The following is a 113921-nucleotide window of genomic DNA, read 5'->3' as shown; positions in this document are numbered from 1 at the left end:
ATCTTCTGCGAGGTTGCCATCAAGCGTTGCTGACAACGTGTCGCTCCCTTTCACCACATCGGTTAAGGTCGCCAGGTTCCCCAGCTCCTCTTCCAGTAAATCCACTTCATTGGCTTTCAGGCGCGTGAGAATAATGCGTTTCTTGCTCTCTTCACTTGCAGACTCAGGCTGTGCAACCGCCTCTTCCTGCATTGCAGCGCTGTCAACAACGCTCAGTTTTGCGGTGTTGACGACTGCCGGTGCGGTTTCACCTTTCGCTTCGAGCGCTAACTGTCGTAACGCATTACAAATGTACTCAAAGCTGGCGGCATCCGGCTCCTCTGAGTTTTTATAGGCGTCGAGCTGTTCCTGCATAATATCTTTCGTTTCCAAAAACAGGTTGATAATGTCGGCATTGAGCTGCATCTCGCCACGCCGCGCTTCATCCAGCAGGTTTTCCATCAGATGGGTCGTTTCCTGCAAAATGGTAAAGCCGAAGGTGCCCGCCCCGCCTTTTATCGAGTGCGCAGCACGAAAAATTGCATTCAGCTGTTCGGAATCCGGGGCTTCAGGAACCAAATCAAGCAGGTGTTGCTCCATGTCAGCCAACAGTTCGTCAGCTTCATCAAAAAATGTTTGATAAAAATCGCTTATATCCATGCTCACGCTATCACCTCGGATTGGCTGGTGGCGATGTGGGAACGCTTGCCGGCGGGAGTTCCGCTGGCTGTTGTAAGACACTTACCGGCTCATTCTGGCTTTCAGCGTTTTCATGCAAAATGGCCTCTTCCGCCTGCTTATTGAGAACCAGCAGGCTAATACGGCGGTTGATAGCGTCTTCAGGACCGCGATCGCTCAGACGCATCGTGGCGGCCATACCTACCACACGTAATACTTTTCCATCATCCAGACCGCCGCTAACCAGTTCGCGACGCGACGCGTTAGCGCGATCGGCGGACAACTCCCAGTTGCTATACCCTTTTTCACCATTGGCGTAAGGGTAATCATCCGTATGGCCGGAGAGGCTGATTCGATTAGGAATGCCGTTAAGCACTGGCGCTATGGCTCGCAGGATATCGCGCATATACGGTTCCACCTCAGCGCTACCGGTTTTAAACATCGGGCGATTCTGACTGTCGATAATCTGTATCCGCAGCCCTTCCTGAACTAAATCAATTTTCAAATGCGGGCGCAGCGCACGCAGTTTGGGGTCAGATTCAATCAACTGATCGAGATCGCCGCGAAGTTTGCTCAAGCGGCTTTGTTCCATGCGTTTTCTCAGATCATCGATATTCGGCTGCTTGTTCACCTCTCCCTGCTGCTGGGTGTAATCATCCCCGCCGCCAGGAATTGGACTTTGGCTATTCGAAATACGATTTCCCCCGGTTACCGCAGTAGCCAGCGGCGTACGGAAATATTCGGCAATCTGGATCAATTCTTTAGGGCTAGAGATGGAAATGAGCCACATCACCAGAAAGAAGGCCATCATCGCGGTCATAAAATCGGCGTAGGCGATTTTCCACGAACCATGCGCCCCACCACCGTGACCTTTATGCTTGCGTCGCTTTACAACGATAATGGGATGGGCCTGATTTTTCATGCGTCCTCGGTCGTCTGCTGCGCAGTTGGATTTCTCACCGCACGAACATGCTCTTCCAGTTCGATAAACGATGGACGTTCGCTGGAATACAGAGTCTTACGACCAAATTCGACGGCAATTGGCGGCGCGTAACCATTCAGATTGGAGAGCAGAGTTATCTTCACACACTGCATCATTTTGGTGGTTTCAGCGCTTTTCTGGCGCAGAACGCTGGCAAGCGGAGAAATAAATCCATAGGCCAGTAAAATACCGAGGAATGTCCCTACCATGGCATGTGCAATCAGCGAACCCAGTTCAGCCGCCGGACGATCGGCAGAAGCCAGCGCATGGACAACCCCCATGACCGCCGCCACGATCCCGAACGCCGGTAATGAATCCCCCACCATCGCCAGACTGTTGGCCGGGACTTCGGCCTCACTTTCGTGCGTCTCAATCTCTTCATCCATCAGCGCTTCAATTTCAAACGTGTTCATGTTGCCGCTGATGATCAGACGCAGATAATCGACAATGAAATCAAGCATCACGGCATCAGCAAGAATGCGCGGATAGCTGGCGAAAATTTCACTCTCTTTGGGGTTTTCGATATCGCGTTCAAGCGAGAACATGCCCTGCTGACGTGACTTGGCCATCAGGCGATACAACAGCGCCAGCAGATCCATATACATCGCTTTGGTGTATTTTGAACGACGAAAAAGCATCGGGATTGCTTTCATCGTCCCCTTAATGGCTTTCCCGTTATTGCCGACGATGAATGCCCCAATACCCGCGCCACCGATAATCACCAGCTCAGCCGGTTGATAGAGTGCCCCAAGGTGTCCGCCGGTCATCATGTAACCGCCGAAAACTGTACCAATAACAACCAGGTAACCTAATAAGATAAGCACGACATCATCCTTTCGCAATTGACTATGACAGGATGCGCAGTCGGGCAGTTAACTCGAGGTCAGGACAAAAAAAAGCAGCGGTAATCGCTTACCGCTGCTGGAGTGTTTGTCCACACCGTATCAGTTAAACAGCCTGTTCGATCTGTTCATCCAGCAGTTGTGGAATAATATCGGCAGCATTCTGGGAAAGTTTACGTCTTTTTACGGCGCGTGATGGCGGTTGGCATAAACTGCAGGCAAAGCTGCCTGCGGGTTGGTGAGCGTGGGTAATAAAATTCCCACCACAGCAATTGCATCGGGACAACTCCAGCAATCCGCTGTCGACAAAACGCACCAACGTCCATGCGCGAGTTAACGCCAGCAGTGGCCCTTCTTCTGGCTGCGGGCACTGCTCAAGATATAAACGATACGCTTTGATCACGGCATCCACGCCGCTGCACAAACCAGTTTTGAGCAGGAATTGCCATGCGTTGCAAAACATCGAAGCATGAATGTTTTGTTCCCACGTCATAAACCAGTCGGTGGAGAAAGGCAGCATCCCTTTTGGCGGAGGGCTGCCGCGTAATTCTTTATACAGCTTGATAAGTCGGCCACGGCTTAATTGCGTTTCGCTTTCCAGCATTTGCAAACGGGCGCCCAATGTGATTAATTCCATCGCTAGCTGGATATCACGCGCTTCCTGAACAATGCTTTTTTCGCTCATCATCAAGCCCTTTTCTTGCGCGCTGCTTCATCGATGTCGCTTAACAGTCGCGTTGAAAGCATGATACCGGTATGAATTTGCTGAAGATCGTCAACGCGGGAGTCTTGCGTCAGGCGAGTAACGGTCTGGTGATCGTCGAAACGGAAATGACAGACCAGTTGGTTTGTTTCAGCCAGCTTGACCATTTGTGGAAGTGTTAATGTTGCCAACGTGTCCGCCATTTCTTCGCTGATACCAAGGCGAAACATCGCAGATGCTTTGTCCTGAACGATCAAACGCTGTGCAAGCAATAAATATGACAAATTGATGTCATAGATGTGTTTCAGCAACTCGGATGTATGCATTATTTGCATCCATAATAACCAACATTGTTTTCATGCGGTGAAACCGCACCCCGTGATGTCGCCGGGAAGGCCCGGTAAAAAAAAGCAAAAGGTCAAATACATAGCAGCGTGACGGCACTTACGCGTTGTCTAAACATTCCCTTTTCAGAAAGCCGCGCCCCTTACAAGCTCACATCAATTCTTACAAATGTCTAAGATTTTTCCTAATTCGACGCAACTCTACCCGCCGCCCGTTACACATACAACGTAGCTATGCTGCGAATTTGAAGAATATGTGACATAGATCACATAAACCAGCTAAACACTTAACATAAATCCATCAGCACAGCTTTTACTTTGCTTATTTTTTAATCTCAAGTTCGCCATTTCAATTCCTGACATACGAATATTCTTGCAATAAAAGCGAATAGTATTTTGTTCACAAACGTTAATATCACCTTGTGAAATAGCGAGCTTGATCACATATTTAATGTAAAACACTATTTTAATTAAATCCTTTATAAACAATGACTTAAATATTAAGGGTGATTAATTAATACCGGGTAGTGATAACCCGTTAAATGTTAACTTATGTTAATTTTTAATTAACACATTGTTTTCATTAGCGGTGAGTTTTACTTAAGTAAGCTGAACGTATTTACAACTTATATGACGCAATTATTCTATTTATAAGAATAATTAATGAATAACCATGATGACATTCACACTATCCAGGAAGGAAACGTTGCAGTATGGAGTAAGCTGAGCAATGCTGAGAAACCCTCTCATAATTCTTGAAAAAAGGAGCGAGTTATGAGCTATACACACATTCTTGTGGCCGTTGCCGCCACCCCTGAAAGCCAGCAGTTGTTAGCCAAGGCGGTTTCAATCGCTCGCCCTGTCAACGCTCGTATTAGCCTGATAACCCTGGTCTCAGACCCTGAACTGTATAATCAGTTTGCAGCACCTATGCTGGAGGACCTGCGTGAAGTGATGCAAGAGGAGACTCAGGATTTTATCGACAAGCTCAGCAAAGAAGCACAGTACCCCATTGAGCATACCTTTATTACCTATGGGGCACTGAATGAACATATTCTGGATGTATGCCGTAAACACGCGGTCGATCTGGTCATTTATGGCAACCATAACCACAGCTTCTTTTCGCGCGCGTCCTGCTCAGCAAAAAGCGTGATCGGTGCCAGCCACGTGGATGTTCTGCTGGTTCCACTGGCTGGAGATTGACCTGCGTTTACTGAGCGTTACGCCAGTTTAGTGCAGGGAGAAACGTTGTCTGGCAATGGCTGTTTACTCTGACGTGGGATGACTTTTTCCAGATCGCAAATGAACCTCGCCTGCCAGTTATCGATATCGTTTTTAATGATAGTTTCGAGCATCTCAGCGTGGCGGGAGATACGCTCAGAAAGCGGCATCGTCAGAGCCTGGTTTAATGCGCCAGCCACTTCGTCGCGGTCATAAGGATTAACAATAAGCGCGGCAGTTAGCTCATTCGCGGCCCCGGCAAATTGCGATAACACCAGCACGCCGGGGTTGGCAGGATCCTGCGCGGCCACGAATTCTTTCGCGACCAGGTTCATACCATCTCGCAGAGGCGTCACCAGCCCTACATCAGAGTAGCGGAAGATTTTCATCAGCAATTTACGATCAAAGTACTGGTTCAGATAATAGAGCGGCGTCCAGCCCAACTGCCCATATTTACCGTTAATCCTCCCCGCTTCAGTCTCCAGTTGGTGCCGAATATCCTGGTAGGCCTGCACCTCTTCACGCGAAGTTGGCGCTATCTGGGTGTAGCGAATTTTACCATGGTGCTGCGGATAGTGTTCCAGCAGAGCCTCATAGGCCTGAAAGCGCTCCGGCAAACCTTTAGAATAATCCAGACGCTCAACGGAGAAGATATTCTGCACATTTTTAAGTTCTGCTTTCAGTTGCGCCAGCTTCGGCGGCAAAGGGCCGGAAGCCTGACGGGCGATCTCATCAGGCTCAATACCGATGGGATAGACCTGGGTACGAAACGCTTTTCCCCATGCACGGTGGTGCTGCTCGCTCTGAGTGGTTACCTGAGTCTGGGCTGCCAGACAATCCAGAAAAGCCTGACGATCGTTCTCGGTCTGGAAACCGAGTAAATCAAAATCACACATCTGCTCAAGTAGCATCTGATGTGGGGGTAAGGCATTAAAGATTTCCGGCGTCGGAAAAGGGATGTGCAGGAAAAAACCGATACGGTTATTCACGCCGCGTTTACGCAGCTCGCTGGCAAACGGCAACAGATGGTAATCATGAACCCAGATTATGTCGTCATCGCTGAGCAGCGGCAGCAGTTTATCTACCAGCAAGGCATTCACCCGCTGATAGCCCTCCCATGCAGGACGCTGAAACTGCACCAAATCGAGGCGATAATGAAATGCAGGCCATAAAACCGCATTAGAAAACTGGCAGTAATACTCTTCGTAATCCTGTTCACTCAAATTAAACGAAGCCCAGGTAATGTTGCCACGCGTGACTTTTTTTAATGGTTTGTCCTCATTACCCGTGTCGCCACTCCAGCCAAACCACAGGCCACCAGCAGCCTTCAACGCGCCAAGCACACCGACGGCAAGCCCACCTGCGCTTCCTTTGTCATCGGGTGAGGCGATACGATTAGATACTACGACTAAACGACTCATAGCCACCTCTTCTGTTATTCGTTGCTTTCGATTCTTGCTGCGAAGAGTTAATTTGTTCCAGCCAGTGCCAGACATCACTCACGCCATCCAGACGCCATGTCGCCTGCGTCGCTCCATTCCCCACCTTCACGGAAATGCCCCCTGCGCGATTAACCACGCCAAATCCTGTTTCGTCCGTCAGATCGTCACCAAAAAAAACGGGGACCCGTCCGGCAAAAGGTGCTTCCTGCATAAATGCGGCAATTGCGTCGCCTTTGTTCGTACCCTTTGGTTTTATCTCCACAACGCATTTTCCGTGCTGTAAAGCCAACTGCGGCCATCTGTGCGTGATGCGCTCAGCCAGATTAATTAGCGCCGCTTCATGTTCCGGGGCCTGGCGATAGTGCAGTGCGAACGCCATCCCTTTTGCTTCAAGCGTTGTACCCGGCATCGTCGCCAAGGCGGTACTTAATAGCTCTCCTGCTTCGCGTTCTATTGCCGCAGCCAGGCGCACTATATGAGTTTGACCATTGATGTCACGGCGCTCTGCCCCATGCACTCCGGCGAGCGGAAAACGAAAGGGAGTGGTAAGCGCGTCAAGCTCAGCCATCGAGCGCCCTGAAATCAATGCCAGCGCACCCGCATTATGCGTCGCCAACTGATGTAATAACTGCAGGATTGTCTGAGGGACAACGACCTGGTCAGGATAAGGTTTGATCTCAGCCAGTGTCCCATCGAGATCAAAAAAATAAGCACAGCTTGCAGATTGTTCAGGGGGTAAGATCAGTGATGCTGTCACCCGGTTATCCTCCTCATCATGGTCTGTACGCCGCGCGGATCGCGCCGTATATATGATGTATGACGGATATAAGTATAGACAGTGTGACCATGCTCGCCATTTGGAAAAACAATCGCCAGCCGGGTAGCGGCTGGCGATGAGCTAAAGCTAGACTAAAAAGTTGGGGTTAAAATCATCAAACAGTACGCTTCGCTTTTTGCTTGTAACGGTCGAAGATCACCGCCGCCAGCAGGATCAGACCACGTACGACATACTGTGCGAACGGAGAGATGTTCAGCAGGTTCATTGCATTCTCAACCGTTCCCAGAATCAACACCCCGGCTACCACATATGAGATTTTTCCGATGCCGCCTTTAAGCGAAACGCCCCCTAACACGCACGCGGAAATCACGATCAGCTCATAGCCGATTGAGGTCATTGGCTGGCCGCTGGTCATACGTGATGCGAGGATAATCCCGGCGATGGCGGATACCAGCCCGGACAGAATAAAGATAATAATTTTGGTACGAACGACCGGAACCCCAGCCAGACGTGCCGCCTCTTCATTCCCCCCAATGGCCAGCGTGTTACGACCAAACGTGGTTTTATTGAGCAGTAAGCCAAAAACGATGAAACAGACGACCGTGATCCAGATAGGTGCCGGCAGACCAAACCAGTTGGCGTAGCCGAGAGTGAAGAAGCGCTCGTCTTCAATCCCTACCGCCTTACCGTCGGAAATAATGTAGGCCAGACCACGCACAATCTGCATCGTCGCAAGGGTCGTGATTAGGGCGTTAATTTTCAGCCGCGCAATCACGAACCCATTCACCAGACCACATAGAATACCGAGCAGTAGCCCGGCAGCCACGCCAATCCACAGGCTTTCGGTCATATTAATGACCACGGCTGTAGTGACCCCGGCGCAGGCAATCACGGAGGCAACGGACAGGTCGAAGTCACCGGATGCCAGGCAAAACAGCATCCCACACGCGACCATACCCGACATCGATACCGCCAGCCCCAGCCCCTTCATGTTGATGAAAGTGGCAAAGTTAGGCACAAAGAGGGAACAAACCAGGAACAGCGCGGCGAACACGACCAGCATCCCGTATTGATCCCAAATGCGACCAAGATTTAGCGCCGACTTTGCAGCACCTGAACCCGATGTTGAAACGGAAGACATCATTCTCTCCTTATTCAGGCTACAGCCTGGCTAACTTTTGGCATAGCAAGGCTTAACGCCTGGCGCTCATCCGCCTGTTCATGAAGTAACTCACCGGCAATTTCGCCTTCTCTCATCACCACGATACGGTCGGCGACACCGAGCACTTCAGGCAGATCGCTGGAAGCAAACAGCACGGCCACGCCGCGCGCCGCGAGGGCATAAATCACGTTATAAATTTCATGCTTGGCACCCACATCAATACCGCGTGTAGGTTCGTCCAGCAAAATCACTTTCATCTCTTCCGATAACCAACGGCCGAGAATAGCCTTCTGTTGATTACCGCCGGAGAGGTTCATAATCAGTTGCTCCGCGCCCGGCGTTTTAATATTGAGTGAGCGAATATGGTGATCGGCATTGGTCTCTTCCCAGCCGTTGTTGATCACGCATCCGCCCAGAACATGTTTACGACGGGCACTGATGTTGATGTTGTTACGTACCGAATGGACCGGAATGATCCCTTCAGCCTTGCGATCTTCCGGGCACAGCATCATCCCCGCTTCAATGGCGTGGCTCGGTTTACGGATATCAATAGGCTGTTCATCGATAAACACCTGGCCTGCCGTGATACGCGTGCCGCCAAACAGACCTTTCATTAATTCGCTACGTCCGGCGCCCACCAGTCCAAACAATCCGACAATTTCACCACTGCGCACTGATAAACTGATCGGGGTACGCACGCCTGGGGCTTTGACTTCATGCAAACGCAGGCGCTCTGCACCATAAGGTCTGTATTTCCAGCCATAAATATCACCGAGGTCGCGCCCGACCATCGCCTGTACCAGCGCGTCGTGATCGACCTGCTGCATATCCGTGAACGTTTTGACGTAATGACCATCTTTAAACACGGTGATGGCATCGCTAAGGGCAAAGATCTCCTCCATACGGTGCGAAACGTACAGGATGATGCGCCCTTCGTTGCGTAGCTCACGGATGACGCGAAACAGATTCTCAATCTCGCGCGCTGAAAGGGAGCTGGTCGGTTCATCAAACGCGATAATTTTGGCGTTGCGCGCCAGCGCTTTCGCAATCTCCACCATCTGCCATTGACCAATGGAGAGGTATTTCAACGGCGTATCGGGATCGATATCCATGCCCAGATGCTTGAGCTGAAGCCCCGCTTCATAGTTCAGCAGCGAGCGGTTCACAATCCCGCCTTTGTGCGGCATCTGCCCTAAATAAATATTCTCGGCAACGGTCATTTCCGGGACGAGATGCAGCTCCTGGTAAATAATGGCAACACCGGCGTTCAGCGCGGCATTGGTGTCCGCAAACGAAACCTCTTGTCCACGGATCGCCAAAGATCCCGTCGTTGGCGCATAGTTGCCGCTGAGAATTTTTAATAGTGTTGATTTCCCGGCACCATTTTCGCCCATCAGCGCATGCACCTGACCGGCATAGCAGTCGAAACTGATATCCGTGAGCGCTTTAACGCCGGGGAACGTTTTGCCAATGCCGCGAAATGAGAGATACGGGGTAGACTGTTGCATAACGTCTCCGTGAGTCAGATCTTTATGCCGGATAGCGGCTTTGCCTTATCCGGCCTACTGAGTACGCAATTCGTAGGCCGGATAAGACGCGTTGGCGTCACATCCGGCATTTGTGTTACTTACCGCCTAAGCCTTTCTTCGCCAGTTCTTCTTTAAAGTTATCGCGGGTAATCAGCACCACATCCGTCACTTCAGTAAACGCCGGTGGCTCTGCACCTTTCGTTACCCAGTTGTAGAGCATCTCACTTGATTTGTAGCCGTGAACGTCCGGGCTTGGCAGGAGTGAACCGTAGAACCCGGTCGCTTCGCCTTTGGAGAGTTCGCTCACGGCATCAACGCCGTTGATGCCGATACCAATCACATTCGGCGCTTTGAAGCCCTGCCCTTCGGTCGCACGTACGCCGCCCAGCACGGTGTTGTCGTTCATGCCGACAATCAGCCAGTGTTTGACTTCAGGGTGCTGAACCAGCATGGAGTTAGCGGCATCGAATGCCCCGGGGATATCATTCGATTTAGTGGGGACCTGGTAGATCTGTTTTTCCGGGAAGCCAGCGGCTTTAAGCGCTTCCATTGAACCCGATGTACGGCGACGCGCGGTATCGAGTTCATTCGCGGTAATGGCCATTACCGCTGTGGATTTCACATCCCAACCGCGCTTTTGCATCTCCTTATACAGCTCCTGGCCCTGGCGCTCACCAATTTTGGTTGCAGCCATCATCACCAGCGGCACGGTATCCATCGGCTTACCTTTGGCGTTAGCAAACTGGTCATCGACGGCAATGACTTTCATATCGTAGCCACGCGCCTTGGCCATAATGGCAGGCCCGAGTTTGGGGTCCGGCGTACAAATCACAAACCCTTTTGCGCCACTTGCAGCCAGGCTGTCGATGGCGTTAAGGGTCTTCTCACCATCCGGGACGGCAATTTTAATCACCTCAAAGCCAAGGTCTTTACCGGCTTTATCGGCAAATTTCCATTCAGTCTGGAACCACGGTTCTTCCGGTTGTTTGACCAGGAAACCGAGCTTCATGGATTCAGCGATAGCGGATTGTGACATAATGGCAGCCAGACCGATGGCAGCCAGCGCTTTAGTGAATTTGTGCATGGTTAACTCCAGCTTTAACGTTCTTTTATGTAGGGTAAAATCAGACGATTTTTTGTAATTCGGACGTAAAACAAGGCATTACCTTTTAGTGATAAGATCAATGCCAGTGCTGAGAGTAGTTTTAGCGGGAAATTGATTCTCCATAAGAGAGCGGCATCACACCACAGAATTACAGTAATTGCGTACATAAATTCAGCGGGAAATGACATAAAAAAACGCGGTTTTGTCGACGGGAAAAAAGAGGGATAGCAGATTAATCCATAACATCAGCCAACGAATCCTTGTTCCCGAATACCGAAGCATTCGGGAACATGATTACCATCGGTAATAAATGTGGTCAGCGTGATCGCGAACCGGAATGTCATCTCCCAGCAGGCGCGCCGCAAGCGTCAACGCAAAATCGAAAATATGCCCTAATCCTTTGCCGCTAATCAGATTGCCATCTTCAACAACCGGCGCATCGATATATTCCCCTTCCGTGACGTTTTGCCACAGATCTCCTGAGCAAACATAGCGACGCCCCTTCAGCAGACCGTTGCCGCCCAACACGCGCGCGGCCGCAGAACATACCGGGCAAATGAGCTTTCCTGCCTGATCATGACGGGATACAAACTGGATGACCGCCTCACTGGCGGCAAGATTAACGCTGCCCTGCGGCCCGCCTGGCAATACGACGGCATCGTAGAGATATGTCTGGCGCGCGGCCAGCGTGCTATCCATCACCATCGGTACGTCATGATAACTCACCACCGCACGTGACTCTGCGCAGGCCAGGGTTTCGACTTCGATATTCAGGCGACGCAGAATATCAAGGGTAACAATCGCCTCCGCCTCTTCAAAACCGGGTGCCAGCAGCACCGCAACCTTCTTCATATGTAACTCCTTGCTTAATCCACATAAACGAAATAATTAATGACGACCAGTGCAGACTGTTAAATTTCTCAATTTGATTAAAACTGATCTGGCGCAAAAAATTAGCCATCAGATAATTTGTACTACTCCATCCCGATCGTGAAATTGCCTTTCAACTTGGGCAGATAATCATCAGATGCCAGACAATACCTTATTGTGGAATTTAATTTTGTGATATGAAACACCATTTCATTATCATAAAAATCATTTAATAACATAAATTTCAACCTCTTACATTCATGTCATCTATATACCAAAACAGAAGAAGCATGAATACTGTTATGACAATATGTAAAAAAACATAAATACGCAGATTTAAGGATTTTCTTATACCAGGGCAAGCGTTATGCTGAATCTCGAACGGAGCGAATATAATTCGTGATCACTAAAGGACCGGCGGAACGGATTTATTCTGCTAACAGCTTTAATTGTACGTAGAGGTGAAGTGCAGCGGCAGCCCGCTGTACTGGCGTGAGTAACGTACATCCCCCTTTCTGGAAATAAGGATATTGATATGGCTGCAGTTGGAATTGTTCATAAACTCAATACACAAATGAATCTCGAGTTTTACGCCTCGAATCTTTACCTGCATCTCAGCGAATGGTGCTACGAGCATAGCCTGACAGGTACAGCCACGTTTCTACGCACGCAGGCGCAAGGTAACGTGACTCAAATGATGCGTATGTTCAATTTTATGAAAAGTGCCGGGGCTAATCCCATCGTCAAGGCCATGGATGTGCCGGGTGATGAACTGAGTTCCCTTGAAGAATTGTTTCAGAAAACGTTGGATGAATATCAGCAGCGTTCGAGTAAGCTCTCGCGTTTAACCAATGAAGCTGAAGCATTAAACGATGCGCCAACCATTGATTTTCTTCACGATCTGGAAAAAGAGCAGCAGCAGGATGGCGTGCTGTTACAGACGATTCTTGATGAAGTCCGCAGCGCCAAACGCGCGGGGTTGTGCATGGCGCAAACCGATAAGCACTTGCTCAACGTCGTTAACTACCAGCATCACTAATCTTCAGTTTTCATCGCGTTAATGCCGGATAGCGATGCTGCGCACCTTATCCGGTCAACCTCTGATTTTCCCTGGCACGCGCCTCCCATTCTGCGAGGCGCAAAAAAACCTTTCTAAAACCTGAAACAACGGTTTATTTTAGTGGGATTCATTCTGCGGCGTGAATTTCAACTCGATCAAGGCAACCGCTTTTTGTATTGCGCGCATAGTGACCGGATCGGCCCCTGCAGGATGGCTGGAAAAATCGATGTTTTTCAGTTGGCTGGACATTTTTTCCCGAACTTCTACCGGGGCAATAACATCAAGAACATCCAGAATTTGCTTGATAACCAGCTGACAGGCAACAACGTCCGAGAGCAGTTCCTGATCGGCATTCAATGTTTGGGACATAGTGAGCTCCTTATAGAAAGGTCGTCATAGTACCTATTCAGCGATCGAAACGATAGCCGCGCACACATTACAAATGCGCTGAAAATAAAAAAGGTCCAGTCAGTTTCTTTTGAGATGGCAAGCACAACATGAGTGAACAGTTAGCGGTTGAGAACCAACGCGGTCTTTCCCCGGCAGCATTACTTGTTGCCGGGGCTTTCTTTATGGAATTTATTGACGGCACGGTGATTGCCACAGCCCTACCCGACATGGCCAAAAGCTTTGGCGTACAGGCGGTAGACCTGAACATTGGTATCAGCGCCTACTTGATCACCCTCGCGGTGCTTATCCCCGCCAGCGGCTGGATTGCGGATCGCTTCGGCGCCCGAAAAGTGTTTACCCTGGCGCTGGCGATTTTTACTCTCGCTTCAGTTTTATGCGGTTTGTCCGAAAGCCTTGAGAGCTTTGTAGCAATGCGAATTTTACAGGGTGTGGGTGGCGCGCTAATGGTTCCTGTTGGCCGTCTCGCGGTACTGCGCACCACGCCTAAACATCAGTTGATCACCGCCATAGCGACCCTGACCTGGCCCGCGTTAGTCGCGCCTATCATCGGACCACCGCTTGGAGGATTCATTACCAGCTATGCTAACTGGCGTTGGATCTTCTTTATTAACGTACCGCTGGGAGTTTTGGCGATCGCGCTGGCGCTACGTTTCATCCCGGATATTCATGACGACGAGCACCGTCCATTTGATATAGCGGGTTTTATCGCGACCTCTGTTGCGATGGTTAGCCTGGTGTATGCCATGGAGTTACTGGGAACCCAGCAGCCGCAGGGCTGGCTAACCGCCGGGCTTCTGGCGCTAGGAACCGCGACCTTTCTGTTTGCCCTGCATCATTTTCGTCGCACTACCTGGCCGATGATTCGTCTTGATGCCATGAGCGTCCCTACTTTTCGCGTCACCCTGTACGGCGGGTCGCTATTTCGTGCATCTATTAGCGCTGTACCATTTCTGCTGCCGTTAATGTTCCAGGTCGGTTTTGGCATGAACGCTTTTCACGCGGGTTCGCTGGTTCTGGCGGTGTTTGTGGGCAATCTGACGATAAAACCTGCCACCACGCCGTTGATACGCTGGCTGGGCTTTAAGAAACTGCTGTTAATCAACGGTGCGCTAAACGTCCTGGCGCTGTTGGCCTGCGCATTAATTACGCCGCAGACCCCGGTGTGGGTTATTTTGTTGGTGTTGTATCTGGGCGGCGTGTTCCGCTCAATTCAGTTTACCGGCATCAGCACGCTTGCCTTTGCGGACGTCCCCGGACCACAAATGAGCTACGCCAATACGCTGTTCAGTACGGCAACACAATTAGCGGTAGGCTTGGGCATTTCATTGGCCGCTATCGGAATTCGTATCGGCGATGAGGTGAGTGAATGGCTGGCGTTAGGCAATATTCCGGGGATCAGTTTCCGGCTGGCCTTTGTCGCTATTGCGATTATTTGTCTGGTAGGTATGGTTGATACGCTGCGGCTTGCCCATGATGCTGGAAGCGCGGTTTCTAACAAGAGCAAATAGCCCGGCAGGCGAACACCGCCGGGCCAACAGGATTTAGCCAACTATCTCGCGTACAAACGCTTCGATCGCTTTGTCCTGGCAGTTTTCAAAGAAGCACTGCTGGAAGCGCGGACCAGATACGGCGGTTTTTACCAGTTCAGGATCGATAGCGCGCAGAGTGTCCAGATAGTTTTCTTTTACCACCGCCGCTTTCACCTGGTTCAGAATACCCGCGTTACGCACCTGCGGCTCTTTACGCTCTGGTGGATACCCTTCGCCGTTACGACCAGTGAATGCTTTTTCAAACATATAGCGTACATTCAGCTCAGCACCCCAGCCAAAACCTTTGGCGAATGCCAGAGAAAGCGCATTCCCGTTGTTGATCTGAGAGAACAAGAATGCGTCTGCCGGATCGAGACAGTAACCACACACCACGCCCGGATGTATATTCAGTGACATCATTGCCCCCTGACCCGTACCGCAACCCGTAACCACAAAATCCACGGCTTTGGAATTGAGCAGGATGCTGGCCATAATCCCTAAATGGATGTAGGTCAGATGATGGTCATTTTCGTCGCTCATCCCGACGTTATACACTGGAAAACCTTTCTCATCCGCAACGGCTTTAAGCTCGTTATGAATGATGGCATTTTTGCTTGCCTGGCTGTTTTCCATCATCAATGCAATTTTCATTCTGTAATCTCCTGAATGCGCTGCGGAGGCCCGCTGAAAGTCATAACATTCAGGCCACATTACTATTTTGCAAACTCACTTTCAAATTTAATGAAATTTTGTTTTATAAAATAATGAGGTGCTCACATTTTTTCTGAGACAGCTCAGAATAGCCTCAATAAAATGACGTCGTTGCGATTAATCGCAGGTGATCTTCGGGCTATTCAAGCCATTGATGCGCCACCACATATGCCATGATAGCCTATCTCCGAACTTTCAGAGCGATCACATGAAGACCTTTATCCTTGCCCTTTTGCCGCTCGTGCTGACAGGATGCACTATTACTAAACAGGCGCAGGTCAGCGAAGCCAGTGCCATCACCGGCGTCGTTCGCCTGACCTACAACCAGGCCATGCTACAAACGGCGCGTACCGATGATTACGTGACCCAAGGCACAGCCACCAAAGAGTGTCAGCGCCTGGGTTATGCCAACGCAATGGCGTTTGGTCAGCCGGTATCAACCTGTAGCGTATATGCCGGTTCTCTGTGTTTAAATACCAAAATCACGCTCGCCTGGCAGTGTCACGGCGTTGCGGTATCCCAATCGCCTGCCTTCAATTATTAATATTTTCGACCAGCACATTATTGCTGGTCTTCTGCCTTTTCATTATTTATATTCTCCGCTTAATAGCGTTAATGCGTTTTATTCCCATTCGCATTTTTAATAAATAAATTTATTATTTTACCTTTTGCAAATAATTAAATAACAAATTATAGTGACGCCACGCTAATATATAATAACGTTTGTGGAGCACAACCATGCTGAAAACAGAAATGATCGACCAACTGAATGAGCAAATGAACCTTGAATTATATTCATCTCTGCTCTACCAACAGATGAGCGCGTGGTGCAGCTATCACAGCTTTGAAGGTGCCGCCGCGTTCCTGCGCCGTCACGCCCAGGAAGAGATGACGCATATGCAGCGTCTGTTTGACTACCTGACCGATACCGGCAGCTTGCCGTGTATTAACACCGTTCCTTCCCCCTTTGCTGAATATGCGTCTCTGGACGAACTGTTCCGTGTTACTTACGAACACGAGCAGTTGATCACCCAGAAAATTAATGAGCTGGCACACGCGGCAATGACCCATCAGGATTATCCGACGTTTAATTTCCTGCAATGGTATGTTGCCGAGCAGCATGAAGAAGAAAAATTATTTAAATCTGTCATTGATAAGTTATCGCTGGCAGGGAAAAGTGGCGAAGGTCTTTATTTCATCGATAAAGAACTGGCTACGCTTGATACACAGAATTAATGTTGTGGGGTAATGAAGGCAACCCGCCATCATTACCCGCTAAAATCAGTGACGGCAGATCTTGCTTTCGTGCGTAGAGAAGCCGTCTTCTTTTGCAATAAACTTTCCCTTCGCCGCTAAAAACGCCACCAGCTCAGCTGCCGACATATCCGCCGCAGAACAGGTGTGAAAACGAGCCTGCTCGCCAAACCGTGCCGTAATCGCCGCTTCAAGGCTGGCATTTGAATACTGCTCGCCAGATTCAATCATCATGTTGAGCACTTCGTGACCGTGAATAGATTCCATACTACCTCCTAAATAAAGTCCGTAGCCTAATGTGAACGGCACGGCCTTGCTTTGCGCTAACGCAGGTTTACCCGCAGATAAATATCATTTGTGATACATCTTAACGCGCCAAACATCGTAAAGATTAATGTACATTCATTGTAACGGTGATTTGACGAAAATAGCGTTTTGCCTTAACCTGCGCCGCAGATATAACCGTTGATTATCTCTGGGACAGAGGAAAGCGTGAAAAACAGAACCCTGGGTAGTATTTTTATCGTGGCGGGAACCACGATTGGTGCCGGTATGTTGGCAATGCCCCTGGCCGCGGCAGGCGTGGGGTTTAGCGTCACGCTGGTATTGTTAGTGAGTCTTTGGGCGCTAATGTGCTACACCGCGCTGTTGCTGCTTGAAGTGTATCAACACGTACCAGCAGACACAGGGTTGGGTACGCTGGCAAAACGTTATCTTGGTCGTTACGGACAATGGGTAACGGGCTTTAGCATGATGTTTTTAATGTACGCGCTGACGGCGGCGTATATCAGTGGCGCTGGTGAGTTGCTGGCTTCCAGCATCAGCGACTGGACCGGGACAACGCTCTCCCCGACAACAGGCGTACTGCTGTTCACCTTTGTTGCCGGTGGCGTGGTTTGCGTTGGCACATCTTTGGTCGATCTGTTCAACCGTCTGTTGTTCAGTGCCAAGATAATCTTCCTGGTGGTGATGCTGGCCCTGTTAATGCCGCATATCCATAAAGTAAACCTGCTTACGTTACCGCTTCAGCAGGGGCTGGCACTGTCTGCAATCCCGGTTATCTTCACTTCGTTCGGTTTTCACGGCAGCGTCCCCAGTATCGTCAGCTATATGAACGGTAACATCCGTAAACTGCGTTGGGTGTTTATCACCGGTAGTGCCATTCCGCTAGTCGCCTATATCTTCTGGCAACTGGCCACGCTTGGCAGTATTAACTCCTCAACGTTCATGGGGCTGTTAGCCAACCACGCTGGTTTAAACGGTTTATTACAAGCATTACGTGAAGTCGTGGCTTCGCCGCACGTCGAACTGGCGGTGCATCTGTTTGCCGACCTTGCGCTGGCAACCTCTTTCCTCGGCGTCGCATTGGGATTATTTGACTACCTGGCCGACCTCTTCCAGCGCCGCAATACCGTAGCAGGAAGAATGCAAACCGGCGTGGTGACCTTCCTGCCGCCGCTGGCATTCGCGCTGTTCTATCCGCGTGGTTTCGTCATGGCCCTGGGGTATGCGGGCGTTGCCCTGGCGGTGCTGGCGCTGCTCATTCCCTCGATGCTGGCATGGCAGAGCAGAAAACAGAATCCACAGGCTAAATATCGCGTGGCAGGGGGTGCTCCGGCGCTGGCGCTGGTATTTTTGTGCGGCATTGTGGTGATAGCCGTACAGTTTTCTATTGCAGCAGGATTACTACCGGAAGTGGGTTAAAACAAAAGGGGCTTAACGCCCCTTTTTCTTAATGCAAGCAGCACTGCTTATATTTTTTACCGCTACCGCACGGACAAGGGTCATTGCGCCCTACCTTGGCATCCACTTTGACCGGTACTTTAATCGGCGTTTCCTGGGGATGCGCCATCCAGTAAGCATGCAGATCCAGCGCCGCCAGGCGGATGGCATCCACGCTCTCTTCGAACGCTTCTGGCGTCATTTTCTCAACGACCGCAAAGTTTTCTTCCGTACCGTGCAGCGCAATAGCCTCGAGCGCCGGTTTTAACGAGTCTGGTAACGCGGACCAGTCCGACAGCGCGACGCCGCGCATATAACCAAAACACCACTCTTCAACGATGGTCAGTTCATGCTCGTCAATTTCACGCAAACCAAACAGCGGCTCAAACTGCTCAGGATATTCATCCAGGCGATCGGCCGTATCCGCCATATGTTGAAACGCCAGGTTCATGAAACGCGTCATTTCTTTTTCGGAGGACCAGCGAGGAACATACTGCGCGCCGCCCCAAATAGCGACCAGCCACTGCTCCGGTTCAATTTCATACGGTGAACTCAGTACCGCCGTCAGTAAACCATCCAGTTCTGACACATCCAGAATAGCCTTATCCGTATTGTACTTAGTCAGTACATCATCCAGCCATTCCAGTTCGCTCTCGTTTAATGGTCCCGTTTTCATAACGCTTTTCCTTAGTCAAAAAATCTTGCCTGTGATCATCCTACATGGCTGGAGGGATAACAGATATAAATGGGCATATGCGGCTTACAGCAGCCGCCTGTTCAGGTTAACAGGAAAAGAGGGGAATTCCGGTAGTTAACGCACAAAAGAGAACACTAAGCCGCCGGGCATCATACCGGGAAAACACAATAAAACCACCCGCAGGTGGTTTACTGTTGTTCAATACGGTTGAGCGTTGCGGTATAGCCCGTTTTCGCTACTGCGTTAAGTAGAGTATCGGTTGGGAAACCTTCTGGCACGATGGCTTCTGCCTGCCGGGTTTTGAGAGAGGATTTTGCTTTAATCACGCCGTCGGTTTCACGTAGCGCCTGATTGACCGAAATAACGCATAACGAGCAGGTCATATTTTGTATATCCAGCACCACTTTTTGATTGGCCGCCTGAGCCCACAGCGGCAACAGCAAGCATGCAACTAACGCGAAGATCTTCATTCAAATACCTCATAAAACCAGGCAACAAGCGTTGGGTAAAATAGCACCGGTAAAATCAATGCCAGCGCGCACCAGTAGAGAACGCGCGCTTGCTTCAGAGTTAACCACCCGGAGCACCACAACCGTTTGGAAAAATAGAGCCGCCAGAAGACACGCAGTAATAATCCCAGGGACAGCAGTACCAGAGGAGTTCGCAAAAACTCAAACCGGGTGAAAACGGCGAAGCTCGCCGCCGAAATACCAAACAGCAGGTAAAGTAGCGGTCCAACACAGCATAAGCCAGCGGTGACGGCGGCCGCAGCAGCCGTCAACAGGGTAAGCCCCGCACCTTTAGCGTTGTTCTGTGGCGACATAGCTGTAGGAGAACGCTTTAGGATCATAAAAATTGATCGGGTCGCCATCGACTTCAGCGTAAGGATAACCAAAGTTATTCATGGCCCCCTGCTCCGTTGCCGGATACAACTCGAAATCACGCCCGTAGTTGAATCCAACCCAGTTCATTTCCCAGTTACCAAACAGGTAAGCGTTAACCGCCTGGACATCGGCATCCTGATGCGTTTTTTTCTCTGCCAGACGCATTTTGGTCACGTCAGCAGGATCGCACGGTAACCAACCGTAACCTGCCAGATAGAACTCAGCACGGCAGTGTTGACCGCCGCTCACATTGGCAACGCCTGCACTGTCGGCTGTGCCAAAAGCACTTTTCGAGTAACGTTCGAGCTTATTGGCCTTGCCCAGACGGATGCCAAACAGTTCGCGCGCCGGAATACCGCTGGCCCGCGCCAGAGCAACAAAAACGGAGCTCATGTCGGTGCATTTTCCTTTGAGCTTACCGCTTTTTAATATCTCTGCCACATCCCCCGTGCCGCAGCCAATAACGTCATTGTCACGCTCCATATGGCTGCTGACCCATTCGTAAATCAGGCGCGCTTTTTTCAGCGGATCCTGCTCATTACCGGTGATTTTACGCGCGGTTTCCAGGACCAGTCCATCAACTGGGGTATGTGCCGTCGGCAACAGATACGGTTTTACATCCAGCGGATAAATAATCTGCTCAGGTGCCTGCCAGTTTTTCAGCGCGTCCTGCTTCAGCGGTTCCCAGTCGGCGGTTTCAATGTTGATATCAACGTTAACCAACAATTCACCCTGCGAGTCAGCCCAGGTGGCAAACAGCGTTTTCGCGCCGTAGGTATTATTGGTGGTGACGTACGCCTGCTTATAGTTTCCGCTAAAGGCAAGCGCTGTCATTTGTTGAAACGCGGTATCCACCGGTAGCGGGATCCACAGTTTCACCACGCCGCTCGATCCCTTAGGAGGATTAAGTTTATACGTTTGAGATAAGACAAAGCGTCGACGAGCTATTGGCGCAACGGATGGCTCAGCGGCACGTACCGTCTGGCTAATGACTGCAGGGCCGACTAATCCGGCGGCGGAAAGGAGAACGCTATTTTTGAGAAACTGACGACGTTGCATTGCTGTCTGTCCAGATTGTAAGAGTTGAGCTACGGCTAAAGGGGAAACCGTACGCGATCATCACAGCAGACAGAGGCTGGCATAAAAAGGCGAGTCGATGGAGATTATTCATCAATAACAGACCTGTTAACTGTGAATGAAGTGAGAAACTGCAAGGTCGCTATTAAGCCATTTACAAGCAAAAAAGTACAGCAGCGGAGATACGTTCAGACTATATACACAGTCGTTGCCAGTTTGCGGGCTAACCCTCTTGCCCCCTCGCGCATGACCGTATTGTGATTCCAGCGAAATACAGGTGCTGCCAGCGGGGCAAGATAATTCATCCAGCGGATCGTGGTACGCACATTCCAGTCATATCTGACAATAGTCGCTGTACCATTGGCAGTAAAAGACCATACCCCTCGCCCTTCCACCGCGCCGCTGGCTTGTCCTTCAAGCAATGTGCAAGGCCGTATTTTCAACACATTGATATCAAAGGTTAAGCGATAAGGAAGCGCCCCTTTCCAGGTATAACGATGCAACGCCCCAATACCCCGTAAATCCCCTTTCCTTATCTCAACGATGCGTTCCAGACTTCCCCACCATTCAGGCCAGCTATCCGGATGGGAAAAAACATCCCATACCTCCTGAATTGAAGCCTCAACCCGCCAGACTGTGGAAAACTGATAGTCAGCCATAGTGCAGGCTCCCTCAAGGCGTGAAAAAATTGACGGGGAAACGGGTGTTAATAACCATAGCATCCAGAAGAACAGTTTCTAATCGCTGCCCATCTGGCGCATAGCTGATCACTTTGGCAGGGAGTCCGTGATAATTATCCAGCCAGATGTCGTAGCGGTGAACGCCATCTACGGTCTGTTTTCCTGGCCCCATTACGGATATGTGTGTCGTCTCCCGTCCCGCAAGGCGCTCCTTAGCAACAATGGTAGTTGTTCCCCCGCGTTGCAGATGGCGAACATTGCCCAACAACACGCCGATATCAGAGCGATCCACCCGATGATCTCGCTCATCCTGGATCAATGAATTGGTGGGCGACAGGTGCAAAACGGGCAACGTACCCACACCAAATGGCCATAGAGTCACTTTCCCGCTGACAGGATTAAAAATAAGCACCGCGCCAGAATGCGGCTGGGTAAAATCCATTCGCACGTAGCCGGGTTTTTGATAACTGTAGCGAATGATTTTATTTTCATCATGCGCAGATGAGGATCGCATCATAACCTGGTAAGAGGTCATGTGATTGAATGACTGCTGCGACAATGCAACAGGATCCGCGCTCCTGGCGTACGGCGAAAATGGCCCTCCTTTTTCCGCCGGGGATACTGCAAAGCTAAAAATAAGCAATGCGGTGAACGCAACTCGCGGAGAAAATGAGACGCGCATAACCGCCCCCTGTATCGGTACTATCTGTAAACTGGAGTCATCATCTGTCGACTGTTTTTATTATAGTTCTTAATTGCGCGGCACTCCTCTCCCACCCCCTCAGACTCCGTACAGGCAACAGGCTTAAACTGTTCATTTTCTATTCAGATGAGATGACGACATAAGACTATACTTTAATAGCCATACTTTTAATGGGTATTAATCATGAAACTGCCACCGGTATTTTCATGCGCCGTCCTCGTATTGCTGCTGGCGTCATCGTCTGCCGCAGCCAGCGCGTTACAAAACCAGGCCGCAAGAGAGCAAGAGTTAAGCGCGGCACTTCTTGCAGGAAATGGCGTCATCATCATTGGCGGGACGGATGATTTCGCTTTCACATTCAGGGCACGTAACCGAATCCACAGACATTTGGCGATTCAGGATGGCATAGGCGATCCCATCATGATGAATGGTTTTCAGGACCACAACTATAATCCCGCCCGGGATGGCTTTATCAACAACCCTGCCCGGGGAAGGTTTATGTTTAATGCACCGATTCGTCGATAGATTGATTGGCAATGGGGAGTGTGTAGCGGGCGGCTTAACGTATCTGGCAGGCTTACTTGACGCAAAATATCTATGGTTCGTCAAAAGCCGGCACAAAAAAACCACCCGTAGGTGGTTTCGCGACACTGCTTATTGCTTTGATTGTTCTATGAGGGTTATCAGCCAAGAGCAGACCCCGGTATGAAGTTAAACAGGCTCCCGATAATATTAAGCGGAAAGATTACTTAACCCGTTTCCCTGTTTCGTCAATGACCTTTTCGCCATCCTCTTTGGTAAAAGAGCCTTTCTGACCTTCAGGTAAAATATCCAGCACAATTTCTGAGGGACGACAAAGACGCGTGCCAAGCGGCGTCACTACAATCGGCCGATTAATCAGGATCGGATGCTGAATCATAAAATCGATCAACTGCTCATCAGAAAACTTATCTTCATCAAGACCCAGCTGCTCATAAGGTTCAACGTTCTTACGCAGCAATGCGCGTACTGAAATGCCCATATCTGAAATCAGTTTGGTCAGTTCATCACGAGTCGGGGGCGTATCGAGATAATAAATAATAGTTGGTTCGTTACCGCTGTTACGGATCATCTCCAGCGTGTTACGTGAGGTGCCACAGGCCGGGTTGTGATAGATGGTAATGTTGCTCATATCAGTATCTCATTACAAAGTGACAGAGAGCCGCCACGCCAGCGCGGCCAGAGTGACGAACAGCACGGGCAGAGTCATGATAATGCCAGTGCGGAAGTAATATCCCCAGGTGATGGTCATATTTTTCTGTGCCAACACATGAAGCCACAGCAGAGTTGCCAGACTGCCTATCGGGGTGATTTTAGGACCTAAATCGCAGCCAATCACATTGGCATAAATCATCGCCTCTTTGACGACGCCGGTCGCAGCACTCCCGTCAATGGACAATGCACCAATCAGCACCGTCGGCATATTGTTCATCACAGACGACAGGAAGGCAGTCAGGAAGCCGGTACCGAACGTGGCAGCCCATAAACCTTTGTCTGCCAGCATATTGAGTACAGCAGAAAGATACTCGGTGAGTCCTGCATTACGCAGGCCGTAGACGACCATATACATACCCAGCGAGAAAATCACGATCTGCCAGGGCGCCCCGCGCAGCACTTTCCCGGTATTAATGGCGTGGCCACGCTTGGCTACCACGAACAGCACCGCAGCCCCAACTGCTGCTATCGCGCTTACTGGGATCCCCAGCGGCTCCAGAACAAAGAAACCGACCAGCAGGAACAGCAGAACAATCCAGCCCGCCCTGAACGTCGCCGGATCTTTAATCGCACTGGCAGGCATCTTGAGCAGTGAAACGTCATAACTGGCCGGGATATCGCGGCGGAAGAAGAGATGGAGCATGACCAGCGTGGCAGCAATGGCCGCCAGGTTTACAGGGACCATCACGGAGGCATACTGTGTAAAGCCCAGGCTGAAGAAATCCGCCGAGACAATATTGACCAGGTTAGAGACAATCAGCGGCAGGCTGGCAGTATCTGCGATAAATCCTGCAGCCATGACAAAGGCCAGCGTCGTCGCCTGGCTGAACCCCAGGGCGAGCAGCATCGCAATCACAATCGGCGTCAGTATCAGTGCTGCACCGTCGTTAGCAAACAGCGCAGCAACAGCAGCGCCAAGCAGTATTATCCAGGTAAACAGCAGGCGACCACGCCCGTTACCCCAGCGGGAGACATGCAGCGCGGCCCATTCAAAGAAACCGGACTCATCGAGGAGCAGGCTGATGATAATCACCGCGATGAATGCCGCTGTTGCGTTCCAGACGATATTCCAGACTACGGGAATATCATCAATGTGGATGACCCCCGTCCCCAGTGCCAGTAAGGCTCCGATACTTGCGCTCCAGCCAATGCTGAGACCTCTGGGCTGCCAGATGACCAGGACCAGCGTCAGTATAAAAATACTCCCTGCCAAAAGCATTTTAGATTCCTTTATATATGATTATATGTATGTGAAAAATTCTCTCAACAGGATGTGCAGGCTGATTTTTTCAGCCATTCACCCACATCTTTCCTCAGACACTGCCAGGACGTCGTGATCGTCTCAGCGGCCCACGCTGGCATGTGGGGAGACAGACGGTAGTGAATCCATTTGCCTTCCCGGCGGTCAAGCACCAGCTCTGCTTCACGCAGAATAGCCATGTGGCGAGAAATTTTAGGCTGTGATTCAGAGGTCGCCGCGCATATATCGCACACGCACAGTTCGCCGGATTCCCGGAGAAGCATAACAATGGCGAGACGGGTTTCATCCGACAGGATTTTAAAAAGCTGAACTGGCTGTAGCATTTTTTACTCCGTTCCCTTTAGAATACATATATGATAAATCATATGTGTTTATTTTGAAATCACAGAACTTCCCGAAGGAGTAAAAAATGGAACACTTTCCTGCACTGAATGCTGATTGCTTCGATCAGCAGATTGCTGAACGCCTGCAGCTCCAGGAGCCGCCACGCATACTGATCCTGTATGGCTCGGTAAGAGAGCGTTCTTACAGTCGCTTTGCCGCAGAAGAAGCGGGACGCCTGCTGACGGCAATGGGGGCGGAAGTAAGACTGTTTAATCCCTCAGGTTTACCCCTGCCGGATGATGCCCCAGATACGCACCCAAAAGTCACCGAGCTGCGCGAGCTGGTCAGATGGTGTGATGGGATGGTGTGGAGTTCCCCAGAGCGGCATGGGGCAATGAGTGCGGTGATGAAGGCACAGATCGACTGGATCCCCTTAAGCGAAGGGGCCGTTCGCCCTTCACAGGGAAAAACACTGGCGGTGATGCAGGTCTGCGGCGGGTCGCAGTCTTTTAACGCCGTGAACCAGATGCGTATCCTTGGGCGCTGGATGAGGATGTTCACGATCCCTAACCAGTCCTCAGTAGCCAAAGCCTGGCAAGAATTCGATGAGAACGGGCGAATGAAACCTTCGTCCTGGTATGATCGTATCGTCGATGTCGCCGAGGAGTTGTTTAAAATCACGCTGCTGCTCAAGGGGCAAACCGATTACCTTGCCGATCGCTACAGCGAACGAAAAGAGAGCCATCAGGAGCTTTCATCCCGCGTCAATCAGGCAAAAATATAGCGTCCTTTTTTCCTGAGCTCACAAACGTCCGCTTTTTGCTGGGCGTTCAACCACTGGATGCAACAATGTTAATTCTTTGCTGGCTGCGAACCGATAAGCCAGCTCCTTTTGGAAAATACTGTCTGAGCAATCTTTTCGTATTTTTATTTGAACCACGCAGCCAGGAAGATTGAGGATTACAGAATTAAATTTGGGAAGCCGCCCTTATCATCAGGCTCTTTGCGATACCTTTTCTTTATATTTACATATCCAAAACATCATAAAGTTAAGATTTTTTGGACGAATTAGGGTATGGTTGAAGTTCATCCACTCAAGGAAAAGCCTATGTCAGAACGTAAAGACTCTAAATCACGCCGCAACTATCTTGTCAAATGCACCTGCCCAAACTGTACCCAACAATCTGAACACAGTTTTTCAAGAGTACAAAAAGGTTCTCTTTTAATCTGTCCTCATTGCAATAAAGTATTCCAGACAAACCAAAAAGAAGCAGCCTGAATCCGTTTTAGACTCTATTTCTGGAACAGAATCACCACCTCTGTATTTTAATATTTATCAAGCTACAGATAACAGAAAACCCGCTGGCTGCGGGTTTAGTATTTTCATATTTAAAAAATAAAAATTATGGTGAGATCTGGGAAAAGCTATCCCCTTGCATACGTTGTCGTGCAAAGCAAGCGGTTAGACTTTTTGTGCAGCGAACCTACACGTACTCACAATGGTCAGCATACTTTCTCATGCAAAAGAGAGATGAAATATGCTGACCGTTGCCCTGAATGCCGGATCAGTAACATTTCATCTCTACTGACCCAACAATACATCCATTGCTTCTGTCAGTATGTCTACTCAGGCTTTAGCCTTCTTCGTTATCGCATACAGACAAAAAAAGGATTTACTCTGTAATAACTACATTGCCAGCAACCGGACCTTTAGTACCATTCTCAATGGAGTAAGAGACTTTTTGCCCTTCAAACAAGGTGCGGAAATTATCGCTCTGGATAGCAGAAAAATGTACAAATAAATCTTTACTACCGTCAACAGGAGAAATAAAACCGAATCCCTTATCGGCATTAAACCATTTTACTAAACCATTCATCTTTTTTGACATTTTGTATTCCTTAATTTGGCCTTCCGGCGAACATGGTTTTATTACAGAAACTACTTAGTGCTTAGTGGGGAGACTCAAAGAAGGGATAAATATAAAACACCTGAAATGAGAACTGCTTTAGTAAACTACTTTGTATTTTGTCTGTTCTTCAAACCGACGCGACCATTAACGCACGGGCGTATATAATAATCAATGTTTATTTTAGCTATCCAGATCTCACGATAGCTGAAAAATATTTCTGGCATTATCCAGGGGTATGTGTATAGTGCAACACGTTATTAGCTTTAAGGAATTTTTTTGTCTCGTAAAATGACAGGAATTGTCAAAGCCTTTGACTGCAAGAGCGGTAAAGGCCTTATCTCCCCCTCCGATGGTCGCAAAGATGTACAGCTTCACATTTCAGCCTTAAGTCTCCGTGACTCAGAAGTACTCATCCCCGGATTACGCGTTGAGTTTTGTCGAATAAATGGTCTTCGAGGCCCCTCGGCTGCGAACGTTTATCTCTCATGACCTGTAGCCGCCCCTCCTGACTTCTGGAATCATAAAAGAGAATTTCAAAACAGGGAGAGTTTCATATGTATCAGAAAATCTATCTCAACGACTGGCTGACAGGCCTTAAGAGTTCATGCTGCACGCTGATAGTGACTCTGCTTGTTTTCATCTAACCTGTAGTTCGCCGCATACTGATGGTGCAAATAGACCGGTAAGAGTTGCAATAGCGTTGGCGTATCTATGTTGAGCCCGTCAGGGTGATATGCTTGCGTTACACCCCAAATGCCTGTGATGTACATAGGATGAAAGCCAGGGGATTTCTGAGCTTGAAGGTTCGCTGAGCGAGAAGCGAGAAATTTCAGGCACAAAAAAACCACCCGTAGGTGGTTTCACGACACTGCTTATTGCTTTGATTATTCTTTTCTTTCCCATGGTACCCGGAGTGGGACTTGAACCCACACAGCGCGAACGCCGAGGGATTTTAAATCCCTTGTGTCTACCGATTCCACCATCCGGGCTCGGGAAGAAATTGGAGGCGCGTTCCGGAGTCGAACCGGACTAGACGGATTTGCAATCCGCTACATAACCGCTTTGCTAACGCGCCGAAATCTTCTGGCTTTTCAGCCGACATCCGCTATTGCCGATGTCTTTAATTTGGAGCGGGAAACGAGACTCGAACTCGCGACCCCGACCTTGGCAAGGTCGTGCTCTACCAACTGAGCTATTCCCGCATCACCAAGTAACTTTGTTAATCACTTGATTTTGTTATCGTCTGGCAATCAGTGCTGCCGTTCGATGCGTTGCATTCTACTTACCTGACGCAATGAGTCAACGATATTTTTCACCACTGACGATCGTTTGCTGAAATTTGCGCCGAAACGATCACTGTTCAAGCAAATCTCCCCACGCAGCGCTCAAATACTGGAACATTGACCACAACGTCAGTATCGCGGCGACGAAGAAAAGTGCGATCCCGGCGTACTCTACCCAAATATTTGGACGCCACAGCAGCCATGCGAGCGCGGCCATTTGCGAAGTGGTTTTCACTTTGCCGATCCAGGACACCGCCACACTGCTACGTTTACCCAGTTCAGCCATCCACTCACGCAGCGCAGAGATAATAATTTCACGCGCGATCATCGTGGCGGCAGGAAGCGTTACCCACCAACTGTGATAGTGCTCGGTCACCAGCACCATCGCGATAGCCACCAGTACCTTATCAGCGACCGGATCGAGGAAGGCGCCAAAACGCGTGCTTTGGTTCCAGCGACGCGCCAGATAGCCGTCAAACCAGTCGGTGACCGCCGCAATACAGAAGATCAGCGCACAAACGAAGGGAGCCCAGGTGAATGGCAGATAAAAAGCCAATACAAAGAATGGGATCAGGATGACGCGAAACAGCGTGAGCAACGTAGGGATATTAAATTGCATATGACGGATAACTATCTGTTGTCAGTAAAATTACCCCTATGTTGCTACAGAGGGCCTAATGTTTCAACGAGTAGAAGATCTTTTCTGCCAGAGCTTGCGAAATACCCGGCACTTTTGCAATTTCTTCAATACTCGCGTTACGAAGACCTTGCAAACCGCCCATATATTTCAACAACATCTGCCGACGCTTCGGCCCGACACCTTCAATAGTCTCCAGCGTGCTGGTACTTTTCACCTTCGCCCGTTTTTTACGGTGCCCGCTAATTGCATGATCGTGAGATTCATCGCGGATATGCTGGATAACGTGCAATGCAGGCGAATCCGGCGGAAGGCTAAAGCCCTCACCTTCCGGCTCAAAGAACAACGTTTCCAGACCAGCTTTACGATCGGCCCCTTTTGCCACGCCCAACAAAAGCGGGTGCTGTTTGTCCCAGGGAACGTCCAGCTCAGCAAACACGGCTTTCGCCTGCCCCAGTTGACCTTTCCCACCGTCGATCAATATGACGTCCGGAATCTTACTTTCTTCAATCGACTTACCGTAGCGCCGACGGAGAACCTGATTCATTGCCGCATAATCATCACCCGGCGTAATACCCGTGATGTTATAGCGGCGATACTCGGCGCGCAGTGGTCCATTGGCATCGAATACCACGCAGGAGGCTACCGTCTGCTCGCCCATCGTGTGGCTGATATCAAAGCACTCCATGCGTTTCACTGCGGGTAACTTGAGTACTGATGCCAGCGCCGTCAGGCGTTGAGTAATGGTCGACTGCTGGGAAAGTTTTGTGGTTAACGCCACCGCCGCGTTGGTACGCGCCAGCTTCAGATACCGCGCGCGATCGCCTCGCGGTTTCGTCTGAACGTTGATCTTCCGCCCGGCCAGCTCAGACAGAGAGTCTGCCAGCAGGGTTTTATCGCTAAGATTAAAATCGAGCAGGATCTCACCGGGTAAGGTGCGCATCTGACTTCCCTGCAGATAAAACTGTCCGACAAAGGTTTCAACGACCTCGCCGAGTTCTGTTCCACCTGGTACTTTCGGGAAATAGCTACGACTGCCTAACACTTTACCCTGGCGAATAAACAGCACGTGCACACAGGCCATGCCAGCGTCAAACGCCACGCCGATGACGTCCAGATCGTCTCCGGTATTAGAGACAAACTGTTTTTCGGTCACGCGGCGTACGGCCTGAATTTGGTCACGAATGCGGGCAGCCTCTTCAAACTCGAGATTCTGGCTGGCTTTTTCCATCCGGGCGATCAGTTGCGTTAATACCTGATCGTCTTTTCCGGACAGGAACAGACGAACGTAATCAACCTGCTGCGCATACTCTTCCTCACTCACCAGGCCCGCCACACACGGACCGAGGCAGCGGCCAATCTGATATTGCAGACAGGGCCGCGAGCGATTGCGATAAACACTATTTTCGCACTGACGAATAGGGAAGATTTTCTGCAGCAACGCCAACGTTTCGCGTACGGCGTAGCCGTTAGGAAACGGTCCAAAGTACTCGCCTTTGGCATGCTTGGCCCCACGATGCATTGCCAGACGAGGATGGGTATCGCCGCTGAGGAAAATAAAAGGATAGGATTTATCGTCGCGCAGCAAAACGTTATAACGCGGCTGATACAGCTTGATGTAGTTGTGCTCAAGCAATAACGCCTCGGTTTCGGTGTGCGTTACCGTAACATCAATCTGCTGTATTTGCGCGACCAGTGCTTCGGTCTTACGCGATGCGAGGTTGCTACGGAAGTAGCTGGAAAGCCTTTTTTTCAGGTCTTTCGCTTTCCCGACGTAGATGACCGTCCCGGCGTCATCATACATACGATAAACGCCGGGCTGACTGGTCACGGTTTTCAGGAACGCTTTGGCATCAAACTGATCGGTCACTGGCTTGTTAATGTCTCCGCATTACACAGGCCATGGCGAATTGCCAGGTGAGTCAGCTCAACATCGCCGTGAATGTTTAATTTACTGAACATTCGATAGCGATAGCTGTTCACCGTTTTAGGACTAAGATTCAGTTGCTCTGAGATCTCATTGACCTTCTGACCTTTGGTGATCATCAGCATAATCTGCAACTCACGTTCAGACAAACTGGCAAACGGGGTTTCCGTTTTCTCAGGCTCAATCTGGCTAAGCGCCATCTGCTGAGCGATATCGGAGGCAATATAACGTTGGCCAGAATAAACCGAACGAATCGCACTCACGACCTCCTGGGGCGCAGCCCCCTTACTGAGATAGCCCGCGGCTCCCGCCTGCATGACTTTTGCAGGTAACGGGTTTTCGGTATGGACAGTCAGCATGATCACTTTAATATCAGCCGTTGAACGCGCAATTTTACGCGTTGCCTCAAGGCCACCAATACCGGGCATATTCATGTCCATCAGCACAACATCAACGGAATTTGAGCGGCACCATTTTACCGCATCTTCACCGCAGCACGCCTCGCCGACAACTTTAATGCCTTTTATATCTTCAAGAATGCGTCGTATCCCTGCGCGCACCAGTTCGTGGTCATCAACAAGAAAAACGTTGATCAAAGGAATATCTCCAGAATAGGGATAACGCTACCGATAGTTAATCGGTCCTATGTTAACGGGTTTTATCTCAACTTTGAAATGTAAAAATCGCCGTCTTTCGATTTTGCTCTCGTTTTTGGAAATTAGAAGGTACGACGAGTGGAAACTTTCTGTTATGGCAACCTTTTGCCACGGTTATATCTGCATAGCTGTTTCAGAATAGTGACAAAAAAATCATATTCATCCGTTGAATGCAAAATAGTCAGCTAAAGTTGTAACAATAATTAACGAGTAAAATACTCGAAATAAACAACAGATGGAGAAAATATATGCAGTGCAACATGTTGTTTATTTTAATGTCCGCGGCTTATGTTTGCGCAGAAAACAACCGCTGATATTTTTAGCCTCGCTTATGGTATACTCCGGCGCCTTAAGATTTGACATCGCACTTTTTCATTGAAACATAACGAGGAAAATAAATGAGTACGCCTGACTTTTCCACTGCTGAGAATAACCAGGAACTGGCCAACGAAGTCACCTGCCTGAAAGCCATGTTAACGCTGATGCTGCAGGCAATGGGCCAAGCCGATGCAGGGCGCGTGATTCTTAAAATGGAAAAACAGATCGCGCTGATTGAAGATCAATCACAGGCTGCGGTATTTTCCAGCACTGTTAAGCAAATTAAACAGGCCTACCGCCAGTAATAAGAACCCGGCTGACAGCGATGCTCTCAGCCGGGTTTGCGTCTGACACTCAGAACGATGATTTACTCAGATCAGCCCGGTTGCCGCGGCATAACAGGCGATCTGCGTTTTGTTGGGTGCATTAAATTTCTTTTGCATATTTTTCTGGTGAAAGTTAACGGTATTTTCAGAAATCGACAGAATTATCGCTATCTCTGAAGAGGTTTTCCCCTCTGCCGTCCATTTCAATATCTCTTTTTCCCGCTTGCTAAAGCGCATCTCTGGCGCCATGACCATGTCATCTTGCAGCCGCGTCAGTACCGACAAGCTTTCCCGCACCAGCAGTTGCATCCTGAGCTCTACCTCATCGTTTGCAAAGCGACTATTACGGACACTCGCACGCGATACCGATAAAAAACCCAACGCCCGATTAGGCAACATTAAGCATTGCGTCATCCCTTTACGTAAACCGTGATTGCGCGCGGCATCCCACAGGGGCTGTGCATCGCGAAATAAGGTATCGTTCCAGGGTAAATGCCCCTGACTGAAGTTTTCAGGCTTCAGCACCGGATCAATAGCGAAATAATTCTCGGACTGATAATGCGCCACCCATGCTTTGGGATAGGTCGTGTGAAGCGACGTTTTAGGTCGGGTAAAAGGTACGGGATGACGAACACAGAGCGCGTAAAAATCGAACTCTAAATGCTGCGTCTGTTGTTGTAATTCATTATAGACATCCTCTGCCGTCGCCATTTCCTGAAAGCGTAACAGCATACTCCGTCGCCAGGTGAAGAAATCATGACCCTGCATACTAAGTGGTAATACCCCTGAGATTGATAATCATCCAAACATATGAAACAAGCTAACACATAAATGTATTTTATATATGCAAATTATCGGACAAATGGTCAATTACTTGAGCATTACTCAACGACGGCAGGAAGTAAAAGTATTGGGAGTTAATAATAAAGCAATAATTATAAATAGTTATGCGAACAGCACTCGCCAAAAAACAATTTCGACGAGTGCTGCATGCACTATTTATTGCATCAGAAACTTTTCAAGAAACTGACGGGTTCGCGGTTGCTGCGGATGCGTGAATAAGGATTTAGCTGGCCCCTGCTCCACTATCCGTCCTTGATCCATAAATATCGCCCGATCGGCAACGTCGCGCGCAAAGCTCATTTCATGCGTCACAATCACCATGGTGCGTTTTTCCTGCGCCAGTTGGCGGATGGTATTAAGTACCTCACCAACCAGTTCAGGATCAAGCGCGGAGGTCGGTTCATCAAAAAGAATAACCTCAGGTCGCATCGCCAACGCCCGGGCAATAGCCACGCGCTGCTGCTGCCCGCCGGACAAACGCCGCGGATAGCTGGTTTCTTTACCAGCTAACCCGACTTTCGCCAGCAGTTCGCGCGCTCGGGCTGTCGCTTCGGCTTTCGGTTCGCCTTTAACAATCACCGGACCTTCAATAATGTTTTCCAGCACCGTGCGATGCGGGAACAAATTAAAGTTCTGGAACACAAAGCCCACGTGCTGGCGCAACTGACGAATCAGACCTTTCTGCTGAGTTAACGAACGCGCGGTATCAATGGTAATCTCACCCACCTTAATGGTGCCCGCCTCCGGTTGCTCCAGCAAATTAATGCTGCGCAGCAGCGTCGTTTTGCCCGAACCGCTCGGCCCGATAATCGCCACAACTTCACCGGGTTTGACGTCAAGATCGATCCCATGCAGCACCGTTTGCCCATGGAATTTTTTGACCAGGTTTCTGACTTCGATAGCACTCATTTCGGCTCTCTCTCCTGGCGATTCAGTTGCTCTTCAAAATAGTTTTGCAGTGCAGAAAGCACCGTCGCCATCACCCAATAAATCAACGAGGCTGCAAGATACATCGTGAATACCTCCAGCGTACGCGAGGTAATCAACTGCGCCTGACGGAACAGTTCCGGTACCTGAATAGTCGCGGCCAGAGAGGTGTCCTTCACCAGGCTGATAAAGCTGTTACTCAGCGGCGGGAGCGCAACCCGCGCAGCCTGCGGCAGGATTGCCCGGCGCATGGTTTGCCACCGCGTCATACCAATACTGGCACCCGCTTCCCACTGCCCTTTGTCGATGGAGGAGATTGCCGCACGCAGCGTTTCCGCAGCGTAGGCCGCCGTATTAAGCGATAAGCCAATCATCGCCGCCGGAATCGGATCAAGCTCAATACCAAACTGCGGCAGACCGTAATAGATCATGAACAGCTGGGCAATCAACGGCGTTCCGCGAAAGATAGAGATATAAAAGCGCGCCAGCCAGCGCACAGGCAGCAGCGGCGACAGACGCATCAGCGCCAGGATAAACCCCAGCACGAGGCCAAAGAACATCCCACCGATACTCAGTTGCAGCGTAAAAACTGCGCCCTTGAGCAGATACGGCAGAGAATCAATCACCAGTTGGATACTTTCATGCATTAGCGTTTTTCTACCTGGTCGTTACACGTGAGGATGGTAGGCAAACAGCGCAGGTGCCCCACCAGTATGAATAAAGAGAATTGGCCCTTCATCCTTGAAGCGTTTCTGGCTGATGCCATCAATCAGACCCGCCATCGCCTTGCCGGTATACACCGGATCCAACAAAATACCTTCTAGGCGCGCCAGCAGTTTTACCGCCTCCATGCCCTCTTCGTTTGGCGTACCGTATCCCGGCGCATAATAATCGTCCCATAACAGGATTTCCGCTGAGGCCGTCAGTTCCAGCTCCCGAGCAATATCCTGCTGCAGAGCAACAACTTTGGGCTTTTGATCCGCCACGCTGCGTGAGACGGTCACGCCGATAAGTTCGACGTCAGGCATCAATTGCTCCAGGCCCACGGCCAGTCCGGCATGGGTTCCCGCACTGCCCGAGGCCACCACTACGGAAGAGAGCGAAACGGCCCCTTCACACTGTTGGGCAATTTCCAGCGCACTTTCCACATAGCCCAGCGCACCCAGTGCATTGGAACCCCCAACCGGGATCACATACGGGCGGAACCCTTGCGCTTCAATCCGCGTCGCCAGATCCTGCAGCTGTGCATTCGGATCGGTCAGCGCATCGCACATTTCAATCTGCGTATTAAACAGGTCCAACAGCAGACGGTTGCCATTGGTGAGATAGTTTTCGGCAGTGGTGCCTATCGGATTTTCCAACAGCGCCACGCAGTGCAGGCCAAGCTTAGCGGCGACCGCCGCCGTCTGACGAACGTGGTTAGACTGAATCGCACCCGCGGTTATCAGCGTATCCGCGCCTTCACGCAGCGCGTCTGCGGCCAGAAACTCCAGCTTACGCAGCTTATTGCCGCCCATAGCCATCGGCGTGACGTCATCGCGTTTAATGAAAATATCGCGCCCGAGGTAATCTGAGAGGCGCGGAAGATATTCGAGTGGCGTTGGCGCGCCAATAAATTCCAGACGTGGAAAGCGCGTTAAATTATGCAGCGGCATACAGCCTCCGGTATTCGTTGTTGTGATGTTCTTTTATTATGCACGTTCAGGCGCAATGAAATAAAAAAAGGCGCTGTTAAAGGCGCCTTTTTTCATCAGATGACGATTATTTCGTCACATCTGCTCCAAACCATTTTTCAGACAGGGCTTTCAGCGAACCGTCTTTCTGCATTTCAGCAATGGCTGCATCCACCGCTTTCAGCAGATCTTCATTGCCTTTACGCAGCGCCACGCCGGACTCCTGGCGGGAGAATGCTTCACCGGTAACGGCCAGCGTATCCTTGGTTTTTTTCACCAGATCCAGCGCGGCCAGACGGTCAACCAGGATGGCGTCGATACGACCTACGCGCAGATCCTGATATTTGGTCGGGTCATCATCATAGGTACGAATATCCACGCCCTGCACGTTCTGGCGCAACCACTCTTCATAGTTGGTTCCCAGACCCACGCCGACTTTTTTACCTTTCAGATCGGCAGCAGTCTTAATAACGCCTTCATTGCCTTTCTTCACCAGCGCCTGGATACCAGAGACCGTATACGGGGTAGAGAAATCGTATTTTTTCTTACGATCATCAGAGATAGTCACCTGGTTGATGACCACGTCAATGCGTTTGGAATCAAGAGAAGCCAGCATACCGTCCCATTTGGTCGGCTTCAGCGTGGCTTTCACTCCGAGATGCTTGGCCAGTTCCTCGGCAAACTCCACTTCGAAACCGGTCAGCTTGCCGTCATCGCCCTGAAAACTAAACGGGGGATAGGTCCCTTCCAGGCCCACCAGCAGCGTGCCGCGCTCTTTAACTTTATTTAACAGACCTTCATCTGCATAAGTCTTCACGCTCATTCCGGCGACAAGTGCAACAGCCATTACACCCATCAGAGCCTGACGTCCCAGAAGTGCTAATTTCATAGTTACCCCGAATATTGTCATTATTGACTATCATTTATGACTACAGTGTAAAGCGTTTGCCGTGATCCACAAACACGACTCTGTTACACCTTATTCGTTTTTAATATATATCAGAACTGGCTGTCCAGGAGGATTTCTGCATATGTCCCATATGCGTATGGGCTTTAAACTGCTCATACTTACGCAACGCGATGCGGTAATTGTTGGTGCTGGTTTCCGGTAGCCACGGGGCAAGGTTTTCGTCGAGAAACCCTTCCTGCAGCAGATCGTGAGAGATATTTTGTTCGGTCAGATGATTCCCGAGGCGACGCAGGCGCACAACGTATTCGCGTACCGTGCCGTGACTCATTTCGGTCTGCTCGAATAAAAATTGCTTGAAGCCGATAATGTCAAAAAAGTCGCTCTGCTCTTTGCAGTGCAAATCACCACAAAAGCGACACAGTGCCACCCACTCTTTTTTCTCCTGTTCCCACTCTGCTTCATTCAGCAACGTGTCCAGTCGGGCGATGGCGATTTTATTCACAATTTGCCCGCGGCGAACCAGCGTGATCCTGTCGAGCAACTTAAAGCAATGGGCGCAATGCGTCTGGCTGTGTTTGAAATCTTTGAGGTAGCGGCTTAGAGGCCGTCTTTTTGATTGCTGCACCGTCATGAGAACTCCTGGTAGTCAATTCGTAATGCGGCATTGTTCAGGGGTAATGATGTACCCCTATAGCTTACCCAGCTTGGTGCGTAGACGTTTGATGGCCTGACTGTGCAACTGGCTAACCCGTGACTCCCCCACTTCCAGTACCGCGCCAATCTCTTTCAGATTCAGCTCTTCCTGGTAGTACAGCGTTAACACCAGCTTTTCGCGTTCCGGCAACGCTTCGATCGCGTCCATCACGCGCTGGCGGAGGTTACCCTCAAGAAGCTGTTGTAACGGGTTTTCCTGCTGATGTTCTTCCGTCACCAGCTCAATACTATCGCCATGCTCTTCCCGCCACTCGTCGTAGGAGAAGAGTTGGCTATTATTGGTATCAAGCAACATCTGACGATACTCTTGCACAGGAATAGCCAGACGCTCCGCCACTTCGGTTTCCGTCGCGTTACGCCCTAATTCCTGCTCCAGTTGCCCCATCGCCTGTGCCACTTCGCGAGCATTGCGCCGAACGCTACGCGGCACCCAATCCCGGCTACGTAGTTCGTCCAGCATCGCTCCACGAATACGCTGCACTGCGTAAGTGGTAAATGCCGTTCCTTGCAAAGCGTCATATCGGTCGACTGCATTCAATAACCCGATGCCGCCCGCTTGTAGCAGGTCATCCAGTTCTACGCTCGCCGGCAAACGCACCTGAAGGCGCAATGCTTCGTGACGCACCAACGGTACATAACGCTGCCACAGCGAGTGTTTATCCATTACACCTTCAGCGGTATACAGTGAATTCACGATAAACAGCCCTGCGTTAAATGAGTTATCGGCATGATTATCCGTTTCTGCAGGGGTTTTAATCGGGTGAATAGTGGGTGAAATGAGGGGTTATTTGGGGGTTACGGGTAAAGCTAGATGTAAAAAACCCCGCCGGAGCGGGGTTTGCGCGATAAGTGTAAATTAACGCAGCAGAGACAGAACGTTCTGCGGAACCTGGTTGGCCTGTGCCAGTACAGAGGTACCTGCTTGCTGCAGGATCTGTGCTTTGGACATGTTAGACACTTCGGTCGCGTAGTCAGCATCTTCGATACGGCTACGAGCAGAAGTCAGGTTGTTAACGGTGTTACCCAGGTTGGTGATGGTAGAGTCGAAACGGTTCTGCACCGCACCGAGGTCACCACGTAAGGTATCAACCTGAGCCAGCGCGGTATCAATCAGTTTCAACTGGTTGCGCGTTGCTTCGCTTGCCTGGCTTTGTTTAACCAGAGAAGCATTTGCAGTACCTGCATTTTTAACGAAAGTTGTTTCACCGCCGTTGGTAACAACACCGTTAGCATCAACTGCGTAATTGGTAGCACCAATAGATAAAGCTCCACCCGTTTTAGATGCTTTAGCTGCAACCAGATCAGACTCTTTTGCTGCAACGTTGGTTGCATGGGTAGTCAGTTTGTTACTACCTGCGGCACCCTGCTCATAAATGCTGCCACCAGAAAGAGTCATGGTACCACCGGTACCGGTTGTCGCACCTGAGATGTCCATGGTAATGGTGGTGCCATCAATAGTTGTGGTGAATTTACCGTTACCGTCAGCATTTGCTGTGTTTGTTGCAGCAGCAGTCCATTCGGCACCTTTAAAGGTAAATTTAGCGTTAGCACCACCTGTGGTTACCGCAGCAGCAGCAGTTGCAGCTGCGTCAGCAGTTGCCCCTGCTCCTGAGGTAACTTGTACGTTTGCAGAACTAGCGGTTAATTTACCATCTGCTGCACCAACGAAAGCCGCAGCAAATGTACCAGTGGTACCAACATCAATTTTAACAGCACCCGATTTTACATCAACAGAATAGCTATCAGCAGCCAGTTTATAGTTCATGGTACCCGTTGCGCCGAAATCTTTAACCAACTGGTCAGCGGTAGCTGCTTTATCGCCAGTTACGCTGAAAGTATTCAGGCCCAACGTGCTGCTGGTGATTTCTTTCAGGTTAATGGAGATGGTTTCGTTATCGTTAGCACCAACCTGGATTTTCAGGGTGTTGTCACCCGCCAGTACTTTCACGCCGTTGAACTGAGTCTGGCCAGATACGCGGTCGATTTCGCTCAGACGCTGAGTGATTTCAGCCTGAATGGAGCTCAGATCGCTATCTGAGTTGGTGCCGTTAGATGCCTGAACGGACAGTTCACGTACACGCTGCAGGTTGTTGTTGATTTCGTTCAGCGCGCCTTCAGTGGTCTGCGCGATGGAGATACCGTCGTTGGCGTTACGGGAAGCCTGAGTCAGACCTTTAATATTAGAGGTGAAGCGGTTTGCGATCGCCTGACCAGCCGCATCATCTTTCGCGCTGTTGATACGCAGACCAGAGGACAGACGCTCGATAGCGGAGCTCAGAGTAGACTGAGATTTGTTCAGGTTGTTTTGGGTCAACAGCGACAGGCTGTTTGTATTGATGACTTGTGCCATGATCTTTTCCTTATCAATTACAACTTGATGTTATTGGGCTGTTGCCCACGGTTTCTCACCGTAACCCATGTATCGGCACCTTAATTTCGAACTTTAGAAAATTTTTACTTTTCGCTCTCTTTTTTCTTAGCCCCTGAAATACCCTCTTTATATGCCATTATTCTGCGCATTATTTTTACAAAACTATCATTAAACTTTGCGCGCAGATTGCCGATAACCCGCTTAACTACTGTTTGCAATCACAAGGAATTAGGCATGCCTTCATTTACTTCATTGGGCGTCGGCTCAAACTTACCACTGGATACATTGCTGACAAACCTGACTACTGCTGAAAAAAAACGCTTAAACCCAATTACCCAACAGCAGAGTACGAATACGGCAAGATTAACCGCCTACGGCACGCTAAAAAGCGCGCTGGAAAAATTCCAGACGGCAAACACAGCGCTAAACAGTGCCGATCTGTTTAAAAGCACCACCGTAACCAGCAGTACAGAAGACCTTAAGGTATCGACCTCTGCCGGCGCAGCCCCCGGGATCTATACCGTTAGTGTTACGCAACTGGCGCAGGCTCAATCATTAAGTACTAAAAGTGGAATCAGCTCAACGAAGGAAGCGTTAGGTGATACCTCCTCCGAAAGCCGCACTATTAAAATTGAGCAAAAAGGCCGTGAAAAACCGCTGGAAATAAAACTCAGCAAAGACCAAACATCGCTAGAAGGGATCCGTGATGCCATTAACGACGCCGACAGCGGTATTTCCGCCAGTATCGTTAAAGTTAAAGAAAATGATTATCAGCTGGTATTGACCGCCGAAAGCGGTGTTGATAATAAGATGACCATTTCCGTCAGCGGCGACAGTAAGCTCAATGATTTACTGGCCTACGACAGCACCGCCGGCAGCGGAAATATGAAACAGCTGGTGGAAGCAAAAAATGCGTTATTGAAAGTTAATGGTATTGATATTGAACGCCCAAGCAACACCATTACCGATGCCCCGCAGGGCGTAACGCTGAATCTGACTAAAGAAGTCACCGACGCGCGAATCACCGTCACCAAGAGCAATGATAAAGCAACCGAAGCAATCAAAGGTTGGGTGGATGCCTATAACTCGCTGCTGGATACGTTTTCAACGCTGACCAAATACACTGAAGTTGATCCGGGAGCCGAAGCACAAGATAAAAATAACGGTGCGCTGATCGGCGACAGCGCGGTACGCACCATCCAGATAGGCATTCGCGCCCAGTTTTCCAATGGTGCCAGCGATGGTGCATTCAAAACGTTGGGTGAAATCGGTATTACCACCGACGGTACCTCAGGCAAGCTGAAAATTGACGACACCAAGTTGGAAAAAGCGCTGAAAGATAACACCGCTGCGACTCGTCAATTACTGGTTGGTGATGGTAAAGAAACCGGTATTACCACCAAAATTGCAACAGAAGTAAAAGGTTACCTGGCCGATGACGGCATTATTGACGTTGCCCAGGACAATATTAACGCCACGCTGAAAAAACTGACCAAACAGTATCTGGCCGTCAGCAACAGCATCGACGATACCGTTGCTCGCTATAAAGCGCAGTTTACACAGCTGGACACCATGATGAGCAAGCTCAATAGCACCAGTACCTATCTGGGCCAGCAATTTACGGCGATGAGCAATTCCTGATAACACGAGGTAAGTATGTATACCGCGAGCGGTACCAAAGCCTATGCACAGGTCGGCATAGAGAGTGGCGTGATGAGCGCCAGTCCACATCAGCTGATTGAAATGTTGTTTGATGGCGCGAACAGCGCCCTGGTGCGCGCTCGCCTGTTTATGCAACAGGGTGATATCGTCGCCAAAGGTGAAGCGTTAAGTAAAGCCATTAATATTATCGACAATGGCCTGAAGGCAGGACTTGATCAAGAGAATGGCGGCGAAATCGCCACCAATCTGTCTTCACTGTACGACTATATGATTCGCCGTTTACTGCAAGCTAACTTGCGTAATGATTGTCAGGCCATTGAAGAAGTCGAAGGGTTACTCGGCAACATTGCAGATGCCTGGAAACAGATCTCACCGAAAGCATCTTCCCAGGAGTCTCGTTAATGACCTCAGCCGTGGAGTTTATCAACCGTTGGCAGCGCATCGCGCTGCTCAGTCACTCACTGCTGGAACTGGCGCAGCGCGGTGAATGGGACCTTTTACTGGAACAGGAAGTTACCTATCTGCAAAGTATTGAAGTGGTCATGGAAGAGCAAACTCCACCAGGCATTACGCGAAGTATTCAGGATTTAGTGGCCGGGTACATTAAACAGACGCTGGATAACGAACAACTGCTCAAAACATTGTTACAGCAGCGTCTGGATGAACTCAGCAATCTCATCGGTCAGTCGACGCGCCAAAAGACGCTAAATAACGCTTATGGCCGTCTTTCCGGCATGCTGTTAGTTCCCGACGCCCCCACTGCCCCACAATAATTTCCCGTCTCGTCTGAATAATCTTCCATACTCCAGAGGTCGGCCAAACGACTTCTGGAGCACGGAAGATGAAAAATCCCACGTTATTGCAGTATTTTCACTGGTATTACCCCGAGGGCGGTCAACTCTGGCCCGAACTTGCCGAACGCGCAGGTGGACTCAATGACATCGGCATCAATATGGTGTGGTTACCTCCCGCTTATAAAGGCGCATCCGGCGGCTATTCCGTTGGCTACGACTCCTACGATCTGTTTGATCTGGGCGAATTCGACCAAAAGGGAACCATCGCTACCAAATATGGCGATAAAAACCAGCTGCTGACGGCGATAGACGCGCTAAAACACAATGATATTGCCGTACTGCTCGACGTGGTGGTTAACCACAAGATGGGTGCAGATGAAAAAGAGCATATTCGTGTCCAGCGGGTTAACGCCGAGGACCGCACGCAAATAGACGATGAGATCGTCGAATGCGAAGGCTGGACGCGCTACACCTTCCCTGCCCGCGCGGGCCAGCACTCGCAATTCATTTGGGACTTTAAATGCTTCAGCGGTATTGACCATATCGAAAACCCAACCGAAGACGGCATTTTTAAAATCGTGAACGACTACACCGGCGAAGGCTGGAACGATCAGGTTGATGATGAGTTGGGTAATTTTGATTATCTGATGGGCGAAAACATCGATTTTCGCAATCACGCGGTCACCGAAGAGATCAAATACTGGGCGCGTTGGGTGATGGAGCAAACCCAGTGTGACGGCTTTCGTTTAGATGCCGTGAAACATATTCCGGCATGGTTTTATAAAGAGTGGATTGAGCATGTGCAGGAAGTCGCCCCCAAGCCGCTGTTTATCGTCGCGGAATACTGGTCGCATGAAGTCGACAAGCTGCAAACCTACATTAATCAGGTGGAGGGGAAAACCATGTTATTCGACGCCCCTTTGCAGATGAAATTCCACGAAGCCTCTCGTCAGGGACGCGATTACGACATGAGCCAGATTTTCACCGACACGTTAGTGGAGGCCGATCCATTTCATGCCGTCACGCTGGTGGCCAACCACGACACTCAGCCTTTACAGGCGCTCGAAGCCCCTGTCGAGCCGTGGTTTAAGCCGCTGGCCTATGCGCTGATCCTGTTGCGCGAAAACGGCGTACCGTCGGTGTTTTATCCTGACCTCTACGGAGCGCATTACGAAGACACCGGCGGCGATGGTGAAACCTATCCTATCGACATGCCGATCATTGAACAGCTTGATGAACTGATCCTCGCGCGCCAGCGCTTCGCGCACGGGGTACAGACGCTCTTTTTCGATCATCCTAACTGTATCGCTTTTAGCCGCAGCGGAACGGACGAGGATCCCGGCTGTGTGGTGGTTCTTTCTAACGGCGATGACGGGGAAAAGACCATCAATCTCGGTGCGAATTACGGGAATAAAACCTGGCGTGACTATCTGGGAAATCGCGAAGAAAGCGTGGTCACCGATGAGAACGGTGAAGCGACGTTTTATTGTAACGGCGGTAGCGTCAGCGTGTGGGTGATTGAAGACGTGTTGTAAAGCTCAACCCCGGTGGCCGTTGGCTACCGGGGCGTATAGCTTATGGCAGTGGCGTGGCCAGCGGCGTTTTCTTTAACGCGTCAGCACATTCCTGCGTCGGGCGGTCGACCCGCTGCAGCGTCATACCGTCATATTCCAGCGTATTGCCTTCACGCTCAATCTCATACAGCTCGCGTTTCACCGTCACGTTGGTGAGATCGCCAGAGATCATCGTCAGTTTCCCCGGCAGCGCGATCACTCGCTGCCACTGGCGACAATCCAGCGTGTCGCCCTCTTTTGTTACCACCAGGCTGGCAATCGCTTCCGGGCTCACCAGACTGCGTTGCGGACCTTTTGACTGCCAGTATCCTTCCAGACCGGCTGGCGCTGGCGTTTTCACCACGTCGTTATAATTTTCTACTTCGGCGCATCCGGTAAGCGCCAGAAATACAGCAACAATTGCTAATTTTTTCATCATTCATCCTGCATGCGAAGAAAATGGGATTGTGGCATTAAAGGCCTGATGTCGCCAGCCTTTCGGCAGGGTTGAGAAAGATTGATCCAGACGGTGTTACCTCTTATTACTCATAGTCAAAAATTCTGATCGGTGTAGTATCCACACTTCTTGTTACATACCTTCTGAGTTCAGAGGCACAACGCATGTCATGGCAACACTTCAAACAGGCCTGGTTAATTAAATTTTGGGCCCCCGCCCCTGCGGTCATCGCAGCGGGTATTCTCTCTACTTATTATTTCGGCATTACGGGAACCTTCTGGGCCGTTACCGGCGAATTCACTCGCTGGGGTGGTCAAATCCTGCAACTGTTTGGCGTTCACGCCGAAGAATGGGGATACTACAAGCTGATCCATCTCGAAGGCTCACCCCTGACCCGCATTGACGGCATGATGATCCTCGGTATGTTCGGGGGCTGTTTTGCTGCCGCATTGTGGGCAAACAACGTCAAATTACGCATGCCGCGCAGTCGGGTGCGCATTATGCAGGCGATCGTCGGCGGGATGATTGCCGGATTCGGTGCCCGGCTGGCAATGGGCTGTAACCTGGCCGCATTCTTCACCGGTATTCCACAGTTCTCGCTACACGCCTGGTTTTTCGCCCTGGCAACGGCTATTGGCTCATGGTTTGGCGCACGCTTTACCCTGCTGCCGATGTTTCGTATTCCGGTTAAAATGCAGAAAGTCTCCGCTGCTTCTCCGTTAACACAAAAGCCAGATCAGGCCCGTCGCCGTTTCCGCCTCGGCATGCTGGTGTTTATCGCCATGATCGGCTGGGCGCTACTCACTGCAATGGATAAACCCAAACTTGGTTTGGCCATGCTGTTCGGCGTTGGGTTCGGGCTGCTGATTGAACGGGCGCAAATCTGCTTCACCTCCGCCTTCCGCGATCTGTGGATTTCCGGTCGCACCCATATGGCGAAAGCGATCATCTTCGGGATGGCGGTCAGCGCCATTGGTATCTTTAGCTACGTGCAACTGGGCGTCGAGCCTAAAATCATGTGGGCAGGTCCGAATGCGGTGATCGGCGGCTTGCTGTTCGGCTTCGGCATTGTTCTGGCGGGCGGGTGTGAAACGGGCTGGATGTACCGCGCCGTTGAAGGCCAGGTGCATTACTGGTGGGTGGGTCTGGGCAACGTTATTGGCTCGACCATTCTGGCCTACTACTGGGATGATTTTGCTCCCGCGCTTGCCACCAGTTGGGACAAAGTGAATCTGCTCAACACCTTCGGCCCGCTCGGTGGCCTGCTGGTAACCTATCTGCTGTTATTTACCGCGCTGATGCTCATCATCGGCTGGGAAAAACGCTTCTTCCGTCGCGCTGGGCTGACGCCTGCCAAGGAGTCTGTATGAAAAATATCGTGCCTGATTATCGCCTCGATATGGTCGGCGAGCCGTGTCCGTACCCGGCTGTCGCCACACTGGAAGCGATGCCGCAATTGAAGAAAGGTGAGATTCTGGAAGTGGTGAGCGATTGCCCGCAGTCAATCAACAATATTCCACTGGATGCGCGTAATCACGGCTACACGGTGCTGGATATTCAGCAGGATGGTCCAACGATTCGTTATTTAATTCAGAAGTAATGCGATTCTCCCGTTGTCCGACGCAGCGGGAGAATGTTCGGCTTGCTACACCTGCATCGACATCACTTCCTGATACGCCGACACCAGTTTGTTGCGCACCTGGATCCCCATCTGCATCGATACCGACGCTTTTTGCATATCGGTCATCACATCGTTCAGCGCAATACCCGGTTCACCGAGGGTAAATTTCTCAGCCTGCACACGGGACGCGGTTTGTACATCGCTGATCCTGTCTAACGCCGCATGCAGTTGACCGGCAAAACTCACGGTCGGTTGTGGCTGCATATCCTGCATTTTTGCTGACATCGCCGTGGTCTGTAGCTGGCTGATGACCCCTTCAATCCCCTGTATTGCCGACATTCTGATCCCCTGGATAATTTTTTACGTAGTTGAGATTACCAGTTAGTCAATAAGATAAAGGCGTTAAATAACGATAAAAAACCACGGTTTTTAACGCATAGAAAAATTCGAAACCGCAAATAATGAGACCGTCAATTTTTCGAGTTTGCTGACCCGGGAGTGAGTCTTGTTCCACTTTGCAAAAAACGCCGTCCACGATAAGCCACGAGGTGCGAGATGAGTGCGACAGCATCGACTGCAACCCAGCTTAAACCTCTCGAGTGGTTAAACCGCCTGCGCGCGAATCCCAGAATTCCTCTGATTGTGGCGGGAGCCGCTGCCGTCGCGATCATCGTGGCGATGGTCCTGTGGGCCAAAGCGCCTGACTACCGCACGCTGTTCAGCAATCTTTCCGATCAGGATGGTGGCGCGATCGTCACCCAACTGACGCAGATGAACGTTCCCTACCGTTTTACTGAGGGAAGCGGCGCCATTGAAGTTCCTGCCGATAAAGTCCACGAACTGCGTTTACGTCTGGCGCAGCAAGGTCTGCCCAAAGGCGGCGCGGTGGGTTTTGAACTGCTGGATCAGGAAAAGTTTGGTATCAGCCAGTTTAGCGAGCAGGTCAACTACCAGCGCGCGCTGGAAGGTGAATTAGCCCGTACGATTGAAACGTTGGGACCGGTAAAACGCGCCCGCGTGCATCTGGCTATGCCGAAACCGTCGCTGTTTGTGCGTGAGCAAAAAGCGCCTTCAGCCTCCGTCACCGTCAACCTGGAGCCGGGTCGCGCGCTGGATGAAGGTCAGATCAGTGCGGTCACGCATCTGGTTTCCAGCGCTGTTGCAGGCTTGCCGCCGGGCAACGTTACGCTGGTCGACCAGGCGGGGCATCTGTTAACCCAGTCGAATACCAGTAGCCGCGATCTTAACGATGCGCAGCTGAAATACGCCAGCGACGTCGAAGGCCGCGTTCAGCGTCGTATCGAATCGATTCTGTCGCCGATTGTCGGCAACGGTAACGTACATGCGCAGGTTACCGCGCAGCTGGATTTTGCCAACAAAGAGCAAACCGAAGAACAGTACCGTCCAAACGGTGATGAGTCCCAGGCCGTGCTGCGTTCTCGTCAGTTGAACGTCAGTGAGCAGGTCGGTAGCGGAGCACCAGGCGGCGTCCCGGGCGCGTTGTCAAATCAGCCCGCTCCGGCAAATACTGCGCCAATCGCCAACCCACCCGCTAATCAGCAAAACGCGCAAAATACGCAAAACGCACAGACGGCGAATAACAGTAATAATGCCGGCCCGCGCAATACTCAGCGCAATGAAACCAGCAACTATGAAGTTGACCGCACCATTCGCCATACCAAAATGAACGTTGGCGATGTGCAGCGTCTCTCGGTGGCTGTCGTGGTCAACTACAAAACGTTACCAGACGGCAAACCGTTGCCGTTAACCGCCGAGCAGATGAAACAGATTGAGGATCTGACCCGCGAAGCGATGGGATTCTCCGACAAACGTGGCGATACCCTGAACGTGGTGAACTCTCCCTTCACGGCGACCGACGATTCCATGGGCGAGCTACCGTTCTGGAAACAGCCGTTCTTTATTGACCAGTTAATGTCCGCAGGTCGTTGGTTGCTGGTTCTGTTGGTGGCGTGGATCCTATGGCGGAAAGCCGTTCGTCCGCAGTTGGTCCGTCGCAGTGAAGAAGCGAAAGCCGTACAAGAACAAACGCGTGTCCGTCAGGAAACCGAAGAAGCGGTAGAAGTTCGCCTCAGCAAAGACGAACAAACCCAGCAGCGTCGTACTAATCAGCGTCTGGGAGCAGAAGTCATGAGTCAGCGTATTCGTGAAATGTCAGATAACGATCCGCGCGTCGTGGCGCTGGTCATTCGCCAGTGGATGAGTAACGATCATGAGTAATCTTACCGGTACCGATAAAAGCGTCATCCTGCTGATGACCATTGGCGAAGATCGCGCGGCGGAGGTGTTTAAGCACCTTTCCACGCGCGAAGTTCAGGCGCTCAGTACGGCGATGGCCAACGTTCGCCAGATTTCCAACAAGCAGTTGACGGAAGTGCTGGCCGAATTTGAACAAGAAGCCGAACAGTTTGCCGCGCTGAATATCAACGCCAACGAATATCTGCGCTCCGTGCTGGTGAAAGCGCTGGGCGAGGAACGTGCCTCCAGTCTGCTGGAAGATATTCTGGAAACCCGCGATACCACCAGCGGCATTGAAACGCTTAACTTTATGGAGCCGCAAAGCGCCGCCGACCTTATCCGCGACGAGCATCCGCAGATTATCGCCACCATTCTGGTGCACCTCAAGCGGGGCCAGGCTGCCGATATACTGGCGCTGTTCGACGAGCGTTTACGTCACGACGTGATGCTGCGTATCGCCACCTTTGGCGGCGTACAGCCTGCCGCGCTGGCAGAACTGACCGAGGTACTCAACGGCCTACTCGATGGCCAGAACCTCAAGCGCAGCAAAATGGGCGGCGTGAGAACGGCGGCAGAAATTATCAACCTGATGAAAACCCAGCAGGAAGAAGCGGTTATTACCGCCGTACGCGAATTCGACGGCGAGCTGGCGCAGAAAATTATCGACGAGATGTTCCTGTTCGAGAACCTGGTGGATGTCGACGATCGCAGTATCCAGCGCCTGCTGCAGGAAGTGGATTCCGAATCGTTGCTGATTGCCCTGAAAGGTGCCGAACAGCCGCTGCGCGAGAAGTTCCTGCGCAACATGTCGCAACGTGCTGCCGATATTCTGCGCGACGACCTCGCCAACCGCGGTCCGGTGCGTTTGTCGCAGGTGGAAAACGAACAGAAAGCCATTCTGCTTATTGTGCGTCGTCTGGCGGAAACCGGCGAGATGGTGATAGGCAGCGGCGAGGATACCTATGTCTAACGAACTGCCGTGGAAAGTCTGGACCCCGGACGACCTCGCCCCACCGATGGCGGAGTTCGTACTGGCTGAGCACAGCGAAAACCCGCTGTCAGAAGAAACAGCAGAACCAGAGCTTTCCGCAGAGCAACAGCTTGAACAGCAGCTCGCACAGCTGCAACTGCAGGCCCATGAGCAAGGTTATAACGCGGGTCTGGCGGAAGGTCGACAAAAAGGCCACGAACAAGGTTATCAGGAAGGCCTGAGTCAGGGGCTGGAGCAAGGCCAGAACCAGGCGCGCGCTCAGCATGCGCCGATCCACGCCCGCATGCAGCAACTGGTGAGCGAGTTTCAGAATACGCTGGACGCGCTGGACAGCGTCATTGCCTCGCGTCTGATGCAAATGGCGCTGGAAGCTGCGCGTCAGGTTATAGGTCAGACGCCTATTGTGGATAACGCTGCGCTGATTAAACAAATCCAACAGCTGTTGCAGCAAGAACCGCTGTTTAGCGGTAAACCGCAGCTACGCGTACATCCGGACGATCTCCAGCGTGTAGATGAGATGCTCGGTGCGACCCTCAGCCTGCACGGCTGGCGGCTGCGCGGCGATCCGACGCTGCATCACGGCGGCTGTAAAGTCTCTGCCGATGAAGGCGATCTGGATGCCAGCGTTGCCACGCGCTGGCAAGAACTCTGCCGTCTGGCAGCGCCGGGAGTCGTGTAATGACCACTCGCCTGACTCGCTGGCTCAACACGCTGGACAGCTTCGAAGAGAAAATGTCGCTACTGCCTGCGGTGCGCCGTTACGGTCGCCTGACCCGCGCCACCGGGCTGGTGCTGGAGGCCACGGGATTACAGTTGCCGCTGGGCGCCACCTGCGTTATTGAACGCCAGGACGGCAACGAAACCCAGGAGGTCGAAAGTGAAGTCGTGGGCTTTAACGGTCAGCGTCTGTTTCTGATGCCCCTCGAAGAGGTTGAAGGTGTTCTGCCCGGCGCGCGCGTTTACGCGAAGAACATTGCCGGTGAAGGTCTGCAAAGCGGGAAGCAATTACCGCTTGGCCCTGCATTGCTGGGTCGTGTGCTTGACGGTAGCGGAAAACCGCTCGACGGTCTGCCCGCCCCGGATACCACCGAAACCGGGGCGCTGATTACGCCGCCGTTTAACCCGCTACAACGCACCGCGATTGAACACGTCCTGGATACCGGCGTACGTCCCATCAACGCGTTGTTAACCGTCGGTCGCGGTCAGCGTATGGGACTTTTCGCGGGCTCCGGTGTCGGTAAAAGCGTTCTGCTCGGCATGATGGCGCGCTATACCCAGGCCGATGTTATCGTCGTGGGTCTGATTGGCGAACGTGGTCGCGAAGTTAAAGATTTTATTGAAAATATTCTCGGTACCGACGGTCGTGCACGCTCGGTGGTGATTGCCGCTCCCGCAGATGTCTCGCCGCTGTTACGTATGCAAGGCGCGGCCTATGCCACGCGTATCGCCGAAGATTTTCGCGATCGTGGACAGCACGTATTGCTGATTATGGATTCCCTCACCCGCTATGCGATGGCGCAACGTGAAATCGCCCTGGCGATCGGAGAGCCGCCGGCAACGAAAGGTTATCCCCCCTCAGTATTCGCCAAATTACCGGCACTGGTCGAACGTGCCGGGAACGGTATTCACGGCGGCGGTTCCGTTACCGCGTTTTACACGGTACTGACCGAAGGTGACGACCAGCAGGACCCCATTGCGGATTCCGCGCGCGCGATTCTGGACGGCCACATTGTGCTGTCCCGTCATCTGGCCGAAGCGGGTCACTATCCGGCCATCGATATTGAAGCCTCGATCAGCCGCGCCATGACCGCGCTTATTAGTGAACAACACTATGCGCGGGTACGAAACTTTAAACAGCTGCTATCCAGCTTCCAGCGCAACCGCGATCTGGTCAGCGTGGGGGCGTATGCCAAAGGCAGCGATCCCATGCTGGATAAAGCCATCGCCCTATGGCCACAACTGGAAGCATTCTTACAGCAAGGCATTTTTGAACGGGCGGACTGGGAAGATTCTCTGCACGCGTTAGAACTGATTTTCCCTGGTGTGTGAGTAAGCAGGAGAGCATAGGTCATGGCACAACATGGTGCATTAGCCACACTGAAAGACCTGGCTGAAAAAGAGGTAGATGACGCCGCTGTCTTATTGGGAGAGATGCGTCGTGGCTGTCAGCAGGCGGAAGAGCAGTTGAAAATGCTGATCGATTATCAGCATGAGTATCGCAACAATCTGAACAGTGACATGGGTCAGGGGATTACCAGTAATCGCTGGATCAATTACCAACAATTTATTCAGACGCTGGAAAAAGCGATTGAGCAACACCGCCAACAGCTCAATCAGTGGACGCAGAAAGTAGACCAGGCATTGAACAGTTGGCGCGACAAAAAACAACGTTTACAGGCGTGGCAGACTCTGCAGGACAGACAAACCTCGGCGGCGTTACTGGCCGAAAACCGCCTGGATCAGAAAAAAATGGATGAATTTGCTCAGCGTGCAGCTATGAGGAAACCCGAATGATTACTTTACCCCAACTGATTACCACCGACACCAACGTAGCCGCAGGTCTTCAGTCAGGCAAAGCGGTTGATTCACCCGAGGATTTTTTAGCGCTGCTGGCGGGTGCATTAGGTGCGGACAACGCGCAGGGTAAAGACGCCCCGCTGTCGTTTGCCGACTTACAGGCGGCCGGTAGCAAACTGCAAAAAGGGTTACTGCAAAAAAATGGCGATTCAGCACCGTCGCTCAAGTTGACCGAACTACTGGCGCAAAAAGAGATGCACACTGATGCTTCTCTTGTCGACATGACAGACGCTCAGCAACTTTTGTCTGCCCTCACGCCCTCACTGAAAGTTAATGCCCTGACGACACTGGGCAAAGTCGCTCAGCAGGATGAAAAAAACACCGCACTGAGCGATGAGGATCTCGCCAACCTGAGCGCGTTGTTCGCCATGCTGCCAGGACAACCGCAGACCACGCCGGCCGTCGACAGCGCGCCAGCCCCCGTTGATGCGACGCTTTCGGCGTTGTCACGAGGCTCGGTACACAGCGCTATCGCCGATAATGCTGGCGAATTGCTGCCAGGTGATGCCAAAAAAGGCAAAGCGGATATTGCAACGCCTGCCAGCAGCGTAGATCAGACAAACAATCCGACATTAACCCCGTTGACGGCAGCGGCGACGACCAGAGCGGAAATTGAAAGCGCCCCTTCGCCGACCAGCATTGGCATGACGACAGCGCCGTTAAGTGGCCCACAGTCCCACGCTCAGCCGTTACCGACCGCCGCACCTGTGCTAAGCGCGCCATTGGGTAGCCAGGAATGGCAGCAATCACTGAGCCAGCACGTCACTCTGTTTACTCGCCAGGGCCAGCAAAGCGCAGAACTGCGTCTGCATCCACAGGATCTGGGCCAGGTGCACATTTCCCTCAAGCTGGATGACAACCTCGCGCAGTTGCAAATGGTATCGCCACACAGTCACGTGCGCGCTGCGCTGGAAGCTGCGTTACCGATGCTGCGTACGCAGTTGGCTGAAAGCGGGATCCAGCTTGGACAAAGCAGTATCAGCAGTGAAAGCTTTGCCGGTAATCAGCAGTCTTCCGGGCAGCAACAGCAGGCGGGTCGCGCTCAGGGACAAGACATTTTTGCCGCTGAAGATGACGCCGTACTGGCAGCGCCAGCCTCACTGCAAGCTGCAGCACGCGGTGATGGAGCAGTAGACATCTTCGCCTAACGCCAGAGGTAGCATGATTATCCGCGTCTTTTCCACGCTTTGTCGTGGACAGGACACGGGATAATCAGCCCATAAGCTGTACCGAAACAGGAAGCCCGTATCTGATGACTGACTCCGCGATTAACAAAAAAAGTAAACGCGCTATTTGGATCCCTCTGCTGGTATTGATTACCCTCGCCGCCTGCGCAACTGCGGGTTATAGCTACTGGCGCATGCAGCAGCAGCCGTCCGCCAGCGTCAAAGCGGAACCGGCTCCACCGCCAGCCCCGGTATTCTTTGCGCTGGATACCTTTACCGTCAATCTGGGTGATGCGGACCGTGTACTGTATATCGGTATCACGCTGCGCATGAAAGACGAGGCAACGCGTTCACGTCTTAACGAATATCTGCCGGAAGTGCGCAGCCGCTTGCTGCTGCTGTTCTCTCGTCAGAACGCGGCTACGCTCGCCACCGAAGAAGGTAAGCAACAGCTCATTGCCGCCATCAAAGAGACGCTCGCGACTCCGCTCGTTGTTGGGCAACCCAAACAGGTTGTCACCGACGTTCTTTATACAGCTTTTATTCTGCGGTAAAGACATGGGCGACAGTATTCTTTCTCAGGCTGAAATCGACGCATTGCTTAATGGCGATAGCGAAACTAAAGACGAACCCATTTCCGGTATCGCAAAAGAAAGCGATATTCGTCCTTACGATCCCAACACCCAGCGCCGCGTGGTACGTGAGCGTTTACAGGCGCTGGAGATCATTAACGAACGCTTCGCGCGCCAGTTCCGTATGGGGTTATTTAACCTGTTGCGCCGTAGCCCGGATATTACCGTGGGTGCGATCCGTATCCAGCCATACCACGAGTTTGCGCGCAACTTACCGGTTCCGACCAACCTGAACTTAATCCACCTGAAGCCGCTGCGCGGTACGGGTCTGGTGGTGTTCTCACCGAGTCTGGTATTTATCGCCGTCGATAACCTGTTCGGCGGTGATGGTCGCTTCCCGACGAAAGTGGAAGGCCGCGAATTTACCCATACCGAACAGCGCGTTATCAACCGCATGCTGAAGCTGGCGCTGGAAAGTTACAGCGACGCGTGGAAGGCCATCAATCCGCTGGAAGTGGAATACGTTCGTTCCGAGATGCAGGTGAAATTTACCAATATCACCACGTCTCCTAACGACATCGTGGTCAATACCCCATTCCACGTTGAAATTGGCAACCTGACCGGTGAATTTAACATCTGTCTGCCATTCAGCATGATTGAACCGTTGCGTGAGCTGCTGGTGAACCCGCCGCTGGAAAACTCGCGTAATGAAGATCAGAACTGGCGCAATAATCTGGTGCGTCAGGTTCAGCATTCTGAGCTGGAGCTGGTGGCAAACTTTGCTGACATTCCGCTGCGGCTATCCCAGATTTTAAAACTGAAACCCGGCGATGTACTGCCGATTGAAAAACCCGACCGCATTATTGCTCATGTGGACGGCGTGCCTGTACTGACCAGCCAGTATGGCACGGTGAACGGTCAGTATGCGTTACGCGTAGAACATCTGATAAACCCGATTTTGAATTCGCTGAATGAGGAACAGCCCAAATGAGTGATATGAATAATCCGTCCGATGAGAACACTGGTGCATTGGACGATCTGTGGGCTGACGCGTTAAACGAGCAAAAAACCACCCCCACCAAAAGTGCGGCCGATGCGGTATTCCAGCAGTTAGGTGGCGGCGACGTCAGCGGTGCCTTGCAGGACATCGACCTGATCATGGACATTCCGGTCAAACTGACCGTCGAATTGGGCCGAACCCGCATGACCATCAAAGAGCTGCTGCGTCTGACGCAGGGTTCGGTCGTCGCGTTGGATGGTCTGGCGGGCGAGCCGCTGGATATCCTGATCAACGGTTACCTGATTGCCCAGGGTGAAGTGGTGGTTGTCGCAGACAAATACGGCGTACGTATCACCGACATTATTACCCCATCTGAACGCATGCGCCGTCTGAGCCGTTAATCATGAATACCCAGGCTACAGTTTCTCAGCCAGCCGCCGTACCCGGCTCACCGCTGGTTCAGGTAAGCGGCGCGCTGCTTGGGATCATCGTATTGATCCTGGCTGCAGCCTGGGTGATTAAGCGTATGGGGTTTGCCCCCAAAAGCGCCGGTACGCGCGGACTGAAAGTTGCGGCAAGTACCTCACTGGGTCCACGTGAGCGCGTGGTGATTGTTGAGGTTGAAGATGCGCGCCTGGTACTGGGCGTCACGGCCTCGCAAATTAACGTGTTGCACACCCTGCCCCCGGCGCCTGCTGATGCAGAAGAAAAACCGGCCTCCCCCGCGGATTTCCAGGCCATGATGAAGAGTTTGCTTAAGCGTCCCGGGAGATCCTGATGCGCCGTTTGTTATCCATCACGCTGGCAGGCTTATGGCTTTTCAGCCCAGTAGCCCTCGCCCAGCTCCCGGGTCTGGTTAGCCAGCCGCTGCCTGGCGGCGGACAAAGCTGGTCTTTACCCGTGCAAACGCTGGTGTTTATCACCTCGCTGACGTTCCTGCCCGCCATTTTATTGATGATGACCAGCTTCACCCGCATCATCATCGTTTTCGGTCTGTTACGAAATGCGCTGGGAACCCCTTCGGCCCCCCCGAACCAGGTGCTACTGGGCCTGGCGCTATTTTTGACCTTTTTCATCATGTCGCCGGTAATCGACAAAATCTACGTTGACGCATATCAGCCGTTCAGCGAAGAGAAAATCTCTATGCAGGAAGCCATGGAGAAAGGCGCACAGCCGCTGCGCGAGTTTATGTTGCGCCAGACCCGTGAAGCCGATCTGGCACTCTTCGCGCGCTTAGCAAACAGCGGTCCCCTACAGGGACCAGAAGCCGTACCGATGCGGATTTTGCTTCCAGCCTATGTCACCAGCGAGCTGAAGACGGCATTCCAGATAGGCTTTACCATTTTTATTCCGTTTCTGATTATCGACCTGGTCATCGCCAGCGTGCTGATGGCGCTCGGGATGATGATGGTCCCCCCGGCCACGATCGCGCTACCATTCAAGCTGATGCTGTTTGTGTTGGTAGACGGTTGGCAGTTGCTTGTCGGCTCGCTAGCTCAAAGCTTTTACAGTTAGAGGCGCGAAATGACACCTGAATCGGTCATGATGATGGGCACAGAGGCGATGAAAGTCGCCCTGGCCCTTGCCGCGCCTTTGCTGTTGGTCGCCCTCGTCACAGGTCTTATCATCAGTATTTTGCAGGCGGCGACCCAGATAAACGAAATGACGCTGTCCTTCATTCCCAAAATTGTCGCGGTTTTTATTGCCATCATTGTTGCCGGCCCGTGGATGCTTAACCTGCTGCTCGACTACGTACGTACGCTGTTCAGCAATATCCCCTACATCATCGGGTAGATGACATTATGCTGCAGGTGACCAGCGTTGAGTGGCTCCACTGGCTGAATCTTTACTTCTGGCCTTTGCTGCGCATCCTGGCGCTCATCTCAACGGCTCCAATTCTCAGCGAGCGCGCGATCCCCAAACGAGTAAAACTGGGGCTGGGGTTAATGATAACCGTCGTTATCGCTCCGTCGATTCCCCCGGTAGACGTCCCTATCTTTTCTATCGTGGCGCTATGGCAGGCAATGCAACAAATCCTGATCGGCATCGCTCTGGGCTTCACTATGCAGTTTGCGTTCGCGGCAGTACGTACCGCCGGGGAATTGATTGGTCTGCAAATGGGTCTCTCCTTCGCAACCTTCTTTGATCCCGGCAGCCGTCTGAATATGCCGGTACTGGCGAGACTGATCGACATGCTCGCCATGCTGTTATTCCTGACTTTTAACGGCCATTTGTGGCTTATTTCGCTGTTGGTGGATACATTTCATACCTTGCCAATCGGCGGCAATCCGGTGAACAGCAATGCGTTTCTCGCGCTGGCGCGGGCGGGTAGCCTGATTTTCCTCAACGGGCTAATGTTGGCCCTGCCGATAATGACGCTGCTACTCACCCTAAACCTCGCACTCGGTCTGTTGAATCGCATGGCTCCTCAGCTGTCGATTTTCGTCATCGGTTTTCCACTCACCCTCGCCGTGGGTATTTCATTAATGGCGGCCCTGATGCCATTAATTGCGCCATTCTGCGAGCGATTATTCAGCGAAATTTTTAATTTGTTGGCTGATATTGTCAGCGAAATGCCCGGAAAATAATAACCCTTAATTTTTATCCTGTTTTACTAAGGATTGTCCTAAATTTAAAAAGCGACAACATCCACCAGGATATCTCTGTCGCGGTTTATTTATTATTGACTCACTCACATAACGCAACATTTACTTTACTTTAAGATGTTTCCTGGCAAATTATACGCAACTTTACGGGATAGTAATTTCGCCTGAAAAACAGCGAAAGCGTCATCTTGGGTCGTTATTATTCCGTTTAGTTGTGATGAAAATAATCAGGTAAGGGGAATTATCGTTACGCATTGAGTGAGGGTATGCCATGTCAACGATTATTATGGATTTGTGCAGTTACACCCGGCTAGGGTTGACCGGATATCTGGTAAGTCGGGGGGTGAAGAAAAGGGAAATCAACAACATTTCCAACGTTGAGGAGCTCAGTCTCGCCTGTGTCTCTCAACAGCCCGCTGTGGTGTTTATTAATGAGGACTGCTTTATCCACGATCCTGCTAATAGCCAGCAAATAAAGCAAATCATTAATCAGCATCCCGGCACATTATTTATTGTGTTTATGGCAATTGCCAACGTGCATTTTGATGAGTATCTATTAGTCAGAAAAAATTTACTGATTAGTTCTAAGTCGATTAAACCAGATTCACTGGATGAACTCCTTGGCGATATTCTGAAAAAAGAAGTAGATTTTGTCATTGATGTGAATCTACCGACATTATCATTGAGCCGTACCGAGTCCAGCATGCTACGCATGTGGATGGAGGGTCAGGGAACAATACAGATATCCGACCAAATGAATATCAAGGCCAAGACCGTGTCATCCCATAAGGGGAATATAAAACGAAAGATAAAGACGCATAATAAGCAAGTTATCTATCACGTTGTGAGACTCACCGATAACGTTACCAATGGTATCTTTGTGAATACGCGCTAACACGTTCTGACTGGTGGCGAATCCACCAGTCAGGATCATGCAGCAAAACTCACCTTATTCTACTTTTTCCACGAAGATACCATCCTGATGACCTGTTTCATTAAAGAACCAGATACCGAGCGGGTAGTCTTCCAGCGAAACCAGGTACATGGTGCCTTCACTAAACTCTTCGATAGCCAGTACCACGCCCGGTCGACGAGGACCGCCGTCCGTTTTGACTGTGACCCGATCATTCACCTTCATAGTTTTCCTCCTGTGGCTTTGTGCCAGTGTAGAACAATTTCCTTTTTCTGGCAGCGCCCGCCTCGCGCGATTGCGGGTTTTATCGACGGTCTATACTTAAGTTGTGCGTATCTGATGTTTGGATGCGCTCCCCCGGTATCCTTAACGGTTGAGAGGTATGAGGATGAAAACCGCGAAAGAGTACAGCGATACGGCCAAACGTGAAGTCAGCGTCGATGTGGACGCGCTACTGAAGGCAATCAACGAAATCTGCGAGAGTGAAATTCATCGCAGTCAGGATAACCCGGAACGCGTCAGCGTCGACGGACGTGATTACCACACGTGGCATGAACTGGCCGACGCGTTCGAGCTTGATATCCATGATTTTAGCGTGTCGGAGATCAATCGCTGACTGAGGGCGAAAAAAATCCCGGCCCTTATCGGGTCGGGATCAAGCTTGCTTATGCAAGAAGCACTTGAAAATTCGTTACACCAGGAAATCTGATGTGAAACAAACCTTATCTGCAATTTTTTTGCCTGACAAGTAAATAATTCTCACTAAAATGATAAATATAACTAATGATTGAAAGATCACCCGGTTACGCGCCCCCCAGGTGTTCAGGCATCCTGGCAGAGCTTTCTTCGCTCGCCCGGCACCAGTTCATCTTCACGGAATGCTTCCCGTTTGACGCCAAAGCCGTCGTACCAGCGACACTCCACCATTCCGCTGGCATACCCGGTAACGATCATGCGTGGGCCACCCTCTTTGGAGGTGACTTCCTCACTGACAGAAAAGACCATACCTGCCTCCTGTATCAAGAGAAACCTTTACACCTTAGACGACAAAGAAGGGTTTTGCGTAATCAACCCTGCGACAATTAGTGCGAAACTCCGCGCACTCTGGCGACGGTTTTCACCAGCAGCACCACTATTGCGCCAATGATAAATCCGAGCACCAGATTCAGCAGGGTCGGAAGCATCAGCGCAATCAATGCACTTTGCTGTTGGGCAAAATGTTCAATCGCATGATGCAGCGGTGTTATTCCGTGCACCACAATTCCGCCGCCAACCAAAAACATCGCCAGCGTGCCGACCACGGAAAGTGTTTTCATAAGCCAGGGGGCAACAACCAGCAATCCTTTACCCAGCGACTGGGCCAGCGTACTGCGCTTTTCTGCCAACCAGTATCCGATATCATCGAGCTTAACGATAATCCCGACCAGGCCGTAGACCCCCACTGTCACCACTAACGCGATGCCAGATAACACCAACACCTGATTCAACAATGGCGCATCCGCTACGATCCCCAGCGTAATCGCGACAATCTCAGCAGATAAAATAAAGTCGGTACGTATCGCCCCTTTGATTTTATCTTTCTCAAAGGTGAGCGGATCCTGTGCTGCCAATGATGTCAGACGCTGCTGGCGCTCTTCCGGGGTTTCTTTGTGCTTACGCGCTTCCAGGGTATGGAGAACTTTTTCTACACCTTCAAAACAGAGGAACGCCCCGCCTACCATTAATAAGGGGGTGATCGCCCAGGGAATGAAGGCGCTTATCAATAGCGCCAACGGCACAAGGATAACTTTGTTAACAAACGATCCTTTCGCGACGCTCCAGACCACCGGGAGTTCGCGATTCGCCCGCACACCCGACACCTGCTGCGCGTTAAGCGACAGATCATCGCCCAGCACACCCGCGGTTTTTTTCGCGGCCAGTTTTCCCATGACAGAGATATCATCCAGCAAAGTGGCGATATCATCGAGTAAGGTCAATAAGCTACTTCCTGCCAAAATTTTTACCCTCAATATTATTTTTTTGCAGTCATAAGTATGAAGTAAAACACGCAATGCTGAAACTGACCTTTCTGGTCAACAAATTTTTAACATCAGCACGTAATTATAAATCTCGCCAGCAAGATAGTTTTGACGTTTACTATGTTGCACCTTTTTATTTCCACCGTGAGGGATTATGCGTTTCAGGCAATTGCTACCGCTTTTCAGTGCGCTTTTCGCGCTGTACATCATTTGGGGTTCCACGTACTTCGTTATTCGCATTGGCGTTGAAAGCTGGCCACCGTTGATGATGGCTGGCGTTCGTTTTCTCTCTGCGGGGATTTTATTAACAGCATTCTTACTTATCCGCGGACATAAGCTGCCGCCTCTGCGCGTGCTCCTGAACGCCGCGTTAATTGGTATCCTGCTGCTGGCTGTCGGTAACGGACTGGTCACCGTCGCAGAACATCAAAACGTGCCTTCCGGTATTGCCGCCGTGGTGGTCGCCACCGTTCCGCTGTTTACGCTGTGTTTTAGCCACTTTTTTGGCATCAAAACGCGCAAACTTGAATGGATGGGGATCGCAATTGGACTCGCGGGGATCATCATGCTGAACAGCGGTGGTAATTTGAGTGGTAATCCATGGGGAGCAATTTTAATCCTGATAGGTTCGATAAGCTGGGCGTTTGGCTCAGTGTACGGCTCGCGCATAACGTTACCCGTTGGCATGATGGCCGGAGCCATTGAAATGTTAGCCGCCGGTATTGTGCTGATGTGCGCCTCGCTGATTTCCGGGGAAAAGTTGACCACTATGCCGACGTTTTCAGGCTTTATGGCGGTCGCCTATCTGGCCGTATTTGGTTCTATTATTGCCATCAACGCGTACATGTACTTGATCCGCAACGTCAGCCCGGCATTAGCCACCAGCTATGCCTACGTTAATCCGGTTGTCGCCGTACTGTTAGGTACCGGCCTGGGAGGTGAAAGTCTGGCGCCCATCGAATGGCTGGCGCTTGGCGTGATTGTATTTGCGGTGGTACTGGTCACACTCGGTAAATACTTATTTCCCGTTAAAGCGGACGCCGTTGCGACCCCGTCGGAAAAGACGTTACAGTAAATGGATACCGAGGGTGTCGATCTGCGCGCTATCGCCACCGCCGCAGATCCACTCGATGACGCGTTCGGACAACGCGTCATCCCCCAGCTTTTCGCGCCCACGCAGGGCGCACTCCCAGACAATCAGAACGCGCCAGCCCAAAGCCTGCAATTTTTCACAATCCCGCGCGTCACGCTGGACATTTTTGCCTATTTTTTCCAGCCAGAACGCTGTTCGTGTGGCGGGGACTTTGAATAGATAGCAGTTGTGATGATGCCAGAAACAGCCGTGGGTAAAAATCACACAACGATAATCATCCACCACGAAATCGGGACGACCGGGTAACGTCGCATCCTACACGCGAAACGTTACCCCCTGCTCTGCCAGTACGCTGGCAAGGCGTTTTTCAATTGCGGTATCGCGGGTTGCTATCGCCCGCATATTTTTACTGCGCGTCGCTTTATCGTGAACGTCTGCCATGCAGTTTCTCTTTCTCGCGAATAGCAACCGCCTGTTTGATTTTTGGCTCCAGCAGTCTGGCTACCGCCGCAAATGCCGGGACGACCACCGAATTACCAAACTGACGATAAGCCTGTGTGTCCGACACCGGGATCCTGAACTGATAGCCCTGAGGTGATTCAAATCCCATCAGGCGCGCGCACTCTCTGGGCGTCAGCCTGCGCGGACGGTATCGTTGATTGTGCGGATCATCAAAATCCTTTTCACCCAGCGCCATATCCCAACCGCGGTCGATCAAGATCTCCGCCCCATCTTTATAGTAACGCGCCGATAATGTGCGCGTTACGCAATCGGGATTGCTGGGATACACCATGCCATAGCCAAATCCATTGCCCCGTGCCTGATGCTTTTTCGCATAACGATACAGATATTTCCACAGCACCGGCGTGAGCACATATTTGGCATCGACGGTCGGCTCAAGTAGCTCCGCCAGCGTCGTACGCCGCTGAGGATAGCGGGAGACAATATCGCGCAGCGTGAAGTCTGATTTCAGATCCAGATCGCGGCGAAAGCCGACGAGCACAATACGTTCGCGATGCTGGGGCAAAAAATGTTGCCCATCGATAATTTTCGGATCGCCCGGCCCGTTATCGTGTGCATCAGCCACGTCATAACCCAGCTCATCCAGCGTTTGCATAATGATGCGGAACGTTTTCCCCTGATCGTGACTCTTCAGGTTTTTGACGTTTTCGAGCACAAATATTGCCGGCCGACGCGCATCGATGATGCGCACCACGTCAAAAAAAAGTGTGCCTTGCGTATCGCAGGCGAAGCCATGAGCCCGCCCTAACGCGTTTTTCTTTGATACACCGGCCAGAGAGAATGGCTGACAAGGAAATCCCGCCAGCAGCACGTCATGCTGCGGAACATGCTGGCGGATATGTTCCGCCGCCTGCTGGTCACTCACCCCATCATGATGACTGAGGGTGATATCGCGAATATCTTCATTAAAATGGTGCTGGTGAGGATCACAGTAGTGATTCGCTTTGTAGGTGCGCACCGCATGCTTGTTCCACTCACTGGTAAACACGCACTGCCCGCCAATCGCCTCAAAGCCGCGACGAATGCCGCCAATACCGGCAAAAAGATCTATAAAGCGAAAAGCATAATGTGGATGATGCGCAGGCGGCCTCGGCAGCAAGTCGTTCAGATGAGCCAACTCACCGTCGCTGAGGCGATGCCACGTTTCATTGGCAACCACTCGCTTGAAGATGGCCGGACTCCAGCGGTTCTCGCCAACACCATTCAGATGAGCAACCAGCGTTTTCACGTCATATATTTCAAGCAACTTAGCCAAAATCACCTGTGCGGCGGCCTCGTTATCATCTGTCATCGGGTTCATGGAACCTGCTACTGAAAAATTATCCTGCATACATTTAACCGGCCGAAATGGATAGCTGACAGGTTAACATAAATTAGCGCGGTTGACGTTGCGGCTGTACTGGCGACTAACGCAGCTTAAAGGGTTGAATCGCGTCAAGATCCAGCATTTCATATTCTCCTTTTAACTCCGCACTCAGCTTCGCCATGTACGTCAGTAAGAAGTCAGCATTATGTTGCGCCAAATGCCGACCGTGTTCAGTTTGCATCGTCAGCGGCAGCGTCAACAATTTGGTCTGGAAGTGATCGAGTGCGTACTGTTTATCATCAAGGCTACGCTGTCGGGCAAACGGATCTTCCGCATCAAACAGCGCCACGCCTAACGCGCCGGACACAGCAAATACCCGTGCTAAACCAATTGCGCCCAACGCCTCAAGCCGGTCAGCATCCTGCACGATTTTGGCTTCAAGGGTTTCTGGTACGATTTTGGCGCTGAAACTGTGCGCCTCAATAGCATGGCACACGGCAGGTAATCGTTGTTGTGGGAAATCAGGGAAATCACGCTTCAAAACGCGACGCGTTTCCTGGGCTGCCAGTACCGACGAACGATGACGATCGGGATGGTTCTTCGGCAAACTGACGAGATCGTGAAAGTAGCACGCCGTCAGCACCACCAGCCAGTCTACGGTCACATCCATGCTCAACTTTTGTGATGTCATCCAGACGCGACGAAAATGAAAGATGTCATGGGCAGCGTCGTGCCCGGAATGATTGTCACGTAACCATGCTTCAAATTTCGACTGCCAGTACTGTAGTTCCATACTCTCGCTCTTCGCAGAAAGAAAACCACCTTAGCAACAATTCTCATGTCAGACTACCGTCGACGCTTTTTTATCATCAATACATATTACTCACTCAATAAGTATCACTATAATGGATATATAAATTCATTATTCAAAACAAGCAGATCAATTATAATCCCGCATGCAAAATAAATAACAAATATCAATAATATACATTTAACAAGATAAAATAAAAGAAATCATAACTATATGATAAAAAATACATTTATATGGATAATATTAATTCAAACGTCATGCAATTTTAATTATATAAAAGCAACAATGAAACATTTTGAAATATCTTAAATACATTTGTTACATGTTATATTTAAAATTAAATGAACTTCATAGATAGTATTCAAATGTAGTCTTTCAGATAGCGCTACATATTCATTTTAATTATTATATAAAGGGAATACATAATGAAAAGAAAAGTACTGGCACTGCTTCTCCCTGCCTTATTCGCTGCAAGCGCAGCAAATGCGGCTGAAATTTATAATAAGAACGGCAATAAAATTGATTTTTACGGCAAGATGGTAGGCGAACGCATCTGGTCGAATACGGATAGCAGTAACAGTGAAAATGCTGACACCTCTTACGCCCGTTTTGGGGTGAAAGGTGAAACCCAGATCAGCAACGAGTTGACAGGTTTTGGTCAGTTTGAACACAACCTCGACGCCAGCAATGCGGAAGGATCTCAGGGGCAAAAAACCCGTCTGGCCTTCGCGGGCCTGAAATATGCGGATTACGGCTCATTTGATTACGGTCGTAACTATGGCGTAGCCTACGATGCGGCAGCCTACACCGATATGCTGGTTGAATGGGGTGGCGATTCATGGGCTGCGACGGATAATTTCATGACCGGTCGTACCAACGGCGTGGCGACCTACCGCAACACAGACTTCTTCGGCATGGTTGAGGGTCTTGATTTCGCGCTACAGTACCAGGGCAAGAATCACGATGACGATTACGCTAAAGCAAATGGCGACGGCTACAGCATGTCGGTGGACTACAACGTAGATGGCTTTGGTTTCGTCGCGGTATATGGTAAATCCGACCGTACGGATAAACAATCCATCGATGGCTATGGCAGCAACGCTGAAGTCTGGTCTCTGGCAGCAAAATATGACGCCAACAGCGTTTATGCGGCAGCGATGTATGGCGAAACGCGTAATATGACCAAAACCGGAACCGATCGCGGTTTTGCAAACAAAACGCAAAACCTTGAAGCAGTCGTTCAATATCAGTTCGACTTTGGTCTGCGTCCATCTCTGGGTTACGTTTACTCGCAGGGTAAAGACCTGGCCGGCGGTGTTAACGCTGACCGCGTGAATTACGTCGAGCTTGGCACCTGGTACTACTTCAATAAAAATATGAACGTCTACACAGCGTATAAATTTAACCTGCTGGATAAAGAAGACGGCGCAATTACTGGCAACGCAGTTGATGATCAGTTTGCCATGGGTATTGTGTACCAGTTCTAATCTCCACAAACTCAAAAGCCCGCACTGCGGGCTTTTTTTTTGTTCAACGAAGCGTATTTTTTACCACACGGGCATTACAACGATAAACTTGTGAGGATACTCAAAGAAAAAGACATCCATGAGAACTGTCGTTGAAAGCAAGGCGTGCAAGTGCTTGAATAGTGGCGGAGAGAGGGGGATTTGAACCCCCGGTAGAGTTGCCCCTACTCCGGTTTTCGAGACCGGTCCATTCAGCCGCTCTGGCATCTCTCCGTTTTGGCGGTTGCCATGATGCCAGGTAATTTGGCATTTTAACAGACCCAGTTCCGTCAATTTCGTTCAAGTGACGAGTTTGCGAGCAAAACGATGATTAAGTGGCCCTGGAAAGAACAAGAAGCAACCCGGAGTGACGATTGGCCGTGGGACGACGCCCTGGCTATTCCCCTTTTGGTGAATCTCACCGAGCAAGAACAAGCCAGACTTATTGCCCTGGCCGAGCGCTTTTTACAACAAAAAAGAGTAGTCGCTCTTCAGGGGTTTGAGCTGGACCCGCTAAAAAGTGCGCGCATTGCTCTGCTATTCTGTTTACCTGTTCTGGAAATGGGGATTGAGTGGCTCGACGGGTTTCATGAAGTTCTCATCTACCCTGCCCCATTTGTCGTAGACGATGAATGGGAAGACGATATTGGACTGGTGCATAATCAACGCGTGGTACAGTCCGGGCAGAGTTGGCAGCAAGGCCCGATAATCCTCAACTGGCTTGATATTCAGGATTCCTTTGATGCCTCCGGCTTTAATCTGATCATCCATGAAGTGGCGCACAAGCTTGATATGCGTAATGGCGATCGTGCCAGCGGTATTCCGGCGATTCCCCTGCGCGATATCGCCGGTTGGGAACACGACCTGCATGCTGCAATGAACAATATTCAGGATGAGATCGATCTGGTTGGAGAAACTGCGTGCAGTATAGATGCCTACGCAGCGACCGATCCTGCTGAATGCTTTGCCGTGCTATCCGAGTATTTTTTCAGTGCTCCTGAATTATTTGCTCCGCGTTTTCCTGCCTTATGGCAGCGTTTCATCCAGTTTTATCGCCAGAACCCCATGGAGCGGTTACGTGATACCCGGGGAGACGACGATTATCGCTCACCAAACACGCATTAACACTGAATTTGAAGATTAATTAACCAATTGAAATGACGCGCTAATTTTACTGTTGACACCTCATGATGAGGTCAGTAATATGCGCCTCGTTCACACGATTCCTCTGTAGTTCAGTCGGTAGAACGGCGGACTGTTAATCCGTATGTCACTGGTTCGAGTCCAGTCAGAGGAGCCAATTTCCTGCTTTCATGCATCCTTGCGAATCATTATATGATGTTGGTTCAACAGGTTAGCGTGAAAACTCTTCCCGATGCATTTTGATTTTATCCTCCGCATCGGGAGAATTTGGTGGTCAGATTTGGGGTCAGTTTGGTTCGATTATGGAGTGACCCCCATATGTCTCTCAACGACACGAAAATCCGCAGTCTCAAACCTTCTGAAAAATCCTTCAAAGTCTCCGATTCACACGGTCTATACCTCTTGGTCAATCCAGGCGGCTCACGTCTCTGGTATCTTAAGTATCGAATTAACGGTAAAGAATCCCGCCTTGGCTTAGGCGCTTATCCCGATGTATCCCTTTCCGACGCCCGGCAACAACGAGACGGTATCCGCAAGTTGCTGGCGCAGAACATTAACCCCGCTCAGCAACGTATAGCCGAAAGAGCCGCCCGCTCACCGGAAAAGGTCTTTAAGACAGTGGCGCTGGCGTGGCATAAAAGCAATAAAAAATGGTCGCAGAATACCGCTGACCGTCTGCTTGCCAGCATGCACAATCATATTTTTCCGGTTATCGGACATCTGTCCGTCACGGAACTTAAACCCCGTCATTTCATTGACCTGCTGAAAAGCATTGAGAAAAAAGGTCTGCTGGAAGTCGCGTCCCGCACGCGGCAGCACCTCTGTAACATCATGCGTCATGCGGTTCATCAGGGATTCATTGACAGCAACCCGGCGGCAAACCTTGACGGCGTGACAGCGCCCCCCGTTAAGCGCCACTACCCCGCCCTGCCGCTGGAACGCCTGCCGGAATTGCTGGGGCGCATTGATGGTTATCAGCAGGGACGAGGGTTAACCCGTCAAGCGGTCCTTCTGACCCTTCACCTGTTTATCCGTTCCAGTGAACTGCGTTTCGCCCGATGGAGCGAGTTTGATTTCAGGAACTGTATCTGGACCATCCCCGCTACCCGCGAAGCTCTTCCCGGTGTTCGTTATTCCGGACGCGGAGCCAAAATGCGCACGCCCCACATTGTTCCATTATCCCGGCAAGCCATCGTTATCCTGAAACAAGTAGAGGAAATCTCAGGTCATCTGGAACTAGTGTTCCCCGGTGACCATAACCCTTACAGGCCAATGTGTGAAAATACAGTCAACAAGGCACTGCGACTGATGGGCTATGACACAAAAATGGACATTTGCGGCCATGGCTTTCGGGCAATGGCATGCAGCGCCTTAATGGAATCCGGACTCTGGTCGAAGGATGCTGTTGAACGCCAAATGAGTCATCAGGAACGCAACAGCGTGCGGATAGCTTATATCCACAAAGCTGAACATCTGGAAGCCCGTAAAGCGATGATGCAGTGGTGGTCTGATTATCTTTATACGTGCCGGGAAAACTATGTTCCCCCATATATATATAGTAAAAATATCAGTCATGAAGCTACCTGAGTCAGCAAAAAACTAATCAGGATTACGATAACAACAGCATCTGACAACGCAGATGCTGTTGTTATTTTTCTGTATCTTCTTCATGGTATTTCCCCTTCCATTTATCCTTGTCAGTTGGTATTAAAATCCGCCCTGTAATTTTAGAACAAAACAATGAGGGGTATGATATTCACAGAGGGTTATAACTCATCACGCTTTATACCAGAACTCTTTTTCAGAACAGGTTTATTCCTTCTGACAGCCCCTGGTGTATGATGCATTTCATTTCTCATCGCTCGGGTAAATACCTGCTGACTGGTAAACCCGAGCATAAAGCACACCTCTATGACGGGTATATCCGTATTCTCCAGTAAAAAATAAGCACGTCTTAGGGAAGGTGCGAATAAGTTCCTGATATGAGATCATCATATTCATCCGGAGCGCATCCCAGAGGGACATCATGAGCCATCAACTCACCTTCGCCGATAGTGAATTCAGCACTAAGCGCCGTCAGACCCGAAAAGAGATTTTCCTCTCCCGCATGGAGCAGATTCTGCCATGGCAGAATATGACCGCTGTCATCGAGCCGTTTTATCCCAAGGCGGGCAATGGCCGACGGCCCTATCCGCTGGAGACCATGCTGCGTATTCACTGCATGCAGCATTGGTACAACCTGAGCGACGGTGCCATGGAAGATGCCCTGTACGAAATCGCCTCCATGCGCCTGTTTGCCCGATTATCCCTGGATAGCGCCCTGCCGGATCGCACCACCATCATGAATTTCCGCCACCTGCTCGAGCAGCATCAACTGGCCCGTCAATTGTTCAAGACCATCAATCGCTGGCTGGCCGAAGCAGGCGTCATGATGACCCAAGGCACTTTGGTGGATGCCACCATCATTGAGGCACCCAGCTCGACCAAGAACAAAGAGCAGCAACGCGATCCGGAGATGCATCAGACCAAGAAAGGCAATCAGTGGCACTTTGGCATGAAGGCCCACATTGGTGTCGATGCCAAGAGTGGCCTGACCCACAGCCTGGTCACCACCGCGGCCAACGAGCATGACCTCAATCAGCTGGGTAATCTGCTTCATGGAGAGGAGCAATTTGTCTCAGCCGATGCCGGCTACCAAGGAGCGCCACAGCGCGAGGAGCTGGCCGAGGTGGATGTGGACTGGCTGATCGCCGAGCGTCCCGGCAAGGTAAAAACCTTGAAGCAGCATCCGCACAAGAACAAAACGGCCATCAACATCGAATACATGAAAGCCAGCATCCGTGCCAGGGTGGAGCACCCGTTTCGCATCATCAAGCGGCAGTTCGGCTTCGTGAAAGCCAGATACAAGGGGCTGCTGAAAAACGATAACCAACTGGCGATGTTATTCACCCTGGCCAACCTGTTTCGGGTGGACCAAATGATACGTCAGTGGGAGAGATCTCAGTAAAAACCGGAAATAACGCCAGAAATGGTGGAAAAAATAGCCTAAATAGGCTGATTCGATGTGTTTACGGGAAAAAAATCGGCCCAGATCCGCGAAATTTTAATCAGCGAGTCAATTTGGGAAGAAATGACCTGCTTATTCGCACCTTCCTTAGTTTTTCAAGCTTTATATATTTCCCTAGACTTATTCCTGCCACCTCCTTGAACATCCGTTGAAAATGCCATTTTGAATAACCAGCTTTTGCAGAAACATCCTCAACCTTCAGCGGCTCCTCCAGATGCTCATCAATCCATTGCATAATTTCATACACCACAAGTCGGTTTATCTTTTCCTTCCGTATTTTTTTTATGTCCATATATAGCCCCCCACAATGAGGCAGACAGGAATAACAGAAAGGCCAAAGCCCTGTTCACATCATCTGATGATTGAGATTCCACATGATCCACAACGACCCGGTAATAATGATAAAGATAATGACAGCGGAAAAGACAATGGTTACGAGGTTCCAGCGCATTTCAGAAGAAGCATTCAGGTGAAGAAAATACACCAGATGTACCAGCACCTGAACAACGGCACACGTCATGACCCCGCCTGCGATGATCCCTGCGGAAACACCACTGTCCATAACCAGCCAGAACGGGATCACCGTCAGAATGACCGACAGGAGAAAGCCGGTTATATAAGACATCGTATTGCCGTAAGCTACGCCCTGTGCGTCTGCAGAATGTCTCATGGCATTGCTCCCATCAGGTAAACAATACTGAACACGCAAATCCAGATGACATCGAGGAAATGCCAGAACAGACTCAGGCATATCAGACGGGGGCGACTGAATCCTGACAGACCTCGTCGGGCAACCTGATACATCAGGATCAGCATCCAGATCAGTCCACATGTCACATGCAGACCATGGGTGCCCACCAGAGTAAACAGCGCTGACAGGAAGCCACTGCGCTGTGGGCCGAAACCCTCAGCAGTCAGGTGACTGAACTCCCAGACTTCCATTCCGATAAAACCCAGACCACACAGAAATGTCAGGGTCAGCCATCCAAGTACACCGCCCTCGCGGTCTTTATCCATGCTGATAACAGCAAAACCATAGGTAATCGAGCTAAACAGAAGCAGCACAGTTTCCGCCAGTACAAACGGAGGTTCGAAAATATCCTTACCCGCCGGACCACCTGCAATGTTATGAACCATGACGCCGTAAGTCGCGAACTGGGTGGCGAAGATAATGCAGTCGCTCATCAGGTAGATCCAGAAGCCGAAGACCTTACTGGTACCTGTACCCTGATGCCCGTGCTCAGCACGGGTGCGGAAGGATGAATCCAGGGCTTCACTTACCATATGTCACACCGGCTTTGTTTATTTCTGCAAAGTGCTGATCCTCGATTTTTTTTATCTCGGCGACGGGTACGTAATAATCCACATCTTCATCGAAGCTTTTAATAACCCAGGTCAGGATAATCCCGAGGAATGACAATCCCGCCAGCCACCAGATATGCCAGATAGCCCCGAAGCCAAACCCGATGCAGAGCAGACCAATAATCAGCCCCGCCCCGCTGTTTTTCGGCATATGGATTTCGGCATAGTTAGCAGGTTGCTTGTATGCCTCCCCTCTTTCCTTCATTTCCCAGAACGCATCACGTTCGTGGACAAAAGGCACTTCAGCAAAGTTATAGAATGGCGGCGGGGAAGAGGTGGACCACTCCAGTGTCCGTCCGCCCCACGGGTCGCCGGTCATATCCCGGTTTTCGTGGCGGTCGCGCACCGACACCCAGAACATAATGACCTGGCACAGTATCCCGCAGGCTATCAGCGCAGCACCGCTGGCTGCCACGACCAGCAGGGGATGGAACTGGGGGTCAATATTCTGACTCAAGCGGCGGGTCATCCCCATGAACCCCAGCACATAGAGCGGCATAAACGCCACATAAAATCCGATGATCCAGAACCAGAACGCCCTCTTGTTCCATTTTTCATTCAGGGTGAACCCCATCGCTTTCGGGAACCAGTAGGACACACCAGCCATACTGCCGAACACCACTCCGCCGATAATGACATTATGGAAGTGGGCAATCAGGAACAGGCTGTTGTGCAGGACAAAGTCAGCTCCCGGCACGGCCAGCAGGACGCCGGTCATACCCCCTATAGAAAAGGTGACAATAAAACCTACCGTCCATAACATAGCGGAGTGCATCTGAATGCGCCCCTGATACATGGTGAACAACCAGTTGAAGATTTTCACACCAGTCGGGATAGCGATAATCATCGTCATGATCCCGAAGAAGGCGTTAACGTTCGCACCGGCTCCCATGGTGAAGAAGTGATGCAGCCATACCAGGAAGGAAAGCAAAGTGATGGCGACCGTTGCCCACACCAGCGAGGTATAACCGAACAGACGTTTCCTGGAAAAGGTTGCCACCACTTCCGAGTAGACCCCGAAGACCGGCAACACCAGTATATACACTTCCGGATGGCCCCACGCCCAAATCAGGTTGACGTACATCATCATGTTGCCGCCCATATCATTGGTGAAGAAATGGAAGCCCAGATAGCGGTCAAGGGTCAGCAATGTCAGCGTGACGGTCAGCACAGGGAAAGAAGCGATAATCAGCACGTTGGTACACAACGACGCCCAGGTGAACACCGGCATCTTAAACATCGTCATACCCGGTGCACGCATTTTCAGTATGGTGACGAAGAAGTTAATCCCGGTCAGTGTGGTCCCGATCCCCGACAGCTGGAGTGTCCATATCCAGTAATCCACCCCGACACCGGGACTGTACGCTAACTCCGAAAGCGGCGGATATGCCAGCCAGCCGGTGGTCGCAAACTCCCCCACTCCCAGGCAGAGATTAACCAGCACCACGCCTACCACCGTTAACCAGAAACTCAGGTTGTTCAGGAAAGGAAAAGCCACATCACGCGCGCCAATCTGCAGGGGCACCACAATATTCATCAGGCCGATAACGAAAGGCATCGCCACGAAAAAAATCATGATTACACCGTGACCCGTAAAAATTTGATCGTAGTGCCAGGGCGGCAGATACCCCGCCCCTTCCACTCCGGATGAGGCCAGTACCTGCTGGCTGCGCATCATGATTGCATCGGAAAAGCCGCGCAGTAACATCACGAACGCGACGATGATGTACATGATCCCGAGCTTTTTATGGTCAACGGAGGTCAGCCATTCGGACCATAAATATTTCCACTTACCGTAATATGTGATGGCGGCAACAATTGCCACACCAAGTATCAGAATAGCAACGATCGTTACCCTGACAATCGGGTCCTCAGGTATGGCATCCAGCGTCAGTTTTCCTGTGAGCATAATTAATTTCCCCGCGCTCTGTGTGAGAGGTGTTGTTCCGGCTCTGACCCAGTCATTCCCGTCTCCTTATCGTGATCGTGTGCTTTAAATTTTTCAGTCACGTATCTGAACAACGTCGGATCGATGACAGAGAAGAATTCAACCGGGTGGTTTTCGTCAGGCTCAGCCAGTTTTTCAAAATCAGCCGGACCGAGCAGCATATCCGGTGATTTCTTCACATCAGCGATCCACTGTTCAAACGCGGTATTATCCGGTACGGCAGTCGCTTTAAATTTCATGCCGGAAAAGCCCCTGCCGCTGTAACTGGACGAGATTCCGTTGAAGGTTCCCGTTTCACCGGCGATCAGATGCAGCCGGGTCTGCATGCCCGGCATCGCATAAATCTGGCTGCCGAGTGCCGGAATAAAAAAGCCATTCATCACGGAATTGGATGTAATACGCAAATTCAAGGGGGTATTTACCGGGAATACAATCTGATTGACGGTGGCAATGCCCTGTTGGGGATAAATAAACAACCATTTCCAGTCCAGGGAGATGACTTCGATATCGATGGGTTTCACCGCAGAGGTCAGTGGCCTGGATGGGTCAAGCGCATGGGTGGACTTCCATGTCAGCACGGCCAGAAACAGAATAATCAGGACGGGCACCGTCCAGACCACCGCCTCCACTTTATTGGAGTGGGACCAGTCAGGCGTATATTTCGCCGTGGTATTCGTGGTCCGGTATTTCCAGGTAAACACAACTGCCATCAGAACCACGGGAATAACGACCACTAACATCAGACAAAAAGCCGTAATGATTAGCGCCCGTTGTTCAATAGCGATTTGCCCTTTGGGATCAAGTAAAACAGCATGACATCCGCTTAGTAATAACGTCCCTGTTATTACCGGCAGGCATTTCACAATGGTCTTATATTTATGATATCGCATGGGACAACCTCATTTCACGGACTTGCAGACCGGCAATAAATAATGAAACCTTTTCACGGGGAGATACTCTGCCCTTCTCATTCCCGCTACCGCCATTCCTGTTATTTAATGGCCCGACATCTTCTGAAGCGGCCCTTTCGGTTTTTTGATTAGCCAGATAATGCCTATGGACCCCAGCATCAGAACGGTGGCCGACTGATAGAAATCGTTCGTTGCCAGCATGATGGCCTGACTGTCGATCATTCTCGAAAACAGAGCCGCTGACGTGTCTGTCGGAATACCGGCCGCGCCCAGCGTGTTGCTGACAATCCCTGGCACGTCAGGATTGATTGCCGTCACCAGCTCCGCTCGGTTAAATTTTGTCATATGTTCCCAGTAGGTCTGGGTCAGGGAAGAGCCTACCGCCATGCACATGACACGCAGGAAGTTCTGCAGCCCGGAACCGGCTGCCACTTTCTCCGGCGGCAGTTCGGACACGCCCAGCGAGGTGAGCGTGATAAGGCAGGCGGGAACTCCGGCCCCCAGAACGAACATGGGAACGGCAACTGACATAAAGTCAGCCTGCGACGTCAGCAGGGCACGCATCACAAAGGAGACCGCCAGTACCCCCATGCCATAGCTCACCAGCAGACGGGGATCGACCTTCGGCAGCAGACGACCAATTATGGGCGAGCTCAGGACGGCCAGGATCCCCATGGGGCCCGTCGCATACCCGGCCCAGGTTGCCGTGTATCCCATCCATTGCTGTAACCAGAGGGGGGTCAGCACGATATTCCCGAAGAAAATACCGAACATCAGACAGAGCGTGACGGTAGATACCACCCAGTTACGTGACTTAAATACGCTCAGATCCAGCACCGGTTGCTCAGCGGTGAGCTCCCAGATAATCAGCGAGATCAGGGCAATAGCGGCCACAATGGCGCAGACAATGATAATATCCGAGGAAAACCAGTCCAGTTCACGTCCTTTATCCAGCATGATCTGAAAGGCTGCCACAAAGATGACGAGCAGACCCAGCCCCACGCTGTCCAGCCGGGAACGGCTGATATGTGTTTCTTTCCCCTTCAGCACCCACCAGGTCCCAAACCCCACAATCAGACCAAAGCCGATATTGATGTAAAATACCCACTGCCAGCTCCAGTTATCCGAGATAAGCCCACCCAGTATCGGACCGAATATAGGCGCTACTACCGTCATCATTCCCCAGAGCGCCACGGCAATGTTGGCCTGTTTCTTCGGGAAGGCTGCAAGCAGCAACGTGGAAGAAAGCGGGATCAGCGGGCCACCGGCAAGCCCCTGCAGCACACGGAAAATGGCCAGGCTCGGTAGTGACCAGGAAAGACCGCAGCAGACAGAAAAAATCACAAATGCAACAACAGAAAAAAGGAATACGCGCACCTGACCGAACTGCATCGCCAGCCAGCCGGTCAGCGGCACCGTGATGGCTTCAGCCACCGCATAGGCGGTGATGATCCAGATTCCTTCTGTTGTCGACACGCCCAGGTAACCGGATATTGTGGGCATCGCGACGTTAGTAATGGTGGTATCGAGTACCACCATAAAATTCCCGAGCGAGAGCACGATTGCCGCAACAACCAGTTTGAATCCGGACAGAGGTGGAAATGCTGAACCAGACATACCTTATTTCTCCGTGTGGTCATCTCTGGCATTCGATGTCAGGTCCACCGTCACTTCCATGGACAGCCCGATGCGCAGAGGATTTTTACGCAGTTCTTCCCGCTCCAGACGAACACGCACCGGCAGTCGCTGCACGACCTTAATCCAGTTACCCGTGGCATTCTGCGCCGGTATCAGTGAAAGCGCGGAACCGGAGCCTCCGTCAAATCCCTGAACCACACCGTGATAAACAACACCGCTGCCGTACAGGTCTGAAGTCAGCTCTACCTTCTGGCCCGGTCTGACGTCGCTGAGCTGACCTTCCTTGAAATTCGCATCAACATAAATATCCTCGATGGGCACAACCCGCATCAGCCGGTTTCCAGCCTGAACATGCTGCCCGATATCCACTGAGCGCTGTGTTACCACTCCATCCACCGGGGCCCGGATAACCATACGCGCCAGGTTTATACGGGCCTGATCGAGACGGGTTCTGGCCGCCACCACAATGGGGTTAGTTTCAACGGTACTGTTCAGAAACAGGGCCTCGTTCGCCTGCCGGGATCCTTTTGCTTCGACACTGCCAGCGCGAGCAGCTTTCAGACTGGCTTCCGCTTCTCCCAGCGCGGCCGTTGCCTCCCGTAATTCTGTCTGCGCATCCGTAAAATCCTGCTCAGATACGGCCCCGGCTTTCACCAGATTCCGGCGACGTCGCTCATCAAGGGTGGCCTTATCAAACCGGGCTCGTGCCCTCGCCACATCATGTTCGGCGCTCTGAATACCTGCTTCACGCGAATCAAGCTGTCCGCTCAGAGCGGTGTCATTGGCCATAATCTGCATCACCTTCCGCCGGGCGCTGCCAAGCTCAGCTTCAGCCTGTGACACCGCAATTCTGGCGTCCGTCTCATCAAGCACGACCAGTACATCACCGGCATGCACAAGCTGCGTGTTGACCACATTTACTTTCTTCACCGGTCCGCCGACAAGCGGCGTGACGTCTGCGACTTCGGCAGCGGTATAGGCGTTATCCGTTGAGACGGATTTACCGGCAAAGAAAATCAGCCAGATGGCATAACCGATGGCGATAAGAATCAGGACGCCACCAAACAAAGCGAATAATTTACGGCGATGCTTTTTTTTATCACCGCTATCCGGTTTTGCATTCGTGTTATCCAGAGCCCTGTCCATATCCTGTGGGCCGTTTTTATCTTTATCTTCAGTCATTACGGTTTCACCTGCGCATCAAATGTTGAACTGGATTCAAATCCGCCCCCAAGGGCCTTGACGAGTGACACATCCAAGACATAACCCCGGGAATGCATGGCTGTATTCGCCAGCTCAGCCTGGAGTAACGCATCTTCAGAAATGAGAACTTCCTGATAATCGGCCAGCCCCCCCTGATACCGGGCTTTTGCCAGATGATAAGCTTCCTCGCTGTGGGACAAAGCAGATGCGGTTGCTTCTGACCTGCCCACCAGAGCAGCAAGGCTCCGTGTAACATCAGCAGTTTCACGTAATGCCTGTGTCAGCGCCTCGTTATACGACGCCACCGCATATTCATATTCCGCTCTCGCACCTTTATAGTTGGCGCGTAAACGCCCGCCTTCAAAAAGGGGTAAGCTGATGGCAGGTCCGACGCTCCCGATATCAGAGCCCGAGCTGAACAGGTTATTCAGCCCCAGTGACTGGTATCCGACGAAGGCCATCAGGTTCACGTTCGGGTAAAACTGCGCTCTGGCAACACCGATATTGCTGGCGGCGGCTTCAACCCGCCACCGTGCGGCCACCACTTCCGGATTGCGTCCGAGCAGGTTTGCGTTCAGCGCATCAGGTAACCCGACAGGGCGGCGCATCTGCAACCGGGGTCTGAGGATATCCAGCCCTCTGTCCGGCCCCCGGCCCAGTAAAGCCGCGATGCCGTTTTGGGTTAATTTGATTTGCTCATCGGCTTCAGCCAGCGCCGCTCTGGCGACATCCAGCCGGGCACCGCTTTCTTCCACGGAGACTCTGGAATCAAGTCCCTGAGCATGGCGTAACTGCACCAGCCTGACGGTATCCGTCCGGTTACGCAGTTGTCGGGCCGCAATGTCACGACTGTCATACTGGTACTGCAGACGGATATAAGCGTCCGCGAGCATCGTCGTCAGCATCAGTTTCGCGGCGGCGGCATCTGCCTCAGCAGCGCTGGCTTCGGATGTCGCGGCACGCAGCGCATCCCGGTTTTTACCCCAGAAATCCAGTTCCCAGCTAAAGTTGAGGCTGGCCTGCCCCATATCATTCCATCCGTGCGGCACGGCTGTTTTAGGGTAGATGTAGTTGTAGCTGAGCTTCTCTTTATCAATGGACGCGCTGGCGTCCATTGACGGGTATAACCGGGAACGGGCGACACCGGTTCTGGCCGTGGCTTCACGCACCCGGGCTTCTGCCTGTGCCAGAGAAGGTGAATGCGCGGTGGCTTCACTCATCAGCTGGTTAAGCTGCGTATCGCCGAAGGCCATCCACCATTTTTCCTGCGGCCAGTCAGCATGCGGAGCGGAAAAACTGCGTTGTGAAATCAGCGCCGCAGCCTGCTCCGGCTGAGGAGCAGTTCCCAGATCGGGGATCGCAGCACATGACCCCAAAGCAAGACTGAGCACGGAGATAACACATCCTTTCAGATAATGCGGACGGTACCTTACTGACTTCGTCCCATGTGCAAATCTGTAACCTGACACACACCTCATTCTTGATCGCCCTGTTTATTCTAGTTTACGGCGAACAAAGTAAACCGATCGGTTCGGTACAGTCAAGACCAAATTTCACTCAACTACGTCGCAAAAATACGTGAGTAGCACTCAGGCCTGAACGATATGATTTCGAGTTTCATCTTATGGTAAGATCAAGCTTTATTCCGGATAAGGAAGTGCAGATGTCGGTATCAACAAAGACCTCAATTGACACTAGAAGAAAAAATAAAATACTTTCTAATGATATAGTTAGTAACTTACCTGAAAAAGCACAACGCGTGCTTGAAGGAGCAAAAGCTATTTTTCTGGAAAGAGGCTATGCAGCAGCATCAACAGATATGATCCAACAGGCTGCTGGAGTCTCAAAATCAACCGTATATGCATATTATCCAAATAAAGAAGCATTATTTACAGCAGTGATTGAAATAGAATGTGAGCGTTTTCTTCAAAAAGTACATAAAATTAAAATTTCGGGAAAAGATATTTATGATAAATTATTTAAAATAGCCCGAACGTATCTGGATATTGTGCTTTCGGAAAATGGCCTCGCTCTCTACCGTGTTGTAGCTTCTGAAACACCGCGTTTTCCTGAATTAGGTAGACGTTTCTATTTAGCAGGTCCAGAAAAGATAAATAACATTGTTGAAGAAATACTACAACAAGCTGAATCTAAAGGAGAAATCTCGTTAGGTGGTATTGGGCGAAATGCAGTTGCTTCCTTATTCGTGAATATGGTACGCGGTGAGCCTCAAATACAGTGCTTAATGCATCCAAAATCTTCCACTTCTGCTGCACAGCGTGATCAATGGGCAAAGGATGCGGTCAATGCCTTTTTATTAGCCTTTCGTAAAGGATAATTATAATCTCCAGTTTTAAAGAAATTAGAAGATGCTCAGGAGTTTATAATATTATCAATTTGTTCCATATTATTATATGGAACACTACCATCAAGTGGATTACATTTTCCGAATCGTTCTTCTCTATAACTCCAGGCGACTAAATTTAGTTAGCGCCCTAACTTGCCTCTTGACAGAAATTTTGTCTATCCTGATCAAATCGAACCGTACCGTTCGTTTTAGTCAGGAGACGTTAGCATGATCGGAGTAGTAAGGTTTTCAGAACTAATGGAGCACTGGGAGGCAATTTCTCTACCAGCACCAGGAAGCATCTATGAGCCAAAGCAGCGCTCAAGCAACTGCCTCAAACATAACCCTTGCAACATAAAAGATTGGATTACTATTGAATTCTCTCAACAGGGATCCTACAAACGAAAATATGAAAATTTTCGCCATAAAGATCTTGTACTACTACTCTTTATTATTTCGGCTCGATATTTTATTCATAGAGTTTTATCTTCGTTAGTCTTAATATTATTCAGTTCATCCTTCATTATGCTCTCAGGAAATTGTCTCCTCATCCATAGTTACGAGAGAAAATTTCATAGCGAACTAAAAACTAGTTTAACAATTTTATTTTTAAACTCTTTACTTTATAAAATAGGGTTCATTTGTACATTATCGATAATATTCATGAATAATGAAACAGTGAATCGTAATTTAAGTTTTGCATAGAAAAATATGTAAAAGGAGTTTTTCATGTTGAAAAGCAGCGAGATCATAAACGGTTCGCTTCCGAAACCTGACTGGGTAACCATACAAGAAGCCGTTAACATAATTAATACAGAGAGCAACGAAAGAATCAAAGAGAGTGATATTTACCGTTATGCATTATATAATAAAATTAATCTCGCCATATACTTTCAATCTCCAATTATTCTGAGAAAAATAAAATATGCATTTCAAAAAGTAAAAATGCATCCAGCTAGAGGGACATTGATTCATCGTTTATGTCTGCTAGAAAAAAATAGCTTTATTAATGGATGGGACTCAATTTTCAGTACTGAGGGCAGATACGTCCACTCCACACAAAATATTATTGATACATCACTTATTGGGTTTGAATGTATTTTAATAAAGCAATTTCTCGCATGCTCATTGAATATACCATTACCAATTATTGGGAAAAACACGGTAAATTATGGCATCACTGTTACTATGTCCAATGAAGTTTTTCAGCTGTTTGAAAAAACAACCTGGAAGTGTAGAATTGAACATCAAATAAAAAACCTACCAACAGATCTGGCGTTTGATATTATGGAGAGAATTTCTTCAGAGGGAACGATAAATCAAAATACAAAGCAAGAATATTTCCCCCTCTATAATTTGCCTCAGGATTCCTGCTTTGTTATTCGTTACTCAGAGATTGAGAAACTAATTAGCACCCAGGTTACAGAGAAATCCCTCCCCTCTTCAACTAGAATATCCACACCCTTGTCAAGGTTATTTTGGCTCGCTTGTAGGCACAATGATGTTATCAGTCCATTAATAAAACAACCCTATAAATTATTGACAATTTTTGAAGAATGGGCGGCAGCTGATGGTATCACTGACCGTCTAAGCGGTGATACTTTAAAAACAGCACTAGAGCGTGGCTCCCCTCCGTCCTCATCCTTATTAAATTGATATTGTGTTTATCTGTCAACAATATGATCCCGTATTTAGTTTATTAAACCCCGTAATACGGGGTTTACCACTACCACTTCTCCTTCCGTTATGCTTTTTTATTATCTCCAGGCATACCAATGTTTGTTTTGCTACAGGAGACAATCATGACATCACATCAGTTATTACGCTTAAAAAAGGTTGAAGAAAAAACCGGCTTGAAACGTTCACAAATCTATCTGTATATGAAAGAGGGTACATTTCCTCGTTCAATAAAAATCGGACCAGCCAGTGTGGCCTGGCTGGAATCAGAAATTGACGAATGGATCAATATTAAATTGTCCCGGCGCTAAACGCGGTCAAGGGAAGGCGAATTAAAGCAACTGATTCAACTAAATACCCTCCAACAGGCTATATACCCAGATATTTCTGCATCTATCTTGCCTGTTGAACAAAATATACGGAATACATATTATGATCCCTTCACTAAATTACGCCGTACTCACCAATGCCCTGCAGGCGCTTAATGAAGGCAATATTCGTCACTGTGAAGATCTCGGTTTCACATTTGACGAAATGAATGCCCTCAGCCAGCTCTCGCCAGATGCACTCTTTACGCTGAGCCGAGCAGCCGCGCCTTTTATCGCAGTCTCGCTACGCCACGATGTTCTGCACCAGTTGCTGGCCCATTCTGGTCAGGAAGAACAGCGCCGACAACTAATTGACCGGGCCATACGACTGGGCGGCTCCATCGCACTGATGAACCACTATTTTGGTCTCACCTCCAATGAAGTCTGCCTTCGCCGTCGGTTGCTGGGTGTCAGCGTGCCGTATGGCCGAACGCCTGAACCGGATGAAAAGACAGATGTGGCTATCTGGTTGCAATGGCAGCAGCGCAGGGTAGAAAACCTTGAATCGCCCGATGCACTGATCACCATGATGCAGGTGACGGAAATCCTGCAGCCAGAGGCCGAAGCGCTGTCACTCACCACGGTCTGGAAACGTATCGCACTGTGCGAACAGGAAGCCGCTACTGGCAGGAGGACTCTCCATGCCGGATGAGATCGACCGCGATCAGGAATTTAATGAACAGCGACTGGAGGAGATGATTGAGCAGAACCGTTTTAAGCCGGGTTCAACACCATCATTATTTCACTGTCGTATATGTGGTAAACCTATTCCTGAAAAACGACGGCAGACTCTGCCGGGCATAACCACCTGTACAGAATGTCAGGAACAACTTGAGCATCGCAGACGCTAATAATAGCGATAAAGACGTTCGGGGATATTATTTCTCTGCACGTCTTTCTGTTTCCATTAAAATAGAATGCCTTCTTTATTATCTGTTCTGCATCCTTCTCCCTCTTTCCGCATCTGATAATCCTCGCCAGTTTATCTCTCTTATTTTTGTTTTGAATTTATCGTTTATATCCCGCACTGAATATCTGATTCTGAAAATGCCATAACAACATGGTTGCCCTGATGGACGTTCATTCGTCCAGGCCGGGGATTGTTCTTTAACAAATTGGATCGGGCTGTCACGTAACCACAATTCAGGGTGCCGCTGAATGTTCTCGCTGACCCGTTAAAACCGGAATGCAGAACCGGGATGTGACCTTTTTATTGCTTTCACGGCTATTTTATTAAAGGAAATACCATGAGAAAACCCAATTATCACGTCTTTATCACTCAGGAAAGTCAGCCCGATGCACAGGGCGAGAAAAACACGTACTGGACCAGGGTTGGTGTGGCCTTCGCACATAACGGTAAGCCTGGCCTGAATATCGTGCTGATCCCCGGTATTGCGGTTTCAGGCAGGCTGGTACTGCTTGAACCGAGAGAAGAGAGTGACATTTCACAGGATGCCGCAGCCGTTTAACCCGCTTTTGTCCTTCTCCCCGGTAACGTGTTTTTGTATACGCTGCCGGACCCACGGTTACGAGGCCACTATGCTTTCCACCACAGCCTTTCTGGCGCTGGCGACGCAGTGCGCCACCAGTGTTCACCCGTCCACGGCACTTGATGTGGCACGGGTCGAATCCGGTTTTCACCCTTACGCCATTGCTGAAATCGTGCCGGGCGGCAAAGGTGTGATTTCACATTTTCCCGCAAGCCATGATGAGGCGATGAGCCTCACCGGACGGCTGGCGGCGCAAGGCCGACGCTATTCGGTCGGCCTGATGCAAATCACCAGCACCAATTTCCGCCATTACGGCGTCACGGCCAGCGACTTACTTAACCCTTGCATCAATCTGTCGGTATTTGAGCGCATTCTCGCCGACTGTTACCGGCGCGGTAGCACTCTGAAACGAGCGCTCAGTTGTTACTACTCCGGCAACTTTGAAACCGGTCAGCGACCGGAATCCGCCTTTAACCAGACCAGCTACGTACAGCGCATTGGCTATGTCGTCCCGTCCACCCGGGAAGACCGGCAGCGAGCCCCTGACCCGAGCACACAACCGTCTGCCCGTTATCCCGCCGTTGTGCTGCGCGGCGAGCCTGCCGGTGCCACTGCGCCGATCCTGACTTCCCTGCATTATCCCGATTCCGTCATTCGCGGCGCTATCCCTGTTATCCCTGATGAGGAGAAATGATCATGCGTAAACGCCGTTACTCCGCTGTTGTTTCCGTGCTGCTGTCTGCCCCGGTGCTGGCGGCGAACAGTGGTTTTAACAAGGCCAATGAAACACTGAGCAATACCTCGACCGGCCTGCTGGGACTGGCCGCCGTCACCATCACACTGGCGACTATGTGGGTGGGCTACAAGGTGCTGTTCGACGGCAAGAGCCTGCATGACATGCGTAACATCATCATCGGCGCGATCCTGATCGTCGGCGCGTCCGGCTTCGGTGCCTACTGGGCGTCATAAGGGAGGCAACGATGGCTACGCTGAATAAAGCACTCACGCGGCCTGCCGCCATTATGGGTATTCCTCTGGTGCCGTTCGTTCTCGTCAGCGGGGCCATCGTCCTGCTGGCAGTCTATGTCAGCTATTACCTGGCGATTATGCTCATTCCTGCATGGGCGGAAATGAAAAATAAAACCCGAAAGGACATTCATTATTTCAGTCTGCTCTGGCTGGCGTTTAAAACCCGTGGGCGGCTTTTCACCAATACCCATTTTGGCGCGAATGCCCTGCTGGCAAACCAGTACGATAACGTTGATGTCTCGGAGTTTATTCAGAAAATGAAATTAAACGAGCGTATTACGCTGGATAAATATATTCCGTACTCCTCCCATATTCACCCTTACGTCATCAGAAACCGTCACCGTGATTTGGTTGCCACCTGGGAGCTGGACGGCACAGTCTTTGAATGTGAAGACGAACATCACCTGACCCTGATGGCCACGCACCTGAATAACGTTATTCGTTCGTATGAGGGTCTGCCGGTAACATTCTATATTCACCGGCTCCGTGAAAAATACCATGATGTTTTTGAAGCCTGTTCGGGTATTCCCTTTTCCGATGAGGTAACACGTCGGTATTACCAGCCGGTAAAAGACAAACCGTTATGGCGGCACCGGCTGTTTTTCACCGTCTGCTACGCGCCGTTCTCTCAGATTGAGAAGAAAACCATGAAAGCGCAGTCGCACAGTAAACGCCAGGCAGCACTGGATGACGCGCTCAAAATCATGCTGGAATACCGCGAAGCACTGGAATCTTCATTATCCCGCTATATGGCAACGCCGCTGGGGATATATGAAGAAAACGGGCGGGTGTATTCCTCACAACTGGCGTTCTTCCATCGTCTGCTTACCGGTCAGTGGCAGAAGGTGGCCGTAACGCGCTCACCATTTTATGAAACGCTCAGTACGCCAGACGTCTTTTTCACCACCGACACCGGTGAATGCCAGACGGTCAGCGGTTCCCGTTTCTTCCGCAGCCTGGAGATTAAGGATTATTCCCCGGAAACCCATACCGGTATGCTGGATGCGCTGCTGTACGCCGAAAGCGAGTATGTTCTGACGCAGTCCTTTACCTGCATGGCACGGGATGAGGCGCAGAATCATATCCGTCTGGCGGAAAAACGGCTTAACTCCACGGACGACGACGCGACTTCCCAGCGCGAAGAGCTGATTGTCCTGCGCGACCTGCTCCAGTCCGGACATGTGTCGTGCGGTAAATTCCACTTTTCCCTGCTGATCTCCTCAGACAGTGCCGGACAGGTGGTGAAGGACACTAACGTTCTGGCCCAGCCCTTCGCCGATCTTGGTATTATGACAACGCTCTCCACCCTGTCACTGCCCGCCGCGTATCTGGCGCAACTGCCGGGCGTGTATACGCTGCGACCCCGACTGGTGGCCGTCAGCAGCCAGAATTTTGCCGATATAGCCTGCCTGCATAACTTCCATCCCCACAAACGCAGCGGTAATCCGTGGGGGGAAGCCATCGCCATCCTCACATCTCCCGGCGGTGGCGGGTATTACCTGAACCTGCACGACAGCCAGGCCGGGCGGGATGACACCGGTGAGAAAACGCCGGGGAATACGGCGATTATCGGGAAAACCGGATCCGGCAAAACCCTGCTGATGACCATTATGCAACAACTGATGCAGAAGTACCGTAACCCGGCGTCGTTTGCGCCTTCTGCCACCATCAAACGGCTGACCACGGTGTATTTCGATAAGGACCGGGCGGCGGAGATGGCGATCCGCCAGGCGGGCGGGCGTTATTTCCGCATCCATACCGGCGAGCCCACCGGCTTCAACCCGTTTGCGCTGGAGCCAACCCGCCGGAACATCAGTTTCATCAAACGGCTGGTGCGCATGCTGTGCCGCCGCAACGGTAAGCCGCTCGATCCGCGCGATGAGGAGCGGATCAGTGCCGCCGTGGACACCATCATGCTGGACTATCCGCCGGAGTACCGCCGGTACGGGATCACCCGGCTGCTGGAAGTGCTGCCGGAGCCGCCGACCACAGACGCCCGCACCAACGGGCTGCGTATTCGCCTGAAACAGTGGGCGCAGAGGGGCGAGTTCGGCTGGGTGTTTGATAACGAGGCCGATACTTTCACCATCAGCGATGTCGATAACTTTGGTATCGACGGCACCGAATTTCTGGATGATGACGATATTCGCGGCCCCGTGACCTTTTACCTTCTGTACCGTGTGACCAGTCTTCTGGATGGTCGCCGCCTGGTGATGTTTATGGATGAGTTCTGGCGCTGGCTGGCCGATGTCGAATTTTCCCGCTTCTCCCTCAATATGCTGAAAGTCATCCGAAAGCTGAACGGTATCTTCGTTCCGGCAACACAGTCACCGGATGAAATCGTCAGACACCCCATCGCCCCGGCGATTATTGAGCAGTGCGGTACCCAGATTTTCCTCGCCAACCCGAAAGCCAGCCATGCGGATTACGTGGAGAAAATGAAAGTGCCGGAAAGTGTTTATGACACGGTCAGGAACCTGGATCCGGGCGAGCATTATATGGTCATCCTGAAAACACCGCTGCGGGCCGGGGAAACCCGCCCGTTTGTGGCGATGGCGAAAATGGATCTGTCCGGGATGGGTAAATTCACCCGGCTTCTCAGCGGCAGTGAGGACAACCTGAAAATATTCGATGCCATTTATCAGGATGGTATGCGACCTGATGAATGGAAAGATACTTTTTTTGACCGGGCAATCTGAAAGCCAACCTGAGGTACTATCAATGCGTTCCAGGAATCACCGTCTGGCATTATTGTTATTTTTCTCGGCGCAGGCGTTCAGCGCCGGAATACCGGTTTTCGACGCCGTGCAGAATACCGAATCCATTAACCAGTGGATGCAGAAACTACAGCAATGGGAGGGTACGGTTACCCATTATAAAAGCGAACTTAATGCGTATAAGAAACAACTGGCTACCGCAACCGGCGTGCGGGATATTCAGGGTTTTCTCAGTGATGCCCGAAGCCTGAAAACCGATATTGATAATCTCCGTAAGAACGGTATTTCACTGGATGATCTGCTGACCACGCAGAACAGTTCATATTCTTATGAACTGCAACACCTTTACAGTAAATACAAATCGTTCAGCGTATGCAGCGAGGAACAGGAAGGAATAAAATATCAGGCCCTGGCCGACAGTTGCAAACAGATAATCCTCAATCAAGCAATGGCGATTGAGAATACCACTGACGTTGAAAACAGGATTAACAGCACACTCAGCGATATATCAGACTTATCTGACCGTATATCGAATGCGCAGGACTCGAAAGAGTCTCAGGATCTGGCTAACGCCATCGCGGCGAAAAGCGTACAGTTAAATGCGCTGACGAATCAGTGGGAGATGTCTGTCAGGCAGGCTGAACAGCGAACGACATTGCTGGAACAGCAAAGACAGAAAGCCTTTGAACAGCAGCAGCTAACGGCACCTGTTGCTGACCTTAATAATTTATAAGGAGGTTATCCGTGCTCAGATCCTTATTCACCTTATGCACACTCTCAGGCGTGATATTACTGTCCGGCTGCAAGGAAACCAAATCCGAAGCCTGGTATAAGCAACATCCTGACGAAACTTATGCGGTTTATACGCAATGCCTGAAGGATGGCGAGGCAAGCGATAACTGCGAATTTGCCCACCGGGCAGCACTTATGTTTGCACAGGAAGGCCAGCCCGGGGTTAAGGAAAAATTCGAGGCGATATTTCAGCAGGAAGCTGCAAAACGAAATGCAGTGACATAGTAATAATATTTCCTCCAACAAAACAGGGAATTCTCCCTGTTTTTTTATTTCCTTTCTTTAAATATCAGGTGAGGCACCATGTCCGGTGGTATTTTTGTTGGTATGGACAAAAACATCATGGATGGACTGAATGCTGTACTGGAAGGTCAGTCTTCCACTTACGGCACGATGATCAGCGTCATCATTGTCAGCTCTTTTACCTTATTTATACTGTATCGCGGTTATCAGACACTGGCTGGCAAACTCCGGACCCCGGTTGAAGATGTCGTCTGGGATGTGGGGCGAATGTTGCTGATCACCACCTTTGTGTTAAACCGGGATGGCTGGCTTGATATGGCGGTAGCGGCTATCCAGGGACTCAAAGACGGTGTCAGCGGCGATGATAATATCTGGGCGCTGCTCGATACTGTCTGGGGAAAGGCACAGGCGCTGGGGCAAAAGTTATTTAATATGGACACATCAACTTACGTCAAACTGAATGGCGGCCTTGCCGAAGTGCTGGTATGGGGCGGCTCTATTGTCCTGCTGATGGCAGCCACCTTTGTCAACCTGCTCGCCGAAATCACCATCCTGTTAATGACCACCACCGCGCCGCTCTTTATTTTCTGCCTGCTGTACGGTTTTCTTAAACCGATGTTTGATAACTGGCTGAAAACGATTTTTGCGGCAATATTAACGATCATGTTTTCCGCCTTATCCATCCGTATCGCCATTAATTACCTGAATAAGATACTGGATGCTGCAACAAAAACATCCGCTGAAACCAATATGGTCACGCTGGCGGCGCAGTGCCTGCTGGCCGGGATAGCGGCAGGTGTGATGGTCTGGTTCTCCGCGAAGCTCGCCAGCGCACTCAGCGGGGCCGCCGTACAGGCGGTGCTGCAGGGGGCAGCCATGAGTGGCCTGAGCGGACTGGCGAACAAATCCGCCGACCTCGCCGGAGCGGGGGTAAAGGGCGGTGCCCGCCTGACTGCGAAAGGCGGCATGGCCGTCGCAGCGGCGACCGGCAGACTCACCGGCGCAGGCGCGGGTAAAACCGTGAGCGCCTGGCAGAAACGCGCCGCAGCCATCGAAAGCATGAAACGCCTGAACCGGCAGCGTCACCGTTAATCCTCCCGATCCTTAATTTCCTTTCCCCGTCACGCCGTGGCCTGCGCCACCGGTGCGGCATTCCTGCATCCATACGATAAGGGGCTTCCATGAAATTCAGCATCATCCTTCTGATGCTGTGCGCGCTCACGGGCTGCGCACGGCATCAGGGCGACCTCCCACCGGTATCCGGCGAACCCGAGCCAGTGAATTCCCCCGCCATCATTCAGGAGCTGACTCACCATGTCTGATATTCAGAACATTGTTAATGTTTCCCGCTCTTTTGAATCCATACTGCTGGAAAAGGAAGAACGTTCCCGAAAAACCGCCTGGCGGGTGGCCGCTGCCGGACTGGTTCTGGCCGCAATGGCGATTGCGGCCATTATTATTCTGCTGCCGCTGAAAACCTCCGACACTGAATTATGGTCAGTGGATAAACAGACCGGGCGCTATGAATATATGACCCGCGTGAAGGAGCGGGATATTGCTGCTGAAAAAGCGCTGGCACATTCACTGGCAGCACACTATGTCAGACTTCGCGAGGGATATAATTATTTCTCCCTCCAGCGTGATTATGACGACGTGCAGTTATTTAACAGCGACAGCGTGAACCGGGACTATCTGGACGGGTTTAACGGCGACCAGGCACCGGACGTGATTTTTAATAAGGCGGAATATGTCGTTTATATCGCCATTATTTCCAATGTGCATGCGCCTGCCACCGGGCCGGATAATCTGGCAACACTGCGTATTAAGCGCACAATCCGTCGTGTTGCTGATAATTCCGTGAAAACGGATGTGTGGAATATCCGCCTCACTTACCGCTACGTCCCGCACCGGCAACTGACCGACAGCCAGCGCGAAGTGAACCCGCTGGGCTTTATCGTCACCAGCTACCAGCGCGATAAAGAGCTGGGGGGGGAATGATGCTGAAACATCCCCTGCTCCTCTCTGGCTTAATGGTGTCATGCCTGGCATGGGGCGCAGCGACACCGCGCGGCAGCGCGTATGACAGCCGGATGCAGAACGTCACGTACAACAGCCAGAACGCCACGGTCGTCAGTACCCGCCCCGGCTACGTCACCATGCTGGTGTTTGATGACGGTGAAACCGTTATCGATGCGCAGGCGGGTTTCCCCAAAGGCTGGACCGTGACGAAAAGCGACAACCGGGTGGGCGTCAGCCCGAACCCGATTACCCAGCCGGTCACGGACGCCAGCGGCAACAACGTCAGCCAGGTGTTTCTGCCGACGGCAAAAGACTGGAAAACCAATCTGTTCGTGGTGACCTCGAAGCGCGATTACAGCCTGGAACTGAACGTGCTGGATAAAGACTCGCCCGCCCAGGCCTTTGTTATCCGCTACCGCTATCCCGACGAACTGCGAAAAAAGTCTGCCGCCGCCAGCGCCGCCCGTCAGCAACATCAGCAGGAAGCACTGGACCGGCAGCGGATAGCGGCGGCATTCGGGCAGGCCACCACGCCGCGCAACTGGCGCTATACAAAACGGGTGGCAGCTGGCTCAGCCTCCATCGCCCCGGACTTTACCTGGGATGACGGTCGTTTTGCGTATATCGGTTTTTCTCCTGCGAAAACCCTGCCATCCGTTTTCCGGGTGGTGAACGGCCTGGAGCAGGCGGTCACGCCCCGAACCATTAAACAGGGCAACTACACCGTGATGGCGGTTCCGGCATCGCCGCAACTGGTTCTGCGTTACGGCACCTCGGTGGTGGGGATCGAAAACGACGGATCCGGGCGTATCCCGCTGACCAACAGTGACACCGTTTCGCCGTCCGTTACGCTGGAGGCAAAATGACCGACAAATCTTTCCCGGACGAACCGGAAAAAACCACCGCAGAACGGGAAGCGGAAGCCCGTGAACGCGCCCACGCGGCAATGGCATATCAGGAGCCGGAGCAGAAAACGCCGCCCGGTCAGCCGGAAGTGACCCGTTTCCGTAAAGCTTCAGGTCGCCGCATGCTGATCGTCAGCCTGCTGAGTCTGGTCCTGGTCATCGCGCTGGCATCCGGTGGCGATCGTCTTCTCAGCGCCCTGAAAACGGGTGATGAGAAAGAATCTGGCACCGCGCCGCCCTCCTCCGGTACGGTGCAGCATGAGCGTAAGAATCTGGGTCTGGACAGTAACCCGTTTGGCCTGTTCGGGCCTGGGAGGCAGGAAAGCACAGACCCTGCCAGTCAGAGCGCCCCGGCCACTCCAGCTCTGCCGCCCGGGCCGCCCGCCCTGAACAAGGCGGCAGCACTGGCAGACGGGCTGAACAGCGACAGTACAGGGTCAGGCGACGATACACGCACGTCCCGAAGCGGATCGCGCAACAACGCGGGAACGTCGGGCAGCCCGTCAGCCTCCACGGCGTACACATCCTGTCAGTCTGTACTGGTCAGTGGCGAAGATGGACGTCTGCGCTGCCCGGATACGACAGCACCGGCAGGCAGCAATAACAACGACAATCCGGGCGTTGCCAGTGTCACTGGTGTCAGGCGGCTGGGCCTCGATCCCGATCTCTATATCCCGGTGGATCGTTATATTCCGTGTTCGATGATGCGGCGCTTCGTATCCGATGTTGGCGGTCATATCTCCTGCCTGATTGGGGAGGATGTCTGGAGCGCCAGCAACCATGTGAAGCTGATCCCGGCCGGAACAGTCGCCCGTGGCGTCTACCGCACCGGCGCACTGCAACACGGGCGCAGCCGGATGTTTGTGCTGTGGACGGAGCTGCGCACGCCGGAGCCCGGCAGCCTGCAAATCCCGCTCACCGATACGCAGGCCACCGGCCCGCTCGGCGAGGCAGGGATCGCGGGCTGGATCGACAGCCATTTCTGGGCGCGTTTCGGCAACGCCCTGATGCTCAGTACCGTGCAGGACGTGGCGGCAGCGGCATCAGATGCCGCGCCGGGTAAAGACCGCAATACCGACTATACCGAAAACACCCGCGCCGCCACGGCGGAAATGGCGAAAACGACGCTGGAAAACAGCATCAATATCCCGCCCACGATGTACCTGAACCAGGGCGATGTGATCGGCATCATGACCGGTACGGATATTGATTTTTCCTCTGTTTATCAACTACGGCTGAAAAAGAAATGGTATGAACGCTGAAAACCTGTCACTGGATTTTATGAAAAACCGGCTGTTTGGCGACTTTCTTGCTCAGGATGGCCTGACAGAAATTGCTGTTAACCGGCCGGGTGAGCTGCATACAAAAATTCGGGGAAAATGGCAAAAACAGGCATCCCCCATCACGTTGCGTCAGTGCCATGCTTTTGCCAGAGCGCTGGCGTCCTGGCATGACGATAATATTGACGATACATCACCCATCCTTTCTGCAACATTAGGATCTGGCGAACGTATTCAGGCGATTATTCCTCCGGCCTGTGAACGTAATACGGTGTCCATTACGCTGCGCAAACCCTCGTTTGAGCAGAAAACACATCAGTCATGGATTGATGCGGGATTTTATCAGCGCGTGGCCGGTCAGGAAAAAACGGAAAGTCAGGATAATGCACTAATCCGGTTATATCACAGCGGGGATATTCCCCACTTTATGGAAAAGGCGGTGGAATACGGCAAAACGATTTTTATTGTGGGTGAAACCGGCTCCGGCAAAACCACCTATATGAAAACGCTGCTGCATTATATTCCGCTGCATCTCCGTCTGGTAACGATTGAGGATAATCCCGAAATCCGTTTTTATCACCACAGCAATTATGTTCATCTTTTTTACCCGGCGGATGCCGGGGATAATGCTATTGTCACGCCCGGCAGGCTGATCCGTGCTAATTATCGTATGAACCCTGACCGGATATTACTGGCGGAAATTCGTGGGCGGGAAGCGTGGGACGCGCTGAAAATTGTCGGCTCCGGGCATGAGGGGTTAATCACCTCCCTGCATGCGGGCTGTCCGGCAGAATGTATTGAAGGGATCATTGACCGCTGCTATGAAAACCCCGACTGCCGGAACATTCCTTTTGATGTGTTGTTACGCAAGGTACTTAAAAGCATTGATGTCATCGTCAGCATTGATATACACGGCGATGTGCGCCGGATGAGTGATATTTACTTTAAGCCAGTTCATTTAAACAGCACGAAAGAGACATTCAGAAAATAACCCCGACAAATAACATTAGCCAAAAAACGCAACCTTTAATTAATCATAATGGTAACTGAAATGAAAAAAGCAATATCCTCCGTATTATTGTTCTGCGTTATTGCATCATGTTCAACATCTGTACTGGCTGCTGATGCCTGCGAGGTGGTGTTATGTATGTACGGTAAAGCAACCGGAAATGGCGGCGGCAGTGAATGTCATTCCGCTGAACGTGCATTCTTTAATATCGTGATAAAGAATAAACACGGCTTTCTTCCTGACCATACGGCCGATGCCAGACAATCATTTTTAAGTGAATGTGATTTGGCAGACCCTGCGGCTATCAGTCAGATCATCAGTAAATATGGCCGCATTCGTGGTTAATACTGGCGAGACGGGCACAGAGCATGACGGTTTTCAGGTTTTTACGGCTTCTATTTTTCGCGGATTAAGAAGCGAAGAAACAGGGGCCGTAAAAATGAGGCTGCGGACAGAAATATTTTCGCGGGTTAAGGAGCGAAAATAATTCAGGCACCGCACCTCACCTGCAAACAGCCGCGCCCACGCGGATTTTGCAGGCCGGGGGGAGCCGGATAAATTTCGCCGCCCCAGCGAGCGAAAAGCTGTCGCCCACGACAGCGGTTTACCCGGGGGGCGCAGCCCCGCACACCGTCGCAGCTAAGTCTCCGGCCCAAAGCCGGTAGCGTGGCGCGACCACCCTCTTTAAAGGTCAGCTTCCCTTTTATTCCCGCTGCGAGGAACGAGCAAAGGGAAGAAAAAGGCGAAAGCGACCGTCTTAAAGAGGGTGGTCGCGCGTAGCGGACGACGGTGTGCCGCCTTTGACCCTGGGGGTTTTGGCGTGGCGTCCAGCCGCGACATTACCCCCATGCACCGAGCAATAAGGGCGTCCAGCCCGCATGTACCGGCGCACGCCGTTTCGTGCAGGGAAGCATGCTTTCCTGCACATGGCCGCACAGCGGCCACCTTCTTTACCCCATACGCTCGCCCCGTCTTTTCGCCCGACACCGTGGGGCGAACTGATGGGGCGATGTCATGGGGCGAACTGCTGACGAAGGAGGCATCGTGATTTTGAATAAGCTGGCCGTTTCACTGTCGCCGATAGTGAATGGGATGCTGGCGGTGCTGGCTTTTGTGCAACAGCATCAGCTGATGCTGGCGCTGTTATCGGGGCTGACGATGCCGTTTTTCGCCTCGTTGAAAAGCGATGAACGGCAAAAAGCCCCGCTGTGGCAAAAGATGATTATTGCTTTTTCAATGCTGTGTTTTCTCTCCGGCACACTGGCCCCGATAGTTATCGGATCCTTCCAGTGGCTGTATAAGACCAGACTCACCAGTGATAATACGGTACTAGCCTGGTCAGCACGGATTGCTTTCACTGTGACCGGGATTATTTTTCATATTATACTTCGCCGGGTATTCACGCCGGAACTGGATAAAATAAAGAAACGCCTTGTTAAAAAAACCACCCTTGAACGGGAATTGCGCACCGATGTCCGCACCGTAAAGTCCCTGCTGCCGGAAACACTGCATTATGATCCGCTGGATTATATCGACCTGAATAAAGGCATTTTTACTGGCATGGACAGGGAGAACGAACCAATGTATCTCCCGTTAAATGACTGGCAGAAACAGCACGCGGATATTATCGGCACCACCGGAGCCGGTAAAGGGGTAGCTGCCGGGATATTGCTATATCAAAGTATTATTGCCGGTGAAGGAGTGTTTGTTATGGACCCCAAAGACGATGAATGGGCACCACACCTTTACCGGAAAGCCTGCGAGGATGCAGGAAAACCCTTTGCCTTAATTGACCTGCGAAAACAGCACTACCAGTTAAATCTGATTGAAGATATCACGCCCGATGAACTGGAAGAATTGTTCGTAGCAGGTTTCAGCCTGGCGGAAAAAGGGCAGGAATCGGATTTTTATCGCATTGATGACCGAAAAGCCGCGCGTATCGCCGCACAATTTGTCAGTGATAATCCATCGGCAACAATCCGTGATGTCTATAACGGTGATTACGTTCAGGGAGTTGCCGAAAAAATCAAAGCATTTTTCGGCAAGATTGAGGAACTGGCAATACTCAATGCCATTAACTCACCAGAAGGCTTTTCGCTTAAGCACATATTTGATGAGGGCGGCTGCTGTTATGTTGTCGGCTCCATGCGAAACAGCAAAATTATTACCGCCCAGCGCATGCTGCTGGTTCGCCTTTACCAACTGGCAGAAAAGCGCGATCGAGTAACAGACGTACCCCGCCCCATTGCTATTTATCTTTCCGAGCTGAAATACCATTTATCCAGACCAGCGCTGGAAGGTTTAGGTGCGGCGCGGGATAAAGGCGTACACATTATTATGGACCACCAGTCCATCGCCGATTTAAACGACTGCCCGGCAGATTTGAAAGGTGACGCCGTTGTCGGTGCGGTTGTTGAAAATGCAAAATTCAAGCTGGTATACCGGGTTATGGACCCGGATACAGCGGAATGGGTGGCGAGAATGTCAGGCACGATTCTGGTGGATGATGAACTCCGTAAAGCGAAAACGGATAATATGCTGACGGAAACGATCGACAGTGAGCGCACAATCCGCCAGGCCGAACGTTTCTTTATTGACAGCAATATGATCCTGAACCTGCCCGATTTTGTCAGCTTTATCTTTACGACAAAAACGCTACCTTCTGCTTCACTGATTTCACCGATAAAGGTCAGAAAGCGTCAGCTAAAAATCTTCTCGGTTTCCCCTGATATTGCCGCATCGGCGGCACCGGTGAAAATCGCACTGGATTTTGACGAGGATGATAAACCATCCATACAGGATGTAATGACAACGTACCCGGATCTTTTCTTCAACGGAAGCGAAGTCAAACCGGCAGAGCCCCAACCTGATGAGGGAGAACACCTGTCCCCGCTGGATTTTTAAGGAGCGGTTATGCTGATTTCGACATATCACGAGCGCCAGACACGCAACAGAGAAAAAATAAAACAACTGCTGAACTTCCTGAAAGAAGAAACCTACAGCGATTTCAAAACGCTGATGCTGCTATTTGGTTTCCGGGATCATAAATCGCTTTATTCGCTGCTGGCAAAAACTGAGAAAATGGGGTTAATCCAGAAGCATGTGCTTGAATCACGGACAATGAAGATTTCATTATGGGGGATCACCAGCGACGGGCTGGCGGTGGTGTTAACCCCGGATGATAAAATCTTTCCCGCGAGGTTTGAACCGTTCAGAATTACCGGCTGGACGCTGGAGCATCATCTTGATAATCAGGCCGCCAGACTTATTCTGGAGAAAAAAGGTGCTTCGGGATGGATTAACGGCGACCGGACCACTTTTATCAGCCAGTATCAGGTGAAACATCGCCCGGACGGGTTACTGACCCTGCCTGACGGTAACGTTATTGCCATTGAAACCGAGCGCCGCCTGAAAACCCGAGCTCGTTATCAGTCGATCATGGCAAGCCACCTGCTGGCCCGTACCCGCAAGCAGTGGATTTACGTTTTTTATGTTGTACCCGATCCACAGAAGAAGCGTGCACTTGAACTGCTGTTTGACAGCATCAGGCATGTCATCATCAACCATCAGCACGTCCCGCTGGAAGAACGCCACCGCCGGGTGTTTCGCATTTATACCCTTGATGAACTGAAACGCCTGTCATTAGACAGCTATACGTAAGCTTTTACACAGGCCAACATGGTGGCCTCACCGGCCTGGCGGCGATACCGCCAGGCCAGAAATTATTTATTCCACTGCGAGGCGCAGACTGTTCGGTACTCGCTGTGCTGCGTTCCGCCTCAGCCTGCGCCTTGCAGCGTTGCCGGTTAAAAACCATGTAACCGCATTCCCTTGCGGTTGTCCGGCTCCGGCCTCAGAGTTTATCCATCAGATAACGATGCGCTTTAGAGGCGGCGCTGGCCGCTTTGAAAATATAGCGCCTGTCGTTTTTCAGAGCTTTCAGCCAGGAAGCAATGTAGCTTTCATGTTGTACCTCTCCCTCAATCCCCAGGTCCGCCATCAGAAAAGCACTTCCCAGCTCCGCCACCAGTTCTTCCTCTGCATAATCCGCACTGCCAAACTTCCCTTTCATTTCACGGTTCAGGCGTTTTTTACCCCCACTCCAGTGGACAAGCTCATGCAGGCCGGTAGCATAGAAGTTAGCCGCATCAGCGAATAGATGGCGCTCCGGTAACCAGACTTCATCAGTTGATGGGCTGAAAAAGGCGTTTTGTCCTTTCTCAATGATGTTTGCGCCGCTCTTCCTGAACAGATTTTCAGCCTGCGGCAACGGGGCAAATGTCGCTTCCGGACTGACAGTTACCTTTGTCAGAGGCAAGCCGTCGATTTGCTGAACGTTAAACACGGTGAAAGTTTTCAGCATCGGGATATGGTCGATTTCTCCGGCGTCGTTTTCCTTCTCCAGCGTGGTGTAGAAAATGGCTGTAGTGCCACGTTCACGCGTGCGAACCTGTCCACCTACCGACTGGGCCTGTTTATAGGTCAACCAGCGTGAATCGCTGAACCCCTGTTTTGATGCACTGCTCCACAGCAACATGATATTCATGCCACTGTAGGCCACGCCGGTGGCGTAATTAGATGGCAATCCAGACATGCCGGATACACGCTGCCACGGGCAGGACCAGGGTTTAACACCGGCTTCCAGCGCTGCAATGATGTTGTCGGTAACGGTCTGATAAATATCCTTTCTGGTTTTAGAAAATTTCGTTTTTGAGGAGCCTGACGGGTCCAGCGGGGATACGCTGGTCGCCGCTGCGGTGTTAGGGGCGCTTGTCCGGGGGTAATGCAGGGAAATTGTCATGGTTTTTTCTCCGTCAGTGTGTGATTTTCGTCTTCGTATCGCCTGACGGTTCGCTTTCCCGGCATCGTTCTGTCCTGCAAGGGCGCAGCATGCGTGCCATTTACCCTTGCGGGACGGGTTGTGTTGGGAAACGATTAACCTGAAGTAGATACGGAGAACGAAAAGTGCACAGGAGAAAAAACTTGCCCCTGCATAGCGGGTGTAGCGCCCCTTAGTTCGCTGCGGTGAAATGTTGTTGGGAAAGGCAGTGTTTTGCATTAAAAATACGGTTCATGTTTTGCTTTCAGACTAGATGTTCACATGCCCTCTATTGATTATCGCACAGTGCTATATCTGCATATCTCTTAAGATCCGAGATACACGCTACCAGCTAAAGCTGAAGCAAAAAGAAGAAAATTAGTCCCAAAAAGTTCTCGATGACAGCTCGTAAAAGTGGTGCAATTATGTGCAGTAACGGTAAGATAATTCCTATCTACACACTAAAATTAAACTTAAGGAAGCGTTTACTGTGGCAATGCAACGAGCATACTACGGTCAGGATCGGGATCGAGAGTATTTTGAGCGTGTTTTTCAGTCAGCAAACATCAACTTTCTTATCGGCTCCGGAGCGTCACTACCAGCTATCCGCATACTAGGAGATATCGAAGCGCAACTAGAAGAGCACGTGCGTTCAGGAGATGACTTAGCCTATTTTCAGCAAGCAGGCGATTTTCTAACCTCAGTTTGGGAAGCTAATGACGTTCTACTCGATAGAACTCAGCAAGGTATACCGCATAGTCAACCCACGTTAGATAACGTAACTGTCACTCGCACCTATTACTCCAGTTTCCTACACTCTCTTGAAAAGATTCTTACCCAAAGAAGAACTGGCCTATTACCTAGGAGAATAAATCTCTTTACCACAAATTATGATCTGTTTATCGAAGATGCTGCCGTCAAAAGCTATAACGTTATCTTAAATGATGGGTTTAGTCGGCGAGGAAATTTGTATGGTGCACATTTATTTGATCCAGCCAGCTTCTACCATACGACTCATGCTACTGGAAACCTTTATAACTATAGCGTTGAGCTACCGACAATAAACCTGATTAAGCTTCATGGTTCTTTATCATGGCTTAAATATAAAAATGATTTTTACTACCAAGTACCCCCATTGAGACCTGTAGCTTTTGCTACCCATGAAGAACTAAGAAATTGGGTGCTATCACATGCACTCATTCTTCCCAGAAAGGATAAATTTCGCGAAACTCTTCTTGAAAATATCTATTACGATCTTCTTAGAAGTTATTCTAATGAATTAGACAAGGAAGGAGCATTGCTTATAGTTTTTGGTTTCTCATTTGCAGATGAACACATAGAGACGTTAACAAAAAAAGCGCTAAGAAACATGTCTCTTAAAGTTATAATATTTTCCTATAATGAAATTTCTCGAATCGCATTTATGGAAAAATTCAGAGACTACTCTAATGTGGAAATAGTTTACACTCCAGGTAAAGAATTAGATTTCACTAAGGTAAACGAAATTATAAATTGTTTTCTGAGGAGATAACTGTGGAACAAGAATTTATTCATGAAGAGGCAGTTCTCCGTGTCGGTGAAGTATGTGAGGTGTCAGGAAGAACAATAAGCATATTGGTCGATAAAAATAAAAACCTTAGCGATCTTTTTTTCCGTGGAAAAGTACTTAAGAACGTATCCGTTGGCGGATTTATCGAAATCAAGAAAGGATTCATGAGCCTAATCGGTAAAATAGAGGCAGAAAAGATACTTGAGGAGAAAAATCCATTAGGAAGCGGTGCTGAGTCCATACGTTTTCGCCGCTACCTGACTGTCTCTTTGTCGGGTTACGTTGATCGGAACGGTCATTTTACTGTCGGTACAAGGGAACTTCCCTTAATTGGAAACGAAGCATTTATAGTGACCGAAGAGATAATTCAGCTCATTCATCAGATAGTGAGAGCACAAACTTGTGCTATCACATTCGCCCGTACTGATCTTGAAGATATCGATATTACCCTACCTGTTAGCGGTTTATTAAATTCTCACATTGCTATTTTCGGTAATACCGGTAGTGGAAAGTCAAACACTCTGGCATCTCTGTACAAACACGGTTATGCCGCATTGTCTGAAATGCTAAAAGAGAGCTTTCAAAGCAAGTGTAAGTTTATATTGTTTGATTTCAATGGTGAATATGGTGCCGATGAATGCATAACCTCGGAGAAAATTGTCTATAACCTTAGCACTTATAATGATCAAGGGGATAAAATCCCTATGCCGGAAGGTGTATTACTTGAACATGAGATCCTTTCTGTCCTTACTGATGCAACAGACAAAACCCAGAAACCATTTTTAAGGCGAGTACTTGAACTCAAATCGGCAGTTCATCGCTCTGATGCCCCTATTGATTTTTTTAGAAATATACTCAAGAAAAAGATCAGGGAAACTTTGTGTGGTAGCGATAAGACACGTTGTGATGCCCTTCTTGATCTTTTTCGACCAATTTTTAACGATCATGAGCATATGACATCCGATCTAGAGTTTCATTTCGGTAGAAAAGTTTGGTTTAACAACACAGGTCGCTTTTTTGACTCTCCTGAAGATACGGAGCATTCAAACCTGTTCAGACTCGCAGAATCCTATGAATTTCCAAATGATGTTATAGAATCCTTGCTTGGATTCATGTATTTGCAGCTAATCCTCGAATTCTTATCCGGTCGCTCAAATCCTGAACACATAGCACCAGTAGTAAATAGAATGAGTGCAAACAGAAAAGATATTAGAAAAGTCTTTGATACCAATGGGAATAGAGATTTTTGGGGCAACAGTAATTTTGTAGTCATCAACCTGAATATGGTCAATCTGACCATGAAAAAAACACTTCCATTATTACTCGCTAAATGGGCCTATGCTGATAAAAAAGCAGGTGACCCCTACTCAACTCTCAGTCTCATCATTGATGAAGCACATAACATCCTGTCTAATACATCTTTTCGTGAAACCGAGAGCTGGAAAGATTATCGACTTGAAACTTTTGAAGAAATCATCAAGGAAGGGAGAAAATTCGGTGTATTTGTAACCCTATCGAGTCAAAGACCGAATGATATTTCCTCCACTATTATTTCTCAGGCGCATAATTATTTCATCCATAGGTTGATAAACCAGAATGATTTATACGCTATTGAGAAGTCAGTTTCTTATATTGACCGTCTCACCGAGGAATCAATTCCCACCCTTTCTACTGGCACCTGCATATTCAGCGGTGTGGTATGTCCAATGCCGCTGAAACTTCGCATCAATGAATTGGAGATACATCATAGCCCCCACAGCAGTACCATTACTTTTGAAGAAATTTCACTACTATGATCATGATTCAATATCAGAACAGTGCAAGATTAGAGATCTGCGTCTCTACTAGGGATAGCCCTATGATGTGCTCATTAATATTTTATTTGAATAAGATGAATAGCAACGACTATTAGGAAAAATAATGATTCTAACTGACAACGAAACAAAAATCGATCTGCTAAACAATGAGGCCATTGCCTCCACCATTATTGGATTGCTTCGAGAGCAGCTCAATCACCCAGTAACAATTGGTGTTCATGGTGATTGGGGTGCAGGTAAGTCGAGCGTACTCGAAATGATTGAGTCGGGCTTCTCCGACAAAGATGATGTTTTATGCTTAAAGTTCAATGGTTGGCGTTTCCAAGGATTTGAAGATGCAAAGATAGCCTTAATTGAAGGCATCGTCTCAGGTCTGGTAGAGAAACGTCCTGCATTGAAAAAAGTTGAAGGAGCTATTAAAGACGTATTCCGTAGTATCGACTGGCTAAAGGTTGCCAAGCGAGCCGGCGGTCTGGCATTAACCGCATTTACCGGTGTTCCGACACCTGAGCAAATTGGCTCCATCATCAACTCCCTGCAAGGTTTGGCTGAAGATCCCGTCAAACTTATGACGAAAGAAAATATCTCTAATACTATCAATGAAATAAAGGCGGTGACGAAAGAGGGAGAAACAAAAAATGTACCGATGGAAGTGGAAACATTTCGCAAAGCATTTGATCAACTACTGAAAGATGCTGGTATCAAGCAACTTGTGGTATTGGTTGATGATCTTGATCGTTGTCTACCTGATACGGCCATTGAAACTCTTGAAGCGATTCGTCTATTTGTATTTACCTCGCGGACAGCATTTGTTGTTGCTGCTGACGAGGCTATGATTGAGTACTCAGTGCGTAAGCACTTCCCTGACCTGCCTGACAGCACTGGGCCACGAGACTATGCCCGTAATTATCTTGAAAAACTCATTCAGGTCCCGTTCCGGATCCCTGCTTTAGGCGAAACAGAGACGAGAATTTATGTCACATTACTTCTTGCTGGTGCTGAAATAGGTGAGAATGACCCAGACTATGAAAAGTTAATCATCGTTGCGCGGGAAAAGTTGAAACGCCCGTGGACAAGTGGTGGATTGGACGCTGCCACGGTAAAAATAACTCTCGGCTCGCAAGCCGATAAAGCAAATAATGCACTAATTCTGAGTGATCAGATCGGACCAATTTTGGCTAGCGGAACAAAAGGTAATCCTCGCCAAATCAAGCGTTTTCTTAATACCCTCTTGCTACGTGACCGCACCGCAACAGCGCGAGGTTTTGGCGATGATATCAAACTGCCAGTACTAGCAAAACTCATGCTTGCTGAGCGATTTATTCCAAGATTGTTCGAACAGATCGCGTTTGTTGCGGCGATACATTCAGATGGACACTGCAAAGATCTTGAAGCATTAGAGACGTTTCTTACGATTTCCAATAAAAACGATGATAAACCAAAAGAAAAAAAAGCCGCAGAAGTATTATTGCCACCTGATAGTACGGTTTTGACTGAATGGAAATCTTCAGAAACGATAAGTGACTGGGCTCGGCTCCCACCGAAGTTATCAGGTCTCGACTTACGTCCCTACTTGTTTGTAACAAAAGATAAAAAAGATTATTTTGGTCCGGTATCAGTTTTGGGCCACTTAGCCGAGGTGGTCGAGAAATTGTTCGGCGGCAAAATGGCGGTTCAAAGTTACGAATCAGAGTTGAAGCAACTTGTGCAACCTGAAGCCGAAAAGGTCTTCGAGGCAGTTCGTAGCAAAATAATGAGCACAGCTACTTTTGATATCAAACCGGCAGGAATTGATGGTTTGAGCGTTCTTGTAAAGGCACAACCAAAATTACAGAGCCAGCTAATGGATTTTCTGGAGGCATTGCCAAATGATAAGTGTGGTCCTTGGGCTGTAAGTGGTTGGCAGAGTGCTATAAAGGATACCGAATGTTTAGCGCGTTTGACTGTACTATTGGGGAATTGGAGCAAACTAACTACTAATACCAGCCTCAAAGTCGCAGCCGAAGCAGCGCTTAAAAATCACAAAGGAATACATTAATGGGAACATCAACAGCTTATGGAGGGCCTGGCGGCGGGACTCCACTTATTCCATCATGGTTGGATAACGCCCCCCCGGCATCCCCGCAAGGCAATGGCCCAGGACAAGACGACCAGCAGCCAATAGATCGTCCTGAACCCCTGACTCCACCAAATCGCCCACCAATACCAGGTACAGCTGATCCGCAACGTTTCTCAAACGCGCGCAATAACTTCACACGATTTGCAGGGTCTGGTGGTTCAGATCGAGCAAGCCTCGGGCGGGCCATATCGAAGTATGTTTCAACGTCATCAGGTGGTGCTAGGCAGGCAGCACAACGTATGGGAGCTTCCAGAGGGGCGGGGGCACGGCTCCTCGGTTTCCTAGCGGAGGTACAAACAAGGGGTGTCAACGAAGCGCTACGCTCACTGAATTTAGAATCGCTAGCAGGCCGTCCAATCACTGAAATTTTCATTGGGCTAGCTGATTTCATCTGCCCAGGAGCAGGTACTGTTGATGAGGGCATTGCCCGTGAAGCATACATCGAGACTATCGTAGAACTTGCTAACGAAGGTCTCACTGATTTGAATACATTTACACCAGATCAAATGCAAACCGTTTTCGAACTATATGCTACTCACGCGATCGAAGCACGCATTTGTAATGACATTGGAACCAAAGCGGTGACGATGCCAATAAATGCGCATACAGCACATCTTGTTGAGCAGCAGGTGCGAGATTTCATCCGGGGTGGAGTAAGCGATGCACTCGCACGCGCTCAAATTGGGACAAATCATCTTACTCCAGAGCAAATTCAAGGATTCGTGGATACGATCTATGAGTCTGCGTTTAGAATTTTACAGGCTCTTGGCGATGCAGAGGCTAATAAACAATGATGCGACAACTCCTAGTTGGTCATTTCGGTTATGACGATTCATTTGACCCTGTAGCAGGCTTAGATGAACAGATAACTTCCCTACAGCTCGTCGCCAGCAAACAAACGTTGGATTATGGAATTGGTCATGCACTGTCCAGCCTTAACAATATCGGCATATTCCCAACAGAAATGGGCATTGACCTGTTGGTTTTAGCAGCCCATGTCCATGCTGCTGACACACGAATCTCGCGTGTTGAGCAATCGCAGGATTCGTGGACACGCGAGATAAGATTGATAGTACCTGTGAGTAATCCCTCTCGTTGGTATTCAGCAGCGCCAACCCTCAAAAATTCTCTTGATTTTTTAACCGGCGATCGCTGGACGGTCGATTTTAGGCCACGCCCCGAGCGATTTAATACTGTCGTCAAAGAAGCACCACCAACCCTGATTGCTCACCCATTTGATTCAGTCAGTTTATTCTCAGGTGGACTTGATAGTTTAATTGGAGCTATCGACTCGTTAGAGAGTGGAACTACACCGCTTCTGGTTAGTCATTTCGGAGAGGGGGCAACAAGTGATGCACAAACTAAGCTGTTTGCCGGTTTAAAAAAACATTACGTCAAATCATCTTTAGGGAGATTGCGAGTTGGTATGTCCTTTGAGGAAGGACTTGTGGAAGGCGTAAGTTCAGAGAATAGTACTCGAGGCAGATCTTTCTTGTTTTTTGCTCTCGGTGTTTTCGCAGGAACCGGACTAGGAAACCATTTCGTTTTGCGCGTCCCTGAAAATGGATTGATTGCTCTAAATGTACCGTTGGATCCACTACGATTGGGATCAAACAGTACTCGCACGACGCACCCATATTATATGGCGAGATGGAATGAACTACTTTCCATACTTGGCATCAATGGCGAAATTCAAAATCCGTATTGGAACAAAACTAAAGGGGAGATGGCTTCGTCTTGCCAAAATCCTTCTCTTTTAAAAAGCCTGATATCAGATTCACTATCGTGCTCATCACCGGCCAAGGCCCGTTGGTTGGGGCATGGCATTGAACAGTGTGGCTATTGTTTGCCATGCCTGATCCGCCGAGCAGCATTAATGGCAGCATGGGGACCTGATAGTGATCCAACGGTGTATACAGTGGCAGATCTTCATGCTCACCCCTTGGACACGCGCCAAGCAACTGGAGTACAGGTCAGATCATTTCAATATGCAATTGCTCGTCTGAAAGATAATCCGCAACTAGCAAGTATCTTGATTCACAAGCCTGGCTCGCTTGCGGATGAAGCAATGCATTTAGACCAGCTAGCTGGTGTATATCAGCGCGGACTTGCTGAAGTTGCGCGACTTATCGACGGTGTTTCGACAAGACCAGCTTGAAAAGGATATTTACATGAATGCAACTAAAGGGCTTGTCGATTTTCACTGTCACCTTGATCTCTACCCTGATCATTATTCAGCAGTCAGAGATGCAGAGAAAGCTGGAATATTTACATTGGCAGTTACGACAACACCGCGCGCATGGCCTCGCAATCACGAGATTGCAAAGCGTACGAAGTATGTCCGAGCAGCATTAGGGTTACATCCCCAATTGGTAGCCAACCATGAAAATGAACTAGAACTATGGGATCATTACCTATCGGAGACACGCTATGTTGGTGAAGTTGGACTGGATGCTGGTCCTCGCTTTTTCAAGTCACTCGATGCGCAAAAGCGAGTATTTCAACATATATTGCAACGTTGCGCTCAGGCTGGCGATAAGATCATTACAGTCCATAGCGTCAGAGCGGTCAAAATTGTACTAGACTTCATTGAAGCATATTTACCCTTAGGGCGTGGGAAAATTGTTCTCCACTGGTTCACTGGAACAAAGAACGAGGCGAAGCGAGCATTAGAGTTAGGATGCTATTTTTCTATTAATATGGAAATGATTAGCAATGCCAGACATATTCCTATGATACAGTCTATTCCAATTGAGCGAGTGCTAACAGAAACCGATGGTCCATTCACACGTATTGATAATAGGCCTTCACAACCAGCTGATATAGAAAATACTGTAGAAGAACTAGCCCATTTATATGGGCTATCCACGAGTGATATGGTCTACGTCATTCGGAATAATTTGCGGACCCTAATCAGTTATTGAAGGCAACCTTACTATGATTAAATGAAAAAGAGATTGGTGTTCATCTTGGTGGTCTTGACAGAGAAGTGACTCAAGTTTCGCTTATATATTAGCTTGTAACTGAATAAGGCAATCCCAATTACAGAGCCAAATTTGAACAGCCTGATTACTAGCAGGCTTTTTGCTTTTGTGCACCAATGGAAAAGAGTTCAGTCTCGGAACTGGGGGGCCTGTTAACGATTGTTGCAACCAGCTCTTCAGACGGAGATAAGACACACTATGTTACTTAAAAAAATAGATATCAGCAAATTAAGTCATATAAATAGATAGATGAAGGTTATTGAGAGATAATCATCAATTTAGAATTCGGATTGCTTTCTTATAATGATGGTACAGCAAGATCAACACTGTGTAGCTCATGCAACTCCACTATGGTGCCGCTATAGTTGTTTCTGCGTGCCATCCAGCTTGCGATGAATAAGCGAAACCAACGTAAGGATGTCCAGCGCATCCAGTTCAGACATGGGCCAATTCTTCTTAGGCGCATGGGCTAGTGGATTGCGCACAGCACCGAATAGACCAATCAGTAGATTCGCAAAACCTTTCTGTTCGCTCTTTTCTGAGTCGGTGGTGAGCGATCCCAAAGTCAGAACAGGTTGTTGTCCGGTAAATGCCTTGTTCACCAAGTCAGCACCATCACCGCTCAACCCGGACAACTGACGAATACGTTCCGCAACCCCCTTCGTCGCCTCGAAGACGGCATGAAAATAGTTTTCGTCCAGAAGTTCGGCACGGCAATAGTTCAAAACTTCCGCATGCACAGCACGGCTTTCGAGTGCAGCCTTAAGTCGCCCGGCGCGGGCTCGAGCAGAATCCAGAGTCGTTACTTTAGCAGCGCTCGCGACCTTACCATCCTCACGGATATAAAAACCGGAAAAAGCCAGGACAACATTGAGTTCATCACGTCGCCAGGCAAACACCGATGGATCACGGGCGTAATTAACCGGGTTCATCGCACGGTTAATGAACATAATAAGATGGTTGCCGACCTGATACTGGTTCTGCGCACCTGCGAGCGCATTAAACAGACGTTTCCACTTTGTCATTCCTGGCGATGTGTCCGCAACTTTAATTTCTTGTAGCAGTCGCTCGATCTGCGACCCACTCAAGCCACGTTCGGTATCAGCAAGGACGCGACAGGCGGCCTCAAGGTGCTGAGAGTTGAATGATGGAATACGTATCATGAATTATCTTTCTATCACCTCTCAGACCCACTCGAGCGCCGTGATGATCGATTGCCCTTCGGTGCCGACCTCCACAAACAGAGCGTGCTCGTAACCAAGCTGCTGCTTATAACCTCGAAGTTTTAGTAGATCGATCTCTCTATCGACGCGACTCGTTGATTTTTTGAACTCCAAGACCAAATGATTCTGTCGTGTACCTCGGCGATGCACGATCACATCTGGAAATACTGTCTTTGCCTCAACGTCTTCGCTGTCTGGATAAAGTTCCAAATGTCTGAGCCGTTTAGGTTCAATGCTGTCCCGGTTGTATTCGCAATCTACAGTCCAACCGGGGAAACATTGCTGGAGGTACATCGCAAAGCGAAAGGTAATCGACCGTTCGTTAGCATCGATACCGAGAAGATCATGATCAATGAATAGTAGCTCGGACAATGCATGTGACACAGCTTCGCCTGGTGCATATTGGTTGAGGTAGTGAATTTGTTCCGGGGTCAGTGCCATCATCACATTCGCATACTTAAGAAATTATATTGGGCTTTCAAGAAGAATGAGTACGCTGTAGGTTCCATTTTTCATTGCCTAACTAAGGCTCACACTGAAGGAAGTATACACTGATTGAAACGTCGTGAGGATTCTCTGTCTCGCGTCGTCTAGCTCGTCAGCCACGCGTTGCGTGAGCGTAAACGTGGGGCAATCGGGCTGACCACATCCACAAGGTCTGATTTCCCCTTCCTTAAGCCGAGTTACGAAGATGCGCCGCAGTTGGTCGACCTGACGAACCACTTTTCCCATCACTGTCTGGATGCGTTGATTTTTGAGATGGTGGATCGAAGGAATGCGCCTGATCTCGACGCCCTCACGCGTTCTCCACAAACCTGTATTTAGTGCGCCAATGGTATCTTCGATTGCCTTCTGAAAAGCAGGGAGAGAACTTTCTTGTTGAAACGGTGTGCGAAATGCTGGCCGGTCAAATACGGAAGCCATCAGTTGCAGAACATCGGCGTCGGAAAGGTCGGGAAAATCATCCGTGAATTTTTGAATATCAGCTTCAACATCAGGAAACTCGACGCCCTGGACAAAACGGTGCAGCAGATATTCAGCACGAAGACGCAAGTTTTCTTCGAACTCTACGCCCGACCATATCGTTACATGCCTGACGCCTAGGGAAGCTGCTGCTTGCTCGATGCGCGTTCTGCCAGCATCCGAGACCGCACCACGAGAGACGAACTTAAAGACGTCTGGGACACTGCCAGTTGCTTTAATCGACTTACTCATGTCGCTCTTGGCTTTTGCCAGTGTCAACGTGTCTCGGTTCGCGCATTGGATGATGGTCTTACGTGCTGGCTGGTCATCAAATGGTTCAATACCCGAGATATCTCGCCCTTGATCACCTCCTGATTGACCGTGCCAAATCAGATCATGCCAACCCGCGCGCAGGTGGTATGCAAAAACAAGGCGCTCGAACTGGATACCACTGTAGTCCTCAAAATGAACCGGAGAAACCGTTATCGTCGCCATACTCGCTCCTTTTCTGCTGCTATTAGTCTTCGGTAAACCTTACTACGTCCCTGTGAATTTCCGCCGTTACCCAATGAAAAGCACCAAATATTGGTGGCAAACCTTGCTTCACCAAATGCCCACGGAGTTTGAAATGCAGAATAACTTATTAGTAAACTGGACGCGACAGCAGCACTGTAGCTCGCGCACAAAACAAATCTCCGGATCGAGTGTCCTTAACGACCTGTCTCAATTAATCAAAAACGGAGTTCTGCTATTTCTTAACACAATCCGTCGCCAAGAGCTGAGGCAGATTGAGATTGGCCTTGTAGCCAAAACGACTATCTACGAGATGGGTGCGGGATCTGGCCGAGATGGAAGAATGACTCAAAGTGCTCAAGTAAGCCCCTCGTGTTAACATCTGAAAGCCAGAAGTCCGTCTACAAATATGTAGATGATGCTACCCACTGATTGACTGTGTTTACCAAACAAATTTAGGGAAGAGACAAAGTCTATTAATTAATTTGACTGCTCCGCGTTGAGTGACACATTACGCCGTTAGCAACGCCTACTGCGGGCACAAAGCGGCCAGTCCTGTTGGCTGTCAGATCCGCTATGAGCAAAAAGTGGAAGCTCATAATTGTTCTCACCTCCGATGGTGCAATACGTAACTTACAGCGCGATAATCTGCAACGAGCCGATCGCTTGGTTCTGCCCTTGGATTAATTCCTAATGATTGATATTCACTTTGAATTTTGAAGACATTATACCGCTTGTAATTTCATAGCATAGTTGATGACAAATGATATTCCTGGTGGTTTAATTAAGTGATTGCCAACAGTTTAAAAGAGGAATTATGGGCACGGAAATTTCACTTAAGGTTTCAGGTGCAACGCTAGATTGGAGTAAAAATAGCTTAGGTGTTGATCATGGTGCATTGTTCCAGTCAACCGACCACATAATGATACCTCAGCACGAACGCTATGATCTGGAAGAAACCGATGAAATTGATGAAGAAAGACGCCTTCAGTGGACCGTACTCAGGAAGCCTCTTGCAGCAGTAGCTGAACGGGTTGAGTTACTTGGTTTTTCTCTTACTGCTATTCGTGCGGAATATGAAAATCTTGTAAAGCATGAGGTTTATCAAAGAAACGAAATGATTGAAGCCTATCCCGATAATTGGGAACCTTTAGAAAATCTTTTTAGTTTTGATGAGTTTCTGGGCTTACTTAAGAGCTATGATCTGGGGGAGTTAAACGATAAAGATATCGACTTTGATAATTCAAAAAAAACAGAGAATGATAATTTCATTTTGAAGTTATTCCCTAACGACATTTTAAAAAGAATTCCTCTCTATGATCCTTATAACAACTTTTACTGGTCAGAAAAAACAGCGTTTTTCAGTGTCATAAACATACTTCATCCATACTCTATGATCAAACTTTTAAGTGAAAACAAACATAATCTTAGTGAGTATGTCGAGTGGGACTATGGGGAAATAGTCGCTAACGGATGGGTTCACATTAACCAAATAAAAACTGAAATTAACCGTGAAAATTCTTTTCTCATAGCAACTGAAGGTTCCTCGGACTCACATATATTACAAAAGGCATTTAAGCTAATTAAGCCTAGCGTTTGTGAATTTTTTCGTTTCATCGATGTAACATCTGGCCATCCATTCCCCGGCACTGGGGGATTATCAAAGTTTGCTGAGGGATTAGTAAAAATTGATGTACAGAACCAAATCATTTTTGTACTCGACAATGATAGTGAAGGGGTTGAAGCTTTCAAGAAAATCATAAAGATGAAGCTTCCTCATAATATGAGTTGCATATGTCTTCCGGATCTTAAGGAGTTTGAAAGTTTCCCTACTTGTGGCCCAGACGGCCTAACCTTATCCAATATTAATGGAACTGCTGCCGCTATAGAGTGTTACTTGGATTTAACATATAGTGAATATGACTCATACATTGTTAGATGGACTAACTATAAAAAAGAGACCGGGATGTATCAAGGCGCACTTGAGTTTAAAGAGTATTACGCAAAAAGATATCTTGATACATCAGAAGTTAAGCTTATCGAAAGTAAATATGACACCTCCAAACTTGAGGCTTTGCTTAATGCGATCATTGATGCTTGTTCCAAATTATCTGGAGCAATACGTATTGAAAAAATAAAGAGTCACTATCCAAATATATGGACTGAAGAAAAAGTTTAACTCCATTGAATTATTTTTAACAACCTGAAAATAATATTGTGTATCACGTCATTCAAATATTACAATACGGCATATTGGGTGTCCGTTTCTGGCACAGAACAGACAGCCCTTATAGATGTGACAATAGTAGCGATCACCAAATGCACGAGACCGCTCTAATCAGTTTTGATTGGTGGTCATTCTGGTGGTCTTGACAGGAAGAGTTTTCAGGTTTAGCTTATTTATTAGCCAGCTACTGGCAAAGGCGATCCCAGTCAGAGGAGCCAAATTTAAGAAGCCCGCTTAAGGAAATTTAAGCGGGCTTTTTGCTTTTCATGTCTGTGTAAAAGCTGCCTCTATAAGCGCTCAGTCTGCCATAACTCCCTATTCCATGCCGCATCACATCGTTGATTAAAGTTGTGTAAATGTAAATCGTTTAAACTTTGCAATTATTGTAAGTGCTAGTGATTATCATTTATTGTACGCGAGCCAAAAGAACGAGCCCCGACTCGGTTCACTGTATGTTCCAATTACTCTGGGATAAAAACGATGAATGCTCTGACTCGCACCGGATTGCGCCGTATCACGCTTGCCTCTGCCCTCCTCTTCTCTGTCAGCCTGCCGGCTTTCGCTCAGGAAACGTTAACGCTTTACACAACCCGTGAACCGGGCCTGATCCAGCCTTTACTTGATAGCTGGACTAAAACCAGCGGTATCAAAGTAAGTACGGTCTATATCAAAGACGGTATGCTTGAGCGTGTTAAGGCTGAAGGCAAAAACTCCCCTGCCGACCTGCTGATGACCGTCGATGCCGGAAATCTCATCGATTTAGTTGAAGCCGGCGTCACTCAGCCGGTAGAGTCAGAAGCGCTGAAAGCCGCCATTCCGGCGAATCTGCGCGGTGCGGATAATCAGTGGTTTGCGCTTTCAATGCGCGCCCGCGTACTGTATGCCGAGAAGTCGCTGCCAATCGATAACTGGCATTACGAACAGCTCGCCAGCCCAGAATACAAAGGTAAAGTTTGTATTCGTTCCGGTCAGCACCCCTACAACACGGCGCTGATCGCCGCGATGATTGCCCATCATGGTGAAGCCAAAACCGAAGAATGGCTGCGCGGCGTGAAGGCTAACCTGGCGCGTAAAGCCACCGGCGGCGATCGCGATGTTGCCCGCGATATCCTCGGTGGAATTTGTGATATTGGTCTGGCCAACTCCTATTATGTCGGCCATATGAAAAACGCCAAAGAAGGCAGCGATGCTCGTCAGTGGGGCGATGCCATTAAAGTCGTTAAACCAACCTTTGAAAATGGCGGTACGCACGTCAACATCAGCGGCGCTGCCGTTGCCCGCTATGCGCCAAATAAAGCCGATGCCGTTAAGCTGATGGAATATCTGGTTTCCGCGCCTGCCCAGCAGCAGTATGCGAAAGCGAACTTCGAATATCCGGTACTGAAAGGCGTAACGCTTGACCCGGTCATTAGCGCCACAATCGGTGAAATCGACGTCGATAAAACACCGCTCACAGAGATCGTGAAGTATCGTAAACAAGCTAGCCTGCTGGTAGATAAAGTTGGATTCGATCAATAAATCGCTGCAGTTTCCGACGTTACGCGGCCTGGTTTCCGGGCCGCAGTCATTATTAACGCCGTTGCATCTTGGCGCGTTGTGCGTCGCGCTTGGCGTCCTGACCCCCATCGTTGCGCTGATCTGGCAGGCCACGCAGGCTGATTTATCCCACTGGGATAATCTTATGACATATGTACTGCCTTCAGCGCTAAAAAACACCGTGCTGTTGCTAGCGGGTGTCGCGATAATGGTTGGCGTCATTGGCGTAGGCAGCGCATGGGCGGTAACGGCATGGGATTTCCCTGGGCGAAAAATTCTCAGTTGGGCGCTGCTGTTGCCGCTGGCAATGCCGACCTACATCGTTGCCTTTGCATGGCTCGATCTGCTGCATCCGATTGGCCCCCTGCAAACCTTTATCCGTTTCATACTGGGCTTTGACAACCCGCGACAGTTCCGCCTGCCCGATTTACGTTCCCTTTCCGGCGCAATAATCCTGCTCGGATTAGTACTTTATCCTTACGTGTACCTGACAACCCGCGCCATGTTTATCAGCCAGCCGGCCCATCTATTGGAAGCAGCGCGTACGCTGGGATGCAGCGCAACCGGGACCTTTTTTCGTGTTGCACTCCCCATGGCACGCCCGGCACTGGCCGTCGGGATCAGTCTGGCGCTGCTGGAGACGCTTAACGATATTGGCGCGTCGGAATTTCTCGGGGTACAAACGTTAACCGTTACCGTATACACCACGTGGATCTCTCGCTCTGATTTATCTGCCGCAGCGCAAATCGCCTGCATGATGCTGATGTTTATATTCTTTATTCTGACGCTGGAATTTTATGGCCGCAGAAAACAGGGATTCAGCAGTCGTAGCCTGCGGGAAATTCAACCCACCCGCGTGCAAGGCTGGCGTGGCTGGCTACTCGGTGTCGTTATTTCGCTGCCGGTTGTGCTGGGCTTTCTGGCCCCGGTGCTGTTTTTAATCTGGGAAAGCGCCAAACGTATAGGTGACGAGAGCCCTATATCCTCCTCGTTACTGGCTGCATTACAAAATACGTTATCACTGGCCGCGGGAACCACGTTGGTGGTGGTTTGCGTCAGTATGTTGGTGGCCTGGAGCGCGCGGCATAGCGCCACAGACAACGCGATGCCAGGATTTCGCCGTGGTGTGATGCGTCTGGCTTCTTTAGGCTACGCGGTTCCCGGTACAATTCTGGCGATTGGTTTTTTAACCCCCGCCATGGCAGTCGACCGCTGGCTGGCAGATTTACTGGATGTTCGCGGCCTGCCGCTGATGTCTGCCGGGATCCTGCTGGTAATTTGTTGTGCCATGCGTTTCCAGGCGATTGCTATCGGCGCACTGGATTCCGGCCTGGGCCGCATTCCGCCTTCGCTGGAGCAGGCTTCTCGTCTGTTGGGTGAGAATGGTGCGGGCACATTTGCACGGGTTCATTTCCCATTGCTGCGCCCGGCGTTAGTGAGTAGCGCCCTGCTGGTTTTTGCCGATGCCATGAAAGAACTGCCAACAACGTTGCTGTTGCGCCCGGTAAACTTCGAAACGCTGGCAACGTTGCTGTATGCAGAAGCCGCCCGTGGAACCTATGAAGAAGGTGCTATCGCCGCGCTAATGATTGTTTTAGCTGGCACGCTACCGGTTATTTTGTTGGTGCGTCACCAGATGACTCGCCGTGGTTAAGAGAGTAACAATGTCAGAAATTGCATTACGACTCCAGGATGTGCACGTTGCCTACGGCAACAGCCAGCAATCGGTGCTGAGCGGGTTTTCAATGTCGGTACGTAAAGGAGAGATCGCCTGTCTACTGGGCGCTTCAGGTTGCGGAAAAACCACCGTGTTACGCGCAGTTGCCGGATTTGAACAGCTGCGAAGCGGAGAGATCTATGTGTCGCAGCGCCGCGTTGCCGGTTCCGGTGTTCATCTGCCGCC

124 protein-coding genes, 5 tRNA genes and 2 pseudogenes (2 of these 131 cut by a window edge) are annotated in these 113921 nt (G+C 50.2%); 69 read left to right on the top strand and 62 right to left on the bottom strand.

Going from position 1 to position 113921, the window contains the following annotated elements; all coding sequences use genetic code 11:
• The 5 genes from cheA to flhD form a co-directional block, all read right to left on the bottom strand.
• Positions 1-645 carry the start of a chemotaxis protein CheA gene (gene cheA / locus HV243_RS10280; protein WP_053390058.1) on the bottom strand. It extends 1410 nt beyond the left edge of the window, so 645 of the gene's 2055 nt are visible here — the first part of the coding sequence; its start codon is at positions 643-645; its stop codon lies off the left edge, out of view.
• A 4-nt stretch (positions 646-649) separates the two neighbouring features.
• Entirely contained in the window at positions 650-1579 is a 930-nt protein-coding gene (gene motB, locus HV243_RS10275) for a flagellar motor protein MotB (protein WP_016153441.1), read from the bottom strand.
• On the bottom strand, positions 1576-2463 hold the full coding sequence (gene motA / locus HV243_RS10270; RefSeq protein WP_016153442.1) for a flagellar motor stator protein MotA: 888 nt from the start codon (positions 2461-2463) through the stop codon (positions 1576-1578). Before motA ends, motB begins: the two co-directional genes overlap by 4 nt.
• Before the next feature lie 124 nt (positions 2464-2587).
• Positions 2588-3172 (bottom strand): flagellar transcriptional regulator FlhC, encoded by a 585-nt coding sequence (gene flhC, locus HV243_RS10265; RefSeq protein ID WP_085951062.1) that lies wholly within the window; start codon positions 3170-3172, stop codon positions 2588-2590.
• Positions 3169-3510 (bottom strand): flagellar transcriptional regulator FlhD, encoded by a 342-nt coding sequence (gene flhD / locus HV243_RS10260; RefSeq protein WP_016153444.1) that lies wholly within the window; start codon positions 3508-3510, stop codon positions 3169-3171. The genes flhC and flhD overlap by 4 nt, the downstream gene beginning before the upstream one ends.
• A gap of 792 nt (positions 3511-4302) precedes the next feature.
• On the opposite strand from flhD, the gene uspC reads away from it, so the two are divergent.
• Positions 4303-4731: a universal stress protein UspC gene (uspC, locus tag HV243_RS10255; RefSeq protein WP_016153445.1), complete on the top strand. Its 429-nt coding sequence runs from the start codon at positions 4303-4305 to the stop codon at positions 4729-4731.
• A gap of 17 nt (positions 4732-4748) precedes the next feature.
• Here the strand turns inward: uspC and otsA are convergent, their stop codons facing one another.
• From otsA to HV243_RS10225, 6 genes are all read right to left on the bottom strand, one after another.
• The gene (otsA, locus tag HV243_RS10250) at positions 4749-6170 is read right to left on the bottom strand and encodes an alpha,alpha-trehalose-phosphate synthase (RefSeq protein WP_149330339.1); all 1422 of its coding nucleotides are present in this window, start codon (positions 6168-6170) and stop codon (positions 4749-4751) included.
• On the bottom strand, positions 6145-6948 hold the full coding sequence (gene otsB, locus HV243_RS10245; protein WP_053389499.1) for a trehalose-phosphatase: 804 nt from the start codon (positions 6946-6948) through the stop codon (positions 6145-6147). The genes otsA and otsB overlap by 26 nt, the downstream gene beginning before the upstream one ends.
• Before the next feature lie 175 nt (positions 6949-7123).
• A complete protein-coding gene (gene araH, locus HV243_RS10240; RefSeq protein ID WP_016153448.1) occupies positions 7124-8110 on the bottom strand; it encodes an L-arabinose ABC transporter permease AraH in 987 nt (328 codons plus the stop codon).
• Positions 8111-8124: 14 nt separating this feature from the next.
• Positions 8125-9639 carry an arabinose ABC transporter ATP-binding protein AraG gene (araG, locus tag HV243_RS10235; RefSeq protein ID WP_053389500.1) on the bottom strand — a complete coding sequence of 505 codons (1515 nt, stop codon included), beginning with the start codon at positions 9637-9639 and terminating at the stop codon, positions 8125-8127.
• A 115-nt stretch (positions 9640-9754) separates the two neighbouring features.
• Positions 9755-10744 (bottom strand): arabinose ABC transporter substrate-binding protein, encoded by a 990-nt coding sequence (locus HV243_RS10230; RefSeq protein WP_003034602.1) that lies wholly within the window; start codon positions 10742-10744, stop codon positions 9755-9757.
• 315 nt (positions 10745-11059) lie between these two features.
• Positions 11060-11617: a DJ-1/PfpI family protein gene (locus HV243_RS10225; RefSeq protein WP_053389501.1), complete on the bottom strand. Its 558-nt coding sequence runs from the start codon at positions 11615-11617 to the stop codon at positions 11060-11062.
• Between the two features lie 553 nt (positions 11618-12170).
• Between HV243_RS10225 and HV243_RS10220 the strand changes: the two genes are divergently transcribed.
• Positions 12171-12674 carry a non-heme ferritin-like protein gene (locus HV243_RS10220; RefSeq protein ID WP_016153451.1) on the top strand — a complete coding sequence of 168 codons (504 nt, stop codon included), beginning with the start codon at positions 12171-12173 and terminating at the stop codon, positions 12672-12674.
• A gap of 138 nt (positions 12675-12812) precedes the next feature.
• Here the strand turns inward: HV243_RS10220 and HV243_RS10215 are convergent, their stop codons facing one another.
• A complete protein-coding gene (locus tag HV243_RS10215) occupies positions 12813-13064 on the bottom strand; it encodes a DUF2766 family protein (protein ID WP_016153452.1) in 252 nt (83 codons plus the stop codon).
• 128 nt (positions 13065-13192) lie between these two features.
• Here HV243_RS10215 and HV243_RS10210 point away from each other — a divergent pair, with 128 nt between their 5' ends.
• Positions 13193-14614 (top strand): MFS transporter, encoded by a 1422-nt coding sequence (locus HV243_RS10210; RefSeq protein WP_053389502.1) that lies wholly within the window; start codon positions 13193-13195, stop codon positions 14612-14614.
• A gap of 33 nt (positions 14615-14647) precedes the next feature.
• Here the strand turns inward: HV243_RS10210 and HV243_RS10205 are convergent, their stop codons facing one another.
• On the bottom strand, positions 14648-15286 hold the full coding sequence (locus HV243_RS10205) for an RpiB/LacA/LacB family sugar-phosphate isomerase (protein WP_016153454.1): 639 nt from the start codon (positions 15284-15286) through the stop codon (positions 14648-14650).
• Between the two features lie 268 nt (positions 15287-15554).
• Between HV243_RS10205 and HV243_RS10200 the strand changes: the two genes are divergently transcribed.
• The gene (locus HV243_RS10200; RefSeq protein ID WP_016153455.1) at positions 15555-15890 is read left to right on the top strand and encodes a YecR-like lipofamily protein; all 336 of its coding nucleotides are present in this window, start codon (positions 15555-15557) and stop codon (positions 15888-15890) included.
• Positions 15891-16084: 194 nt separating this feature from the next.
• Positions 16085-16582, top strand: a complete 498-nt coding sequence (gene ftnA, locus HV243_RS10195) for a non-heme ferritin (RefSeq protein ID WP_016153456.1) — start codon at positions 16085-16087, stop codon at positions 16580-16582.
• 45 nt (positions 16583-16627) lie between these two features.
• Here ftnA and HV243_RS10190 read toward each other — a convergent pair whose 3' ends face one another.
• Positions 16628-16867 carry a YecH family metal-binding protein gene (locus HV243_RS10190; protein ID WP_016153457.1) on the bottom strand — a complete coding sequence of 80 codons (240 nt, stop codon included), beginning with the start codon at positions 16865-16867 and terminating at the stop codon, positions 16628-16630.
• A 225-nt stretch (positions 16868-17092) separates the two neighbouring features.
• Here HV243_RS10190 and tyrP point away from each other — a divergent pair, with 225 nt between their 5' ends.
• On the top strand, positions 17093-18304 hold the full coding sequence (tyrP, locus tag HV243_RS10185) for a tyrosine transporter TyrP (protein WP_019077056.1): 1212 nt from the start codon (positions 17093-17095) through the stop codon (positions 18302-18304).
• A 28-nt stretch (positions 18305-18332) separates the two neighbouring features.
• Here tyrP and HV243_RS10180 read toward each other — a convergent pair whose 3' ends face one another.
• From HV243_RS10180 to HV243_RS10155, 6 genes are all read right to left on the bottom strand, one after another.
• Positions 18333-18998: a YecA family protein gene (locus HV243_RS10180; RefSeq protein WP_016153459.1), complete on the bottom strand. Its 666-nt coding sequence runs from the start codon at positions 18996-18998 to the stop codon at positions 18333-18335.
• Positions 18999-19207: 209 nt separating this feature from the next.
• Positions 19208-19489 carry a heavy metal-associated domain-containing protein gene (locus tag HV243_RS10175; protein ID WP_016153460.1) on the bottom strand — a complete coding sequence of 94 codons (282 nt, stop codon included), beginning with the start codon at positions 19487-19489 and terminating at the stop codon, positions 19208-19210.
• Positions 19486-19842, bottom strand: coding sequence for a mercuric transporter MerT family protein (locus HV243_RS10170; protein WP_016153461.1), 357 nt, complete (start codon positions 19840-19842; stop codon positions 19486-19488). The genes HV243_RS10175 and HV243_RS10170 overlap by 4 nt, the downstream gene beginning before the upstream one ends.
• Positions 19820-20962 (bottom strand): transglutaminase domain-containing protein, encoded by a 1143-nt coding sequence (locus HV243_RS10165; protein ID WP_053389503.1) that lies wholly within the window; start codon positions 20960-20962, stop codon positions 19820-19822. Before HV243_RS10165 ends, HV243_RS10170 begins: the two co-directional genes overlap by 23 nt.
• Positions 20963-21168: 206 nt before the next feature.
• Positions 21169-21639, bottom strand: coding sequence for an SRPBCC family protein (locus HV243_RS10160; protein ID WP_053389504.1), 471 nt, complete (start codon positions 21637-21639; stop codon positions 21169-21171).
• A 13-nt stretch (positions 21640-21652) separates the two neighbouring features.
• On the bottom strand, positions 21653-22342 hold the full coding sequence (locus HV243_RS10155; protein WP_053389505.1) for a DUF1571 domain-containing protein: 690 nt from the start codon (positions 22340-22342) through the stop codon (positions 21653-21655).
• A 204-nt stretch (positions 22343-22546) separates the two neighbouring features.
• Between HV243_RS10155 and HV243_RS10150 the strand changes: the two genes are divergently transcribed.
• Entirely contained in the window at positions 22547-22888 is a 342-nt protein-coding gene (locus HV243_RS10150; protein WP_049040545.1) for a hypothetical protein, read from the top strand.
• A gap of 220 nt (positions 22889-23108) precedes the next feature.
• Here the strand turns inward: HV243_RS10150 and arsC are convergent, their stop codons facing one another.
• From arsC to HV243_RS10135, 3 genes are read right to left on the bottom strand one after another with little or no spacing between them, the layout of a single operon-like run.
• Positions 23109-23534 (bottom strand): glutaredoxin-dependent arsenate reductase, encoded by a 426-nt coding sequence (arsC, locus tag HV243_RS10145; protein WP_019077061.1) that lies wholly within the window; start codon positions 23532-23534, stop codon positions 23109-23111.
• A 12-nt stretch (positions 23535-23546) separates the two neighbouring features.
• Positions 23547-24836: an arsenic transporter gene (locus HV243_RS10140; RefSeq protein WP_053389506.1), complete on the bottom strand. Its 1290-nt coding sequence runs from the start codon at positions 24834-24836 to the stop codon at positions 23547-23549.
• Between the two features lie 44 nt (positions 24837-24880).
• Positions 24881-25201: a transcriptional regulator gene (locus HV243_RS10135; RefSeq protein ID WP_016153468.1), complete on the bottom strand. Its 321-nt coding sequence runs from the start codon at positions 25199-25201 to the stop codon at positions 24881-24883.
• 86 nt (positions 25202-25287) lie between these two features.
• Between HV243_RS10135 and arsH the strand changes: the two genes are divergently transcribed.
• Positions 25288-25986, top strand: a complete 699-nt coding sequence (gene arsH / locus HV243_RS10130) for an arsenical resistance protein ArsH (protein WP_016153469.1) — start codon at positions 25288-25290, stop codon at positions 25984-25986.
• A gap of 58 nt (positions 25987-26044) precedes the next feature.
• On the opposite strand, the pseudogene HV243_RS10125 reads toward arsH, so the two are convergent.
• Positions 26045-26179: pseudogene (locus tag HV243_RS10125) on the bottom strand (IS30 family transposase); the annotation flags it as partial.
• Between the two features lie 131 nt (positions 26180-26310).
• Here HV243_RS10125 and HV243_RS10120 point away from each other — a divergent pair.
• Complete coding sequence (locus tag HV243_RS10120; protein ID WP_162835200.1) at positions 26311-26481, top strand: YnfU family zinc-binding protein; 171 nt, start codon at positions 26311-26313, stop codon at positions 26479-26481.
• Between the two features lie 394 nt (positions 26482-26875).
• Here HV243_RS10120 and cspA read toward each other — a convergent pair whose 3' ends face one another.
• On the bottom strand, positions 26876-27091 hold the full coding sequence (gene cspA, locus HV243_RS10115) for an RNA chaperone/antiterminator CspA (protein WP_016153470.1): 216 nt from the start codon (positions 27089-27091) through the stop codon (positions 26876-26878).
• Between the two features lie 297 nt (positions 27092-27388).
• On the opposite strand from cspA, the gene cspH reads away from it, so the two are divergent.
• Complete coding sequence (gene cspH / locus HV243_RS10110) at positions 27389-27601, top strand: cold shock-like protein CspH (RefSeq protein ID WP_049040548.1); 213 nt, start codon at positions 27389-27391, stop codon at positions 27599-27601.
• Positions 27602-28014: 413 nt separating this feature from the next.
• On the opposite strand, the gene HV243_RS10105 is transcribed toward cspH, so the two are convergent.
• The 6 genes from HV243_RS10105 to uvrY form a co-directional block, all read right to left on the bottom strand.
• Positions 28015-28101 (bottom strand) — tRNA-Leu (locus tag HV243_RS10105).
• A 12-nt stretch (positions 28102-28113) separates the two neighbouring features.
• Positions 28114-28187, bottom strand: a tRNA-Cys gene (locus tag HV243_RS10100).
• 51 nt (positions 28188-28238) lie between these two features.
• Positions 28239-28314: transfer RNA gene (locus HV243_RS10095), tRNA-Gly, on the bottom strand.
• 151 nt (positions 28315-28465) lie between these two features.
• Entirely contained in the window at positions 28466-29014 is a 549-nt protein-coding gene (gene pgsA / locus HV243_RS10090; protein ID WP_016153472.1) for a CDP-diacylglycerol--glycerol-3-phosphate 3-phosphatidyltransferase, read from the bottom strand.
• Between the two features lie 55 nt (positions 29015-29069).
• Positions 29070-30902: an excinuclease ABC subunit UvrC gene (gene uvrC, locus HV243_RS10085; RefSeq protein ID WP_053389331.1), complete on the bottom strand. Its 1833-nt coding sequence runs from the start codon at positions 30900-30902 to the stop codon at positions 29070-29072.
• Positions 30899-31555: a UvrY/SirA/GacA family response regulator transcription factor gene (uvrY, locus tag HV243_RS10080; RefSeq protein ID WP_006684079.1), complete on the bottom strand. Its 657-nt coding sequence runs from the start codon at positions 31553-31555 to the stop codon at positions 30899-30901. The genes uvrC and uvrY overlap by 4 nt, the downstream gene beginning before the upstream one ends.
• Before the next feature lie 458 nt (positions 31556-32013).
• Here uvrY and HV243_RS10075 point away from each other — a divergent pair, with 458 nt between their 5' ends.
• Complete coding sequence (locus HV243_RS10075; RefSeq protein WP_016153474.1) at positions 32014-32238, top strand: DUF2594 family protein; 225 nt, start codon at positions 32014-32016, stop codon at positions 32236-32238.
• A gap of 66 nt (positions 32239-32304) precedes the next feature.
• Here the strand turns inward: HV243_RS10075 and sdiA are convergent, their stop codons facing one another.
• The 8 genes from sdiA to HV243_RS10035 form a co-directional block, all read right to left on the bottom strand.
• Complete coding sequence (gene sdiA, locus HV243_RS10070; protein WP_016156833.1) at positions 32305-33027, bottom strand: transcriptional regulator SdiA; 723 nt, start codon at positions 33025-33027, stop codon at positions 32305-32307.
• Positions 33028-33258: 231 nt separating this feature from the next.
• Entirely contained in the window at positions 33259-34011 is a 753-nt protein-coding gene (gene tcyN, locus HV243_RS10065) for an L-cystine ABC transporter ATP-binding protein TcyN (protein WP_003030477.1), read from the bottom strand.
• Positions 34008-34676, bottom strand: coding sequence for a cystine ABC transporter permease (gene tcyL / locus HV243_RS10060; RefSeq protein ID WP_003030474.1), 669 nt, complete (start codon positions 34674-34676; stop codon positions 34008-34010). Before tcyL ends, tcyN begins: the two co-directional genes overlap by 4 nt.
• A 21-nt stretch (positions 34677-34697) precedes the next feature.
• Entirely contained in the window at positions 34698-35684 is a 987-nt protein-coding gene (dcyD, locus tag HV243_RS10055; RefSeq protein ID WP_047358000.1) for a D-cysteine desulfhydrase, read from the bottom strand.
• A 106-nt stretch (positions 35685-35790) separates the two neighbouring features.
• Positions 35791-36591, bottom strand: a complete 801-nt coding sequence (gene tcyJ / locus HV243_RS10050) for a cystine ABC transporter substrate-binding protein (RefSeq protein ID WP_016156835.1) — start codon at positions 36589-36591, stop codon at positions 35791-35793.
• 100 nt (positions 36592-36691) lie between these two features.
• Positions 36692-37243 carry a flagella biosynthesis regulatory protein FliZ gene (fliZ, locus tag HV243_RS10045; RefSeq protein ID WP_016153478.1) on the bottom strand — a complete coding sequence of 184 codons (552 nt, stop codon included), beginning with the start codon at positions 37241-37243 and terminating at the stop codon, positions 36692-36694.
• A 57-nt stretch (positions 37244-37300) separates the two neighbouring features.
• The gene (fliA, locus tag HV243_RS10040) at positions 37301-38020 is read right to left on the bottom strand and encodes an RNA polymerase sigma factor FliA (RefSeq protein ID WP_016153479.1); all 720 of its coding nucleotides are present in this window, start codon (positions 38018-38020) and stop codon (positions 37301-37303) included.
• A 162-nt stretch (positions 38021-38182) separates the two neighbouring features.
• Positions 38183-39676 (bottom strand): flagellin, encoded by a 1494-nt coding sequence (locus HV243_RS10035; protein ID WP_053389330.1) that lies wholly within the window; start codon positions 39674-39676, stop codon positions 38183-38185.
• Positions 39677-39931: 255 nt separating this feature from the next.
• Between HV243_RS10035 and fliD the strand changes: the two genes are divergently transcribed.
• From fliD to amyA, 4 genes are all read left to right on the top strand, one after another.
• On the top strand, positions 39932-41338 hold the full coding sequence (gene fliD, locus HV243_RS10030) for a flagellar filament capping protein FliD (protein ID WP_053389329.1): 1407 nt from the start codon (positions 39932-39934) through the stop codon (positions 41336-41338).
• A 15-nt stretch (positions 41339-41353) separates the two neighbouring features.
• Positions 41354-41761: a flagellar export chaperone FliS gene (gene fliS, locus HV243_RS10025; protein ID WP_053389328.1), complete on the top strand. Its 408-nt coding sequence runs from the start codon at positions 41354-41356 to the stop codon at positions 41759-41761.
• Entirely contained in the window at positions 41761-42132 is a 372-nt protein-coding gene (gene fliT / locus HV243_RS10020) for a flagella biosynthesis regulatory protein FliT (protein ID WP_003030458.1), read from the top strand. The genes fliS and fliT overlap by 1 nt, the downstream gene beginning before the upstream one ends.
• A 68-nt stretch (positions 42133-42200) precedes the next feature.
• The gene (amyA, locus tag HV243_RS10015) at positions 42201-43688 is read left to right on the top strand and encodes an alpha-amylase (RefSeq protein ID WP_053389327.1); all 1488 of its coding nucleotides are present in this window, start codon (positions 42201-42203) and stop codon (positions 43686-43688) included.
• 40 nt (positions 43689-43728) lie between these two features.
• Here the strand turns inward: amyA and yedD are convergent, their stop codons facing one another.
• Positions 43729-44142 (bottom strand): lipoprotein YedD, encoded by a 414-nt coding sequence (gene yedD, locus HV243_RS10010; RefSeq protein ID WP_016153484.1) that lies wholly within the window; start codon positions 44140-44142, stop codon positions 43729-43731.
• Between the two features lie 185 nt (positions 44143-44327).
• Between yedD and yedE the strand changes: the two genes are divergently transcribed.
• The gene (gene yedE / locus HV243_RS10005; protein WP_047416083.1) at positions 44328-45533 is read left to right on the top strand and encodes a selenium metabolism membrane protein YedE/FdhT; all 1206 of its coding nucleotides are present in this window, start codon (positions 44328-44330) and stop codon (positions 45531-45533) included.
• Positions 45530-45763, top strand: coding sequence for a sulfurtransferase-like selenium metabolism protein YedF (gene yedF / locus HV243_RS10000; protein ID WP_000790504.1), 234 nt, complete (start codon positions 45530-45532; stop codon positions 45761-45763). Before yedE ends, yedF begins: the two co-directional genes overlap by 4 nt.
• A 45-nt stretch (positions 45764-45808) precedes the next feature.
• On the opposite strand, the gene fliE is transcribed toward yedF, so the two are convergent.
• Entirely contained in the window at positions 45809-46123 is a 315-nt protein-coding gene (gene fliE, locus HV243_RS09995) for a flagellar hook-basal body complex protein FliE (RefSeq protein ID WP_016153486.1), read from the bottom strand.
• Between the two features lie 216 nt (positions 46124-46339).
• On the opposite strand from fliE, the gene fliF reads away from it, so the two are divergent.
• The 14 genes from fliF to rcsA all read left to right on the top strand — a co-directional run bounded on the left by fliF (position 46340) and on the right by rcsA (position 57847).
• A complete protein-coding gene (fliF, locus tag HV243_RS09990; protein ID WP_047357996.1) occupies positions 46340-48022 on the top strand; it encodes a flagellar basal-body MS-ring/collar protein FliF in 1683 nt (560 codons plus the stop codon).
• Positions 48015-49010, top strand: a complete 996-nt coding sequence (gene fliG, locus HV243_RS09985) for a flagellar motor switch protein FliG (RefSeq protein ID WP_016153488.1) — start codon at positions 48015-48017, stop codon at positions 49008-49010. Before fliF ends, fliG begins: the two co-directional genes overlap by 8 nt.
• Complete coding sequence (fliH, locus tag HV243_RS09980; RefSeq protein ID WP_053389326.1) at positions 49003-49710, top strand: flagellar assembly protein FliH; 708 nt, start codon at positions 49003-49005, stop codon at positions 49708-49710. The genes fliG and fliH overlap by 8 nt, the downstream gene beginning before the upstream one ends.
• A complete protein-coding gene (gene fliI / locus HV243_RS09975; protein ID WP_016153490.1) occupies positions 49710-51080 on the top strand; it encodes a flagellar protein export ATPase FliI in 1371 nt (456 codons plus the stop codon). The genes fliH and fliI overlap by 1 nt, the downstream gene beginning before the upstream one ends.
• A 21-nt stretch (positions 51081-51101) precedes the next feature.
• Positions 51102-51545: a flagellar export protein FliJ gene (gene fliJ, locus HV243_RS09970; protein WP_016153491.1), complete on the top strand. Its 444-nt coding sequence runs from the start codon at positions 51102-51104 to the stop codon at positions 51543-51545.
• Positions 51542-52756, top strand: a complete 1215-nt coding sequence (gene fliK / locus HV243_RS09965; RefSeq protein ID WP_053389325.1) for a flagellar hook length control protein FliK — start codon at positions 51542-51544, stop codon at positions 52754-52756. The genes fliJ and fliK overlap by 4 nt, the downstream gene beginning before the upstream one ends.
• 104 nt (positions 52757-52860) lie before the next feature.
• Complete coding sequence (fliL, locus tag HV243_RS09960) at positions 52861-53328, top strand: flagellar basal body-associated protein FliL (protein WP_016153493.1); 468 nt, start codon at positions 52861-52863, stop codon at positions 53326-53328.
• A 4-nt stretch (positions 53329-53332) separates the two neighbouring features.
• Complete coding sequence (fliM, locus tag HV243_RS09955; RefSeq protein ID WP_003030434.1) at positions 53333-54337, top strand: flagellar motor switch protein FliM; 1005 nt, start codon at positions 53333-53335, stop codon at positions 54335-54337.
• A complete protein-coding gene (gene fliN, locus HV243_RS09950) occupies positions 54334-54747 on the top strand; it encodes a flagellar motor switch protein FliN (RefSeq protein WP_003030433.1) in 414 nt (137 codons plus the stop codon). Before fliM ends, fliN begins: the two co-directional genes overlap by 4 nt.
• Positions 54747-55124, top strand: coding sequence for a flagellar biosynthetic protein FliO (fliO, locus tag HV243_RS09945; RefSeq protein WP_029139581.1), 378 nt, complete (start codon positions 54747-54749; stop codon positions 55122-55124). Before fliN ends, fliO begins: the two co-directional genes overlap by 1 nt.
• A complete protein-coding gene (fliP, locus tag HV243_RS09940; protein ID WP_006684053.1) occupies positions 55124-55861 on the top strand; it encodes a flagellar type III secretion system pore protein FliP in 738 nt (245 codons plus the stop codon). The genes fliO and fliP overlap by 1 nt, the downstream gene beginning before the upstream one ends.
• A 9-nt stretch (positions 55862-55870) precedes the next feature.
• Entirely contained in the window at positions 55871-56140 is a 270-nt protein-coding gene (gene fliQ / locus HV243_RS09935) for a flagellar biosynthesis protein FliQ (protein ID WP_003030425.1), read from the top strand.
• Between the two features lie 8 nt (positions 56141-56148).
• Entirely contained in the window at positions 56149-56934 is a 786-nt protein-coding gene (fliR, locus tag HV243_RS09930; protein ID WP_016153496.1) for a flagellar biosynthetic protein FliR, read from the top strand.
• Between the two features lie 289 nt (positions 56935-57223).
• Positions 57224-57847: a transcriptional regulator RcsA gene (gene rcsA / locus HV243_RS09925; RefSeq protein ID WP_016153497.1), complete on the top strand. Its 624-nt coding sequence runs from the start codon at positions 57224-57226 to the stop codon at positions 57845-57847.
• 54 nt (positions 57848-57901) lie between these two features.
• On the opposite strand, the gene dsrB is transcribed toward rcsA, so the two are convergent.
• Positions 57902-58090 carry a protein DsrB gene (gene dsrB / locus HV243_RS09920; RefSeq protein ID WP_016156846.1) on the bottom strand — a complete coding sequence of 63 codons (189 nt, stop codon included), beginning with the start codon at positions 58088-58090 and terminating at the stop codon, positions 57902-57904.
• A 163-nt stretch (positions 58091-58253) separates the two neighbouring features.
• Between dsrB and yodD the strand changes: the two genes are divergently transcribed.
• Positions 58254-58481, top strand: a complete 228-nt coding sequence (yodD, locus tag HV243_RS09915) for a YodD family peroxide/acid resistance protein (RefSeq protein ID WP_053389324.1) — start codon at positions 58254-58256, stop codon at positions 58479-58481.
• Positions 58482-58687: 206 nt separating this feature from the next.
• On the opposite strand, the gene HV243_RS09910 is transcribed toward yodD, so the two are convergent.
• Together HV243_RS09910 and HV243_RS09905 are read right to left on the bottom strand one after the other, a co-directional pair.
• Positions 58688-58870, bottom strand: coding sequence for a DUF2158 domain-containing protein (locus HV243_RS09910; protein WP_016153498.1), 183 nt, complete (start codon positions 58868-58870; stop codon positions 58688-58690).
• Between the two features lie 77 nt (positions 58871-58947).
• The gene (locus tag HV243_RS09905) at positions 58948-59859 is read right to left on the bottom strand and encodes a DUF808 domain-containing protein (protein WP_029139582.1); all 912 of its coding nucleotides are present in this window, start codon (positions 59857-59859) and stop codon (positions 58948-58950) included.
• A 178-nt stretch (positions 59860-60037) separates the two neighbouring features.
• Here HV243_RS09905 and yedA point away from each other — a divergent pair, with 178 nt between their 5' ends.
• A complete protein-coding gene (gene yedA, locus HV243_RS09900; RefSeq protein ID WP_047502067.1) occupies positions 60038-60958 on the top strand; it encodes a drug/metabolite exporter YedA in 921 nt (306 codons plus the stop codon).
• Here the strand turns inward: yedA and HV243_RS09895 are convergent.
• The 3 genes and pseudogenes from HV243_RS09895 to HV243_RS09885 all read right to left on the bottom strand — a co-directional run bounded on the left by HV243_RS09895 (position 60950) and on the right by HV243_RS09885 (position 63597).
• A pseudogene (locus HV243_RS09895) lies at positions 60950-61417 on the bottom strand (very short patch repair endonuclease). The gene yedA and the pseudogene HV243_RS09895 overlap by 9 nt on opposite strands.
• Complete coding sequence (locus HV243_RS09890; RefSeq protein WP_053389323.1) at positions 61398-62828, bottom strand: DNA cytosine methyltransferase; 1431 nt, start codon at positions 62826-62828, stop codon at positions 61398-61400. Before HV243_RS09890 ends, HV243_RS09895 begins: the two are co-directional and overlap by 20 nt.
• A 76-nt stretch (positions 62829-62904) precedes the next feature.
• Positions 62905-63597, bottom strand: a complete 693-nt coding sequence (locus HV243_RS09885; RefSeq protein ID WP_053389322.1) for a phosphohydrolase — start codon at positions 63595-63597, stop codon at positions 62905-62907.
• Positions 63598-64040: 443 nt separating this feature from the next.
• On the opposite strand from HV243_RS09885, the gene HV243_RS09880 reads away from it, so the two are divergent.
• Positions 64041-65102: a porin gene (locus HV243_RS09880; protein WP_053389321.1), complete on the top strand. Its 1062-nt coding sequence runs from the start codon at positions 64041-64043 to the stop codon at positions 65100-65102.
• A gap of 162 nt (positions 65103-65264) precedes the next feature.
• On the opposite strand, the gene HV243_RS09875 is transcribed toward HV243_RS09880, so the two are convergent.
• Positions 65265-65354 (bottom strand) — tRNA-Ser (locus HV243_RS09875).
• A 93-nt stretch (positions 65355-65447) separates the two neighbouring features.
• On the opposite strand from HV243_RS09875, the gene mtfA reads away from it, so the two are divergent.
• The 3 genes from mtfA (at position 65448) to HV243_RS09860 (ending at position 67850) form a co-directional block, all read left to right on the top strand.
• The gene (gene mtfA / locus HV243_RS09870; RefSeq protein ID WP_046275704.1) at positions 65448-66245 is read left to right on the top strand and encodes a DgsA anti-repressor MtfA; all 798 of its coding nucleotides are present in this window, start codon (positions 65448-65450) and stop codon (positions 66243-66245) included.
• Positions 66246-66344: 99 nt separating this feature from the next.
• Positions 66345-66420, top strand: a tRNA-Asn gene (locus tag HV243_RS09865).
• Between the two features lie 161 nt (positions 66421-66581).
• Positions 66582-67850, top strand: coding sequence for an integrase arm-type DNA-binding domain-containing protein (locus HV243_RS09860; protein ID WP_003030858.1), 1269 nt, complete (start codon positions 66582-66584; stop codon positions 67848-67850).
• 179 nt (positions 67851-68029) lie between these two features.
• On the opposite strand, the gene HV243_RS25670 is transcribed toward HV243_RS09860, so the two are convergent.
• Entirely contained in the window at positions 68030-68245 is a 216-nt protein-coding gene (locus HV243_RS25670; protein WP_256435660.1) for an AraC family transcriptional regulator, read from the bottom strand.
• Between the two features lie 44 nt (positions 68246-68289).
• Here HV243_RS25670 and HV243_RS09850 point away from each other — a divergent pair, with 44 nt between their 5' ends.
• Together HV243_RS09850 and HV243_RS25700 are read left to right on the top strand one after the other, a co-directional pair.
• Complete coding sequence (locus HV243_RS09850) at positions 68290-69270, top strand: IS5-like element ISKpn26 family transposase (protein WP_125086350.1); 981 nt, start codon at positions 68290-68292, stop codon at positions 69268-69270.
• Entirely contained in the window at positions 69252-69482 is a 231-nt protein-coding gene (locus tag HV243_RS25700) for a hypothetical protein (RefSeq protein ID WP_346342845.1), read from the top strand. The genes HV243_RS09850 and HV243_RS25700 overlap by 19 nt, the downstream gene beginning before the upstream one ends.
• Here the strand turns inward: HV243_RS25700 and HV243_RS09845 are convergent.
• The 8 genes from HV243_RS09845 to HV243_RS09810 form a co-directional block, all read right to left on the bottom strand.
• Positions 69371-69622, bottom strand: coding sequence for an AraC family transcriptional regulator (locus tag HV243_RS09845; RefSeq protein ID WP_249415228.1), 252 nt, complete (start codon positions 69620-69622; stop codon positions 69371-69373). The two genes, HV243_RS25700 and HV243_RS09845, sit on opposite strands and share 112 nt — an antisense overlap.
• Positions 69623-69676: 54 nt before the next feature.
• Positions 69677-70000 (bottom strand): cytochrome o ubiquinol oxidase subunit IV, encoded by a 324-nt coding sequence (gene cyoD / locus HV243_RS09840; RefSeq protein ID WP_023137324.1) that lies wholly within the window; start codon positions 69998-70000, stop codon positions 69677-69679.
• Positions 69997-70614, bottom strand: coding sequence for a cytochrome o ubiquinol oxidase subunit III (gene cyoC / locus HV243_RS09835; RefSeq protein ID WP_023137325.1), 618 nt, complete (start codon positions 70612-70614; stop codon positions 69997-69999). Before cyoC ends, cyoD begins: the two co-directional genes overlap by 4 nt.
• Positions 70604-72601 carry a cytochrome o ubiquinol oxidase subunit I gene (gene cyoB / locus HV243_RS09830; RefSeq protein WP_023137326.1) on the bottom strand — a complete coding sequence of 666 codons (1998 nt, stop codon included), beginning with the start codon at positions 72599-72601 and terminating at the stop codon, positions 70604-70606. The genes cyoC and cyoB overlap by 11 nt, the downstream gene beginning before the upstream one ends.
• 2 nt (positions 72602-72603) lie before the next feature.
• Positions 72604-73530 carry a ubiquinol oxidase subunit II gene (gene cyoA / locus HV243_RS09825; RefSeq protein WP_023137327.1) on the bottom strand — a complete coding sequence of 309 codons (927 nt, stop codon included), beginning with the start codon at positions 73528-73530 and terminating at the stop codon, positions 72604-72606.
• Positions 73531-73635: 105 nt separating this feature from the next.
• Positions 73636-75168, bottom strand: coding sequence for a DHA2 family efflux MFS transporter permease subunit (locus HV243_RS09820; protein WP_023137328.1), 1533 nt, complete (start codon positions 75166-75168; stop codon positions 73636-73638).
• Positions 75169-75171: 3 nt separating this feature from the next.
• A complete protein-coding gene (locus HV243_RS09815) occupies positions 75172-76371 on the bottom strand; it encodes an HlyD family efflux transporter periplasmic adaptor subunit (protein ID WP_003036413.1) in 1200 nt (399 codons plus the stop codon).
• On the bottom strand, positions 76371-77783 hold the full coding sequence (locus HV243_RS09810; RefSeq protein ID WP_003036410.1) for an efflux transporter outer membrane subunit: 1413 nt from the start codon (positions 77781-77783) through the stop codon (positions 76371-76373). The genes HV243_RS09815 and HV243_RS09810 overlap by 1 nt, the downstream gene beginning before the upstream one ends.
• A 272-nt stretch (positions 77784-78055) precedes the next feature.
• Between HV243_RS09810 and HV243_RS09805 the strand changes: the two genes are divergently transcribed.
• The 20 genes from HV243_RS09805 (at position 78056) to mobC (ending at position 95928) form a co-directional block, all read left to right on the top strand.
• Positions 78056-78730: a TetR/AcrR family transcriptional regulator gene (locus HV243_RS09805; RefSeq protein ID WP_003036407.1), complete on the top strand. Its 675-nt coding sequence runs from the start codon at positions 78056-78058 to the stop codon at positions 78728-78730.
• Positions 78731-79468: 738 nt separating this feature from the next.
• The gene (locus HV243_RS09800; RefSeq protein ID WP_003036404.1) at positions 79469-80395 is read left to right on the top strand and encodes a hypothetical protein; all 927 of its coding nucleotides are present in this window, start codon (positions 79469-79471) and stop codon (positions 80393-80395) included.
• A 146-nt stretch (positions 80396-80541) separates the two neighbouring features.
• Positions 80542-80727 carry an AlpA family transcriptional regulator gene (locus HV243_RS09795; protein WP_003036401.1) on the top strand — a complete coding sequence of 62 codons (186 nt, stop codon included), beginning with the start codon at positions 80542-80544 and terminating at the stop codon, positions 80725-80727.
• A gap of 121 nt (positions 80728-80848) precedes the next feature.
• The gene (locus tag HV243_RS09790; protein ID WP_003036399.1) at positions 80849-81436 is read left to right on the top strand and encodes a DUF2857 domain-containing protein; all 588 of its coding nucleotides are present in this window, start codon (positions 80849-80851) and stop codon (positions 81434-81436) included.
• Positions 81426-81635, top strand: coding sequence for a TraR/DksA family transcriptional regulator (locus HV243_RS09785; protein WP_003036397.1), 210 nt, complete (start codon positions 81426-81428; stop codon positions 81633-81635). Before HV243_RS09790 ends, HV243_RS09785 begins: the two co-directional genes overlap by 11 nt.
• A 396-nt stretch (positions 81636-82031) precedes the next feature.
• On the top strand, positions 82032-82253 hold the full coding sequence (locus HV243_RS09780) for a hypothetical protein (RefSeq protein ID WP_003036394.1): 222 nt from the start codon (positions 82032-82034) through the stop codon (positions 82251-82253).
• Positions 82254-82323: 70 nt separating this feature from the next.
• A complete protein-coding gene (locus HV243_RS09775; protein WP_003036391.1) occupies positions 82324-82968 on the top strand; it encodes a lytic transglycosylase domain-containing protein in 645 nt (214 codons plus the stop codon).
• A complete protein-coding gene (locus HV243_RS09770) occupies positions 82965-83243 on the top strand; it encodes a TrbC/VirB2 family protein (RefSeq protein ID WP_003036389.1) in 279 nt (92 codons plus the stop codon). Before HV243_RS09775 ends, HV243_RS09770 begins: the two co-directional genes overlap by 4 nt.
• An 11-nt stretch (positions 83244-83254) precedes the next feature.
• Positions 83255-86002, top strand: a complete 2748-nt coding sequence (locus tag HV243_RS09765) for a VirB3 family type IV secretion system protein (protein ID WP_003036386.1) — start codon at positions 83255-83257, stop codon at positions 86000-86002.
• Between the two features lie 22 nt (positions 86003-86024).
• Entirely contained in the window at positions 86025-86753 is a 729-nt protein-coding gene (locus HV243_RS09760) for a type IV secretion system protein (protein ID WP_003036383.1), read from the top strand.
• A gap of 11 nt (positions 86754-86764) precedes the next feature.
• A complete protein-coding gene (locus HV243_RS09755) occupies positions 86765-87037 on the top strand; it encodes an EexN family lipoprotein (protein WP_003036380.1) in 273 nt (90 codons plus the stop codon).
• A gap of 78 nt (positions 87038-87115) precedes the next feature.
• Positions 87116-88147: a type IV secretion system protein gene (locus HV243_RS09750; protein ID WP_003036377.1), complete on the top strand. Its 1032-nt coding sequence runs from the start codon at positions 87116-87118 to the stop codon at positions 88145-88147.
• Positions 88148-88236: 89 nt separating this feature from the next.
• On the top strand, positions 88237-88377 hold the full coding sequence (locus HV243_RS09745) for a hypothetical protein (protein WP_020078407.1): 141 nt from the start codon (positions 88237-88239) through the stop codon (positions 88375-88377).
• Positions 88370-89053 carry a type IV secretion system protein gene (locus HV243_RS09740; protein WP_003036371.1) on the top strand — a complete coding sequence of 228 codons (684 nt, stop codon included), beginning with the start codon at positions 88370-88372 and terminating at the stop codon, positions 89051-89053. Before HV243_RS09745 ends, HV243_RS09740 begins: the two co-directional genes overlap by 8 nt.
• Complete coding sequence (gene virB9 / locus HV243_RS09735; protein WP_003036368.1) at positions 89050-89940, top strand: P-type conjugative transfer protein VirB9; 891 nt, start codon at positions 89050-89052, stop codon at positions 89938-89940. Before HV243_RS09740 ends, virB9 begins: the two co-directional genes overlap by 4 nt.
• On the top strand, positions 89937-91241 hold the full coding sequence (virB10, locus tag HV243_RS09730) for a VirB10/TraB/TrbI family type IV secretion system protein (RefSeq protein WP_003036367.1): 1305 nt from the start codon (positions 89937-89939) through the stop codon (positions 91239-91241). The genes virB9 and virB10 overlap by 4 nt, the downstream gene beginning before the upstream one ends.
• On the top strand, positions 91231-92250 hold the full coding sequence (gene virB11, locus HV243_RS09725) for a P-type DNA transfer ATPase VirB11 (RefSeq protein ID WP_003036362.1): 1020 nt from the start codon (positions 91231-91233) through the stop codon (positions 92248-92250). The genes virB10 and virB11 overlap by 11 nt, the downstream gene beginning before the upstream one ends.
• Positions 92251-92310: 60 nt before the next feature.
• Positions 92311-92613, top strand: a complete 303-nt coding sequence (locus HV243_RS09720; protein ID WP_003036360.1) for a TrbM/KikA/MpfK family conjugal transfer protein — start codon at positions 92311-92313, stop codon at positions 92611-92613.
• 699 nt (positions 92614-93312) lie between these two features.
• Positions 93313-95172, top strand: a complete 1860-nt coding sequence (locus tag HV243_RS09715; protein ID WP_023337491.1) for a type IV secretion system DNA-binding domain-containing protein — start codon at positions 93313-93315, stop codon at positions 95170-95172.
• A gap of 9 nt (positions 95173-95181) precedes the next feature.
• Positions 95182-95928: a MobC family replication-relaxation protein gene (gene mobC, locus HV243_RS09710; protein ID WP_003036354.1), complete on the top strand. Its 747-nt coding sequence runs from the start codon at positions 95182-95184 to the stop codon at positions 95926-95928.
• Between the two features lie 193 nt (positions 95929-96121).
• On the opposite strand, the gene HV243_RS09705 is transcribed toward mobC, so the two are convergent.
• Positions 96122-97069, bottom strand: coding sequence for a zincin-like metallopeptidase domain-containing protein (locus HV243_RS09705; RefSeq protein ID WP_003036351.1), 948 nt, complete (start codon positions 97067-97069; stop codon positions 96122-96124).
• Between the two features lie 514 nt (positions 97070-97583).
• Here HV243_RS09705 and HV243_RS09700 point away from each other — a divergent pair.
• The 3 genes from HV243_RS09700 (at position 97584) to qatA (ending at position 102491) form a co-directional block, all read left to right on the top strand.
• Positions 97584-98618: an SIR2 family protein gene (locus tag HV243_RS09700; RefSeq protein WP_003036348.1), complete on the top strand. Its 1035-nt coding sequence runs from the start codon at positions 97584-97586 to the stop codon at positions 98616-98618.
• 2 nt (positions 98619-98620) lie between these two features.
• Entirely contained in the window at positions 98621-100432 is a 1812-nt protein-coding gene (locus HV243_RS09695; RefSeq protein ID WP_003036345.1) for an ATP-binding protein, read from the top strand.
• A 124-nt stretch (positions 100433-100556) separates the two neighbouring features.
• Complete coding sequence (gene qatA, locus HV243_RS09690) at positions 100557-102491, top strand: Qat anti-phage system ATPase QatA (protein ID WP_003036342.1); 1935 nt, start codon at positions 100557-100559, stop codon at positions 102489-102491.
• 45 nt (positions 102492-102536) lie between these two features.
• Here qatA and HV243_RS25385 read toward each other — a convergent pair whose 3' ends face one another.
• Entirely contained in the window at positions 102537-102689 is a 153-nt protein-coding gene (locus tag HV243_RS25385; protein WP_199963256.1) for a hypothetical protein, read from the bottom strand.
• Positions 102690-102811: 122 nt separating this feature from the next.
• Between HV243_RS25385 and qatB the strand changes: the two genes are divergently transcribed.
• From qatB to qatD, 3 genes are read left to right on the top strand one after another with little or no spacing between them, the layout of a single operon-like run.
• Positions 102812-103366, top strand: a complete 555-nt coding sequence (gene qatB / locus HV243_RS25380; protein WP_003036339.1) for a Qat anti-phage system associated protein QatB — start codon at positions 102812-102814, stop codon at positions 103364-103366.
• Complete coding sequence (qatC, locus tag HV243_RS09680; protein WP_003036334.1) at positions 103363-104730, top strand: Qat anti-phage system QueC-like protein QatC; 1368 nt, start codon at positions 103363-103365, stop codon at positions 104728-104730. The genes qatB and qatC overlap by 4 nt, the downstream gene beginning before the upstream one ends.
• Before the next feature lie 13 nt (positions 104731-104743).
• The gene (gene qatD / locus HV243_RS09675) at positions 104744-105496 is read left to right on the top strand and encodes a Qat anti-phage system TatD family nuclease QatD (RefSeq protein ID WP_003036330.1); all 753 of its coding nucleotides are present in this window, start codon (positions 104744-104746) and stop codon (positions 105494-105496) included.
• Positions 105497-105915: 419 nt separating this feature from the next.
• On the opposite strand, the gene HV243_RS09670 is transcribed toward qatD, so the two are convergent.
• The 3 genes from HV243_RS09670 to HV243_RS09660 form a co-directional block, all read right to left on the bottom strand.
• A complete protein-coding gene (locus HV243_RS09670) occupies positions 105916-106719 on the bottom strand; it encodes a TIGR02391 family protein (protein ID WP_003036327.1) in 804 nt (267 codons plus the stop codon).
• A 21-nt stretch (positions 106720-106740) separates the two neighbouring features.
• Entirely contained in the window at positions 106741-107220 is a 480-nt protein-coding gene (locus HV243_RS09665; protein WP_031617716.1) for a hypothetical protein, read from the bottom strand.
• 78 nt (positions 107221-107298) lie between these two features.
• Positions 107299-108237: a hypothetical protein gene (locus HV243_RS09660; RefSeq protein WP_003036321.1), complete on the bottom strand. Its 939-nt coding sequence runs from the start codon at positions 108235-108237 to the stop codon at positions 107299-107301.
• 835 nt (positions 108238-109072) lie between these two features.
• Here HV243_RS09660 and HV243_RS09655 point away from each other — a divergent pair.
• From HV243_RS09655 to HV243_RS09640, 4 genes are all read left to right on the top strand, one after another.
• Positions 109073-110434 carry a HEPN/Toprim-associated domain-containing protein gene (locus HV243_RS09655; protein WP_003036316.1) on the top strand — a complete coding sequence of 454 codons (1362 nt, stop codon included), beginning with the start codon at positions 109073-109075 and terminating at the stop codon, positions 110432-110434.
• 528 nt (positions 110435-110962) lie between these two features.
• On the top strand, positions 110963-112000 hold the full coding sequence (locus HV243_RS09650) for an extracellular solute-binding protein (protein ID WP_047499042.1): 1038 nt from the start codon (positions 110963-110965) through the stop codon (positions 111998-112000).
• Positions 111984-113672, top strand: a complete 1689-nt coding sequence (locus tag HV243_RS09645; RefSeq protein WP_053390207.1) for an iron ABC transporter permease — start codon at positions 111984-111986, stop codon at positions 113670-113672. The genes HV243_RS09650 and HV243_RS09645 overlap by 17 nt, the downstream gene beginning before the upstream one ends.
• 10 nt (positions 113673-113682) lie before the next feature.
• A protein-coding gene (locus HV243_RS09640; RefSeq protein ID WP_053390208.1) for an ABC transporter ATP-binding protein crosses the window boundary here: on the top strand, positions 113683-113921 show its 5' end (the start). It continues 445 nt past the right edge of the window; 239 of the gene's 684 nt are visible here — the first part of the coding sequence; its start codon is at positions 113683-113685; its stop codon lies off the right edge, out of view.

Source organism: Citrobacter sp. RHBSTW-00599, from assembly GCF_013784065.1.
In the GTDB taxonomy this organism is placed as follows: Bacteria; Pseudomonadota; Gammaproteobacteria; order Enterobacterales; family Enterobacteriaceae; genus Citrobacter; species Citrobacter braakii.
The sequence above is the reverse complement of the archived record's forward strand: the minus strand, read 5'-3'. Positions and strand labels throughout refer to the sequence as shown.

Bases quoted from the DNA above. Each gene is read 5' to 3' on its own strand.
- HV243_RS09750 (WP_003036377.1), top strand. From the start codon at position 87,116: ATGTCCGGTGGTATTTTTGTTGGTATGGACAAAAACATCATGGATGGA.
- HV243_RS09660 (WP_003036321.1), bottom strand. From the start codon at position 108,237: ATGGCGACGATAACGGTTTCTCCGGTTCATTTTGAGGACTACAGTGGT.
- fliD (WP_053389329.1), top strand. From the start codon at position 39,932: ATGCCTTCATTTACTTCATTGGGCGTCGGCTCAAACTTACCACTGGAT.
- HV243_RS09820 (WP_023137328.1), bottom strand. From the start codon at position 75,168: ATGTCTGGTTCAGCATTTCCACCTCTGTCCGGATTCAAACTGGTTGTT.
- fliE (WP_016153486.1), bottom strand. From the start codon at position 46,123: ATGTCGGCAATACAGGGGATTGAAGGGGTCATCAGCCAGCTACAGACC.
- HV243_RS09785 (WP_003036397.1), top strand. From the start codon at position 81,426: ATGCCGGATGAGATCGACCGCGATCAGGAATTTAATGAACAGCGACTG.
- HV243_RS09765 (WP_003036386.1), top strand. From the start codon at position 83,255: ATGGCTACGCTGAATAAAGCACTCACGCGGCCTGCCGCCATTATGGGT.
- HV243_RS09850 (WP_125086350.1), top strand. From the start codon at position 68,290: ATGAGCCATCAACTCACCTTCGCCGATAGTGAATTCAGCACTAAGCGC.
- fliQ (WP_003030425.1), top strand. From the start codon at position 55,871: ATGACACCTGAATCGGTCATGATGATGGGCACAGAGGCGATGAAAGTC.
- virB11 (WP_003036362.1), top strand. From the start codon at position 91,231: ATGAACGCTGAAAACCTGTCACTGGATTTTATGAAAAACCGGCTGTTT.
- cyoD (WP_023137324.1), bottom strand. From the start codon at position 70,000: ATGAGACATTCTGCAGACGCACAGGGCGTAGCTTACGGCAATACGATG.
- dcyD (WP_047358000.1), bottom strand. From the start codon at position 35,684: ATGCCGCTGCATAATTTAACGCGCTTTCCACGTCTGGAATTTATTGGC.
- HV243_RS09670 (WP_003036327.1), bottom strand. From the start codon at position 106,719: ATGATACGTATTCCATCATTCAACTCTCAGCACCTTGAGGCCGCCTGT.
- HV243_RS09705 (WP_003036351.1), bottom strand. From the start codon at position 97,069: ATGACAATTTCCCTGCATTACCCCCGGACAAGCGCCCCTAACACCGCA.
- otsA (WP_149330339.1), bottom strand. From the start codon at position 6,170: ATGAGTCGTTTAGTCGTAGTATCTAATCGTATCGCCTCACCCGATGAC.
- HV243_RS10135 (WP_016153468.1), bottom strand. From the start codon at position 25,201: ATGCTACAGCCAGTTCAGCTTTTTAAAATCCTGTCGGATGAAACCCGT.
- HV243_RS09890 (WP_053389323.1), bottom strand. From the start codon at position 62,828: ATGCAGGATAATTTTTCAGTAGCAGGTTCCATGAACCCGATGACAGAT.
- HV243_RS10215 (WP_016153452.1), bottom strand. From the start codon at position 13,064: ATGTCCCAAACATTGAATGCCGATCAGGAACTGCTCTCGGACGTTGTT.
- yedE (WP_047416083.1), top strand. From the start codon at position 44,328: ATGTCATGGCAACACTTCAAACAGGCCTGGTTAATTAAATTTTGGGCC.
- fliF (WP_047357996.1), top strand. From the start codon at position 46,340: ATGAGTGCGACAGCATCGACTGCAACCCAGCTTAAACCTCTCGAGTGG.
- fliR (WP_016153496.1), top strand. From the start codon at position 56,149: ATGCTGCAGGTGACCAGCGTTGAGTGGCTCCACTGGCTGAATCTTTAC.
- rcsA (WP_016153497.1), top strand. From the start codon at position 57,224: ATGTCAACGATTATTATGGATTTGTGCAGTTACACCCGGCTAGGGTTG.
- HV243_RS10175 (WP_016153460.1), bottom strand. From the start codon at position 19,489: ATGAAGATCTTCGCGTTAGTTGCATGCTTGCTGTTGCCGCTGTGGGCT.
- HV243_RS09720 (WP_003036360.1), top strand. From the start codon at position 92,311: ATGAAAAAAGCAATATCCTCCGTATTATTGTTCTGCGTTATTGCATCA.
- qatA (WP_003036342.1), top strand. From the start codon at position 100,557: ATGATTCTAACTGACAACGAAACAAAAATCGATCTGCTAAACAATGAG.
- HV243_RS10180 (WP_016153459.1), bottom strand. From the start codon at position 18,998: ATGAAAACGGGACCATTAAACGAGAGCGAACTGGAATGGCTGGATGAT.
- cyoC (WP_023137325.1), bottom strand. From the start codon at position 70,614: ATGGTAAGTGAAGCCCTGGATTCATCCTTCCGCACCCGTGCTGAGCAC.
- HV243_RS09655 (WP_003036316.1), top strand. From the start codon at position 109,073: ATGGGCACGGAAATTTCACTTAAGGTTTCAGGTGCAACGCTAGATTGG.
- HV243_RS09805 (WP_003036407.1), top strand. From the start codon at position 78,056: ATGTCGGTATCAACAAAGACCTCAATTGACACTAGAAGAAAAAATAAA.
- qatC (WP_003036334.1), top strand. From the start codon at position 103,363: ATGATGCGACAACTCCTAGTTGGTCATTTCGGTTATGACGATTCATTT.
- HV243_RS10150 (WP_049040545.1), top strand. From the start codon at position 22,547: ATGAAACTGCCACCGGTATTTTCATGCGCCGTCCTCGTATTGCTGCTG.
- HV243_RS09845 (WP_249415228.1), bottom strand. From the start codon at position 69,622: ATGGACATAAAAAAAATACGGAAGGAAAAGATAAACCGACTTGTGGTG.
- HV243_RS09745 (WP_020078407.1), top strand. From the start codon at position 88,237: ATGAAATTCAGCATCATCCTTCTGATGCTGTGCGCGCTCACGGGCTGC.
- virB9 (WP_003036368.1), top strand. From the start codon at position 89,050: ATGATGCTGAAACATCCCCTGCTCCTCTCTGGCTTAATGGTGTCATGC.
- sdiA (WP_016156833.1), bottom strand. From the start codon at position 33,027: ATGCAGGGTCATGATTTCTTCACCTGGCGACGGAGTATGCTGTTACGC.
- fliM (WP_003030434.1), top strand. From the start codon at position 53,333: ATGGGCGACAGTATTCTTTCTCAGGCTGAAATCGACGCATTGCTTAAT.
- HV243_RS10160 (WP_053389504.1), bottom strand. From the start codon at position 21,639: ATGGCTGACTATCAGTTTTCCACAGTCTGGCGGGTTGAGGCTTCAATT.
- HV243_RS09760 (WP_003036383.1), top strand. From the start codon at position 86,025: ATGCGTTCCAGGAATCACCGTCTGGCATTATTGTTATTTTTCTCGGCG.
- mobC (WP_003036354.1), top strand. From the start codon at position 95,182: ATGCTGATTTCGACATATCACGAGCGCCAGACACGCAACAGAGAAAAA.
- HV243_RS09815 (WP_003036413.1), bottom strand. From the start codon at position 76,371: ATGACTGAAGATAAAGATAAAAACGGCCCACAGGATATGGACAGGGCT.
- HV243_RS10155 (WP_053389505.1), bottom strand. From the start codon at position 22,342: ATGCGCGTCTCATTTTCTCCGCGAGTTGCGTTCACCGCATTGCTTATT.
- HV243_RS09700 (WP_003036348.1), top strand. From the start codon at position 97,584: ATGCAACGAGCATACTACGGTCAGGATCGGGATCGAGAGTATTTTGAG.
- HV243_RS10225 (WP_053389501.1), bottom strand. From the start codon at position 11,617: ATGAAGAAGGTTGCGGTGCTGCTGGCACCCGGTTTTGAAGAGGCGGAG.
- HV243_RS09770 (WP_003036389.1), top strand. From the start codon at position 82,965: ATGATCATGCGTAAACGCCGTTACTCCGCTGTTGTTTCCGTGCTGCTG.
- HV243_RS10035 (WP_053389330.1), bottom strand. From the start codon at position 39,676: ATGGCACAAGTCATCAATACAAACAGCCTGTCGCTGTTGACCCAAAAC.
- HV243_RS09885 (WP_053389322.1), bottom strand. From the start codon at position 63,597: ATGGAACTACAGTACTGGCAGTCGAAATTTGAAGCATGGTTACGTGAC.
- HV243_RS09650 (WP_047499042.1), top strand. From the start codon at position 110,963: ATGAATGCTCTGACTCGCACCGGATTGCGCCGTATCACGCTTGCCTCT.
- HV243_RS10220 (WP_016153451.1), top strand. From the start codon at position 12,171: ATGGCTGCAGTTGGAATTGTTCATAAACTCAATACACAAATGAATCTC.
- HV243_RS09775 (WP_003036391.1), top strand. From the start codon at position 82,324: ATGCTTTCCACCACAGCCTTTCTGGCGCTGGCGACGCAGTGCGCCACC.
- yedD (WP_016153484.1), bottom strand. From the start codon at position 44,142: ATGAAAAAATTAGCAATTGTTGCTGTATTTCTGGCGCTTACCGGATGC.
- HV243_RS09860 (WP_003030858.1), top strand. From the start codon at position 66,582: ATGTCTCTCAACGACACGAAAATCCGCAGTCTCAAACCTTCTGAAAAA.
- fliN (WP_003030433.1), top strand. From the start codon at position 54,334: ATGAGTGATATGAATAATCCGTCCGATGAGAACACTGGTGCATTGGAC.
- HV243_RS10205 (WP_016153454.1), bottom strand. From the start codon at position 15,286: ATGAAAATTGCATTGATGATGGAAAACAGCCAGGCAAGCAAAAATGCC.
- qatD (WP_003036330.1), top strand. From the start codon at position 104,744: ATGAATGCAACTAAAGGGCTTGTCGATTTTCACTGTCACCTTGATCTC.
- HV243_RS09780 (WP_003036394.1), top strand. From the start codon at position 82,032: ATGAGAAAACCCAATTATCACGTCTTTATCACTCAGGAAAGTCAGCCC.
- qatB (WP_003036339.1), top strand. From the start codon at position 102,812: ATGGGAGCTTCCAGAGGGGCGGGGGCACGGCTCCTCGGTTTCCTAGCG.
- HV243_RS10120 (WP_162835200.1), top strand. From the start codon at position 26,311: ATGTCAGAACGTAAAGACTCTAAATCACGCCGCAACTATCTTGTCAAA.
- HV243_RS09800 (WP_003036404.1), top strand. From the start codon at position 79,469: ATGTTGAAAAGCAGCGAGATCATAAACGGTTCGCTTCCGAAACCTGAC.
- cyoA (WP_023137327.1), bottom strand. From the start codon at position 73,530: ATGCGATATCATAAATATAAGACCATTGTGAAATGCCTGCCGGTAATA.
- HV243_RS10200 (WP_016153455.1), top strand. From the start codon at position 15,555: ATGAAGACCTTTATCCTTGCCCTTTTGCCGCTCGTGCTGACAGGATGC.
- pgsA (WP_016153472.1), bottom strand. From the start codon at position 29,014: ATGCAATTTAATATCCCTACGTTGCTCACGCTGTTTCGCGTCATCCTG.
- HV243_RS09795 (WP_003036401.1), top strand. From the start codon at position 80,542: ATGACATCACATCAGTTATTACGCTTAAAAAAGGTTGAAGAAAAAACC.
- araH (WP_016153448.1), bottom strand. From the start codon at position 8,110: ATGTCTTCCGTTTCAACATCGGGTTCAGGTGCTGCAAAGTCGGCGCTA.
- HV243_RS09880 (WP_053389321.1), top strand. From the start codon at position 64,041: ATGAAAAGAAAAGTACTGGCACTGCTTCTCCCTGCCTTATTCGCTGCA.
- HV243_RS10075 (WP_016153474.1), top strand. From the start codon at position 32,014: ATGAGTACGCCTGACTTTTCCACTGCTGAGAATAACCAGGAACTGGCC.
- tcyN (WP_003030477.1), bottom strand. From the start codon at position 34,011: ATGAGTGCTATCGAAGTCAGAAACCTGGTCAAAAAATTCCATGGGCAA.
- fliL (WP_016153493.1), top strand. From the start codon at position 52,861: ATGACTGACTCCGCGATTAACAAAAAAAGTAAACGCGCTATTTGGATC.
- HV243_RS09790 (WP_003036399.1), top strand. From the start codon at position 80,849: ATGATCCCTTCACTAAATTACGCCGTACTCACCAATGCCCTGCAGGCG.
- araG (WP_053389500.1), bottom strand. From the start codon at position 9,639: ATGCAACAGTCTACCCCGTATCTCTCATTTCGCGGCATTGGCAAAACG.
- HV243_RS09665 (WP_031617716.1), bottom strand. From the start codon at position 107,220: ATGGCACTGACCCCGGAACAAATTCACTACCTCAACCAATATGCACCA.
- HV243_RS10140 (WP_053389506.1), bottom strand. From the start codon at position 24,836: ATGCTTTTGGCAGGGAGTATTTTTATACTGACGCTGGTCCTGGTCATC.
- HV243_RS10190 (WP_016153457.1), bottom strand. From the start codon at position 16,867: ATGGAATCTATTCACGGTCACGAAGTGCTCAACATGATGATTGAATCT.
- dsrB (WP_016156846.1), bottom strand. From the start codon at position 58,090: ATGAAGGTGAATGATCGGGTCACAGTCAAAACGGACGGCGGTCCTCGT.
- ftnA (WP_016153456.1), top strand. From the start codon at position 16,085: ATGCTGAAAACAGAAATGATCGACCAACTGAATGAGCAAATGAACCTT.
- tcyJ (WP_016156835.1), bottom strand. From the start codon at position 36,591: ATGAAATTAGCACTTCTGGGACGTCAGGCTCTGATGGGTGTAATGGCT.
- fliH (WP_053389326.1), top strand. From the start codon at position 49,003: ATGTCTAACGAACTGCCGTGGAAAGTCTGGACCCCGGACGACCTCGCC.
- fliT (WP_003030458.1), top strand. From the start codon at position 41,761: ATGACCTCAGCCGTGGAGTTTATCAACCGTTGGCAGCGCATCGCGCTG.
- fliI (WP_016153490.1), top strand. From the start codon at position 49,710: ATGACCACTCGCCTGACTCGCTGGCTCAACACGCTGGACAGCTTCGAA.
- fliG (WP_016153488.1), top strand. From the start codon at position 48,015: ATGAGTAATCTTACCGGTACCGATAAAAGCGTCATCCTGCTGATGACC.
- yodD (WP_053389324.1), top strand. From the start codon at position 58,254: ATGAAAACCGCGAAAGAGTACAGCGATACGGCCAAACGTGAAGTCAGC.
- arsC (WP_019077061.1), bottom strand. From the start codon at position 23,534: ATGAGCAACATTACCATCTATCACAACCCGGCCTGTGGCACCTCACGT.
- fliK (WP_053389325.1), top strand. From the start codon at position 51,542: ATGATTACTTTACCCCAACTGATTACCACCGACACCAACGTAGCCGCA.
- uspC (WP_016153445.1), top strand. From the start codon at position 4,303: ATGAGCTATACACACATTCTTGTGGCCGTTGCCGCCACCCCTGAAAGC.
- fliP (WP_006684053.1), top strand. From the start codon at position 55,124: ATGCGCCGTTTGTTATCCATCACGCTGGCAGGCTTATGGCTTTTCAGC.
- HV243_RS10165 (WP_053389503.1), bottom strand. From the start codon at position 20,962: ATGCAACGTCGTCAGTTTCTCAAAAATAGCGTTCTCCTTTCCGCCGCC.
- mtfA (WP_046275704.1), top strand. From the start codon at position 65,448: ATGATTAAGTGGCCCTGGAAAGAACAAGAAGCAACCCGGAGTGACGAT.
- motB (WP_016153441.1), bottom strand. From the start codon at position 1,579: ATGAAAAATCAGGCCCATCCCATTATCGTTGTAAAGCGACGCAAGCAT.
- HV243_RS09740 (WP_003036371.1), top strand. From the start codon at position 88,370: ATGTCTGATATTCAGAACATTGTTAATGTTTCCCGCTCTTTTGAATCC.
- arsH (WP_016153469.1), top strand. From the start codon at position 25,288: ATGGAACACTTTCCTGCACTGAATGCTGATTGCTTCGATCAGCAGATT.
- tcyL (WP_003030474.1), bottom strand. From the start codon at position 34,676: ATGCATGAAAGTATCCAACTGGTGATTGATTCTCTGCCGTATCTGCTC.
- cspA (WP_016153470.1), bottom strand. From the start codon at position 27,091: ATGTCAAAAAAGATGAATGGTTTAGTAAAATGGTTTAATGCCGATAAG.
- flhD (WP_016153444.1), bottom strand. From the start codon at position 3,510: ATGCATACATCCGAGTTGCTGAAACACATCTATGACATCAATTTGTCA.
- HV243_RS10230 (WP_003034602.1), bottom strand. From the start codon at position 10,744: ATGCACAAATTCACTAAAGCGCTGGCTGCCATCGGTCTGGCTGCCATT.
- fliJ (WP_016153491.1), top strand. From the start codon at position 51,102: ATGGCACAACATGGTGCATTAGCCACACTGAAAGACCTGGCTGAAAAA.
- yedF (WP_000790504.1), top strand. From the start codon at position 45,530: ATGAAAAATATCGTGCCTGATTATCGCCTCGATATGGTCGGCGAGCCG.
- virB10 (WP_003036367.1), top strand. From the start codon at position 89,937: ATGACCGACAAATCTTTCCCGGACGAACCGGAAAAAACCACCGCAGAA.
- cyoB (WP_023137326.1), bottom strand. From the start codon at position 72,601: ATGCTCACAGGAAAACTGACGCTGGATGCCATACCTGAGGACCCGATT.
- fliS (WP_053389328.1), top strand. From the start codon at position 41,354: ATGTATACCGCGAGCGGTACCAAAGCCTATGCACAGGTCGGCATAGAG.
- yedA (WP_047502067.1), top strand. From the start codon at position 60,038: ATGCGTTTCAGGCAATTGCTACCGCTTTTCAGTGCGCTTTTCGCGCTG.
- HV243_RS10170 (WP_016153461.1), bottom strand. From the start codon at position 19,842: ATGTCGCCACAGAACAACGCTAAAGGTGCGGGGCTTACCCTGTTGACG.
- HV243_RS10210 (WP_053389502.1), top strand. From the start codon at position 13,193: ATGAGTGAACAGTTAGCGGTTGAGAACCAACGCGGTCTTTCCCCGGCA.
- fliZ (WP_016153478.1), bottom strand. From the start codon at position 37,243: ATGACGGTGCAGCAATCAAAAAGACGGCCTCTAAGCCGCTACCTCAAA.
- amyA (WP_053389327.1), top strand. From the start codon at position 42,201: ATGAAAAATCCCACGTTATTGCAGTATTTTCACTGGTATTACCCCGAG.
- HV243_RS09910 (WP_016153498.1), bottom strand. From the start codon at position 58,870: ATGGTCTTTTCTGTCAGTGAGGAAGTCACCTCCAAAGAGGGTGGCCCA.